The organism is Pseudomonas sp. XS1P51 (assembly GCF_054897845.1).
Window position 1 is genome coordinate 4,959,359 of sequence record NZ_CM142707.1, and the last position, 115,343, is coordinate 5,074,701.

The 115,343-nt window shown below is 58.6% G+C and carries 99 protein-coding genes, 3 tRNA genes, 4 rRNA genes and 1 pseudogene (2 of these 107 running past the window's edge); 47 read left to right on the forward strand and 60 right to left on the reverse strand.

Annotation, left to right across the window (positions count from 1 at the left end; translation table 11 throughout):
• From ACYZUD_RS23010 to dibA, 6 genes are all read right to left on the reverse strand, one after another.
• Positions 1-99, reverse strand: partial view of a sulfate/molybdate ABC transporter ATP-binding protein gene (locus ACYZUD_RS23010; RefSeq protein ID WP_462020289.1) — the start only. Its footprint begins 891 nt before the window's first position; the window shows 99 of its 990 coding nt (coding positions 1-99); the start codon lies at positions 97-99; its stop codon lies beyond the left edge, outside the window.
• A 3-nt stretch (positions 100-102) separates the two neighbouring features.
• Complete coding sequence (gene cysW / locus ACYZUD_RS23015; RefSeq protein WP_462020290.1) at positions 103-972, reverse strand: sulfate ABC transporter permease subunit CysW; 870 nt, start codon at positions 970-972, stop codon at positions 103-105.
• Between the two features lie 12 nt (positions 973-984).
• A complete protein-coding gene (cysT, locus tag ACYZUD_RS23020) occupies positions 985-1,803 on the reverse strand; it encodes a sulfate ABC transporter permease subunit CysT (protein WP_462020291.1) in 819 nt (272 codons plus the stop codon).
• A gap of 70 nt (positions 1,804-1,873) precedes the next feature.
• On the reverse strand, positions 1,874-2,887 hold the full coding sequence (locus ACYZUD_RS23025; RefSeq protein ID WP_462020292.1) for a sulfate ABC transporter substrate-binding protein: 1,014 nt from the start codon (positions 2,885-2,887) through the stop codon (positions 1,874-1,876).
• 139 nt (positions 2,888-3,026) lie between these two features.
• Positions 3,027-3,209, reverse strand: a complete 183-nt coding sequence (gene oscA, locus ACYZUD_RS23030; RefSeq protein WP_007945260.1) for a sulfur starvation response protein OscA — start codon at positions 3,207-3,209, stop codon at positions 3,027-3,029.
• Positions 3,210-3,493: 284 nt separating this feature from the next.
• Complete coding sequence (gene dibA, locus ACYZUD_RS23035) at positions 3,494-5,413, reverse strand: phosphodiesterase DibA (RefSeq protein ID WP_462020293.1); 1,920 nt, start codon at positions 5,411-5,413, stop codon at positions 3,494-3,496.
• Positions 5,414-5,560: 147 nt separating this feature from the next.
• Here dibA and desA point away from each other — a divergent pair, with 147 nt between their 5' ends.
• Together desA and ACYZUD_RS23045 are read left to right on the forward strand one after the other, a co-directional pair.
• Positions 5,561-6,745 (forward strand): delta-9 fatty acid desaturase DesA, encoded by a 1,185-nt coding sequence (desA, locus tag ACYZUD_RS23040; RefSeq protein WP_462020294.1) that lies wholly within the window; start codon positions 5,561-5,563, stop codon positions 6,743-6,745.
• Positions 6,746-6,888: 143 nt separating this feature from the next.
• Positions 6,889-7,878, forward strand: coding sequence for a GGDEF domain-containing protein (locus ACYZUD_RS23045; RefSeq protein WP_462020295.1), 990 nt, complete (start codon positions 6,889-6,891; stop codon positions 7,876-7,878).
• Positions 7,879-8,002: 124 nt separating this feature from the next.
• Here ACYZUD_RS23045 and ACYZUD_RS23050 read toward each other — a convergent pair whose 3' ends face one another.
• The 3 genes from ACYZUD_RS23050 to gabD all read right to left on the reverse strand — a co-directional run bounded on the left by ACYZUD_RS23050 (position 8,003) and on the right by gabD (position 12,273).
• Positions 8,003-9,217 (reverse strand): HDOD domain-containing protein, encoded by a 1,215-nt coding sequence (locus tag ACYZUD_RS23050; protein WP_462020296.1) that lies wholly within the window; start codon positions 9,215-9,217, stop codon positions 8,003-8,005.
• 138 nt (positions 9,218-9,355) lie between these two features.
• The gene (gabT, locus tag ACYZUD_RS23055; protein ID WP_462020297.1) at positions 9,356-10,633 is read right to left on the reverse strand and encodes a 4-aminobutyrate--2-oxoglutarate transaminase; all 1,278 of its coding nucleotides are present in this window, start codon (positions 10,631-10,633) and stop codon (positions 9,356-9,358) included.
• 197 nt (positions 10,634-10,830) lie between these two features.
• Entirely contained in the window at positions 10,831-12,273 is a 1,443-nt protein-coding gene (gene gabD / locus ACYZUD_RS23060; RefSeq protein WP_462020299.1) for an NADP-dependent succinate-semialdehyde dehydrogenase, read from the reverse strand.
• Positions 12,274-12,621: 348 nt separating this feature from the next.
• Here gabD and ACYZUD_RS23065 point away from each other — a divergent pair.
• The 6 genes from ACYZUD_RS23065 (at position 12,622) to ACYZUD_RS23090 (ending at position 18,127) form a co-directional block, all read left to right on the forward strand.
• Positions 12,622-12,698 (forward strand) — tRNA-Arg (locus ACYZUD_RS23065).
• Positions 12,699-12,974: 276 nt separating this feature from the next.
• Positions 12,975-13,880, forward strand: coding sequence for a sce7726 family protein (locus tag ACYZUD_RS23070; RefSeq protein ID WP_462020300.1), 906 nt, complete (start codon positions 12,975-12,977; stop codon positions 13,878-13,880).
• A 1-nt stretch (position 13,881) separates the two neighbouring features.
• Positions 13,882-14,817, forward strand: coding sequence for a sce7725 family protein (locus ACYZUD_RS23075; protein WP_462020301.1), 936 nt, complete (start codon positions 13,882-13,884; stop codon positions 14,815-14,817).
• Positions 14,818-14,928: 111 nt separating this feature from the next.
• Positions 14,929-15,837 (forward strand): RES family NAD+ phosphorylase, encoded by a 909-nt coding sequence (locus ACYZUD_RS23080; protein WP_462020302.1) that lies wholly within the window; start codon positions 14,929-14,931, stop codon positions 15,835-15,837.
• 233 nt (positions 15,838-16,070) lie between these two features.
• Positions 16,071-17,402, forward strand: coding sequence for an IS4 family transposase (locus tag ACYZUD_RS23085; protein WP_462020303.1), 1,332 nt, complete (start codon positions 16,071-16,073; stop codon positions 17,400-17,402).
• Between the two features lie 431 nt (positions 17,403-17,833).
• On the forward strand, positions 17,834-18,127 hold the full coding sequence (locus ACYZUD_RS23090; RefSeq protein WP_462020304.1) for a DUF3077 domain-containing protein: 294 nt from the start codon (positions 17,834-17,836) through the stop codon (positions 18,125-18,127).
• 79 nt (positions 18,128-18,206) lie between these two features.
• Here the strand turns inward: ACYZUD_RS23090 and ACYZUD_RS23095 are convergent, their stop codons facing one another.
• The 5 genes from ACYZUD_RS23095 to ACYZUD_RS23115 form a co-directional block, all read right to left on the reverse strand.
• Positions 18,207-18,473, reverse strand: coding sequence for a hypothetical protein (locus ACYZUD_RS23095; RefSeq protein ID WP_462025099.1), 267 nt, complete (start codon positions 18,471-18,473; stop codon positions 18,207-18,209).
• A gap of 20 nt (positions 18,474-18,493) precedes the next feature.
• Positions 18,494-19,126: a hypothetical protein gene (locus tag ACYZUD_RS23100; protein WP_462020305.1), complete on the reverse strand. Its 633-nt coding sequence runs from the start codon at positions 19,124-19,126 to the stop codon at positions 18,494-18,496.
• On the reverse strand, positions 19,123-19,689 hold the full coding sequence (locus ACYZUD_RS23105; protein ID WP_462025100.1) for an RNA polymerase sigma factor: 567 nt from the start codon (positions 19,687-19,689) through the stop codon (positions 19,123-19,125). Before ACYZUD_RS23105 ends, ACYZUD_RS23100 begins: the two co-directional genes overlap by 4 nt.
• Before the next feature lie 29 nt (positions 19,690-19,718).
• Positions 19,719-21,425, reverse strand: a complete 1,707-nt coding sequence (locus ACYZUD_RS23110; RefSeq protein WP_462020306.1) for a vWA domain-containing protein — start codon at positions 21,423-21,425, stop codon at positions 19,719-19,721.
• Positions 21,426-21,512: 87 nt separating this feature from the next.
• Entirely contained in the window at positions 21,513-22,073 is a 561-nt protein-coding gene (locus tag ACYZUD_RS23115; protein WP_462020307.1) for a YbhB/YbcL family Raf kinase inhibitor-like protein, read from the reverse strand.
• Between the two features lie 139 nt (positions 22,074-22,212).
• Between ACYZUD_RS23115 and ACYZUD_RS23120 the strand changes: the two genes are divergently transcribed.
• The gene (locus ACYZUD_RS23120; RefSeq protein WP_462020308.1) at positions 22,213-23,739 is read left to right on the forward strand and encodes an FAD-dependent oxidoreductase; all 1,527 of its coding nucleotides are present in this window, start codon (positions 22,213-22,215) and stop codon (positions 23,737-23,739) included.
• Between the two features lie 3 nt (positions 23,740-23,742).
• On the opposite strand, the gene ACYZUD_RS23125 is transcribed toward ACYZUD_RS23120, so the two are convergent.
• From ACYZUD_RS23125 to ACYZUD_RS23165, 9 genes are all read right to left on the reverse strand, one after another.
• Positions 23,743-25,248, reverse strand: a complete 1,506-nt coding sequence (locus ACYZUD_RS23125) for a YdgA family protein (protein WP_462020309.1) — start codon at positions 25,246-25,248, stop codon at positions 23,743-23,745.
• A gap of 311 nt (positions 25,249-25,559) precedes the next feature.
• Entirely contained in the window at positions 25,560-26,195 is a 636-nt protein-coding gene (locus ACYZUD_RS23130; protein ID WP_462020310.1) for an NADH:ubiquinone oxidoreductase subunit N, read from the reverse strand.
• An 82-nt stretch (positions 26,196-26,277) separates the two neighbouring features.
• The gene (locus ACYZUD_RS23135; RefSeq protein ID WP_462020311.1) at positions 26,278-27,726 is read right to left on the reverse strand and encodes an efflux transporter outer membrane subunit; all 1,449 of its coding nucleotides are present in this window, start codon (positions 27,724-27,726) and stop codon (positions 26,278-26,280) included.
• Positions 27,723-28,610, reverse strand: coding sequence for an efflux RND transporter periplasmic adaptor subunit (locus ACYZUD_RS23140; protein WP_462020312.1), 888 nt, complete (start codon positions 28,608-28,610; stop codon positions 27,723-27,725). The genes ACYZUD_RS23135 and ACYZUD_RS23140 overlap by 4 nt, the downstream gene beginning before the upstream one ends.
• The gene (locus ACYZUD_RS23145; RefSeq protein WP_462020313.1) at positions 28,607-28,816 is read right to left on the reverse strand and encodes a DUF1656 domain-containing protein; all 210 of its coding nucleotides are present in this window, start codon (positions 28,814-28,816) and stop codon (positions 28,607-28,609) included. The genes ACYZUD_RS23140 and ACYZUD_RS23145 overlap by 4 nt, the downstream gene beginning before the upstream one ends.
• Positions 28,813-30,885 (reverse strand): FUSC family protein, encoded by a 2,073-nt coding sequence (locus tag ACYZUD_RS23150; RefSeq protein ID WP_462020314.1) that lies wholly within the window; start codon positions 30,883-30,885, stop codon positions 28,813-28,815. Before ACYZUD_RS23150 ends, ACYZUD_RS23145 begins: the two co-directional genes overlap by 4 nt.
• Positions 30,882-31,310 carry a MarR family winged helix-turn-helix transcriptional regulator gene (locus tag ACYZUD_RS23155; RefSeq protein WP_462020315.1) on the reverse strand — a complete coding sequence of 143 codons (429 nt, stop codon included), beginning with the start codon at positions 31,308-31,310 and terminating at the stop codon, positions 30,882-30,884. The genes ACYZUD_RS23150 and ACYZUD_RS23155 overlap by 4 nt, the downstream gene beginning before the upstream one ends.
• Positions 31,311-31,437: 127 nt before the next feature.
• On the reverse strand, positions 31,438-31,683 hold the full coding sequence (locus ACYZUD_RS23160; RefSeq protein WP_462020316.1) for a DUF2789 domain-containing protein: 246 nt from the start codon (positions 31,681-31,683) through the stop codon (positions 31,438-31,440).
• 136 nt (positions 31,684-31,819) lie between these two features.
• Positions 31,820-32,281 carry an aminoacyl-tRNA deacylase gene (locus ACYZUD_RS23165; RefSeq protein WP_462020317.1) on the reverse strand — a complete coding sequence of 154 codons (462 nt, stop codon included), beginning with the start codon at positions 32,279-32,281 and terminating at the stop codon, positions 31,820-31,822.
• Positions 32,282-32,477: 196 nt separating this feature from the next.
• Between ACYZUD_RS23165 and ACYZUD_RS23170 the strand changes: the two genes are divergently transcribed.
• The 3 genes from ACYZUD_RS23170 to ACYZUD_RS23180 all read left to right on the forward strand — a co-directional run bounded on the left by ACYZUD_RS23170 (position 32,478) and on the right by ACYZUD_RS23180 (position 34,524).
• Complete coding sequence (locus ACYZUD_RS23170) at positions 32,478-33,011, forward strand: NfeD family protein (protein ID WP_462020318.1); 534 nt, start codon at positions 32,478-32,480, stop codon at positions 33,009-33,011.
• Positions 33,012-33,013: 2 nt separating this feature from the next.
• Positions 33,014-33,772: a slipin family protein gene (locus ACYZUD_RS23175; protein ID WP_462020319.1), complete on the forward strand. Its 759-nt coding sequence runs from the start codon at positions 33,014-33,016 to the stop codon at positions 33,770-33,772.
• A gap of 413 nt (positions 33,773-34,185) precedes the next feature.
• On the forward strand, positions 34,186-34,524 hold the full coding sequence (locus tag ACYZUD_RS23180; protein WP_462025101.1) for a DUF6124 family protein: 339 nt from the start codon (positions 34,186-34,188) through the stop codon (positions 34,522-34,524).
• Positions 34,525-34,552: 28 nt separating this feature from the next.
• Here the strand turns inward: ACYZUD_RS23180 and ACYZUD_RS23185 are convergent.
• The 14 genes and pseudogenes from ACYZUD_RS23185 to bcsQ all read right to left on the reverse strand — a co-directional run bounded on the left by ACYZUD_RS23185 (position 34,553) and on the right by bcsQ (position 54,399).
• Positions 34,553-35,475 (reverse strand): annotated as a pseudogene (locus ACYZUD_RS23185) (LysR family transcriptional regulator).
• Positions 35,476-35,678: 203 nt separating this feature from the next.
• Positions 35,679-36,545, reverse strand: coding sequence for an ABC transporter permease (locus ACYZUD_RS23190; protein ID WP_462020320.1), 867 nt, complete (start codon positions 36,543-36,545; stop codon positions 35,679-35,681).
• 20 nt (positions 36,546-36,565) lie between these two features.
• A complete protein-coding gene (locus tag ACYZUD_RS23195) occupies positions 36,566-37,426 on the reverse strand; it encodes an ABC transporter ATP-binding protein (RefSeq protein WP_462020321.1) in 861 nt (286 codons plus the stop codon).
• A 5-nt stretch (positions 37,427-37,431) separates the two neighbouring features.
• On the reverse strand, positions 37,432-38,457 hold the full coding sequence (locus ACYZUD_RS23200) for an ABC transporter substrate-binding protein (RefSeq protein WP_462020322.1): 1,026 nt from the start codon (positions 38,455-38,457) through the stop codon (positions 37,432-37,434).
• A 17-nt stretch (positions 38,458-38,474) separates the two neighbouring features.
• Entirely contained in the window at positions 38,475-39,371 is an 897-nt protein-coding gene (locus ACYZUD_RS23205; protein WP_462020323.1) for a TauD/TfdA dioxygenase family protein, read from the reverse strand.
• Positions 39,372-39,633: 262 nt separating this feature from the next.
• Positions 39,634-40,776, reverse strand: a complete 1,143-nt coding sequence (locus tag ACYZUD_RS23210; RefSeq protein ID WP_462020324.1) for an alginate O-acetyltransferase AlgX-related protein — start codon at positions 40,774-40,776, stop codon at positions 39,634-39,636.
• Between the two features lie 11 nt (positions 40,777-40,787).
• Positions 40,788-42,185 carry an MBOAT family O-acyltransferase gene (locus ACYZUD_RS23215; RefSeq protein ID WP_462020325.1) on the reverse strand — a complete coding sequence of 466 codons (1,398 nt, stop codon included), beginning with the start codon at positions 42,183-42,185 and terminating at the stop codon, positions 40,788-40,790.
• Between the two features lie 18 nt (positions 42,186-42,203).
• Complete coding sequence (locus tag ACYZUD_RS23220; protein WP_462020326.1) at positions 42,204-42,872, reverse strand: alginate O-acetyltransferase AlgF; 669 nt, start codon at positions 42,870-42,872, stop codon at positions 42,204-42,206.
• Positions 42,869-43,492, reverse strand: a complete 624-nt coding sequence (locus ACYZUD_RS23225) for an SGNH/GDSL hydrolase family protein (RefSeq protein ID WP_462025102.1) — start codon at positions 43,490-43,492, stop codon at positions 42,869-42,871. The genes ACYZUD_RS23220 and ACYZUD_RS23225 overlap by 4 nt, the downstream gene beginning before the upstream one ends.
• A 54-nt stretch (positions 43,493-43,546) precedes the next feature.
• A complete protein-coding gene (locus ACYZUD_RS23230; protein ID WP_462020327.1) occupies positions 43,547-47,551 on the reverse strand; it encodes a cellulose biosynthesis protein BcsC in 4,005 nt (1,334 codons plus the stop codon).
• Positions 47,527-48,762, reverse strand: a complete 1,236-nt coding sequence (gene bcsZ / locus ACYZUD_RS23235) for a cellulose synthase complex periplasmic endoglucanase BcsZ (RefSeq protein WP_462020328.1) — start codon at positions 48,760-48,762, stop codon at positions 47,527-47,529. Before bcsZ ends, ACYZUD_RS23230 begins: the two co-directional genes overlap by 25 nt.
• Entirely contained in the window at positions 48,762-51,035 is a 2,274-nt protein-coding gene (gene bcsB / locus ACYZUD_RS23240; protein ID WP_462020329.1) for a cellulose biosynthesis cyclic di-GMP-binding regulatory protein BcsB, read from the reverse strand. Before bcsB ends, bcsZ begins: the two co-directional genes overlap by 1 nt.
• Positions 51,035-53,257 carry a UDP-forming cellulose synthase catalytic subunit gene (bcsA, locus tag ACYZUD_RS23245; protein WP_462020330.1) on the reverse strand — a complete coding sequence of 741 codons (2,223 nt, stop codon included), beginning with the start codon at positions 53,255-53,257 and terminating at the stop codon, positions 51,035-51,037. The genes bcsB and bcsA overlap by 1 nt, the downstream gene beginning before the upstream one ends.
• Positions 53,254-54,399 carry a cellulose biosynthesis protein BcsQ gene (gene bcsQ, locus ACYZUD_RS23250; protein WP_462020331.1) on the reverse strand — a complete coding sequence of 382 codons (1,146 nt, stop codon included), beginning with the start codon at positions 54,397-54,399 and terminating at the stop codon, positions 53,254-53,256. The genes bcsA and bcsQ overlap by 4 nt, the downstream gene beginning before the upstream one ends.
• 535 nt (positions 54,400-54,934) lie before the next feature.
• Between bcsQ and ACYZUD_RS23255 the strand changes: the two genes are divergently transcribed.
• The gene (locus ACYZUD_RS23255) at positions 54,935-55,300 is read left to right on the forward strand and encodes a tryptophan synthase subunit beta (RefSeq protein WP_462020332.1); all 366 of its coding nucleotides are present in this window, start codon (positions 54,935-54,937) and stop codon (positions 55,298-55,300) included.
• A 144-nt stretch (positions 55,301-55,444) separates the two neighbouring features.
• Here ACYZUD_RS23255 and lapD read toward each other — a convergent pair whose 3' ends face one another.
• On the reverse strand, positions 55,445-57,391 hold the full coding sequence (gene lapD, locus ACYZUD_RS23260) for a cyclic di-GMP receptor LapD (RefSeq protein WP_462020333.1): 1,947 nt from the start codon (positions 57,389-57,391) through the stop codon (positions 55,445-55,447).
• Positions 57,392-57,405: 14 nt separating this feature from the next.
• On the reverse strand, positions 57,406-58,098 hold the full coding sequence (gene lapG / locus ACYZUD_RS23265; RefSeq protein WP_462020334.1) for a cysteine protease LapG: 693 nt from the start codon (positions 58,096-58,098) through the stop codon (positions 57,406-57,408).
• Between the two features lie 193 nt (positions 58,099-58,291).
• Between lapG and ACYZUD_RS23270 the strand changes: the two genes are divergently transcribed.
• The 5 genes from ACYZUD_RS23270 to ACYZUD_RS23290 all read left to right on the forward strand — a co-directional run bounded on the left by ACYZUD_RS23270 (position 58,292) and on the right by ACYZUD_RS23290 (position 65,291).
• Positions 58,292-59,002 (forward strand): GntR family transcriptional regulator, encoded by a 711-nt coding sequence (locus ACYZUD_RS23270; protein ID WP_462020335.1) that lies wholly within the window; start codon positions 58,292-58,294, stop codon positions 59,000-59,002.
• A gap of 661 nt (positions 59,003-59,663) precedes the next feature.
• Positions 59,664-60,440: a DUF3050 domain-containing protein gene (locus tag ACYZUD_RS23275; protein WP_462020336.1), complete on the forward strand. Its 777-nt coding sequence runs from the start codon at positions 59,664-59,666 to the stop codon at positions 60,438-60,440.
• Entirely contained in the window at positions 60,437-61,366 is a 930-nt protein-coding gene (locus ACYZUD_RS23280; protein WP_462020337.1) for a diiron oxygenase, read from the forward strand. The genes ACYZUD_RS23275 and ACYZUD_RS23280 overlap by 4 nt, the downstream gene beginning before the upstream one ends.
• Before the next feature lie 13 nt (positions 61,367-61,379).
• Positions 61,380-64,796, forward strand: coding sequence for an amino acid adenylation domain-containing protein (locus ACYZUD_RS23285; protein WP_462020338.1), 3,417 nt, complete (start codon positions 61,380-61,382; stop codon positions 64,794-64,796).
• Between the two features lie 27 nt (positions 64,797-64,823).
• Positions 64,824-65,291, forward strand: coding sequence for an SRPBCC family protein (locus ACYZUD_RS23290; RefSeq protein ID WP_462020339.1), 468 nt, complete (start codon positions 64,824-64,826; stop codon positions 65,289-65,291).
• A 155-nt stretch (positions 65,292-65,446) separates the two neighbouring features.
• Here ACYZUD_RS23290 and ACYZUD_RS23295 read toward each other — a convergent pair whose 3' ends face one another.
• Positions 65,447-67,327, reverse strand: a complete 1,881-nt coding sequence (locus ACYZUD_RS23295) for a methyl-accepting chemotaxis protein (protein WP_462020340.1) — start codon at positions 67,325-67,327, stop codon at positions 65,447-65,449.
• 303 nt (positions 67,328-67,630) lie between these two features.
• Here ACYZUD_RS23295 and ACYZUD_RS23300 point away from each other — a divergent pair, with 303 nt between their 5' ends.
• The 4 genes from ACYZUD_RS23300 (at position 67,631) to ACYZUD_RS23315 (ending at position 72,982) form a co-directional block, all read left to right on the forward strand.
• Entirely contained in the window at positions 67,631-68,131 is a 501-nt protein-coding gene (locus ACYZUD_RS23300; protein WP_462020341.1) for a sigma-70 family RNA polymerase sigma factor, read from the forward strand.
• Positions 68,131-69,144 carry a FecR domain-containing protein gene (locus tag ACYZUD_RS23305; RefSeq protein WP_462020342.1) on the forward strand — a complete coding sequence of 338 codons (1,014 nt, stop codon included), beginning with the start codon at positions 68,131-68,133 and terminating at the stop codon, positions 69,142-69,144. The genes ACYZUD_RS23300 and ACYZUD_RS23305 overlap by 1 nt, the downstream gene beginning before the upstream one ends.
• An 88-nt stretch (positions 69,145-69,232) precedes the next feature.
• On the forward strand, positions 69,233-71,734 hold the full coding sequence (locus ACYZUD_RS23310; protein ID WP_462020343.1) for a TonB-dependent siderophore receptor: 2,502 nt from the start codon (positions 69,233-69,235) through the stop codon (positions 71,732-71,734).
• 72 nt (positions 71,735-71,806) lie between these two features.
• Positions 71,807-72,982, forward strand: coding sequence for a PepSY-associated TM helix domain-containing protein (locus tag ACYZUD_RS23315; RefSeq protein WP_462020344.1), 1,176 nt, complete (start codon positions 71,807-71,809; stop codon positions 72,980-72,982).
• Positions 72,983-73,071: 89 nt separating this feature from the next.
• On the opposite strand, the gene rrf (ACYZUD_RS23320) is transcribed toward ACYZUD_RS23315, so the two are convergent.
• From rrf (ACYZUD_RS23320) to ACYZUD_RS23355, 8 genes are all read right to left on the reverse strand, one after another.
• A 5S ribosomal RNA gene (gene rrf / locus ACYZUD_RS23320) occupies positions 73,072-73,187 on the reverse strand.
• A gap of 107 nt (positions 73,188-73,294) precedes the next feature.
• Positions 73,295-73,410: ribosomal RNA gene (rrf, locus tag ACYZUD_RS23325) — 5S ribosomal RNA — on the reverse strand.
• A gap of 155 nt (positions 73,411-73,565) precedes the next feature.
• Positions 73,566-76,457: ribosomal RNA gene (locus ACYZUD_RS23330) — 23S ribosomal RNA — on the reverse strand.
• Positions 76,458-76,692: 235 nt separating this feature from the next.
• Positions 76,693-76,768: transfer RNA gene (locus ACYZUD_RS23335), tRNA-Ala, on the reverse strand.
• 28 nt (positions 76,769-76,796) lie between these two features.
• Positions 76,797-76,873 (reverse strand) — tRNA-Ile (locus ACYZUD_RS23340).
• A gap of 82 nt (positions 76,874-76,955) precedes the next feature.
• Positions 76,956-78,494 (reverse strand): 16S ribosomal RNA (locus ACYZUD_RS23345).
• Together the 16S, 23S and 5S rRNA genes with 2 tRNA genes alongside form the textbook arrangement of a ribosomal RNA operon.
• A 641-nt stretch (positions 78,495-79,135) precedes the next feature.
• Positions 79,136-80,356, reverse strand: coding sequence for a CaiB/BaiF CoA transferase family protein (locus ACYZUD_RS23350; protein ID WP_462020345.1), 1,221 nt, complete (start codon positions 80,354-80,356; stop codon positions 79,136-79,138).
• A 13-nt stretch (positions 80,357-80,369) separates the two neighbouring features.
• Complete coding sequence (locus tag ACYZUD_RS23355; RefSeq protein WP_462020346.1) at positions 80,370-81,551, reverse strand: acyl-CoA dehydrogenase; 1,182 nt, start codon at positions 81,549-81,551, stop codon at positions 80,370-80,372.
• A gap of 157 nt (positions 81,552-81,708) precedes the next feature.
• Between ACYZUD_RS23355 and ACYZUD_RS23360 the strand changes: the two genes are divergently transcribed.
• The 11 genes from ACYZUD_RS23360 (at position 81,709) to ACYZUD_RS23410 (ending at position 91,823) form a co-directional block, all read left to right on the forward strand.
• Positions 81,709-82,608: a LysR family transcriptional regulator gene (locus ACYZUD_RS23360; protein WP_462020347.1), complete on the forward strand. Its 900-nt coding sequence runs from the start codon at positions 81,709-81,711 to the stop codon at positions 82,606-82,608.
• A gap of 434 nt (positions 82,609-83,042) precedes the next feature.
• On the forward strand, positions 83,043-84,164 hold the full coding sequence (locus tag ACYZUD_RS23365) for a Re/Si-specific NAD(P)(+) transhydrogenase subunit alpha (RefSeq protein ID WP_462020348.1): 1,122 nt from the start codon (positions 83,043-83,045) through the stop codon (positions 84,162-84,164).
• 15 nt (positions 84,165-84,179) lie between these two features.
• A complete protein-coding gene (locus tag ACYZUD_RS23370; protein ID WP_017335806.1) occupies positions 84,180-84,503 on the forward strand; it encodes an NAD(P) transhydrogenase subunit alpha part 2 in 324 nt (107 codons plus the stop codon).
• Positions 84,503-85,954 (forward strand): NAD(P)(+) transhydrogenase (Re/Si-specific) subunit beta, encoded by a 1,452-nt coding sequence (locus ACYZUD_RS23375; protein WP_462020349.1) that lies wholly within the window; start codon positions 84,503-84,505, stop codon positions 85,952-85,954. Before ACYZUD_RS23370 ends, ACYZUD_RS23375 begins: the two co-directional genes overlap by 1 nt.
• A gap of 180 nt (positions 85,955-86,134) precedes the next feature.
• Positions 86,135-87,628 carry an acetyl-CoA hydrolase/transferase family protein gene (locus tag ACYZUD_RS23380; protein ID WP_462020350.1) on the forward strand — a complete coding sequence of 498 codons (1,494 nt, stop codon included), beginning with the start codon at positions 86,135-86,137 and terminating at the stop codon, positions 87,626-87,628.
• A 382-nt stretch (positions 87,629-88,010) separates the two neighbouring features.
• Positions 88,011-88,163 (forward strand): DUF1127 domain-containing protein, encoded by a 153-nt coding sequence (locus ACYZUD_RS23385; protein ID WP_370694728.1) that lies wholly within the window; start codon positions 88,011-88,013, stop codon positions 88,161-88,163.
• A gap of 257 nt (positions 88,164-88,420) precedes the next feature.
• Positions 88,421-88,639, forward strand: a complete 219-nt coding sequence (locus ACYZUD_RS23390) for a DUF1127 domain-containing protein (RefSeq protein WP_462020351.1) — start codon at positions 88,421-88,423, stop codon at positions 88,637-88,639.
• A gap of 144 nt (positions 88,640-88,783) precedes the next feature.
• Complete coding sequence (locus ACYZUD_RS23395) at positions 88,784-89,101, forward strand: DUF2388 domain-containing protein (protein WP_462020352.1); 318 nt, start codon at positions 88,784-88,786, stop codon at positions 89,099-89,101.
• Between the two features lie 107 nt (positions 89,102-89,208).
• The gene (locus ACYZUD_RS23400; RefSeq protein ID WP_462020353.1) at positions 89,209-89,517 is read left to right on the forward strand and encodes a DUF2388 domain-containing protein; all 309 of its coding nucleotides are present in this window, start codon (positions 89,209-89,211) and stop codon (positions 89,515-89,517) included.
• A gap of 27 nt (positions 89,518-89,544) precedes the next feature.
• Positions 89,545-89,865 carry a DUF2388 domain-containing protein gene (locus ACYZUD_RS23405; RefSeq protein WP_462020354.1) on the forward strand — a complete coding sequence of 107 codons (321 nt, stop codon included), beginning with the start codon at positions 89,545-89,547 and terminating at the stop codon, positions 89,863-89,865.
• Positions 89,862-91,823 (forward strand): DUF7844 domain-containing protein, encoded by a 1,962-nt coding sequence (locus ACYZUD_RS23410; protein WP_462020355.1) that lies wholly within the window; start codon positions 89,862-89,864, stop codon positions 91,821-91,823. The genes ACYZUD_RS23405 and ACYZUD_RS23410 overlap by 4 nt, the downstream gene beginning before the upstream one ends.
• Positions 91,824-91,935: 112 nt before the next feature.
• Here the strand turns inward: ACYZUD_RS23410 and ACYZUD_RS23415 are convergent, their stop codons facing one another.
• The 3 genes from ACYZUD_RS23415 to trpB form a co-directional block, all read right to left on the reverse strand.
• Positions 91,936-92,379 carry an anti-virulence regulator CigR family protein gene (locus ACYZUD_RS23415; protein ID WP_462020356.1) on the reverse strand — a complete coding sequence of 148 codons (444 nt, stop codon included), beginning with the start codon at positions 92,377-92,379 and terminating at the stop codon, positions 91,936-91,938.
• 121 nt (positions 92,380-92,500) lie between these two features.
• Positions 92,501-93,313 (reverse strand): tryptophan synthase subunit alpha, encoded by an 813-nt coding sequence (gene trpA, locus ACYZUD_RS23420; protein WP_462020357.1) that lies wholly within the window; start codon positions 93,311-93,313, stop codon positions 92,501-92,503.
• Entirely contained in the window at positions 93,313-94,533 is a 1,221-nt protein-coding gene (trpB, locus tag ACYZUD_RS23425) for a tryptophan synthase subunit beta (protein WP_462020358.1), read from the reverse strand. The genes trpA and trpB overlap by 1 nt, the downstream gene beginning before the upstream one ends.
• Before the next feature lie 112 nt (positions 94,534-94,645).
• Here trpB and ACYZUD_RS23430 point away from each other — a divergent pair, with 112 nt between their 5' ends.
• Positions 94,646-95,539: a LysR family transcriptional regulator gene (locus ACYZUD_RS23430; RefSeq protein ID WP_462020359.1), complete on the forward strand. Its 894-nt coding sequence runs from the start codon at positions 94,646-94,648 to the stop codon at positions 95,537-95,539.
• Here the strand turns inward: ACYZUD_RS23430 and ACYZUD_RS23435 are convergent.
• Positions 95,536-95,862 carry an ElaB/YgaM/YqjD family protein gene (locus ACYZUD_RS23435; RefSeq protein WP_084317484.1) on the reverse strand — a complete coding sequence of 109 codons (327 nt, stop codon included), beginning with the start codon at positions 95,860-95,862 and terminating at the stop codon, positions 95,536-95,538. The two genes, ACYZUD_RS23430 and ACYZUD_RS23435, sit on opposite strands and share 4 nt — an antisense overlap.
• A gap of 157 nt (positions 95,863-96,019) precedes the next feature.
• Between ACYZUD_RS23435 and ACYZUD_RS23440 the strand changes: the two genes are divergently transcribed.
• Together ACYZUD_RS23440 and ACYZUD_RS23445 are read left to right on the forward strand one after the other, a co-directional pair.
• A complete protein-coding gene (locus tag ACYZUD_RS23440; protein WP_008027736.1) occupies positions 96,020-96,235 on the forward strand; it encodes a dodecin in 216 nt (71 codons plus the stop codon).
• A 122-nt stretch (positions 96,236-96,357) separates the two neighbouring features.
• Positions 96,358-96,579, forward strand: a complete 222-nt coding sequence (locus ACYZUD_RS23445) for a DUF1161 domain-containing protein (RefSeq protein ID WP_462020360.1) — start codon at positions 96,358-96,360, stop codon at positions 96,577-96,579.
• Between the two features lie 68 nt (positions 96,580-96,647).
• Here the strand turns inward: ACYZUD_RS23445 and ACYZUD_RS23450 are convergent, their stop codons facing one another.
• A complete protein-coding gene (locus ACYZUD_RS23450) occupies positions 96,648-97,649 on the reverse strand; it encodes an LLM class flavin-dependent oxidoreductase (protein WP_407009810.1) in 1,002 nt (333 codons plus the stop codon).
• Positions 97,650-97,892: 243 nt separating this feature from the next.
• On the opposite strand from ACYZUD_RS23450, the gene ACYZUD_RS23455 reads away from it, so the two are divergent.
• Positions 97,893-98,324 (forward strand): OsmC family protein, encoded by a 432-nt coding sequence (locus tag ACYZUD_RS23455; protein WP_462020361.1) that lies wholly within the window; start codon positions 97,893-97,895, stop codon positions 98,322-98,324.
• Between the two features lie 190 nt (positions 98,325-98,514).
• Complete coding sequence (locus ACYZUD_RS23460) at positions 98,515-98,748, forward strand: DUF1161 domain-containing protein (protein WP_462020362.1); 234 nt, start codon at positions 98,515-98,517, stop codon at positions 98,746-98,748.
• 6 nt (positions 98,749-98,754) lie between these two features.
• Here ACYZUD_RS23460 and ACYZUD_RS23465 read toward each other — a convergent pair whose 3' ends face one another.
• Both ACYZUD_RS23465 and ACYZUD_RS23470 read right to left on the reverse strand, forming a co-directional pair.
• The gene (locus tag ACYZUD_RS23465) at positions 98,755-99,177 is read right to left on the reverse strand and encodes a PA0061/PA0062 family lipoprotein (RefSeq protein ID WP_462020363.1); all 423 of its coding nucleotides are present in this window, start codon (positions 99,175-99,177) and stop codon (positions 98,755-98,757) included.
• A gap of 41 nt (positions 99,178-99,218) precedes the next feature.
• On the reverse strand, positions 99,219-99,641 hold the full coding sequence (locus tag ACYZUD_RS23470) for a PA0061/PA0062 family lipoprotein (RefSeq protein WP_462020364.1): 423 nt from the start codon (positions 99,639-99,641) through the stop codon (positions 99,219-99,221).
• A gap of 60 nt (positions 99,642-99,701) precedes the next feature.
• On the opposite strand from ACYZUD_RS23470, the gene ACYZUD_RS23475 reads away from it, so the two are divergent.
• Positions 99,702-100,793 (forward strand): aminopeptidase, encoded by a 1,092-nt coding sequence (locus ACYZUD_RS23475; RefSeq protein WP_462020365.1) that lies wholly within the window; start codon positions 99,702-99,704, stop codon positions 100,791-100,793.
• Between the two features lie 91 nt (positions 100,794-100,884).
• Here ACYZUD_RS23475 and ACYZUD_RS23480 read toward each other — a convergent pair whose 3' ends face one another.
• Positions 100,885-101,535 (reverse strand): HAD family hydrolase, encoded by a 651-nt coding sequence (locus ACYZUD_RS23480; RefSeq protein WP_462020366.1) that lies wholly within the window; start codon positions 101,533-101,535, stop codon positions 100,885-100,887.
• Positions 101,536-101,562: 27 nt separating this feature from the next.
• Positions 101,563-102,108, reverse strand: coding sequence for a gamma carbonic anhydrase family protein (locus ACYZUD_RS23485; protein ID WP_462020367.1), 546 nt, complete (start codon positions 102,106-102,108; stop codon positions 101,563-101,565).
• A gap of 61 nt (positions 102,109-102,169) precedes the next feature.
• Between ACYZUD_RS23485 and prlC the strand changes: the two genes are divergently transcribed.
• The 3 genes from prlC (at position 102,170) to ACYZUD_RS23500 (ending at position 106,679) form a co-directional block, all read left to right on the forward strand.
• Positions 102,170-104,248, forward strand: a complete 2,079-nt coding sequence (gene prlC, locus ACYZUD_RS23490) for an oligopeptidase A (protein WP_462020368.1) — start codon at positions 102,170-102,172, stop codon at positions 104,246-104,248.
• Positions 104,245-104,532, forward strand: a complete 288-nt coding sequence (locus ACYZUD_RS23495) for a YheV family putative zinc ribbon protein (protein WP_462020369.1) — start codon at positions 104,245-104,247, stop codon at positions 104,530-104,532. Before prlC ends, ACYZUD_RS23495 begins: the two co-directional genes overlap by 4 nt.
• Positions 104,533-104,645: 113 nt before the next feature.
• A complete protein-coding gene (locus ACYZUD_RS23500; RefSeq protein ID WP_462020370.1) occupies positions 104,646-106,679 on the forward strand; it encodes a M3 family metallopeptidase in 2,034 nt (677 codons plus the stop codon).
• Positions 106,680-106,688: 9 nt separating this feature from the next.
• On the opposite strand, the gene ACYZUD_RS23505 is transcribed toward ACYZUD_RS23500, so the two are convergent.
• A complete protein-coding gene (locus ACYZUD_RS23505; RefSeq protein WP_462020371.1) occupies positions 106,689-107,330 on the reverse strand; it encodes a dual specificity protein phosphatase family protein in 642 nt (213 codons plus the stop codon).
• 217 nt (positions 107,331-107,547) lie between these two features.
• Positions 107,548-107,853: a hypothetical protein gene (locus tag ACYZUD_RS23510; RefSeq protein ID WP_462020372.1), complete on the reverse strand. Its 306-nt coding sequence runs from the start codon at positions 107,851-107,853 to the stop codon at positions 107,548-107,550.
• A gap of 232 nt (positions 107,854-108,085) precedes the next feature.
• Here ACYZUD_RS23510 and ACYZUD_RS23515 point away from each other — a divergent pair, with 232 nt between their 5' ends.
• From ACYZUD_RS23515 to ACYZUD_RS23525, 3 genes are all read left to right on the forward strand, one after another.
• A complete protein-coding gene (locus ACYZUD_RS23515; RefSeq protein ID WP_462020373.1) occupies positions 108,086-109,144 on the forward strand; it encodes a PA0069 family radical SAM protein in 1,059 nt (352 codons plus the stop codon).
• Between the two features lie 243 nt (positions 109,145-109,387).
• The gene (locus ACYZUD_RS23520) at positions 109,388-110,119 is read left to right on the forward strand and encodes a carbonic anhydrase (RefSeq protein ID WP_462020374.1); all 732 of its coding nucleotides are present in this window, start codon (positions 109,388-109,390) and stop codon (positions 110,117-110,119) included.
• Positions 110,120-110,209: 90 nt separating this feature from the next.
• Entirely contained in the window at positions 110,210-111,736 is a 1,527-nt protein-coding gene (locus ACYZUD_RS23525; protein WP_462020375.1) for a SulP family inorganic anion transporter, read from the forward strand.
• Between the two features lie 126 nt (positions 111,737-111,862).
• Here ACYZUD_RS23525 and ACYZUD_RS23530 read toward each other — a convergent pair whose 3' ends face one another.
• Positions 111,863-112,513 (reverse strand): hypothetical protein, encoded by a 651-nt coding sequence (locus ACYZUD_RS23530; protein WP_462020376.1) that lies wholly within the window; start codon positions 112,511-112,513, stop codon positions 111,863-111,865.
• Between the two features lie 371 nt (positions 112,514-112,884).
• On the opposite strand from ACYZUD_RS23530, the gene coxB reads away from it, so the two are divergent.
• On the forward strand, positions 112,885-114,012 hold the full coding sequence (gene coxB / locus ACYZUD_RS23535) for a cytochrome c oxidase subunit II (RefSeq protein WP_462020377.1): 1,128 nt from the start codon (positions 112,885-112,887) through the stop codon (positions 114,010-114,012).
• 82 nt (positions 114,013-114,094) lie between these two features.
• A protein-coding gene (gene ctaD, locus ACYZUD_RS23540) for a cytochrome c oxidase subunit I (RefSeq protein ID WP_462020378.1) crosses the window boundary here: on the forward strand, positions 114,095-115,343 show its 5' portion. Its footprint extends 338 nt past the window's final position; the window shows 1,249 of its 1,587 coding nt (coding positions 1-1,249); the start codon lies at positions 114,095-114,097; its stop codon lies off the right edge, out of view.

The window sequence follows — 115,343 nt, forward strand, 5'->3', positions numbered from 1 at the left end:
CAACGCGACGAGCTCGCCGCTTTGAATGTCCAGGCTGATGTTGTCCAGCGCCTTGAACGCATTGAAGTTCTTGCTGACGTTACGCACTTCGATCGACATGAATTATTCCTCCGCGGCGCTGGCGCGCAGGCGGTTAATACGGTTTTCGCTCCACTGCTTGAGCAGCAGGATGAAGAGCGCCATGATCAGCAACAGGCTCGCTACCGCGAACGCGGCCACGTGGTTGTATTCGTTGTAGAGGATCTCGACGTGCAGCGGCAGGGTGTTGGTCACCCCGCGAATGTGCCCGGAAACCACCGACACCGCACCGAATTCACCCATCGCACGCGCCGTACACAGCACCACGCCGTAGATCAGGCCCCATTTGATGTTGGGAACGGTGACGTGCCAGAACATCTGCCAGCCATTGGCCCCGAGCAGGCGCGCGGCCTCCTCTTCCTGAGTGCCCTGCTCCTGCATCAGCGGGATCAACTCACGCGCCACGAACGGCACGGTGACGAAAATCGTCGCCAGCACGATGCCTGGCAAGGCGAAGACGATCTGGATGTCGTGGTCCTGCAACCACGGCCCGAACAGGCCCTGGGCACCGAACATCAGCACGTAGACCAGACCGGCGATCACCGGCGACACCGAGAACGGCAGGTCGATCAGGGTCACGAGGATACTTTTGCCGCGGAACGAATACTTGCTCACGCACCACGCCGCGCTGACACCGAACACCAGGTTCAGCGGCACCGAAATCAGCACGGCGATCACCGTGAGTTTCAGGGCCGACAAGGCATCCGGTTCAAAAATCGCGGTGAAGAACGCACCGATCCCGAGCTTCAGGCCCTGGGACACCACGATCACCAGCGGCAATAACAGGAACAGGGCAAAAATCAGCCAGCCAAGGCCGATCAGCAGTCGCCGCGATGAGGCGCTGCCACGGCGGGAAGCGTTCGAGGAAGCAGCAGCAATAGACGATTGGGACATTTGTGCGCCTCCTTATGGGGTTTCGATGCGCCGCTGCAGCAAGTTGATCAGCAGCAACAGGATGAAGGAAACCACCAGCATCAGAACACCAATGGAGGTAGCGCCGGTGTAGTCGTACTGGTCGAGCTTGACCATGATCAGCAGCGGCAGGATTTCGGTTTTCATCGGCATGTTGCCGGCGATGAAAATCACCGAACCGTACTCACCGACGCCACGGGCAAACGCCAGCGCAAAACCAGTCAGCCAGGCCGGCAACAGCGCCGGTACCAGAATGTGCCGGAAAACCTGCAAGGGTTTGGCCCCCAGGCAAGCAGCCGCTTCTTCGACTTCACGGGGAATATCGGCCAATACTGGCTGTACGGTACGTACTACGAATGGAAGGGTCACAAACGTCAGGGCAAGCGTGATGCCCAGGGGGGTATACGCAATCTTGAAGCCGAGGTCCGCGGCGAACTGACCCACCCAACCATTCGGTGCGTACAGCGCAGTCAGCGCGATACCGGCCACCGCCGTAGGGAGTGCGAACGGCAGGTCGATCATCGCATCGATGATTTTGCGTCCCGGGAAGGTGTAGCGCACCAGCACCCAGGCCAGCAGCGTGCCGATGATGCCGTTGATGATCGCGGCGTACAGCGCGGTGCCGAAGCTCAGCTTCAACGCCGCCAGCACCCGTGGCGCCGAAATAATCGCCCAGAACTGATCCCAGGTGAGTTGGGCGGCATGCACGAACATCGCCGCCAGTGGAATGAGCACAATCAGGCTGAGGTACACCAAGGTGTAGCCCAGCGTCAGCCCGAAGCCGGGTATGACGGGGGAGATACGACGCGACATAAAAGTCCTTGGTTGAGAACGCGCAAAGCCCCGAACGTGAATCCGGGGCTCGTTTATGGCTTATTTCAGGTTACTGCGCCTGGTAAATCTGGTCGAACACGCCACCGTCATTGAAAAATTTCGGTTGGGCAGTTTTCCAGCCGCCGAAGTCCTTGTCGATAGTCACCAGGTCCAGTTTCGGGAACTGCTGGGCGTATTTGGCGGCGACGTCCTTGTCACGTGGACGATAGAAGTTCTTCGCCGCAATTTCCTGACCGGCCGGGCTGTACAGGTGCTTGAGGTACGCCTCGGCGATCTCGGTGTTGCCCTTTTTCTCGGCGTTCTTGTCGACCACGGCTACCGGAGGTTCGGCAAGGATCGACAGCGAAGGCACGACGATCTCGAACTTGTCGGCGCCACCGTCTTCTTTCAGCGCCAGGAAGGCTTCGTTTTCCCAGGCCAGCAACACGTCGCCCTGACCGTTGTTGACGAAGGTGATGGTCGAACCGCGAGCACCGGTGTCCAGCACTGGCACGTGCTTGAACAGGGTCTGCACGTATTCTTTGGCCTTGGCCTCATTGCCGCCGTTGGCTTTCAGGCCATAGGCCCAGGCCGCAAGGAAGTTCCAGCGCGCACCTCCGGAGGTTTTCGGGTTCGGGGTGATGACCGATACATCGTTCTTGACCAGGTCGCCCCAGTCCTTGATGCCTTTAGGGTTGCCTTTGCGTACCAGGAACACGATGGTCGAGGTGTAAGGCGTGCTCGCTTCCGGCAAACGCTTCTGCCAATCGGCGGGCAGGGTCTTGCCCAGTTTGGCGATTTCATCGATGTCACCGGCCAGGGCCAGGGTCACCACGTCGGCCCGCAGACCGTCGATCACTGCACGGCCTTGCTTGCCCGAACCACCGTGGGACTGTTGAATTTTCACGCTGTCGTCTGGATGTGCTTTCTTCCAGAAACTGGTGAATTCGGCGTTGTAGTCCTGGTACAGCTCACGGGTCGGGTCGTACGACACGTTGAGCAACTCGTAATCCTTGGCAACCGCGGAACCAGCAAAAAGGGCGCTGGCCAGGGCGGCCAAAGCGAAATGACGAATCGACGACATGGTGAAAGCTCCTGGAATTCTGTTTTGTGTTGGCTTTTTTATGGTCTGGAATCGGGGTTGCCTGTCAAAGATCGCAGCCTTCGGCAGCGCCTACACCAATCCCCCGTAGAAGCTGCCGCAGGCTGCGATCTTTTTGATTTCAGCTCGGTTTGTTGCTCGGGTTCTGCAAGCGGAATTTTTCTTTGCGTTCGATCTGGACCACCTGGGCGTTGTGCACGGTGATTTCCACTGCGCCGAACCGCAGATCGCGCAATGCGCTCTGGATCTCACGCAAGATGGTGGCTTCGTCTTGACCGTCAACGCTACGTAGGGATGCGCTCATGGTGCTGCTCCTTCGACTGAGAGGTTGCCTGGCAGTGGCGGCACTGCTTGCGGCGTGAGAGCAATAGTAGATAAGCGCAGATATTCTTAAAAAGACTATTTAAGAATGTTTATATAACCAAATAAAATTGTGTGGCGAGGTGAAGAGGTTGCGTAGCGCTTGGCCACGCACAGATCAAAAGATCGCAGCCTTCGGCAGCTCCTACCGGGCGGATGTACGTGCGCATATGGAGGATTGCACACCGCTCCTTGTAGGAGCTGCCGTAGGCTGCGATCTTTTCGGTTTTAGCGAATCACTGGCACCCGATCCCAATCCAACTGCTCAGCCGACACCGGCCGCCCAAACCAGTAGCCCTGCCCGAGATCGCAGCCATGCTCGAGCAGGAAACCCGCCTGCTCAACCTGCTCGATCCCCTCGGCATGCACTTGCATCCCCATGCTTTGCGCCAGGGCGATGATCACCCGCACGATCGCCGCGTCATCCTCATCCCACGGCAAACCGGCCACAAAGCCCTGATCGATCTTGAGCTTCTGCACCGGCAACCGCTTGAGTCGCAGCAACGACGAATACCCGGTGCCGAAGTCATCAATGGCCAGCCGCACACCCAGCTCGCGCATTCGATGCATTTGTTCCAGCGCCACTTCCGGGTCCTCCATCACCGCGCTCTCGGTGACTTCCAGCTCCAGATAGGCCGGGTCCAGCCCGGTTTCGTGCAGCACCTTCGCCACCTGCTGAAACAGCTCACGGCGAGCGAACAATCGAGACGAAACATTCACCGCGACAAACGACAACACCACTCCCGCCTGCTGCCACTGGCACATTTGCTGACAAGCCTGCTGCATGACCCAGGCATCGATCTCGGCGATCAATCCGGTGCGTTCGGCGATGGGGATGAATTCTGCCGGAGACACCAGCCCGCGCTGCGGATGCTCCCAGCGCACCAGCGCCTCGACACCGATCAGGCGACTGGTCTTGAGGTCGTGAACCGGCTGGTAATGCACCCGCAATTCGTGCTGCTCCAGCGCGCGGCGCAGCTCGAATGCAGTCTCGACCCGCAACTGGGCATGGGCGGTCAGTTCTTCGGTGTACAGGGCGTAGCCGTCGCGACCAGCGCTTTTGGCCTTGAACAGGGCCGAGTCGGCATTGCGCAGCAGCTGCTCGGCACTCAAGGCATCGCCGGGGAACAGGCTGATACCGACGCTAGCGTTGATGAACAGCTGATGCCCATCGATCTGGAAAGGCTCTTTGAGGCCGTCGATGATCCGCTGAGCCAGCGCCGCGGCATGCACCAGTTGCGGACAGCTTTCCGCCAGCACGGCAAACTCATCGCCGCCCAGCCGCGCCAGGGTAATCCCCGGGCCGGACATGGCCTTCAAGCGCTCGGCCACAGCCTTGAGTAACTGGTCACCGATCGTGTGCCCGAGGCTGTCGTTGATCATTTTGAAGTGATCCAGATCGATCATCAGCAATGCACAGCCGCGCTTGTGAATCTGCGCCGAGGCCAGAGCCTGTTCGGCGCGATCAGTAAACAGCAGACGGTTGGGCAGATCGGTCAAGGGATCGTGGTGAGCCAGGTGCTTGAGTTCATGCTCGGAATTCTTGATCGCGCTGAGGTCGGAAAACACCGCCACGTAATGACTGGGCAGGCCTTGGTCGTCGTGAACGATGCGGATGGTTTGCCATTGCGGATAGATCTCGCCGCTTTTGCGGCGATTCCAGATTTCCCCGCTCCACTCGCCGACGCTGTTGAGTGCAGCGAACATCGCCTGATAGAAGCTCGCCGGGTGACGACCGGACTTGAACAGGCTGGGCGGCTGACCCAGCACTTCGTCACTCTGGTAACCGGTGATTTCCATGAAGGCCCGGTTCACATGGACAATCAAGCCTTTGCTATCGGTGACCAGCACGCCTTCGCGGGTGCAATCGAAGACCGCGGCTGCCTGACGCAAACGCTCCTGGTCCTCACCGCGCTCACGCAACTTGGTGCCGATCCCCAGGCAGCGGAACAATCGCGCCCGGGCGATGAAGATCAACCCGGCACTGAATATTACCCACGCGTAACCGTTGATCAGTTGCCACCGCAGTAGCTCATTGGAGCTATCGAAGAAACTGTTCAATAAATGACCACTGAACTGCAACCAACCGACGGAAACCAGAAGGTAAAGCAGTGCGGCACGCAAGGCATCGCGATAGGTGGCAGACATTCGGCGGTCCATGTCCCTTCAAAAAGGATGGAATTATAGGTTAAAGAAACATCCAGCCACTCTTATCTGAAAGGGTGACTGGTTTTATCTGTGAGCTAAGTGATAATGCAACGGCTGTTTATTTCTTTATCGAGGGCCCTATAGCCTATGTGGTACGAAGGTTTTCTCGGCTTGTCGCCCTGGTCACTGGTGGCAGTCACCCTGCTGATGACCCACGTGACGATCGTCGGCGTCACGGTCTATCTGCACCGTTATTCAGCCCATCGCTCGCTTGAGCTCAATGCTGGCCTGAAACATTTCTTCCGCTTCTGGCTGTGGCTGACCACGGCGCAGAACACCCGCGAGTGGACCGCCATCCACCGCAAGCATCACGCCAAATGCGAAACCGTCGATGACCCGCACAGCCCGGTCATCAAGGGGTTGTCCACCGTTCTGCGCAAAGGCGCCGAGCTGTACCGCGCCGAAGCGGAAAACCCCGAAACCCTGCGCATCTACGGCAAGAACTGCCCCGAAGACTGGATCGAACGCAACCTCTACAGCCGCTTCCCGCTGCTGGGCGTCGCGATCATGGGCGTCATCGACCTGCTGCTGTTCGGCACCATCGGCATCACCATCTGGGCCATCCAGATGATGTGGATCCCGGTCTGGGCCGCCGGTGTGGTCAATGGCCTGGGCCATGCCGTCGGCTACCGCAACTTCGAATGCCGCGATGCGGCGACCAATCTGGTGCCCTGGGGCATCCTGATCGGCGGCGAAGAATTGCATAACAACCATCACACCTACCCTAATTCGGCAAAATTGTCGGTGAAAAAGTGGGAATTCGATCTCGGCTGGGCCTGGATCCAGGTCTTCAGTTTCTTCCGTTTGGCCAAGGTCCAGCGGGTTGCACCGATTGCCCACCGGGTCGAAGGTAAAGGCAATCTGGACATGGACACCGCCATGGCCATCCTTAACAACCGCTTCCAGATCATGGCCCAGTACCGCAAGCTGGTGATCGCGCCACTGGTCAAACAAGAACTGGAGAAGGTCGATCACTCGGTCCGTCACCAGTTCCACCGGGCCAAACGCCTGCTTTCGCGGGAAACCAGCCTGCTGGATGAAAAACACCACGTTCGCATCCAGACCATGCTCGAGCACAGTCAGGCCCTGAAGGTAATTTACGAGAAACGCCTGGCCTTGCAGCAGATCTGGGTCAAGACCAGCTCAAATGGTCACGATATGCTGGCCGCCATCAAGGATTGGGTTCACGAAGCCGAAGCCAGCGGGATTCAATCCCTGCGCGACTTCGCCGATCAGTTGAAGACCTACTCCCTACGCCCTGCTGCTGTCTGACGCCGTTGATCGGTGCGCCCCGTTCGCGGGCGCACCCTTCGGAACTTCGCTCAAAATCCCCTATCTCAAAGACACTTCGCCACTACGGCGGGCTTTGTTGTGGCCGCTGTCGAAACGCGGCACGCCCTTTGAGATCTGTGTCGATGGTCAATAAGAACCTGCAAGACTCATCCTTACCCCAGTGGCCCGAGGCCGCGCAAACCTTGATGGCGCTGATGCATGCCCAAGGCGAAGTGGCGCGCCTGAGCGAACGCGAACAGCTGTTCAGCTCCCTGTTGGTGAGCGTCAACGCAGTGCTTTGGGCCTTTAACTGGGAAACCCGCCAGGTGGTCTACGTCAGCCCGGCCTATGAACGGATTTTCGGCCGCTCCGCAGGTCTGTTGCTGTCCGACTACAACCAGTGGCGCGACAGCATCTACCCCGACGATCTGGACTACGCCGAGCGCAGCCTGGCCGAAGTGCTGGTCAAAGGCGCCGTTGAAGACCGTGAGTACCGAATCATCAACGCCGACGGCGAGGTACGCTGGCTCAGCGACAAGTGCTTCATCAACCGTCAGGCCGAGCCGGGGCAACCGGTGATCATCGTCGGCATTGCCGAAGACATCACCGACAAAAAGCAGATGGAAACCGAACTGCACCGCCTGGCCACCACCGACGTGCTGACCCAAAGTAGCAATCGCCGACACTTCTTCGAATGCGCGCACCATGAGTTCGAACAGGCTCGGCAGCAAGGTACGCCACTGGCGTTCCTGCTGCTGGACATCGATGACTTCAAAGTAATCAACGACACCTACGGCCATCAGGAGGGCGACAACGTGCTGCAGCGGCTCGCCGAGAGCGGTCGCGGCGCCTTGCGTCGCGGTGATGTCTTCGGTCGCATCGGCGGAGAGGAGTTCGCCGCGGTATTCCCCGGTTGTGCACCGGACATGGCCATGCAAGTGGCCGAGCGCTTGCAGCGGGAGATTCAGCGATTGAGCTTCAGTCATGACGACCAGACGTTCGGCATCACCGTCAGCCAGGGCCTGACCAGCCTCACTCCCGAGGACGAAAGCCTCGACAGCCTTTTTGCCCGGGCGGATGCGGCCATGTATGAAGCCAAGCATCAGGGCAAGAACCGCATCATCTCCGGCTAATGGGCCCGACACAAAACCAATGTGTGCGAGCCTGCTCGCGATAGCGGGGCATCAGTCGATATCGACTTTGACTGTCACACCACTATCGCGAGCAGGCTCGCACCCACAAGGTATGGCGCCAGGCTTACTTCTTGCGCAAGCGCATCAACTCGGGCAACCCGATTTTGAGCAACCGCGCCGTCCGGCTCTTGGCCAGTTCCTCAATGCCCTCATGCTCTGTCAGGCGCGCCATCTGCGCGGCCATGTTCATCACCAGCGCTTCCCGGGAGTAAACGCCGCCACCGAGCTGATAGACCGCCGCAATCAGCTGACGCAACTCCAGCGGCAGACGCCAGCGGGTACGCAATGCCGAACCATAGGCCGCGCCAAATTCGGCCAGCGCATCGCCAACCTCCTCCCACTCATCCAGTTCACCGCCCGCTTGCTTCCATTCCTGCAAACACCGCAACAACGCCAGGTCACCGAGGCGATGCAGCATGCCGGCGCAATAGCAGCGCTCCTGATCCAGATCCAGCAAGCGCGCCAGTGTCCGCGCGTATTCGGCCGTGTGCAGCGACAGATTCCAATAACGTTCGGCATAGTCCGCCAGGCATGGATCGCTGAGCCGGGCACTGCGCTTGAGCGCCAGCCCCAGGATCAGGTTCATGCTTTGCCCGGTGCCGAGGCGGTGCAGCGCCTGGGACAGGGTCTGTACCGTGGCACCAAGGTGATGGGCGGCGCTGTTGGCGGCAGCGATCAGCACGGCGGTGATCTGCGGATCGGTCTTGATTTCGTCTTCCAGCAACGTCAGATCGAGGCCATCGGGATTGAGGCTGCGTTTGACTGCCACCTGTACGTCAGTCATCAGTGGCGCACCGTCCGCGAACTCACGACGACGCTCCAGGTAAACCGATAAAGTCATGCCCGGCGCCAGTGAAGGCATCTCGCAAGACACCTCTTCACCGGCGTTCAGCAGCAACTCCTGCAGGCGGTGGGTCAGGCTTTCCATGTTCAGGGGTTTGGTCAGGTACGCCGAAGGCGCCAGGGGCAAGACTTCGCGCACGCTGGCGCTGTCATTGCGACTGCTCATCAGAATGAAAGGCAACGGCGGGTTGCGTTTGCGCTGGCGAACATTGCGCAAGACATTCAAACCATCGACGCCGGGCAACTCCCAGTCGACGATCACCAGGTCATAAGGGTTTTCCGCCAACAGGTGCAGCGCTTCCTGACCGTCAGCACACAGGTCCAGCCGTGCGTCACAGCGCACACTCAACAACACCTGCTTGAGCAGGTCGCGAGACCAGGGGTCGGCCTCGGCAATCAACACACGCGGTACAGCAGGTAAAACCACAGCGGTCATCTGCACACTCCATTGGCACTGCTTGTACCTTAGTCAATGCTGGCGATTCGAAACAGCTATGTGTTCCGGGGACACGAAAAAACCCGCCGAGGCGGGTTTTTTTGTCGATCAGCTCACAAATCGATCAGAGCTTGGAGATTACAGCTCCGAGAAGCACTCTTCGATGATCGCCAGACCTTTGTCCAGTTGCTCGTCCGGCGACGTCAGCGGTACCAGGACGCGCAGAACGTTGCCGTAAGTGCCGCAGGACAGCAGGATCAAGCCCTTGTCGCGAGCCTTGGCCACAACGGACGCTACAGCAGCAGCGTTTGGCTTGTGGCTGTCGCCGTCAACGAACAGCTCGACCGCGATCATCGCACCCAGGGCACGAACTTCGCCGATCACGGGGTACTTGGCCTGGATGGCTTTGAGACCGGTGACCAGACGCTCGCCGACAGCCTTGCAGCGGTCCAGCAGGTGTTCTTCTTCAAACACTTCCATCACGGCCAGGGCCGCAGCACAAGCGATCGGGCTACCGGCATAAGTGCCGCCCAGGCCGCCTGGAGCAATGGCGTCCATGTATTCAGCCTTGCCGCACACACCGGCCAACGGGAAACCGCCAGCGATGGATTTGGCGAAGGTCGTCAGGTCGGCGGAAACGCCCATCTGTTCCATGGCGAAGAAGGTGCCGGTACGGCCAGCGCCAGTCTGCACTTCGTCAGCGATCAGCAGGATGCCGTGCTGGTCGCACAGTGCACGCAGACGCTTCATGAATTCTTTAGGCGCAACGTAGAAACCACCTTCGCCCTGAACCGGCTCGATGATGATTGCAGCGATGTCACGCGGCTCGGCGTCGTTCTTGAAGATGCGTTCGATGCTGGCGATCGAATCGTCGATGCTCACACCATGCAGTTCGTTCGGGTACAGCGCGCGGAAAATGCCGCCTGGCATCAGGCCCATGCCCGCCGAGTAAGGCACGACTTTACCGGTCAGCCCCAGGGTCATCATGGTGCGACCGTGGTAAGCGCCGGTGAAGGCGATCACGCCGGCACGGCCAGTGGCGGCACGGGCGATTTTCACGGCGTTTTCTACGGCTTCGGAACCGGTGGTGACCAGCAGGGTTTTCTTGGCGAAATCACCTGGCACCTTGGCGTTGATTTTTTCGCACAGTTCCACGTACGGCTCGTAGGCCAGCACCTGGAAGCAAGTGTGGGTCAGCTTGTTCAACTGCGCGGTCACTGCGGCGATGATTTTCGGGTGCACGTGACCGGTGTTCAGCACGGCGATGCCGCCGGCGAAGTCGATGAACTCGCGACCTTCAACGTCGGTCACGGTGGCGTTCTTCGCGGACTCGGCGAAGATCGGGTGAATCTGGCCAACACCGCGTGGTACAGCGGCTTCGCGGCGTTTCATCAGGGATGCGTTAGTCTTGCTCATAAAGTCCTCATTCACCGCTCATCGGGCGGCGTGGTTCAAGGAAAATGCGGCGGGGAGGCAACTACGGCAGCATGCGATGATCGACTGCCACAGCTTTCCCGACCGCAGAGAAAATTCCATTTGAAGCGCACAAAGGGACAGCGCTCTCGTGCCCTTTGTGCTTGAAGCAATGCCTTGCCGGGCTTACACCTTCGAGCTTAGATGCCCAGGCAGAGGTATTTGATTTCGAGGTAATCTTCGATGCCGTACTTGGAGCCTTCACGACCCAGGCCCGACGCCTTGATGCCGCCGAACGGCGCGACTTCGTTGGAGATCAACCCGGTGTTGACGCCGACCATGCCGTATTCCAGGGCTTCAGCCACACGGAACACACGGCCCAGGTCACGAGCGTAGAAGTACGAAGCCAGACCGAACTCGGTGTCGTTGGACATCGCGATCACTTCGGCTTCATCTTTGAAGCGGAACAGCGGCGCCAATGGACCGAAGGTTTCTTCCTTGGCCACGGCAGCGTTCTTCGGCACGTTGGTCAGGATGGTCGGCTCGAAGAAGTTGCCTTCCATAACCTTGCCACCCGCCAGAACGGTTGCGCCTTTACTGACGGCGTCAGCGATGTGCTCTTGAACCTTGGCCACGGCTTTTTCATCGATCAGCGGGCCCGTGGTGGTGCCTTCTTCCAGACCGTTGCCGATCTTGAGCTTGGCCACGGCCACTTTCAGCTTCTCGGCGAACGCGTCGTAGACCGAATCCTGAATGTACAGACGGTTGGCGCAGACGCAGGTCTGGCCGTTGTTGCGGTACTTGGAAATGATCGCGCCTTCGACGGCCTTATCCAGGTCCGCGTCGTCGAACACGATGAACGGTGCGTTACCGCCCAGTTCCAGGGACACTTTCTTGATGTCCTTGGCGCATTCGGCCATCAGCTGACGACCGATTTCGGTCGAGCCAGTGAAGGACAGTTTGCGCACGATCGGGTTGCTGGTCAGCTCGCTGCCGATGTCGCCGGCGCTGCCGGACACAACGCTGAACACACCAGCAGGAATGCCGGCGCGCTGGGCCAGTTCAGCCAACGCGAAGGCGGAGAACGGGGTTTGCGAAGCAGGCTTGAGCACCATGGTGCAACCGGCGGCCAGGGCAGGGCCGGCTTTACGGGTGATCATGGCGGCCGGGAAGTTCCACGGGGTGATCGCAGCGGTCACGCCGATGGGCTGCTTGATCACGATCAGGCGCTTGTCTGGCTGGTGGCCCGGAATCACGTCACCGTAGATGCGCTTGGCTTCTTCGGCGAACCACTCGATAAAGGAAGCGGCGTAAACGATTTCGCCCTTGGCTTCGGCCAATGGCTTGCCTTGTTCCAGGGTCATCAGGCGAGCCAGGTCGTCCTGGTTCTCGATGATCAGTTCGAACCAGCGACGCAGCTTGTTCGCGCGGTCCTTGGCGGTCAGTGCACGCCAGGCCGGCAGCGCTTTGTCAGCGGCTTCGATTGCACGGCGGGTTTCGGCAGCGCCCATTTTCGGCACGGTGCCCAGAATTTCGCCCGTTGCCGGGTTGTTGACCTTGATCGTCTGACCATTGTCCGCATCGACCCAAGCGCCATCGATAAAGGCTTGCTGGCGGAACAACTGGGTGTCTTTAAGCTGCATGTCGGCTTTCCTTAACAGCACCGCGGCAGGCGCGGAGCAAATTATGATTGTAGAAAGGCGCCTTATAGGCTGCCGTCAGGGAAATCATTCACCGGGCTGAAGCACATAAATAGCGCACGGAATGAACTCGTGCGGTTCAGCACCCAGACAAGAGCGTTTGAAATCTCAAACGAATCCTAGGATCAAAGGGGGTAAAGGACAATAGCCTGTTCGAAAAAAAGAACGAAAACGCCGCATTTGCCTCATTTTTCTGATCAACGTAGCGAACGGCTATTGCGGTCGCGAAAAACGCAGGCGATTCAGCAGCATGGACGCCCGCAGTGCATATGAGTATCATGGCGCCCGCTTGCACCAGTAGCTCAGCTGGATAGAGTACTGCCCTCCGAAGGCAGGGGTCGTGGGTTCGAATCCCGCCTGGTGCACCAAATTTATGTTTCAAACCGCGTCAGCAACAATTCAGAAGCCCGCCTTGTGCGGGCTTTTTGTTTTCCCCAGCTCACCCTTCCTACAAGGGACCAAGCGTAATTCTTCAATTATTTACAGCGTCAGCTATGCCTATATATAGAAAGCTTGCATACGCTAAGCTCGTACAATAAATCTTGCGACTGGGCATGGGCGATCTGGCAGAATCAGGCGCTTGCTGGTAGACCTAAACTCCCAGAACGGACATCGATTCCCGGAGCGGACAGAGATTCATTGAAATGGCCTTGTTAACCAAAATTCTTGATGGCAATCAGCAGTCTGCTGTCGCTAAGCTTTTCTCCCCGGCGGTGGTGAGAGAGCTAGCCCAAAAAGGAAGGTCACCTCTATTTGCTCGACTAATAAATGAGCACCTAGAAGTCAAAAATTCAAGCCTCACCCTACCGATCAGTGCGATATTCGAAAGTGCATTCACACTCTTAACGAAAAGAGACTACCGGCACGAGTACGCTTACAAATCAGCGATAACAAGAAAGCTATTATTAGGTCGGCACTCACTGAATACCGCGTCTATGGTGACAGAGTTCCGTGTTGGAAACTCTAAGGCGGACGCCGCGATTTTCAATGGAACATCTACAGCATATGAAATAAAATCGGAGCGGGATAATTTAGGGCGGTTAAGTGCTCAACTAGAATCTTACAAACAATTTTTTTCAAAAATTTATGTCCTTACGGGCGAAAACCATCTTAGTGAAGTTATCGATACAACCCCGCTAGATATAGGCGTACTCGTTCTTAACAAACGATTCGGCATAACGACGATTCGGGAAATTGCAGATGATCCTAGCAGAGTATCAACAGAAGCAATATTCGACTCAATTCAGCTTCAAGAGTCCCTAGAAATCCTTAAATACTTCGATATTACTCCGCCAAAACTTCCCAATACAGAAATACGCTCGGCAATACTGGAAATATTTAAAACATTAGATCCCGTTACAACCCATCACCACATGGTAAAAACACTTCGAAGAACGCGAAGCTCGCTACACCTTACAAACTTGCTATCACATACCCCAAAGTCTCTACAAGCTGTACTTTTGTCTACACCGCTAAAAACCAAAGAGCAAAGAACACTGCTGGATGCAATAAACACAAACACAATGGAGGCCCTGAATTGGGCAAAATAATATGTATCATCCTTATTTTCGCGGCAAACAGTTCGACTTACTAACAATAAAAGAATCTGCGGAGATACTCGCTCAGAACGGATTTATATCCATCATTGAGCCAGTTCGCGAATCTCTAAGCGGACTAAAAAGATCTATTGAAGCGCTATCCAACTCAGGAGCAGTCGCCGTATTGATCGTCAACCCAAATTACGGCGACCATACTGAAAGTTCCGACGCGATAAAAAAATTTGTTCATGAAGAGTTAAACACTCATACAAATATATCTGTAGGCATATTGCTCACCAGCACAATCAATACAGCCGAAGCAATTGCTATTAGCGCTGAATTCCCCAACAGACCACTTTACTTTATACACTCCGGCTTTTCCGAACCAAAGGCATTAGCCGAAGCAACGCCTGATTTAAATCGAGACATCAAACACATATTCTTTGAAAGCCATTGCGGCAAGCTATATCAAAAGCACTTTACGGAATACCAACGAATTCTTTTACGAGACGGCTTTAAGCGCCAGGCTAATCGTAAATATCCAGATGTTGAACCGTTTTCTGACTTACATGCAACATTTACTGACGAAGGAATGGACGGTTTTGGCGATTTCTTAATCGTAGGGGACGAGTATTCAGAATCCGGTGGGCCTGCGTACGCGGTAGCAATTCATTTGACATTTATTGATCCAGATATGGATGACGCGATGTACACCTACCACTTCAAGTCTGACCGACAGGATACTCCAACTGACCCTGCCGGAAAATTTTATGAAGCGCTGGTCAAGCTGGTAACGGCCGTAACAGAACCAAACTCTAAGATACTCAAAACATCTGCTGTAGAAGAGTTCTTAGGTCTTTACGATAGAAAACACTTTCCTGGCCTAGGGTACATTAAAAAACTCTCAATGAAACATCACATTGAAGTTCTTGCCAATTATCTCGGGTAACTAATCATGAGAAAATGCTGCCCGAACTGCTTTTGCGACACTCACCTAGAAGCTGTAATCTCTGAAATATCCAACTCAACCGACCAATGCTCATTCTGCAAAATGCACAGCATGCCATTAGTGAGCCCGATCCAGCTAAGAGAATACTTCGAACTACTTTCTGGCATCTATACTCAATCAGCAGAAGGAAAGACCCTCGGAGAGTGGTTTAAAGCGGACTGGAATCTATTTGAGACTTTGGATCTAGCGAACACCAAAGATTTACTTGCTGATATTTTTGAAGATGGGAATTTACCTAGGGTTCTATTTTCGCCATCAAGTAGATGCGAGTCGGACAACTTAAACAAATGGGAGTTTTTGCGAAAAGAACTCATGGAGGAAAATAGATTTTTCCCCAAAGGAGCTATAGATTCAGAAAGGATCACATACCTGCTTTCGCAATTAATATATAAAGAAAATCTTCCTGAAAAATGGTATCGCGCAAGAATCCAAGAGACTGACGAAGCGTTTCCACTTGATAAAATGGGACCACCGCCAAAAGACAAAGCAACTCATGGGCGAGCAAATCCAGTAGGGATACCATATCTATATATGGCATCGAACGTCGAAACTGCTATAACTGAAATCCGACCACACACCGGAGAGTATGTAACTGTAGCAGAGTTCGAGATTATAGAAGATCTAAAACTTGCAGATCTCAGAAACCCGAGAAGGTCAGTCACACCATTCCCCTGCACCGACGACATTGAAATTGCTTCACTGAGAGGGGACATTGACTTCTTAGCAAAATTAGGTGAAGAGCTAACTCGGCCAGTTTTACCAAGGTCTGCCGCAGTAGATTATGTCCCAAGCCAATATCTTTGTGAGCTTATCAAAAACAACGGATACGATGGCGTTATTTATAAAAGCTCAGTAGGCACCGAAATCAATATTGCGTTGTTTTATCCGGCTAAAGCAAGAGGAATTCGGACCATCCCTCACAGGGTTCTACAGGTCTCTGTGAACGCGCAGCCTTACTAAGTATTGCAATGAAATGTAGAAATTAACGATTAGCCCTTCAATTCTGCAGCCTCAGCCCTCTGGGACGAATGGTAGGAGACTTCCTATCGTTCGGCTTATTCGAATAGCCATAACTATAAAGTCGAGGTAAAAAAAGCGCCACAGCGCTTAATGCCGATCAGTTAAGCCCTCCCGCTTGACCTTTGGCCGCAAGAAATCAAAATCCGATGCCTGTACTGGCATCGGATTTTTTTATGCGTCTCGCTCGGGCACTGGAACTGACCCACAACATCGCGTCCACCCCCAACTCCATTGAGGGATTGGATTCCTTACTCGACCCTTCTTTGGTTGAGCAAGCCCTTGAACAGGCAGGCGTCGCGACCCTGCGCAAGCGGCGCCTGCCGTTGGAAATGATGCTCTGGTGCGTGATTTCCATGGCGTTTTTTCGGCGCATGTCAGCCTGGGATGTGGTCAGCCGCATGAACATCATGCTGCCGGGCCAACGTCCGTTGGTGGCACCCAGCGCCGTAGTCCAAGCCCGTCAGCGATTGGGCAGCGAAGCTGTACGACAGGTCTTCGATCTGACTCAGAAAAGTTGGCATGAGGCGGCCGGTCATCCGACTTGGGCCGGTTTGCGCTTGCTGGGCGTCGACGGCGTCGTCTGGCGAACGCCCGATACACCGGAAAACCGGGCGCGCTACGACTCCGCCAGCAACCAGCATGGCGACACTGGTTTTCCTCAGGTGCGCATGGTCTGCCAAATGGAGTTGACCAGCCATTTGCTGATCGGCTGTGCGTTTGACGGCTATCGCAGCAACGAAATGAAACTGGCGGAACAACTGATCGAAACCACGCCCGATCACTCGTTGACGCTGTTCGACCGCGGCTTTTATTCCCTGGGTTTGCTGCACCAGTGGCAGCAAGCAGGCACCGAGCGCCATTGGCTGATGCCACTGCGTAAAGGTGCGCAGTACGAAGTTATTCAGCGTTTGGGGCGTCAGGATGCGGTGGTCTCGTTAAGCACTTCGCCGCAGGCCCGCAAGCAATGGCCGGGGCTACCGGAGCGCCTGAGCGCGCGACTGCTGAGTAAAACCGTCAAGGGCAAGGTGTGTCAGATCCTGACGTCGATGGCCGACCCGCTGCGCTTCCCGTCCGACGAAATCGTCGATCTGTACAGCCAGCGCTGGGAGATCGAATTAGGGTTTCGAGAGATGAAGCAGACGCTGCTCAACAGCAGTTATACGCTGCGCAGCAAAACGCCCGAGATGATCGAACAAGAGTTGTGGGGCGTGTTGTTGGGCTACAACTTGTTGCGCTATCAGATGGTGGAAATGAGCCGCCATTGTCCCGGTATTTACCCATGCGAAATGAGCTTTACCGCGTGCACCTGGGCGATCCTCGGTTTTATCAACAGCGTCTCGGCTGATCGCTCCGGGAACATCCCCAAATACCTGGCCGAGCTGCATGCTTCAGCCACGCATTACGTCCTGCCTCATCGACGGGAGGAGCGCGTTTACCCCCGGGCCATCAGGCTTAAATCCCCGAAGTATCCGATCAAAAATAAAAATGCCAGTCAGCTTAACTGACTGGCATTAGCCACAGCGCTCTCTCATTTTTTCGTTCAGTACAGATCGTCTGCAGACAAGGAGGTTGCAGGAGATCCGCCTGCACGATACCCTTCCGCCGTCGCTGCCAATTCAGCGACCGGGCTTGGTAACCCGATGGAATAAAGGCGCTACAGCGCCCCCAACACGATTGCAGGCGCTTTTTTTTTCGCCTGTGATCTTGTGTTATGGCGGCTGTGCGTGGGACGTCTTCGGACGTGCCGGTTTCCTTGATTCCCCGGTTTACCAACCTGCGCACAGTTGCCACCCATTCGCTTGGTATCGAATGCGCGGCAACTTCTTAAATCAAGGAAGTGAAAAATGCGCAGCATCAATCCGTACGAAAATCGGTTTATTCCTCAGTGCGATCTCGAATCGCAATCCCACCGCACCTCCATCAATGGAGGTGGCAAATGATCGATCCATCAGAGCTGAAAACCATCGGCTTAACGCCCGCCATCTACTGCTTGGATCAGGCAGTGTTCCACGTCACTCGCGGTGTGCCTCTCGGCGATGCGCTAGGCATGGCTTCCGATTTTCTGTTCCTCGCCAAAGCACTGTCCAAAGACGCTGCCTACGACAGGGAAAGCGATCGTCACGCCTGGGCTGCGCATTATTTGACGGCGCTGAGTAAGGCGTTGGTAGATGATGCGGTGAAAGTGCTGACGCGAGACCAACCTTCGCGGAAGGACAAAACCAAAGAATAGCGGCAACGCACCCTTCAAATTGCAGGTCCTGATTTGTCGGGGTCTGCAATTTGAAAGAGTAGTGCTTTAAGCGCCGCTTTCACTCGGTCGTCCAGTCGAACTCGTCGTATTCATCACCATCTTCGTCCTCGATCAACTCATCATCAAGGACGTCCTCCTCAAGCGCTTCTTCTGCCTGCTTCGCCAGCAGAAACTCCTTACGACTCTCAGTCACTGCTCGCCGCAGTTCCTCGCCCTTTTCCGGGCAGTTGAGCATTTGGGCGATGCGATCGATTTTTTTCGCCACGGCTTCCTCCAACGCATCGGCTATAGACCGATAGTGCGCGCTTTCGGGTGTCGATGCCAAATTGGCGACCACGGCGTACCTCAGTTTTTCTGCAATTCCTTGAGTCGGTCTGCGAGATTTTCCTTGGGAAAGCGTTTGTGCAAAGTCGCCATCAGGTCGTCGGCCGCTTTAGTTTGACCGGCATTTTTCAGGCGAATCACTTCACGTAATTGGTCGTCGATAAACTTCGCCGGAGCCGCCGCCGGGCGTTTGCTCACCTTTGCTTCTTCCGCCATTTCAGCGCTGATCGATTCGCTCTGCGCGGGCGCGGCAAAATCGGCCATTGGCGCTGCAGGCGCTGGTGCGGATATCGCACCGGCCGGGGCAGCCATTGAGCGGGCAACCGATGCAGGCGCGTCTGCGGCTTCTTTCTTGGCCGCAAAAGATGAGGTTTTGGGCGCCGGGGTGGAATCGTAGGTTGGCACTTGCTCGGGCGAACGTTGTACCAGCGCCAACATCAGTGCCACACCAACGAGGCTGGCAAACGCGACCTGCCAACGGGGTTTCTGGCAGGCCTGAACCCAGCGTTGCCACAGGTTTGGTTTCGGCGCGGGCGCTTCACGGTGTGCGGTGGCCAGAATGAATGCATCAAGATGCGCCGGCGGTTCGCCAGTCGCGTGTTCACGAAAGTGCTTCACCACTTCGTCTTCCGGTGTTTTTCGGGCGTCAGTCATGTCAGTACCTCCTCGGCCAGCAGCCGACGCAGTTTTTGCTGGGCGTAGCGCAAACGGCTTTTGACGGTCTCCAGCGGTGTTTCGGTGAGGGTCGCGATCTGTGGCAGGTCGAGATCGCCGTAGGCACGCAGCAGGAATACTTCGCGCTGGTCGGTGGGCAAGGTTTGCAGGGCGGCCTCAAGGCGCTGGTTATCGCGGCTCAGGCGCAGCAGTTGTTCGGGATCGGCGGCGTCATCGGCCAGGGCATGGGTCTGTTCGTCATAGCTGTCGTGCAAGGGGTTGTGGATTCCGTGTTTGCGCCAGTGATCGATTAACCGATTGCGGGCGATCTGATAAAGCCAGGTACGAAAATTCGCCCGCCCTTGTGGCTGAGTGGTGCTGCGGATCAGGCTCAGCCATGTTTCCTGGTAAACCTCTTCGGCCAGCTCGGATTTGCCGCTGAGGCCGAGCAGAAACCGGTAAAGTCCTTGTCGGTGACGAGCGTACAGAATCTCGAACGCTGGTCCGTCGCCTAAGCGATAGCGGGCCAGCAACGATTCGTCGCTCAATTCAGGCGCAGCCATGTCGGTGTTGGCCTCCTTTAAGCGGCTCACTATTCGATCCGGTTGTCATGGGGCGGTTGATTCGATGCAGTCGAGGTTCGAAGGCTCCGCGCCAACTCCACCAGTTGCACGAACTCTGCACGCAGACCGAATCGATCATCGCCCCGGGCGCCACGAGCCAAGGCCTCAGTGTCCTTCAGGCTGAAATCACCGGTGTAGCGCCCATCCTTGAGCTGCTGGGAAAACGCCGCAACGGCAGCCGCGAATCGCAGGTCATCACTGGCTTTGCCGGCCTCACTGCTGACGATCGGCCGCTCGATCAACCGACTTTTCCCACCCTCAGGCAGCTGATAACGCACACGCAGCATCGCCAGTTCCCCAACCTTTCCGGAAACAACGGTGCCTGAGTTGCCATACCGCAATGGCTCCAACCAACCCTTCTCACCCTTGGGCACAATTTCATACAACGCCGTGACCGTATGCCCTGCGCCGATTTCGCCAGCATCGACCTTGTCGTTGCTGAAGTCTTCACGCTTCAACGCCCGATTCTCATACCCCAGCAACCGATACTCACTGACCTGCGCCGGGTTGAACTCCACTTGCAGCTTCACATTCTTCGCCATCACCGCGAGGGTCGAACCGAGTTGATCCACCAGCACCTTGCGCGCCTCGCGCAGGTTATCGATGTAGGCGTAGTTGCCATCGCCGGCGTCGGCCAGTTGCTCCATCAGGTGTTCATTGTAGTTATCCACACCAAAACCCAGGGTGGTCAGGGAAACGCCGGTCTTGCGTTTATCCACAGCCATTTGCTTGAGGCTGTCGAAGTCGCTGATGCCGACATTGAAGTCACCGTCGGTGGCCAGCAGGATGCGGTTGATGCCTTTGGGGATAAACGCCTGTTGAGCCATTTGATAGGCCCGTTCGATACCCGACGCCCCGGCGGTGGAACCGCCTGCGGTCAATTGATCGATGGCTGTACGAATCTTCGCTTTTTCCCGTCCGAAAGTCGGCTCCAGCACCACACGCGAATCGCCAGCGTAGACCACCAACGACACCCGATCCTGTTCGCGCAATTGATCGACCAGCAGTTTCAGGGTGCTTTTGACCAGCGGCAAACCCTCGCGACGGTCCATCGAACCGGACACGTCCACCAGAAACACCAGGTTTGCCGGGGCCAGTTCCGCCACGGCGCGGTCCGACGCCTTGATGCCGATCCGCAGCAAACGGGTATGCGGGTTCCACGGTGACGGCGCCAGTTCAGTGGTCACGCCAAAGGGTGAGCCATCGGTGGGCAACGCGTAATCGTAGGGGAAGTAATTGACCATCTCCTCCAGCCGCACCGCACCGTCGGGCGGCAAACGCCCTTGATTGAGCAAACGGCGAACGTTGGCGTATGCGCCGGTATCGACATCGGCGCTGAAGGTCGAGACGGGCGCCTCGGTCACACTATGGATCGGGTTATCCGCCAGTGCTTGATACTGCTCGCGCGGCTCATCCCGATAACCAGGCGGGGCAGACTCAGTCATCGGCGCGTACATCGCCGCAGGTGCAGGACGAACACTGCGTTTGGCCATCGAGGCGTCCGCCGTGACCGCTTCGTTACGCACCAATGCCTCGGTCTTCAGCGCACCTTGAGCCGGTGGCGAAACCGTAGCGGAATCTGGCTTGGACGACACGCCGAAACCGGCAACGGCCAGCAGCAACCCGGCGGCGAAACCCTGGACGGCCGGGCGGAGGACATGCAGAGGGAGGGACATGGGGGCTGACCTCAGGAGGAAATTGATCCATTCATCCTCTGAGACGGGCAGCCCAACCGGTTCGGGTTAAACCGAAGTGAAAAAACTTCAGCGATGATAACGCCGCACCACGCTGCTGTTTCTCAGCACGTGGCCTTTGATCTTTTCCATCAGCTCGGCGCGGGTCAGGCCGGCGGGCAACGCGTCCGGGACCAGGTCCAGGGCGTAGAGCTGGATGATGTAGTGGTGGGAGCTGTCGCCAACGGGCGGGCAAGGGCCGATATAGCCGATGGTGCCTTTGCTGTTGCTGCCGCCCACGCCTTCAAGGGCGGATTTGGCGCCGACGCCGGCCGGAATCTGGCGGGTCGTGGCCTTGATGCCGTAGTGAATCCAGTGGTCGACGCCCAGGCCTTTCTGGCCATCCGGGTCGTGCATGACGATGGCGTAGCTCAAGGTGCCGGGGGGGCCGGCGTTCCAGCTCAGGGCCGGGGACTGGTTCTTGCCGCCGCAGCCGCTGGCATCGCTGGCCGCCGCCGAGGTGAACAGGCGGTTGTCCGACACACCGGGAATGCTGACGGTGAAGCGTTCCTGGGCCTGCGCCGGAAACTGCACGCAAAGGGCGACTGCAACGGCCGCCAGCCAAGGGTTCAGAGAGGTCAATCGGGTCATACCGGAGCACCTTGTGCGGGTGGGGCCGTGGTCGGCGTGCAAACTATAGCCGGACCGTTCGTGCGGTGGCAGTAGGAATTGGCTGAACCTCGGGATTAGCGCCAAACTCTTAAGTGAAACGCCTGCCTGGAGAGCGATCATGGCACTGCACCGCGTCGCCCGTTTCGCCGATGTGCCCGAGAACCGAGGCCTGGAAGTCCGGATCGCGGACACCAAAATCCTTTTGCTGCGGGTCGGCGATCAATTACGCGCCTACCAGGGTGAATGCCCCCACGCCGGGGCGCCGCTGGCCGAGGGCGCGCTGTGTCATGGGCGCCTGATCTGCCCGTGGCACAAGGCAGCGTATCGAATCGAGGACGGCGGGCTGTGTGACCCGCCCTCCCTCGACAGCCTCAAGCGCTACCCCTTGGAAGTACGCGATGACGAGGTCTGGGTCGACGATCAGCCGTTCTCGGATCCCCACACCCCGCCAGCCGACGATGACCGCACGTTTGTCATCATCGGGGCCGGGGCAGCCGGCACGGCAGCTGCGGCGGCGCTGCGCGAAAAAGGCTTCGGCGGCCGCGTGCTGCTGATCGACCGCGAGCCGGACGCCGGTTACGACCGCACGGTATTGAGCAAATTCGTGATCGCCGGCGAGATGCCGCCGGAAGAAGTCCCGCCGCTGCGTGATGACAGCTTTTATAAAGAACAGCGCATTGAGCGGATAAACGCTGAAGTCGCGAGCCTGGATGCAGCGGGTAAGACGCTGCGACTCAATGATGGTCAATCGCTGACGTATGACGCCGCCCTGCTCGCTACCGGCGGTACACCCAACCTGCTCACGCTGCCCGGCGCCGGGTTGCCGCAAGTGTTCGTGCTGCGCTCGAAAGATCAGGCGCAACGGATTCTGGCCGCGGCAAAACCAGGCCAACGGGCGGTGATCATCGGCGACAGTTTTATTGCCCTGGAGTCTGCTTCGTCCCTGCGCGGATACGGTCTGCACGTCACCGTTCTGGCCCGCCACGAAATACCCTTCGCCAAACAGTTCGGCGACACCGTCGGCAAGGCGATTCGCGCCCTGCATGAGGCCAACGGCGTGGTGTTTCATACCGAGAGCGAAGCTGCGCAGATTGAAGGCACGGACAAGGTCGAAGCGGTGAAACTGGAAAACGGTCAACGTTTGCCAGCAGACCTTGTGCTGGTGGGCATTGGCGTCAGCCCGGCAACCGGCCCGTTTACCGATTTGCCCCTGGAAAAAGATCATTCGCTGAAGGTCGACGGCGGCATGCGCGTGACCGACGGGCTCTGGGCGGCCGGTGACATCGCAACCTTCCCGCTCAACGGCCAGCCCCACCGGATCGAACATTGGCGCCTGGCACAGCAACAGGCGCGGATCGCCGCTGCGAACATGCTTGGCGGCGACGAGCATTACCTCGACGTCCCCTATTTCTGGACCTGGCACTTCGGCAAAAACTACGACTACCTTGGCCATGCCGAAGCCTGGGATGAAGTCGAGTTCAAGGGCGATCCCGATCACCCGCCCTTTATCGGCCTGTTCGGCAAGCACGGCGTGGTGGTAGCCGCCGTTGCCTGCGATGAAGAGCGGGCGATGGCGATGCTCGCGGAACGGATGAAACAGCCGCTGCCGGTGGATGAGGCGTGGCGGCTGATTCGGGACGTCTAGGCGTTACTGAACCTCGCCAGCCCCACCGAGTTTGCTCATCACGAAACCGACAAACTCTTCGACGGTCATTTTCTGGCCGTTGAATTCCACCTGATTGTTGGCGTAGTGCAGTTTGGTGACGATGTCGTTGCCGTCCAGTTTGGCGAACTGCGTACCGACCGCCATGCCACCGAACATGTCAGCGGTGGCCGTTGCTTGATCGGCGATGAGCTTGGCGTCGGTCTGACCGTCGATTTGCCCCTGCACGGTGAGCAGGTCAACGAGCATGGGTTTGGATACTTTCAGGTTGAAGTCGAGCAAGGCGATCAGTTGCTTGATCAACTGGTCGGGTGGCACGTCCATGGACTGCGGCTTGGTCAGGTCGAGCACCAGATTGGCGCGGCTTTCGCCGTTGGTGGTGGTGAACGACAAGTTCTCCAGGGCAATCTGCGGGCCGGCGGCCAGCAGTTTCTCCAGACCGGTTTTGACCTGTGCTTCTTCGGCGGGGGTCAGGTATAGCGCTGGGGCCGGCAGGCCGGCAGCAGCGGCTTCGGCGGCGGCCTTCTCGTACGGCTGCAGTTTGGTCTGATAAATCTGCATCAACGACATTGACGCCGGGATGTCGAGGTTCTTCAGGCTCATGGCCATCTGCGCAGAGCCGACTGTCTTGCCATTCAACGACACTTCGCCAATCTTGTAATCGCCACGCCCCGAAGCGTTGGTGCCCGATTCCTCGGTCTGGTTCTTCATTTCAAATTTCTTGAAACCCAGTACCGACTGCTGGGCGCCGAAGGTGGTTTTGCTGTCGGTCAGCTCAAGGGTGTTCTCGCCGGTGTAGAAGCCGTAGGTGCTTTTTGTCAGGTTGCTGGCCAGGGTCAGCCCGCTCAACTCGACCTTAACCGGCGTCTGGTCTTCAGTCACGGTAGTCAGCGTCAGATTATCCATGTAGCCGTTGGCCTTGACCTTCTGCGCTTGAGCGTTGGCAGCGACATCGAGGTTCAGGCCGGAAAATTTCAGGTTGGATTTGTCGTCGAGCGCCACATCCAGCGGCAGCAATTGCAGGGTGCCGTTGGTGGAGTTGTCGTAGCCGATGTTGACCACGCCCGTGAGCGGCGATTTGTCCTTGGCGGCAGCGAACCACTTCTCGGTGAGCGGGGTCTTTTCCAGCTCGTAGTGACTGGTGGCCAAGACCGGCAGCCATTTCAGCGACACCAGACGCGAGAACGGCAGCGGACCGTGTTCGATGCGGTCGACAAACAGCAGCTCGACCGGCGCCTCGCCAAACATCTCGCCATCGCCCTTGAGGCGGTAGTGCGCGACGCTGCTGAACACATGGCGCTCAAGCGACACCAGCTCCAGCGACGCCGTGCCGTTGGAACCGACCAGCGCGGCTTGCAGTTCTTTGTTGGCGTCAGCGATCGAGGTGTTCAGCACCCCTTCGAGCCTGGTGCCGGTGTACCAGGCACCGCCGGCGCTGATTGCACCGATGGCGACAACAATTCCAAGGAGCACGCCTGCTGATTTATTCATGAATGACCCGATCAATGTCCGTTGTTTGGAGGTGTGGTCGTCTTCCCTGAACCCATGGCGGGCTGCGGTCACGACTGCGCTAAAAGTGGGATGCAGATTAGCATCAGGCGCACCGGGCGACCCAATGATTAAAGGTGAAAGAGTGTCCAGGGGACGCAGTGGCTTGTGGACAACTGGCAGGGGGCGAGAGTTTCAGCGGTCACAAGATTGCCATCGCGAGCAGGCTCGCTCCCACAGGGGTTTTGTGATCGACACATCACTCATGTGGGAGCGAGCCTGCTCGCGATGGCGTCGGTCCTGCCAACACAGGATCAGGAATACTGCATTTCAATCTCATCAAGCTGATGATCAAAGCTTTTCAGCCGTGCCGTCCACGTATACACCAGCACCTCGAAATCCCGGTTGATCACCGCCCCGCCCGTTACCTCTGCGCGCGGATCGCAGAAGTCCAGCTGATAGCGTTCACGGGCCATGGCGGTGGCGACATCGGAAAGCTCGCGGGCGTTGTTGAGCCAGTGCCGGCCGTCTTCGGCGATTTGCTTGTCCAGCTCCAGGCATTGCTTCTTGAGCGTTTCGAGGCTTTTTTCCAGCGGCGTGCCGGTGAGTTCGCCCATGACTTCCTGGAACGTGCGCCCCGGTTGCCAGTAGCTGCCCCAGAAATACCGGTCAAACACCGTTTCGACGCGACGCAAAGCCACCTTGGTGTCCCAGATCAGCACCAGGGTCTTGCCTCGTTCGCACTGTCTTTTCTTGACGCGCTGGCCCTGGACGGAAGCCCAGGCCACCACCACGATAGCCATCACGGCAATCAGCGCGGCGGCGCTGTCGAGGAACACCAGCGCCTTGTCGATCTGGTGGGCCAGCATGATGCCGTAGAAATAGGTGGCCGACAGCAAGACCAATGCCGCAATAGCGCACCAGAAGCCGGGAGCATAAGGGTTTTTCATTATTAGAGTCCCCATGACCAACGCGAGCCTTGATTGATGAGCCCGACGTGCGACCTCATCAAGTCAAAGCATAGCAACGGCCTCAGGGTTTGCCGGAGTTCGTGGCTTGCGTTCGTCCGCTTTCCCAACCGCCGCCCAACCCGAGGAACAAATCGATCTGGCTCATGGCAGCTTGCGTGTTGGCGGAGGCCAGTTGCGCCCGCACATCGGTGTAGGTGCGGGTCGCTTGCAGGTCCGCCAGGAACGATGCGCGGCCGGCCTGGAAGAAGCGGTGGGTCTGGTCGGCCGCCAGTTGCGCCGATTGCTCGGCGTCCGCCAGCGCATCGCGGCGTTGCAACAATGCGGAGTACTGGGCCAGACCGGTCTGGGTTTCGCGAATGGCGTTGAGCACCACGCCATCGAAATGCGCCAGCGCACCTTGGGTCGTGGCCTCGGCCTCGCGGATTCGCGCCCGGGAGCCGTTGGACGGCACGGTCCAGCTCAGCAACGGGCCGAAGCCCCAGCGATTGGTCGCCGGTTTGCCGAGGTTCTCCAGAATGCCGACGGTACCGACAGTCGCGCCGATGCTGATGTCCGGGTACAACTCACCGGTGGCGATGCCAATGCCGGCGGTCGCTGCAGCCAATCGACGCTCGGCCTGACGCACATCGGGGCGGCGCTTGAGCAAGGTGGCGCCGTCACCGACCGGCAACAATTGAGTGATTTTCGGCAGCTCGGCGCAAGTGGCGGTGCCGGCCGGAAGTTGATCCACCGGTTTGGCCAGCAGCATCGACAAGCGGAACAGCCCGGCCTGACGCGCCGCCTCATAACGGGGCATGTCGGCACGCAAGGATTTGAATTGGGTTTGCGAACGGGTGACCTGGGTTTCATCACCACGTCCGGCGTCACGCAAGCGCTGGATCAGCCTGGTGCTCTGGGCTTGCAGATCGAGGGAATGCTGAGCAATTTCCCGTTCTTCATTGGCCGCACAGACCTGGGTGTAGGCTCGAACAACGTCCGCCACCAACGTGATCCGCGCCGTATCGGCGGCGGCCTGAGTCGCATCGGCATTGGCTTTGGCCGCTTCGATGCCGCGCTGCAACGTGCCGAACAGGTCGAACTGATACGAGGTGGTGATGCCGATGTCGCCAACGTTGGCCACGGGCACTTTATCCGCCAGCAGGAAGGCTTCGCCGGACTCCTGCAAACGCTGGGCGCCCATCTTCACGCCGCCGCTCCAGCCGCCCGCCGCCTGGGCTTCGTCGACCTGAGCGCGGGCCCGGGAAAGGTTCGCCGCCGCCACGCGCAAATCCGTGTTGGAGGCCATGGCTTGCTGCACCAGTTGATCGAGGCGCGGGTCCTGATACAAGCGCCACCAATCGCCGGGCATCGGTGCGGAGACGACATTTTTGCCGTCCACCGACAAATTGCCCTGCAAGTCTTCACGGTGTACGGCGGCCTCTTGCGGCACGTGATAATCCGGCCCGACCACCTGACAGGCCGACAGCAGCAAGCCTAATCCGGCAACAGCCAAACCCGAGGCCCTGCTCATTTCGCGGGCTCCCGGTTTTGATCATCCATGATCGACACGGTGGCGGTGCGCCCGGCAATCATGCGGAAATCCGCCGGCACGTCATCAAAAGCGATCCGCACCGGAATCCGCTGGGCCAGCCGCACCCAACTGAACGCCGGGTTGACGTTGGGCAGCAGGTTGCTGCCACTGCTGCGGTCGCGGTCTTCGATACCGGCGACGATGCTTTCCACATGCCCGCGCAAGCGAGCGCGGTCACCGATCACGCGAATGTCGACGCTCTGGCCGACATGAATGCCGTCCAGCTTGGTTTCTTCGAAATAGCCGTCGATGTGGAACGAGTTGCTGTCCACCACTGACAACACGGGGCGCCCGGCGGTGACGAATTCCTGGGTGCGCGGCGCACGGTCGTTGACGTAGCCGTCCACCGGGCTACGGATGGTCGAGCGGTCAAGGTTGAGCTGGGCGCTGTCCACCGCCACCTGGGCTTCCATCAGCGCCACCTCGGCGCGAGCGACCCGGGACTGGCTTTCTTCCAGTTGCTCGCCCGGCACCAGATTGCCGAGGCCACGATTACGCTTGGCTTCCCGTTGCGCCTGCGCCAGGGTTTCCTGACGGTCGGCCACGGCCGCCCTGGCTTGGCGCAGGGCCAGTTTGAAACGGTCCTGATCGATGCTGAACAACACCTGGCCGCGTTTCACCAGTTGGTTGTCGCGCACCTCCACCTGCTGGATCAGCCCGGACACGTCCGGGGCGATCTGCACGATATCGGCACGGATGTGCCCGTCCCGGGTCCATGGGGCGAACATGTAATACATCACCATGCGCCAGACCACGACGACAGCGAAGGTCACGATCAGCAGGGTCAGGACCACACGGCCGATGGTCAAAAAAGGTTTTTTCATGTCATCAGGTATCGACTGAGTGAGTCCACGGCGCCGAGCAGCAAGGCGTAGAGAGCCACGTTGAACAATGCCCGGTGCCAGACCAGACGGTAAAAGTGCAGGCGCGTCAGCAATCCGTGCACCAGCAGGTAAAACACGTACGTAATGCCCATCAGCACCAGCAGCGTGGGCAGGAACACCCCGCTGACATCCAGGTCACCGATCATAAAGGCGCTCCATCGATGCCATGGGGAAGCGGTTCTTCGAGCTCGCCGGTGCCGACGAATTCCACTCCCGGCAGCAACGAAAGGCGCAGGCCACTCAAGGCGTGCAGCAGATGCAGGCGGGCGCCGTCATCGCACTCGGTGGTGAGGGCGCGACGGGTGCGATCGAGGGTCATCAGCAACGGGCTCGGCGCCGGCAAACGCTCGCCAGCCTTGAGACAGGCTTTGAAATACTCGCCGACTTCGGCCACCACCTGATGCAGCAGCACTTGCGGCACACCCTGTACTCGCGGTGTGTAGGCGAGCAGGTCCAGCAGGTTCAGCGCCACGCGCACTTCGCGCAGTGCGATGCCGGTGTCCTGACCGGTCATGGCCAGGCGCGGCAAGTGTTGCATCAAGCGATCGAGTATCTGCACACCCAGGTGCCGGTGCTCGGCCAGCGTGGCCGGTTCGGTGAGGCTGACAATGTCGCGCCAGCTGAAGCGGGTCAGACGCTTGGCCGCCAGCTCCGCACCGAACGGCCGGGCGATCAGGGTCCAGACAAAGGCAAACAGCAACCCGACAGGGCCGGCCAGGTTGGAGTTGGCAAAGCTCAGGAAGTCCGCATCATAGGCGCCTTGGATACTGATGAAGGACGAGGTGTTGACGAGGGTCAGCAGCATGCCCAGATAAAACTGCGGCTTGACCGTCAGGGTGCCAATGCAAATGAACGGCACGGCAAACGCCAGCACCAGCATCGGGAAGTCATGCAGGTTGGGCAGGACCAGGAACAGATACAGACTGGCAAACAGCACCGACATCGCCGTCCAGAAAAAGAACCGATAAATCTGCGGCGCCGGGTCGTCCATCGAGGCGAAGAAACTGCATGCCACCGCAGCGAGAATCACTGCGGCGCCGCCGTCGGTCCAGCCGAGCAGAATCCACAGCACCGACGCAACGATGATCGCGGTCACCGTGGACGCCGCCGAATACAGCATCAACCCATGGTCGAGAAACGGCGACAGTCGACCGAGGCGCCAGTGCCGATACACCGCACGCCAGCTGTCCTGACTTTCGCACTGGATGGCGTATTGCAGGCTGCGGCAGTCCTGCCACAAATCGATCCACTCACCGAGGCGATACAGCGCGTTGGAAAACAGCAGCTGCTTACGATCATTCAGCGCTTCGGCATTGGGTTGCAGCGCATCGAGTTGATCTTTCAGCGACTGCCAGCGACCGGGATCGGCGTCTTTATGGGCGAGCCATTCGCTGGTCGCGGCCAGCAAAGGGGCGAACTTATCCACAAGCTCGGGCGTGCGTCGCTCAAGGGCATAGAGCGCATCGTCGAGGGCGTCGATCACCGGCAGCAGGTGAATCATGCGGCCGCGCAGTTCCTTGGTGTTGCGCACCGTTTGCGGCCGCGCGCCTTCGTGAGGCAACTGGCCGATCATCAATTCCAGCGAGTTGAAGGTCGCGACCATCGACGAACGCAACGCACTGACTTCGTCGGGCTGCACGTTGCGGCGGAGAAAACGCAGGCTGTAGGTCGAGGCATCGGCAAACCATTTGTTCACCGAGTCGTTGAACACCGGCGCCAGCCGCCGGGGCCAGAACATGGCGCCAACCACTGCCGCGACGGCAATGCCGAGAAAGATTTCCTCAGTCCGCGCTTCAGCCACGTCCCACACCGCCAACGGGTTATCCACCACCGGCAGGGCAATCAGCGGCAAGGTGTAACCGGCGAGCATCAGGGCGTAACTGTTGGCGGTGCGCAGGTGCAGGGACAGGAACAGCAAAATCCCGGTCCACAGCGCGATGACCACCACCAGCACATAAGGGCTCTGGACAAACATCGGCACGAAAAAAACCGCGGCCGCCGCGCCGAGAAGGGTGCCAACCGCGCGGTACAGTGCCTTGGAACTGGTCGGCCCGACAAAGGGACTGGAAACGATGTACACCGTGGCCATCGCCCAGTAAGGACGGGGCATCTGCATGAGCATGGCGATGTACAGCGCGATCATCGATGCCGCGAACGTCCGCACACCGTAGAACCAGTCCCGCGCCGGGGGCATGCCGGTGAAAAAGCCGTTCAAGGATTGTTCACCGGCAGGTGATTGGCCGACTCAAAAGCCCTCAGTACCCGCAGCGCCGCTTCCAGATCACTCTGGTCGATGCCGTCCAGCACCTCGTGACGCAAGCGCACCAATTCGACTTCGACGGCTTGCACCAATTCGCGACCGGTCTCGGTCAGGCTCAGGCATTTGGCGCGCCGATCATGGGTGTCTTCCGTGCGGCAGACGTAGCCGGCATGGCACAGCTGATCGAGCAGCCGCACCAGAGACGGACTCTCCATCCCCGCCGCCTGCGCCACCGTCACCTGCCGCACACCCTCGCCCAAACGACCGATCATCAACAACGGGACGGCGCAGGCTTCGGAGATTCCATAGTTGACCAGCGTGGTCTGGCAGATTTTGCGCCAATGCCTGGCGGCCACCACCATGGAACTGCTGATGTTCATCTGGAGAGCGTCGAGGTTGTTCGGCACGTGGGGAAAGACACACTGTTAGTTTGCTAACTATCAATATGGCATTGGCAGGGAAAGTTGGTCAAGTTTTGAAACAATTCTTACGCGTAAGGTCAGGTTTTTATCCTCCTCGTCCCTTCCTCAGCAACACATCCAACTGATCCACCACCTCCGCCCAATCGGCGTCATCCAGAATCTCGTCGCGCAAAAATGCCGCCTGGCTCTTGGTCCAGAAAAATGCGTCTGCCAGATGCAATTCGGGTTTGAGCGGTGAGTGGGTGGCGATGAATTTGTCGATGCTGACCGGGTCGTTGTCCAGGCCGAGTTGTTTGAACAGGGATGGCAGGCTGTGGGTTGGGGATTCCATGTTTGGCTCCTTGGCAATGGCTGAATTGGAGTGACCGCTTCGCGGTCAATCGCGAGCAGGCTCGCTCCCACAAGGTATTCGCAATTTCTGTGGGAGCGAGCCTGCTCGCGAAGGCGGTATAGCTGACGCCGCTAACTCAATGACTCAACTCGCACACCTCCGCATGCGGCACCATTTTCAGAAATTCCGGCACGCTCATGTGTACCAGGCTGTTGTGGTTGCCGGATTCAAGGTAGATGTCTTTCTGCCGGGTCAGCAGGGGGTCGATGAGCATGTCCAGTCCATAGGATTCACCCAAGGCTGGCACGGCGCCGCGTTCGCAATCGTCGAACAGGTGCGGCAGGGTGCTTTCCCGTGTGATCTGCCATTCGTTGCCGCCACGGACTTTGCTCAGGTCCAGGTGACGACTCGCCGGCAGCACAGCCATCAGGAAATGCCCGTGTTGATCGTCGAGGATCACCGACTTGGCCACCCGTTCGGCAGGAATGCCCGCGAGCCGCGCCGTTTCCAGGCTGCTGGCCGAGTGAGGATGGGAAACGATGTCATATTCGCAGTGTGCCTTTTCCAGGCTGCTCTGCACGGTTCTTGCCATACGCATGATGCACCTCGGTGTCCGCAACAACGTTTGGCGGACGATGGTTAAGCTTTCTCACCTTTAAAAGTCTAGGCCCGTCAGGGGAATCCGGTGGGAAATCTGCCCGTCGGACGAGGTCGACAGCTGAGCAAAATTCATACAACCAAAGGCTCAACTAGACTGTATGACAGAACCCCCAATGACTCTCCCGGAGGGTCACGTGAACACTCGTTGTTGTGCAGTTGCGTTGCTGTTGGCCTTGAGCGGATCGGTTTTCGCAGCGGACACCGTCGTTCTGCTGGCGCCCAACCCCATCGGGATCTGGCTGATCACGTTCGGCATTGCCTTTTTGATTGCGGAAGCGGCCCTGCCCAATTACGGCGTGGTCGGTCTGGGCGGCATTGTGATGTTCGTGATCGGCGCAGTGATTCTGACCAACACCGAGGTGCCTGTTCCGTTGATGATCGGCCTGGGCCTGATCAGTGCGCTGCTGCTGATTTTCCTGTTGATCCACGCCCTGAAAACCCGACCGCGCCACACCGTCAGTGGCGATGCCGGACTCGTTGGCAGCGTGACCCCGGTAATGTCGCTGCAGGCCGGCAATGCCTACAACGGCTGGGTTCACCTGCAAGGAGAACAGTGGCAAGTACTCAGTGCCACGCCGCTGCAACCCGGGCAACGGGTCCGGGTCGTAGCACGCAAGGGATTACTGCTGGAAGTGGCCGCGGCTGATGCGGCGTCGGGTGGAGAATAGACATGGGCTTGCAACTGGGTTTTGCCGCGCTGCTGTTACTGTTGATTGCATTGGCGGGGTCGACCTTCCGCATCCTGCGCGAATACGAACGCGGGGTGGTGTTCCAGCTCGGCCGTTTCTGGCAAGTCAAAGGCCCCGGCTTGATCCTGCTGATTCCGGTGGTCCAGCAAATGGTTCGCGTCGACTTGCGTACCGTGGTCCTCGACGTGCCGCCGCAAGACGTGATCACCCGCGACAACGTCTCGGTCAAGGTCAACGCGGTGCTGTACTTCCGTGTGCTCGACCCGCAGAAAGCGATCATCCAGGTTGAAGACTTTCTCATGGCCACCAGCCAACTGGCCCAGACCACGTTGCGGGCGGTGCTCGGTAAACATGAACTCGATGAACTGCTGGCCGAGCGCGAGCGACTCAACATCGACATCCAGCAAGTACTCGACGCCCAGACCGACGCCTGGGGCATCAAGGTTGCCAACGTCGAGATCAAGCACGTGGACCTCAACGAATCGATGGTCCGCGCCATCGCCAAACAGGCCGAAGCCGAACGGGAACGCCGGGCCAAGGTGATCCACGCCGAAGGCGAATTGCAGGCCTCGGAAAAACTCATGCAGGCTGCCGAAATGCTCGGTCGCCAGCCTGGGGCCATGCAGCTGCGTTACATGCAGACGCTCAGCGCAATTGCCGGTGACAAAACCTCGACGATTGTCTTCCCGTTGCCGATCGAGCTGCTCAAGGGGATGGCGGATTTGTCGTCCAAACCTTGATGGCCCCAAAAAGATCGCAGCCTTCGGCAGCTCCTACGGTTGAAACGCGATCCCCTGTAGGAGCTGCCGAAGGCTGCGATCTTTTGATCTTCCCCACAGACACCAACGTCCGGTAATCCCATCGGAGATTTCCTTCAAGTTGTAGCGGTGTTGGTGAACTTGTTCCGGCTAAAGCCCAAGTCTAGTCTGGCTTTGTCACTGAAAAAAACGGTGACACGGACGTGCAAGTCCGACGAAACTGTTTAGGGCGCAATTGCCATGGCTCATTGCTTTATGGCGGCTGCGCGCAGGAGATCTTCGGATCTGCTGGGTGTCCTAAACAGTCCCGGTCTTGCACACCTGCGCACGGCCGCCACCCAATTCGCGTGCAAACGAACGGTGACGGTTCCAACTTACTGTTTAGGAATTTTTATATATTCAAGGTTACGCCTAATCCGCCAGAAAACTCTGGCACCCCACCCGAAGAATCCCTCGAAGCCGAAAAACTCAAAGAAGCCGCCGACCGCGCCTTCGCCCACTACTTCCCCCCGACCACCGAAAAACCGGCCAAACGCCGCAAAGGCCATCTCTTCACCGTCTCCCCCGACATCGACACTGAAGCCCTCCTGGCCAATGCCTCCGAAGACCTGCTGTCCATCAGCGCCATCGCTGCCGACCTGGCGGACGATGTGGAAGGGACGCGACGCTCGGTAGCCCTGGCGCTCAGCCGCATGGCCGATGGCGTGCAGTTGCAGGGTTGCCCTACAACATAGAATCTCCCACAGGGGTTGGATGTGAATTTCAGGATGGTTGTGCGGCCAGCCACGTTTCGTCGCAGCAGGTCTTCAGGGTTTCACGCATCCAGCGGTGCGCCGGATCCTTGTCGAAACGCGGGTGCCAGGCCTGAGTCAGCATGATGGTCGGCAGCGGAATCGGCAGGGTGAACGAGCGCAGCTTCAACCCCAGGCGCCGTACGCTCAGCAGCGCTTCCTTGGGCACCGGCAGGATCAGATCGGAATCCGGCAACGCAAACATCGCCGCATGGAAACTCGGCGCGATCACCACTACCCGCCGCTCCAGCCCCAAGGCGTTGAGCGCCGTGTCTATCGGCCCACGGGCAATGCCGCGGCGGGACATGCGGATATAAGAAAACCCGGCGTAGCGCTCAGCCGTGATCTCTTCATCGAACAGCGGGTGGTCCTCGCGCACCAGGCCGACAAAGTGCGTGGAAAACAGGTTCTGTACCTTCACCTCCGGCATGCGCGGTCGATTGTTGCTGACGCTCAAATCGATGCGTCCCTCGCGCAAGGCTTCGTCATCCCCGTCGCCCTCCGGGACAAAGCGCAATTCGCAGTGCGGGGCCTGACGTTCCATCGTGTCGAACAACTTGCTGCCGTAGACGCCAACAAAGAAATCGTTGGCACGGATACTGAACCGCCGCCGCAAACTCCCCAGTTCCACGTCGTCAGCGGAGCGGAACAGCAAAGCGGCCTGCTCAACCAGATCCCGCACCTGCTCGCGCAACGCCAGTGCCTTGGGCGTCGGCACCAGACCACGACCGGCGCGCACCAGGATCGGATCGCCGATGGCCTCGCGAATACGCGTCAGTGTCTCCGGCTCATGGCCGCCGGGCTGAGGTTCATCCGTCGCGCGGCGCCCACCACACTGCCCTCGTCGAGCAGAGCGTCGAGGGCGACCAGAAGATTCATGTCCGGGAGCTGCATACTGAGCACTCGTGCCTGATCAGGATTGATTCAGACGCAATGCTAGCAAACATCCTCCAAGTGATGTGTTGGCAGTCCCGGCCCCATCGCGAGCAGGCTCGCTCCCACATGAGTTCCTGGCTGTACATAAAATCTGCAACCACCGTAGATCCCTTGTGGGAGCGAGCCTGCTCGCGAAGGCACCAGACCAGCCACCACAGAACTCAGCGCTGCATGCCCCACCGCTTGACCGTCACCCGCTCCAGCGTGTCGAACACCAGGTTCTCCACCAGCAAGCCAATCAGGATCACCACCGCCAACCCGGCAAACACCTTGTCGGTGTACAGCTCATTGCGATTCTGAAAAATGTACCAACCCAAACCGCCCTTGCCGCTGGTAGCCCCAAACACCAACTCAGCCGCGATCAGCGTGCGCCAAGCGAACGCCCAGCCGATTTTCAGCCCGGCGAGAATCGACGGCAGCGCCGCCGGAATCAGGATGAACAGCACAAAACGCATGCCTTTGAGACCGTAATTGCGCCCGGCCATGCGCAGGGTTTCCGAGACGCCGAGAAACCCGGCATAGGTATTCAACGCCAAGGCCCAGAGCACCGAATGCACCAACACGAAAATCAGGCTGTTCTGCCCCAGACCAAACCACAGCAGCGCCAACGGCAACAGCGCAATCGCCGGCAGCGGGTTGAACATCGAAGTCAGCGTACTCAACAGATCCCGACCGAACTGCGTCGACACCGCCAACGTTGTCAGGGCAAACGCCAGCACGATGCCGATCAGGTACCCCTTGAGCAACACCACCAGCGAAATCCACACTTTGCCCAACAACTCGCCGCTGAGCAGGCCGCCATACAGGGCGTGACCGGTTTGCAAAAAACTCGGCAGCAACAGGTCGTTGTTCTGAATGCGGGCAACCACTTCCCAGAGCACCGCCAGCAAAACCAGAATCAGGCTTTTACGAATCCAGCCCTGTTGCCACAGGCGTTGGCCGAGGGGTAATTCTCGCTCCAGCGGCACGCTCGTCAGCGGCTGCAAAACGGTTTCAAACTCTTTACGCGCAGATGATAACTGGCTCATCGGGCAATCCTCTCAATGGCTCAATAAGCGATGCGAATGTCGGAAAAATCCAGCTCGCGCTCGGTTTCCGGCGACTGGCCTTCATCGAACAGCAACCGATGAATCCGCCGCGCCGACGCCTGAAACGCCACACCGCCAAGGCTGTGCAAATCGTATTGATGGCTGTGGACTTCCGCTCGCACCCGGCCGGGATGCGGCGACAACAGCAAAATCCGATTGCCCACCACCAGCGCCTCTTCGATGGAGTGAGTGACGAACAGCAGCGTGAAACGCACCTCCTCCCAGAGCAGCAACAATTCTTCCTGCATCTTGCGGCGCGTCAGCGCATCGAGGGCGGCGAAGGGTTCGTCCATCAAGAGGATTTTCGGTTGCATCGCCAAGGCGCGAGCGATGGCTACCCGCGCTTTCATGCCGCCGGACAACGTGTGCGGATAAGCATCGGCAAACGCCGACAGACCGACCTTGTCCAGATAGTGCAGCGCCCGTTCTTCGGCCTCTTTACGCTTGAGCGTCTTGGACGCCAACAGCGGAAACATCACGTTCTGTTTGACGGTCTTCCACGGCGGCAGTTGATCGAACTCCTGGAACACCACGATCCGGTCCGGGCCCGGCGTGTTGACCGTTTGCCCCTGAAGACGAATCTCGCCCTCGCAAGGCTGGATGAACCCGGCAACCGCTTTGAGCAATGTCGATTTACCACAACCGGACGGACCGAGCAGCACGAAGCGGTCCGCCGGATCAATCTCGAAACTGACCTGATGAGTCGCCCGAACCACGCGCTGTGGCGTGCGGTATTCGAGGCTGACGTTGTCGACCGACAACAGCGCCTGGGCTGTTGCGGACGGTTTGCTGACCGTGTGGCCTTGCAAAGGGGCGTTCATGTCGGTCAGCTCCCTTGCAGCGGCTTGGTGTCCTGGAAGAAGTAATCCTTCCACGAATCCGGTTTGTTTTTGATCGCGCCGACGCGGTACAGGAACTCGGCCAACGGGTAGGTATTTTTCGGTGTGATGCTGAATTCGAACTGCGGGTTATCAATGATTTTCAGCAGGGCGGCGCGGTCGATTTTTGCCTTGGTGACGCGGATGTACGTATCGGCTGCAGCGCCTTTGTCATTTTGGGCAAATTGCGCCGCTTCGGTCAGGGCCTCGATGAACGCCTTGTAGGTTTTCGGATTCTCGCTGCGGAATTTCTCGGTGGCGAACAGCACCGTCGGCGAGTTCGGGCCGAGCAGGTCATAGGTGTTCAGCACCACATGCACGTTGGGATTGGCCAGCGCCTGATCCTGGAACGGCGGGTTGGAGAAGTGCCCGGTCAACTCGGTGCCGCCGGCAATCAGCGCCGCCGTGGCGTCCGGGTGTGGAACGGCGATGGTGTACTTGTCGAGGCGATTGAATTCCTTGTCGCCCCACTGCTTGGCGGCCGCGTATTGCAGGAAGCGCGACTGCACCGACACGCCAACCGCCGGCACCGCGATGCGGTCCTTCTCGGTGAAGTCGGCGATGGTTTTGACCTTGGGGTTGTTGCTCACCAGGTAATACGGGAAGTTACCGAGGGAAGCCACGGCCTTGACGTTCTGCTTGCCGTGGGTGCGGTCCCAGATGGTCAACAGCGGACCGACGCCAGCGCCGGCAATGTCGATGGAACCGGAGAGCAACGCATCGTTGACCGCCGCGCCACCGGAAAGCTGAGTCCAGTCGACCTTGATGTCGATGCCTTCCTGCTTGCCGTATTTCTCGATCAGGTTCTGATCGCGCACCACGTTGAGCAGCAGGTAAACGATGCCGAACTGTTCGGCGATGCGGATTTCACCTTCGGCATGGGCCACGGTCGGCGCCACCAGGCTGCCGGCGATCAGGCTGAAACCCAGGCCGATGGCCGCGGCCAACGGTGCAAATGGAAGACGTTTGGACATGATCAATCTCCGACAAATCAGAAAGGCGCGTCGCCCTGGATGGTGGTGCGATACAGCTTGCGGCGCAGATAGCTCGGGCATCCGGCGGCGAGGTGGATCAGCGAACGGTTGTCCCAGAACACCAGGTCGTGGGGCTGCCATTGATGGCGGTAGATGTTTTGCGGCAGCACGCTGTGGGCGTAGAGCTCGTCGAGCAATTGCTTGCTCTCATCTTCCGGCAAACCGACGATGCGGGTGGTGAAGCCCTCACTCACGAACAACGCCTTGCGGCCGTTTTCCGGGTGAGTACGGACGATCGGGTGGACGACTTCGGCGACCTGAGCGAGTTGCTCCGGCGTCAGGGTCGGGCGCCAGTTGCCTTCGAACTTGGTCTCGCTGTAGCGCGCCGTGTAGGAGTGCGCGGCCGAGCGGCCTTCGACGGCTTTGCGCAGGGCCTCGGGCAGGTTGTCCCAGGCTTTGTGCATATCGGCGAACAGGGTGTCGCCGCCTTCGGAGGGCAGTTCCTGGGCGTGCAGCATCGAGCCCAGGCTCGGCAGTTCTTTATAGGAAAGATCGGAGTGCCAGAACTTGCCGGCGTCACCGAGGCCGATGGATTGGCCGTTCTCGATGATGTTGGAAACGATGAGAATTTCCGGGTGCCCGGCCAGCAGAAACTGCTTGAGCACGTGGATCTGCAACACGCCGAAACGGCGGCTGAAGGCGATTTGCTGCTCGGGGGTAATGCGTTGGTCGCGAAATACCACGACGTGATGATCCAGGTGCGCGCGATGGATGCGGGCGAAGTCCTGGTCATTGATCGGGCGGGACAAGTCGAGGCCGATGATTTCGGCACCGACGGCGCCGCTGAACGGGCGGATTTCAAAGGTTTGCGGCGCGATATTCGCGGCGCTCGAAGACGCAGAGACGGCTGACATAACAATCACTCCCACGCACGGCACGCTCAAGGGCGCGCGCGTCGATCAGAAACTCACGGAGGTCCCGTGTTCGTTCGTTTCGTGCGGCGCGCCGATTGGTCGGCAGGTACGCAGGAGATTGACTTTATAGGTATAAAAAAAGAAATTTAAATACCGTTAACGAATAACCATATGGCTTTTGCTTTTGAATGCGATGGCCTGGAGGCTGCCATCGCGGGCAAGCTCGCGATGAGGCCATTAGCCACACAACAACTTTCGGACGCTACTTACCCCAGTCAATGACTTCGCTGTAAGGCGTCTGCAAGTCCCGCTCCGGGATTTCCCAGATGATCAGCTTGGGTGGTGTCTGCTTGAAGGCCGGGTTGTTGAAGTAGCCATTGGCGCCGCCCGAGAACTCGCCACCGTCCTTGGCGAAGTTACCAATCGGCGCGCCCAGAGCCTGTTGAAGGAAACCGGCAAAGTTGGAATTGCGCGAGAACGAAGTACCTATCAGCGCCACGTTCGGCAAGTTGTCATCGCCGAACAGGTCGTCGAGGTTATCGCCGCCGCTTTGTGCCTCGACAGCCTTCTCGCTGATCTGGGTGGCGGCGACGGTTTCCGGCGCCGGTTGCCAGGTCACCGGCAACCATTCAAGCCCTGCCAGTCGCACCAGGTCGCCAGGGCGGCGTGCCGGATCTTGCACCTTCGCCTCGAACTCTTTGTGCGGCGTGGCGCTGATGCCGATGTGCTGCACCGCAGTGGCCACGGTTTTGGCGGCGGCGGCCGCGCCGGTTTCGCTCCAGTGGGTGTCGGTGCGCAGGTACGCGTCGGCGCCCAACGGTTGCAGGCTCGGCGCCAGGTCCACGGCCGCGACGCCGGCCTTGTTCAGCCCCTCGACCCACGCCACGGCGCGGTCCTGCAACTGCGCCGGGCGACGCAGGTCGCAGAGTTGCGCCTGAGCGATGCGGCTTTTGTCCGGCACCACGGCCACCAGCAACTTGATGCCACGCTTGGCCAGGCGTTGCTGCAAATCGCGCACGACGCCAGCCTTGGTGTCCGCGTTGGCCTGAGCGTGGCGATTGATGCGCAGCTCATCGGTCAGGAACAGCCAGCCCGGGCAGCCGGAGCGCACCCGCGGCCCGGTATCGTGCAGCAACCACCAACTTGCGCCACGTTCCAGGTTCGCGGCCTGTTCCGGCAACGCGGCCTTCGACAGTTGCTTGGCGATTTTGTGGGTTACGTCGCCGTGCAGCACGTCGTCAATGGTCAACTTGGGCGGCAGCATCTCGACCTTGCCGCTCAATAGCAGCCAGACGCAGGATGCGAAACCAATCACCAAAAAAGCCACGAACACAACGCCCGATACTTTGCTGATAGGGGCAGTCAGTTCGCTGGATTGAGCCGGTACGTGGGACAAGGAAGTCATGGGCGCGGTCATCAGAACTGGAAGTACAGGAAGGGTACCGACTCACGGCTCGCGACCAACGCGAACGCAAGCAGGAAACCCACCATCGGTGCAAACAACGCATGGCCGACAAGCCGCTGCTCATAGCGGTTGTGCAGCAACGGCGCAAGGATGTACAGCACACCGAGCAGCGCCGCGATGCCGTGGGCCGGACGCAGCGTCACCGCCAGTGCATCACCCAATGCAAACCCATGCAGACCGAACTGTCCGGCATACATCGTCATTGCAGAATGGAAATCCGGAGCGCGGAACAGGGTCCACGCCAGGAACACAAACAGCAGCGTCAATGTGTGCGACAACAGTGGCGGAATCCTGGGTAAGTTCGAGCGCGACCACAAACGATCGACGCACAGGGCGATACCGTGAGCCGAACCCCACAACAGGTAGTTCCAGCTGTCACCGCCATGCCACAGACCGGCGATGGCCATGGTCAGGAACAGGTTACGGTAAGTCTTCCACGTACCTTTGCGGTTACCGCCAAGAGCGATATACAGGTAATCGCGCAACCAACTCGACAGCGACAAATGCCAGCGTCGCCAGAAGTCTTGAATGCTGCTGGCCAGGTACGGTCGATTGAAGTTTTCCGGGAAGTGGAAACCCAGCATCAGGCCCAGGCCGATGGCCATGGCGCTGTAGCCGGCGAAGTCGAAAAACAGTTGCAGCGAGTAGGCCAGGCAGCCAATCCAGGCGTCGACAAAGGAAGGGTTTTCCAGGTGGAACGCAACGTCCACCAGCGGCGACAGCGTATCGGCCACCAGCACTTTCATGCACATGCCGATCATGAACCGGCGCGCACCCAGGGAAAAATTCTGCCAGTTGAAATACCGCTGCGTCAGCTCCCGGCGTACCCAGTCATAACGAATGATCGGGCCGGCAATGGAGTGGCCGAACATCGAAATGTACGTGGCGTAATTGATGAAGCTACGCTCCACCGGCACCGTATGCCGATGCACATCCACCAGGTAGGAAATCGCCTGCAACACGATGAACGACAGGCCCGCCGGCAGCGCCACCCGTTGCCACTCCAGCGGCATCGCGCCGTAGTAGGTGATCAGCTCACTCCAGGTTCCGGCCAGGATGTTGGCGTATTTGTACCAGCACAGCACCGCCGTGTTGAACACGATCAACGCGATCAACAGCCGCACTCGCCCCTTCGAATCCTCGCGGGAACGGTCCACCAGCAACCCCCCGACCCAGGCGACGATGGTCAATACCACGTGCAGGGTCAGGAACAGCGGGCTCAGCCAGCCATAGAACAACCAACTGCCGATCAGCAGGATGACGTTGCGCCACGCCGGTTTGCCCAGCGCATAGATCAGCAAAAACCCAGGCAGGAATAGCGTCAGGAACTCAAGTGAGGCGAAGACCATGGCGGCGGCAGAATCCAATCAGTGGGACAGAGTGTCCGTGGCGTTCAAAAGACGCGGCCCGGTTGCCGAGGGCACCAGCAGTACGCTGTAACGCTCACCCGCCTTGAGTTCACCCAGATCCAGTGGCGCGCCGACGTTAACGTTGGCGCACACCAGTTGCACCGACAGGCTCACCGGGTTGATCGACCGGCGTTGCAAGCTGTCGACCGGCACGCCCTTGAACAGATCGGCAGTGCGCCCCGCAGGCCGCAGGCTCGCGTCGGCGCAAGAATCGTCGACGTTGAAGAACGCCAGCGAGGCTTTCAGACCGTTGAAGTCGTCCGGCTGCTCGCGCACAGCGACGTGCTTGATGCCCGTGCCGTCCGGCAACGCGAACACGGTCGCGAACTCACCGGGCTCGACTTTCAGGTCCATGGCCAGTTTTTGCGCGCCGCTGACAAGACTGCCCTTGATTGGACTGCTGGCCTGCACCGGGAAGAACAGCGACACCGGTGCTGACACGTCAAGACGCAGCGGCGGTTGACCGGCCTGAGCGATCACGTCCAAGGGCGCGGTGCCGGCGTTGACGAAGCGGATGAACGCCGAGTCTTCGGCAGGGCCGGTGGGGTACAACGCCACTTCGGCGCTGGCCAGCGTAGTGATCGACAACACCGGGAGGGCCGCGAGCGTCGCGAACAGCTTGATCATTTCTTGGCTTCCTTGACGGCCGGGGTTTCCAGCAGAACCTTGCTGATCTCTGCGCTCCAAGTCTTGTAGCCCGTCGCGGTCAAATGCTGACCATCAACCGTGGCCCATTGACCTGGCTTGGAGAACTGCAACGAGTCGATGTAGCTGCACGGCGCCACGTTGGCGGCGAGGAACTTGGAGGTCATCTCGACCCGGGCAAAGGTCTTGCCGTACTTGCCGCCTTCGGTGCCCCAGTTCGGGCCAACCCACGCGCAACGGGTACCGTTGGCCGCAATCTCCTTGGTCAGCGCGGTAGTCTGCTGCCATAGCCAGGCTTTCGGGAACGCCGGTTTGGTGTAGCTGGCCATGGTGTCACCCATGACAATCAGCACCAGGTCCGGTTTGTCGGTGGCCAGCAACTGACTGATCGGCAATGTCGCGGCTTTACCGCCCAGCACCACGGTTTTTTCCGTACCACGGCGCTCGGCGCCACCGCAGGTGCCCGGCGTGGCTTTGAGCCAATCACCGGCATTGGCGCCGCAAATACCCAAGGTATGCACAGTCGCGCCTTGGGCGACCAGGCTGTCGTGCAGGGTGGAAATCAGGTAGTCAGGCGTCGCCAGGTGGCTGTCGCCAATCATCAAAATGGTCATGCCTGCCAGAATCGATACTGCCACGGTGCAAACTCCTGCTGCTTAATTCGAATAAGGGGAACGGTAAGGGCTGACCGGCATCGCCATGCGACCGGTGAAGTCTTCAAACATGTACCGCAGGTACAAACCGCCGGTGAATTGCTTGTAGTCCTGGGCGTTGTCCAGGCCGAAGCTGCCGCCCAGAAAGACGTTGTCGCCAAAACGGTACTCGGCGGCCGCGTTCAGGTTGTAGCCGATGCCGGTCTTGTTCTGCCCCGCGTACTGGGTCGGCACGATGATGCCGGCCGTGGCGTACTGCTGCGAAACCTGACTCAACACGCTTTGCATGTCGTTGTCATTGGGGAAGTACGGCGTCGCGTCCTGCTCGATGTGCTGCACGCCGACCGAGCCCTTGACCGAGTAACTCAAGCGATCAGTGCGTTGCGACCAGCCGATCGGCACGCCGATGGAAAAGAAGTTCTGCGGGCTGAAGTAGCCGCCATTGCCATAGGTGAAGTTGCCCTGGTTCTTGTCGTAGCTGATGCCGGTGAGGCTCAGGCCGGCGGTCAACTGACGAGTGTCGTCATTGAGCAAATACCAGTAGACCCCGGTGCCGGCCTCGGCACGGCTGTTGGATTCAACATGGTTGCCCACCAGTTTGTGCAGGCCGCCGTAGCCATAGACACCGTAATCGCCGTTGTCATAACTCAGCTGCAAGCGCCCGCCGTTGGCGGTGACGCCGCCCCATTCCAGGCCGCTGCGGGCATCACGCGCACCGGCGAAAGACACCAAGCTGTCAGTCACCGGACGCCGTGACAGGCTCAGGCCGTAGCGGAAATCGCTGCCCTCGGTGAATGAGCGATCAATGCTGATGCCGCCAACCACGGTGCTGTAAAGGAAGCCCATCGGGCTCGCGCCCACATCGGTTTTCAGCCCCAGCGACGGGTTCTCGTAAGCCACGGCGAGGCCGACACCGGTGTCCTTTTGGCGCCCGACCGGGCCGCTGATCTGGTTTCGCAGAAAATCGGTTTGAGCCGGGTCCGTGTTGTTCGCCAATTGAGTCTGCAACGCAGCCATCTGCTGCTCACTGAAACCACCGAAGCGAGACTTGGCGGCATCACTGATGCCACCGGCATTCAGCGACACCGGAGTCACTCGCAGCGCCAGGCGGTCATCACCCAACGGCACACTGATTTCCAGCGGCGTTTCGACGTCGGTGATTTTGCTCAGGCCGGACTCACTGTCATTGCTGCGGATGGTCACGCCTTGGGTAACACGCGGGCTGCGTTCCTGATCAATCTGGTCCAGCGCACTTTGCATCGCCTGACGGGCTTCGGCCTGCGGGTCGGTCGGTTTGGCCGGGGCCGAACGGCGCGGATCATCGAAGCCCGCCCGCGAAGGTTGCGCCGCGTAAGCGCCGGCGCTGCCATTCATCGCCAGGGTGTTCGACGTGGCGGGCTCGGCGTCATCGGCAGCTTCTGCGACCTGCACTTGCGCTGGCGCCGGAATTTGCGACAGCGTGGCCTCGGCCAGCCGCGACTGACCGCGCTGGCCGCCCTTGCCCACGAACGGGTTGGCCGCCACGGTCCCGGCAAACGGATTGGTTTCTTCCTTGCTCGGCGCTTGCAGTGCCAGAGCGCGGGCATACAGTTGCGCGGCCTTGGCGTTCTTGCCCTGGGCGCGATACAGACTGGCGGCCGTGGCGAGAATCGGCGCATCGTTCGGCGCCAGTTCCAGCGCCTTGTCCATGGCTTTCTCGGCGCCGCGGTAATCACCGGACTGATTCAAGGCCTGGGCCATGCCGATCTGCAACTGCGGATCGTTCGGCGCCTGATCGAGCAGCGGTTGGTACAGCTCGATGGCTTTCTTGGCGTTGTTGTTCGCCAGGTACATGCGCGCCAGTGCGCCCACCGCCAATGGGTCATTCGGACGCTGGGCCAGGGCGGGGGCGAGCGTGTCGTAGGCGGCTACCAGGTCGCCCTTCTCCCGCAACAGGTCGGCCTGACGCACGGTGTAGAGGTACAACAGTTGGTCATAGCTGCGCTGATCCGCCGCTGACAATGGCTGACTCTGCAACTCGTGCAGGAGCTGATTGACCTGCACGTCGTCGCCGGTCTTCAGCAGCACGCCAGCATACGCCAGGCGCAGAGACGCCGACGGTGTACTGCTTTGTGCGATAGCGTTGCGCAGCATCGACAAAGCGTGCTCGGTGTCGCCGGCATCGACGTAAGCCGAGGCGAGCATGCCCAGCGATTCAGGTTTGCCGTTGGCCGCCAGTTCGGCGCGACGCAGCAGGGTAATGGCTTGGGTACGATCACCCTGTTTGGCCAGGGTTGAGGCCTGGCTGGTCAGGGATTGCACCTGAACGTCGCTGGCCAGTTGTTGCATCGCCGTGGTGCGCTGGCTCACCGGGATACGCTCCAGTGTGCTTTGCGCCGTCGACCATTCGCCCAACTGGCTCGACATCAACGCGCTGACGTACAGCGCATCGACGCGTTGCGGATCGGCTTTAAGCAGCTCCGCCATGGTCTGCCGGGCTTTGTCCGGTGCCTTCGCTTGCAGGTACAGGCGCGCCAGGTCGTAGCGTGTCCAGACATTCTGCGGGTCGTTGCGCACCGCCTCCTGTTGCGCGGCAATCGCGCCATTCAGGTCGCCGCTGCGCTCGGCATTTTTCGCCTGGCCCACCGCGACGGCAGCCCGCAATGGGCGCAAATCGCCGAGGCGCTGTTGCTGGGCCGGGTTCAGCCCCTCGACCATCCGCGAAGCCTGGCTGGCCTGACCGTTTTGCGCGAGCACGGTGATCAACCCGAGCAGCGCAGCAGGGTTGTCATTGTCGAGGGTCAGCGCCTGGCGATAGCTCGCCTCGGCATTGTCCAACTGGTTCTGCTCGGCCTGCACGCTGCCCAGGGCAACATAGCCTTCAACTTGTCGCGGTTTGCTGGCGATGGCTTGCTGCAACAGGCTGCGCGCCCGTGCCAGGTCATGATCGGTTTTGGCCTTATCGGCCTGGCTCAAGAGATCCCAGTAGCGATTGCTCTCCAGCACAGCTTGCCAGCGCGGATTGCCACCACGGCCTGCTGCACGCTTGAGTAATTCATTGGCGTCGCTCAGTCGGCCTTGACGCTGACGAACGATCCCCAGGCCACCCAACGCGTCGGCATCCTGGGCTTGCTCTTTGAGTCGGGCCAGAAAAGCCTGCTCGGCGACATTCAGCTGGTTGTCTTGCAGCGCCTTGAAGCCACGGGCCAGGTTCGGATTCTGCTGAGCGGCCACGGCAGTCGTGCCACGGCTGTTCATTTGCGTGCGAATCTCGGCGTCATCCGGATTGGCCTTGAGGTACTCCTCGAACAGCGGGACCTCCGCCGGACGTGGCGAACCCAGCCACACCAGACCCTCGCGCCAACTTTCGGTAGCCTCACCGCCCAGCTCGGGCAGGGTCGAGAGCTGACCCAGCCGACGAATACCGTCGGTCCGGGTAGCCTCATTGCGCAGCAGCAGTTTGGCCAACCCCAGTTTGACCTTGGCGTTGCCCGGCTCCTGTTGCAGCAAACGCTCCAGGCCCTGGCGCGACTCGTTCCAGCCGTCGGCTGTGTAGCCCAAGTAGTTGTAGAACTCCAGGCCAAGCTCCCCTTGAGGTGCCTTGCCGGCGAAGATCTGCCGATAAATCGGCATGGCCTTGTCCAGCTCACCCGCCGTTGCCAGCAAGCGCGCCTGCTCCAACTGATCGAGGTTGCTGCCGCTCTGCAAGGCGATGGCTTGTTCCAGCAACAACGTTTGCGGCTCGCCAGGATGGAACTGCTTGAGCTGGTCCAGATAGCGATTGGCGCCAGCAAAACGCTTCGCCTTGAGTTCCAGCAAGCCCAGGCCGTAAAACGCATCGGCTTGCTGCGGATCAATCAGCAGGAGTTTTTTCCAGACTTCGGTGGCCCGGGCCTGGTCACCTTGTGCCTGCCAGTATTGCCCCTGTTGCAGCAACGCCTTGCCGGCGTCATTGAGCGCGGCAAAGCTGCTGCTGTGGATCAGGGCGGCAAGCACCCCGAAGGCTATGGCGTGACGGCGCGCTGGCATTTCTTCTCCCACATCGGTTGCAACTTCCCGTGATCGAGGAAGTGGTAGCGGTTGTCCATGTAGCCCAGCGAAAACAGGCTCAGTACAAAAAAGTAATAGGGTGGCTGCTTCGCCTCGACCGCTTCCGGGGTCAGCGTTTGGGCCATCAGCTGTTGCACGCGCAAGGCTTGCTGCTGTTGCAGCGAGTCATTGCCCAGCGCCTTGACATACGGCAGTAGCGCCGCGGAAAAACCGAAAGGACCGTCGCCACTGCGCTGTCCGCTGACCACCTGGACTTTCTCCGGCGGCACACCGTCGGCGAGCGTGGCGGCGAGCATGCCGCCAAGGCTGTCGAGTAACGGCTTGCGCAGCGAATCCTGCGCGGGCATCACGCCTGCCCACAGGTAAGTGCGGATCGCATCGTAGCTGCCCAACTCACCCTTGACCGGGTCGACGATGAACTCGCCCTCGCCCGGTCCGGTACGGCGATAGCTGACCCAGTCAGCAACGAAACCTTTGTAGCTGACGGCCTTGATCAGGGTCGCGGTGTTCGTGGCGATTTCCGCCCACGGTCCGTTGCGATCAAGGTCGGCGAAACGGCGCAGTACCGGGATCGGCAAGTAACTGGGGTTGAGCTGCCACAGCTCGGGCTTGTTGAGGTCAGGCTTGATAAAACCGACCTTGCCCGGCATCAGCATCTTGCCCAGCCCCGGCAGGTCCTCGACCTCCTGGGTGGCGACGTTGTGCAGGATCTGGCGCGCAGCCTCGGTGTAAGCGTCGCTCTGCCAAAGTCTCCCGGCTTCGAGCAGCGCGTAGGCAAACCAGAGATCGGCGTCGGACGCCGAATTGCTGTCCAGCAGGCGCCAGTTGCCCTGCTCGTCCAGCCCCCAGAACCAACCCGGCAGATTGTTCTTGATATCGCCCTGGGCGAGGTTGTCCTGACTCCAGCGCCACAGTTTGTCGAAGGTGCTGCGGTCATTGGCGACCAGCGCGAAAAACATGGCGTACGACTGGCCTTCAGACGAGCTGTGACGTTGCGGCGTGCTGGCGTCCAGCACGCGTCCATCGGGTTGCACGAAGTGCTCGACGAACGTCTGCCACAGCGGCCAGGTCGATGCCTCGCATCGTTGCGCCTGGGCGGTGCCGGGCAGCAGCCAGGCGAGCAGCAGCGCCGACAGCGCGATCATGGACGCGCGCCGCGGGCGTTTATGGGTAAAGGCCGGTACGCGCATCACACGTCAAGACGTCGTTTGGCGCGGGCACGCAACGACACGTACGCCAGACTGCTGAGCAACACGATGGCCAGGCCGGTTAGCGCAAACATCCAGCCCACATGCCGCGACAACATCCATTGCACGTACCTGAACGGTCCGAGTTCGCCGACGTAGTACTGTTCGTCCGCCACCAGCGCTTCGATGGATTTGCCGCGAACCACCGCCAGGCTGCCCTGGATCGACTGGGTGTACTCCTCGCCGCCGATCAAGGCTTTGGTCGCCTCGGTGAGACCTTCCGGCCGATCACTGGCAATCACCACGACGCTGCGACCGCTCTTCAGCGGCGACTCGAAACCGGTCAGGTACGTGCTGCGCTGCCCGCCGGAAAATGCCATGGCCAGGCGCGCCTTGCGCTGGTTGGCATCCGGGTCGGGGCTGAACCAGTCCCGTACGCGCATGGGTAAGTCGGACAGTTCGAAACGCTGCTGACCGTCGCTCTGGGCCGCCGGCAGGCGATCGGCCCACTGGGTCAGCAGCGGCTGGTTGGCGCCGGACGCGAGGACCAGCAAATCCTTGTCGGCTGCCACCGCGACCTGTGCCGCTTGCGTCACCAGCACGCCGGTGGCCGGGTAACCGGTGGACTGGCCAAAGCGCCCGAGCACCGTGAGATAGGCATCGAGGTCGGCGGCGCCGGCGTTGTCCGGCAGTACCACGGCGGTTTGCGACAGGTCGGCGAGGCGGGTGAACGGGAAGCCCGCATCCTTGAACACACCGAGGTTCGGCATGGCCATGAAGTGGTCGTAGCCGCGCAGGTCCAGGGTCGATTCCGGGTCAACGCTGCCGCGCATGTTGTCGATGATGATGTCGCCACATTCGCCTTGCTTGATGTAATCGAACATGTAGCGCAATTGCAGACGCGATTGCAGCGCTACCGAGTTCAACGGCAGGCGCACGCGGACCTCGCGGGCCAGGCTGTCATTGGTTTTCAGGGCACTGAGCACACCGCTGTCCAGTTTGTCCTGGGACGGCAGGTTGCGGGACTGAATCAGCCCGTCGTTGAAGCTGACAATGAACGATGAGTTGGAGGACTTTTCCTGTGGGGTGTAGCGGTATTTGAGGTCCAGCGGCGCCCCTTCGTCGCGCCAGGTGAACAGGTCCGGCGGGAAATTCAGCGGCACGGTGATCTCGCCCGGGTTGTAGCCGGCGACATTCAGTTGCTTGGCCGGGATCAATTCACCCAGCTTGACGGGACGATCGGTGGGCAACCAATTCGGTGCGTCGTATGGCTTGCGCGCCTGAACGTTATCGATGCGGTCGATCACCACACGACTACCCGACAAGGCCTGGCTGCCCAGCACCAGCGCGGTAGCGGCACGCTTGAGCTCGGCTCCGTCGCGACCCGTGATGACCAGCAATTTGCCGTTCGCATCGTTGGGGTTGCTCATCAGCGTCAGGGTCGGCCCTGTTGCTGCCGGCAGCGTCAATCCACCCAATTGCAGCGCGTCAGGACCGCTGAGCAGCACCACGGCATTGCCGCTGGCCGGCAACTGGTTGAAGCGCGAGGAGAACACCGCGCCGCGATAGCTGGCCTGTGCGCCAAACCAGGACGACAACGCCCCGGCGGCTTCCAGGGTGCTGTTGTCGGGCGTAGCGGCAAACACGAACGGCAGGCTCAGCTGACGCGCATCACGACGGTCAAAAAACGGCAGTGGCAGGATCGACAGATCATCCGGCAGCGTCAGTGGCGACACTTGTATGTCGAGCTGACTGCTGTTGCTGATCCTGGCCCAGAGGCTGGAGTGCTGCGGGTCTTCGCAACTCATCGAATAGTGGCCGACGAACTGCAGGCTCAAACGGTTGAACTCGGTGATCAGGTGAGGCGGAATCTCCACCACCTGTTTTTGCATAACTCCGGCGTTTTCCTTGGGCAACGGCAGGCTGGCAGCCACCTCATCGTTGACCATGACGTTGATCTGCGAAAGGTCGGCCAACAGCGCAGGGGAATAGGTGTACTGCAACGTCAGGTGCGCGCCGGTCACGATCGCATCGGCCCGCACGTCGAAGTTGACACTGTCGCTGGACTCTACGCCGCGCAGGGTGATCGGGTAGTTCCGGCCCAGTTGCTTGAGGGTCAGGCTGTAATTGTTGGTACCCGCCGGCGCACTGGTCGCCGGTGCGGTTTCGGCAAACGCCGCGGCACCACTCCCCAACGCCAGCAAGGTGCAGGTCGCACGAGCCAGAACACGGCGAGCGCCGCGCAGGTTACCGAAAGCGAAAGACTTCGAGTTCATCACTTGTCCAGAACGTTTTCTAAGAGGGGTGGGGGTGAGCGACGGTTGCGCAACCAGGCCTGAATTTCCAGGACCGTGGCCTTGAAGAGTTCGTAGATGCCGCGCAAGCCAATGGCACTGACGTCGCGCAATGCCACCAGCGGTGTATCGACCTGACCACTGCCCCAGGTCGACGCCCAGGTGTCCGCGCGCGAGAAGGTCAAACGCACCAGTTCGCTTTGTTGACGCAGCGTCAATTGATCGAATTGCGCCCCCAGCACAGCACCGCGACTGAACACGATGACGGCCGGGAACACACTCAGGTGTTGGTTGCGAAACAGCGAGATCTGCACACGTTCTCCCTGGGGAATGACCACCCCTTCGGGCAAACGGAAGCCCAGGCCTTTTTGCGAGAAGTCCAGGGTCACGCCTTCAACGTCGCTGCCATCGGCGCGAGTCAGGCGCATCGGCAACGCTGCCGCGACCCGTGGTTCGGACCGCATCTGCCGGGTTTCACTGGCCACCGCCACCGAGGCGCTGGTGATGATGATGTTGTATATCGTCCACGCCAGGTTGATCAGGATCGTGGTCGCCGCACCTTCGGCGCCCTCGATCAGCTTCACCACACCGAAGATCAGGCCCGCGACGTTCAACGTCAGCAGGATGATGTAGGGACGCGCGAGCTTCCATTCGAAGTACTTCTTGTCGATGATCCCGCCCTTGTCGGTGACGTTGAACCCGCCGAACTTGGGATTGACCAGCGCCATCAGCACCGGGCCCATGATGTACCAGGCCAGCACCGTCTCGTAGACCTCGTTCCAGAACGAGTGACGGAACCGCCCCTGAATGCTGGAGTTGGTCAGACTGGCGTGAAGGATGTGCGGCAGCACGTAGGCGGTAATCATCAACGCCGAGGCGTGGTAGATCCGCGCGTCGAAAAACAGAAAGGCCAGCGGCGCGGTCAGGAACGCCAGACGCGGCAAGCCGTAAAAAAAGTGCAGCATCGCGTTCACGTAACACAGGCGCTGGCCGAGACTGAGGCCTTTGCCGAATAGTGGGTTATCGGTGCGAAAAATCTGCGCCATGCCCCGAGCCCAGCGAATGCGCTGGCTGATGTGGCGTGACAGGCTTTCAGTGGCCAGCCCCGCCGCCTGAGGAATGGCCAGGTACGCGGTGTTGTAGCCGGCACGGTTGAGTTTGAGCGCGGTGTGGGCGTCTTCGGTCACGGTCTCGATGGCCACGCCGCCGACTTCCAGCAACGGTTCACGGCGGATGACCGCACAGGAGCCACAGAAGAACGTCGCGTTCCACAAGTCATTGCCGTCTTGCACAAGACCATAGAACAGCTCGCCTTCGTTCGGCACGGAACGGAAGGTGTCGAGGTTTTTTTCGAACGGGTCAGGCGAGAAAAAGAAGTGCGGCGTTTGCAGCATCGCCAACTTCGGGTCCTTGATGAACCAGCCGATACTCACCTGCAGGAAAGAGCGCGTCGGCACGTGGTCGGCGTCAAAAATCGCCACGAACTCGCCACTGGTGACCTTCAGCGCTTCATTGAGGTTGCCTGCCTTGGCGTGGCGGTTGTTGTCACGAACGATGTAGTTCACGCCGATCTGCTCGCAGAACTCGCGGAAGTCTTCACGGCGGCCGTCATCCAGCACATGGACGCGCAGTTTATCGCGAGGCCAGTCGATGGCCTGGGCGGCGAAGATCGTGACCTTCACGATATCCAGCGTTTCGTTGTACGACGGGATGAACACATCGACCGTCGGCCATTCACTGGGCGGGCCGCTCATCAAAATGGGTTTGCGGCGTAGCGGCCAGGCGGTTTGTATATAACCGAACACCAGCACGATCATCGCGTACAACTCGGCCATGACCAGGCCGTAGCCGAACAGCATGTCCAGCCAGCCTTCGAAACCGAGGGTGGAGGTCAGTCGCCAGTACAGGTATCGCAGGGACGCCGTCAGCGACAACCCGATCAGCAACATCACCGTCAGGCGCCCCGGTATCTTGCGCAGTACCAGCGCCGTGATGAAGCAGCCCGACGCAAAGATGCACTGCGAGTACAGATCGAACGGCACCGTGATGATGAAAGCAGCCAGCAGGCCACACATCAACGTAACGCCGAGGATCAAGACACGACGCAATGCCTTGGGCAGGCTGTCCAGGCGATCGGACAACGCTTGCGCCCAGCGCTGTGAGCGGGTCAGGACTTCGGTATCGGGAGCGGAGGCGGTAATCACAAGGCGTACGACTCGGCTATATCCATTGATTTCAATTGAGCCTTGAGCGCGTCACTCAATACCCGCATGTCTGTGCAAGCCTGGGACGAACCCGGCTCCAGCAACGGGTTTCGACCGTACGCCAACGCCTCGCCGACCGTGTGGTCCCGCGCCACGACCCCCAACAGATCGTTACCGAGGCGGCGCTTGTACACCTCGTGCATATCCCGGCAAAACGCACGGGAAGCATCGAACTGATTGATCACGTAATTACACAGCGGCGCTTGTCCCTGGGCCTTGCGTTCGCCCAGCAAGCGTCCCATCTGGTCCAGCGTCAGGAAACACGCCGCGTCTGCGGTCACCACCACCAACACTTGATCAGCCACCATCAAAGCCTGTTCGAGATAAACCGTGCGACCGGGCGGCGTGTCGAGAATCACCACATCGTTGGCGCCGAGGTCCATGCTCGCCAGTTGTCGGGCCAGCCAGTAACGATCATGTTCCAGATAGCGCTCCAGCGTCCGGCGCTCGTCTTCAGTGACGGCGCCATAAGGCAGCAGCGACGAGCCCGCCGGCCCGGCCAACAACAGTGAATTCCAGTTTTCACCCTGAAGGCTGGCGTTGCCCATGCCTGCCACATCCGGCTCGGCGCCCAAGTGATGCTGCAAAGCATTTTGCGGATCGAGGTCGATGGCCAGCGTCTGACCTTGCTCAACCCGCAACACCGTGGCCAGGGCCGAAGCCAGGGTGCTTTTGCCGACGCCGCCCTTGGCCGATACCAATGCGATGACATGCGCTTTGGTTTTGACCGGTCGACCATTGGGCAGCACCTGGCGCAGCGCCTCTTCGTTGCGCGCCTGCGCTTCGGACTGACGCGCGAGTGCGACTTCGGCCAGTAAATGACGAAGCGTTGCGGAAACTTGCGGGGAGTTGACGGCCGACGGTTCTGCCGCGCCATTGATCGTGCGTTCGACGAAGGCGGTTTCAGGCACCGGAATAACGGCCTCAGGGGCGTCAATTACGACAGGCGCAGACGCAGCCGTAGTCGGCACCAGCGCCAACGGCTTTTCTTTGTAGTCAAAATGGCTATCAAACTCGAGATAACTGTCCGCACTTGCCCCGAACCTGTTGAACAGGTTCGATATATCGTCTGTACGATTCATAAGACTGCCCGAGGCGCTGGAATAAGAAACACGAAGCTCGGAACGATCCGTCGATCTGAGCCAGCAAAATGATATCGTCAAAATTTTGAATTACACAAGCGTAATACTTCATTGCGATCAGAATTATTTTTTTATCGCCATTTTTTTGACTTAAAGCTGTTTTTTTGGCTGCCAATCTATGCTTGCTCCGGGTCTTACCCGACGGCGCGCGATTATCTATGCAAGCCTTAACGGCTACACATTTTTTCGCCGAATGGCAGGCTCATTTAGTTGGCGACAGTGTCACGCCAACGGCAAAGGACAGAGCAATAAGCGGACCATCTGAACAGACAATCGATACACGCTCGTCGGAATTAACTTATATATCTTTTAAATCAATAAGTTAGTTGCTACATAAACATGTATTGCGACGATTGAATAACCGGTGATCAAGTCCCCTGCAAACTTTGTATGAAAAACAGACAACACCTCCATGGAACGCTCCATTGGCTATGCTGCTGACAGACCGATGCAGGTCATTCATGAGGGATGTTCAATGTTCTACGTGCAACGCAATGCAGACGGCGACCTGATGCGCGTGGAAGCCGAGGCCTATGCCGAGGCCACGGAAATGCTGCCGGCCGACCACCCCGATCTGCAGAACTGGTTCGCCAGCGAAGTCATGGCCACCAGCCACAAACAACTGCAGCAAATCAAACAACTCAAGCAGTTGAAGCAGAGCGACCTGGACATGATCCGGGTACTCGACGACCTGATCCAGGTGCTGACCGACAAAGGCGTGATCCGCGTCACCGACCTGCCGGCCGCCGCACAAGCCAAACTCATGGACCGGACCCAGGCCCGAGAGGCGTTGGGTGGGTTGAGTCATCTGGTTGATGATGATGACGATGGGTTGATCTAGCCCTCATTTTGTTCGTTGTCTGTCCTGACGCTTTCGCGAGCAGGCTCGCTCCCACAATTGATCGGGGTGATCACGGGATCCGGGTACGGCACCAATCCACTGTGGGAGCCTGCTCGCGAAAGCGCCAGTAGAGCCTACTCAACCCTATCCCCAAGGCTTGGGTTCGCCAAACAATTGCCCTTGCACACCGTAGACCCCCATCTCGCGAATCACCGACAACTCCCCTTCGGTCTCGACCCGCTCGGCAATCAACGGCAGATCAATGCTGTGGGCCGCCCGCTGAATTGCTTCGATGAACAGACGCTTGTCGCTCTCCTGGTCAATCGCGCGAATGTAACTGCCGTCGATCTTCAAATACGCCAGCCCAAGCCGCGACAGGTTGCCGATCATGCTGAAGCGTCCGCCAAAGTGTTGCAGGCTCAACGAGAACCCGAGTTCACGCAGTCGTCGCGTCAACTCTTCCAGCACAGCCTGCTCCGGCAATTGCTCCTCGCCGATTTCCAGAGTCAGCCGCGGCCCCAGATTGGAATGTGCACGCAACATCTCAAACACTGTATTCAGTGCCTGCGGGTCTGCCAGCGTTGCGCAAGACAGATTCAGCGCCAGCGACTCTTCGTGATCGGCCATTTGCTCCAGCACCGTCTCCAGCATCAGACGGTCCAACCGCGCGGTCCAGCCAAAACGCTCAAGCCACGGCAGGAAACGCCCCGCGGGAATGGTCTGGCCCTCGTCGTCGATCAAGCGCGACAGCACTTTGTAATGCAGCACCAACTGCGGGTCCTGACTGGCCAAGACCGGCTGGAAATACAACTTGAAACGCTGCTGATTCAGCGCCTGATCGAGCAAGTCGTGCCAGGCATGATGGTCGTCGCCAACATTCGCCGATGCCGTGTGATCCAGGCAGACCCAGTTCGAATCGCCCTGGCCTTCAGCTTGAGCCAATGCCTGATCCGCCAACCCGAGCACCGCTTGCGGTGAGTCACCATGAACAAACGGCGCCAGCCCGATCGAGGCCACCGAAACCACGTCGGTGGCACCGGTCGCGTGCAGGCTGGCCAAGGCCGTGTCGAGATTTTGCGCCAGGTGCAGCGCTTCTTCGCGCACCAGCCCTGGCGCCAGCACGGCAAATTCCCCACCGCGAATCCGTGTGACGAGGTTCAGTGTTTCCGGGTACTTGGCGCACTCCCGGGACAGCTGTTCGCCAACCGCCTTGAGTAATTCATCCGTGTGTTGACCGCCCAAACGCTGGTTCTGCCCGGCCAGGTCCTTGACCCGTAACAGCAGCAGGTACCCCGAGCTGGCCTGCTCCGGGTTACTCACCCGGGCGTTCAATTGCATCTCGAAATAGCGCCGGTTGGCCAACCCGGTCAAGGTGTCCTGATAGGACTCGGCCCTCAGCTTTTCACTGCGCTCGGCCTGCTCCTGAAACAGCGCCTTGAGCTTCTCGACCATCTGGTTCATCGCCTGCACCACGCGGCGCAACTCAGGCGTGCGCGGCAGGTCTGGCAAACTGAGAAATTCCCGGCGGGCGATGGCGTGGGACTGCTGGACCATGTAGTCCAGCGGCTTCAATTGCCGACGCAACAGCAACGCGCCTAGCGCAGCGCTCACCGCGCCGCAGAGCAACAACCAACCCAGGCTGCCCAACGCACTCTGCCAAAGCTTGGCCAGCGCGAACATCGGATGGCTGACCACCTCGACCCGTGCGGCCTGCTCCCAGCCACGGCTGACGATCGCATCGCCGCCAGCGGGTTCGAGGCCGATCAGTTTGACGAACCAGTCCGGCACGTTGCTCACCGCCGGAATGCCACTGCGCTCGACAATCGTCTTGTCGTTAGCCAGATCGACCACCCGGATGCTTGCGTAATAACCGCTGTCGAAGATCGAACTGACCAGCAGCTCGACCATCGCGGGGTCGTCGATATTCGGCGTCACGGACAGCGCCAGCGCCGTCGCGGCATCCTGGGCATGGGAGCGCAACTGGTTGACGTACTGGGTGCGCGAGCTCTCCAGGCTGACCATGAAGCTGCCGGTGAAGGCGATCACCAGGAACAGACAAATAGCGATCAACAGCTGTTTGAACAAAGACATCTGGGCGCTTGCTCCTAGTTAGTCGTCTCGACCGGGAAACCTTCTGCCTGCATTTTTTTCAACACATCCTGCCAACGGGACAGACGCTTGGTGTCACCCACCTTCTGGTTGCCCTTGGCGCCCGGTAACCACAGACCTTCGGCATTGAAAGCGTAGACCGGCAGCAGATCGGTTCGTTGGCTGGCAGGCTTGATCGTATCGATCAGGCTGTCGAGCACCAGAGGCATGGCCTCGGCGCTTGAGTAGTAGGTCAGCACCATGTGCGCGCGGTTCAGGCTCACGGCCTTGACGTAGGTGATGCGCAGCTTGTCACTGGACACACCGAGATGGCGCAGGCTGAAATATTTGGCGATAGCGAAGTCTTCGCAATCACCGGCGCCTTTCCACAAGGCTTCGATCGGGGTTTCCCAGTAATCGACCTGGTGCCACAGGTCCAAGTCTTCTTCGTAGCGCACCTGCTGGTTGAAGAACTGGTTGACCACATTGAGCTGTTCCAGCTCGCTGACCTGCTTTTGCGTGGCCAGTAAATGCTGCCAGGCATCAATGCGCTGCTGCCCTGCGCCCAATGGCCCGTACAATGCCTGCGCCCGGCGGCTGATCAGGGAGAAATCCCAATCGGCCTGCAACCCGCCCGCCGTGACGCCGGCCAGCAGCAACACGCAGCACAGCCAGCGCAAGGTCCGAGGGAACGCGAAACGTACCGCCAATGCGAGGCTTCCAGGGTGGGCAAGTGGAGTCGATTGATGGTGAAGGTTAGCCCGGTAAAAGACAATGGCACGCTGAGATCACGGGCGACGCGCTAAACTTAACCTGGTCTTCTACATGGTTTGACAACCTGTACAACAATAACTAGTGTCCTTTGGATCCAATATTCATCACAGTCAATCAGGGTGCGTTGTAGTGACACAGAAGCCCAACCCTCTCAGCAGTATCAAGGTCAACGGGCCGATTCCCGCTCATCTGGCACGCTCAGTGATCGAAGAGACCCTGCGTGCAGCCATTCTCGACGGACGTATCCCCTGCGGCACCGCGCTTCGTCAGCAAGACCTGGCCGACCTGTTCGGGGTCAGCCGCATGCCGGTTCGCGAAGCCTTGCGCCAGCTCGAAGCGCAATCGCTGCTCAACGTGGTGGCTCACAAAGGTGCGGTCGTCGCACCGTTGGTTCAGGGCGATGCCGTCGAAACCTACGCGCTGCGGATCCTGTTGGAGTCCGAAGCCCTGCGCTTGTCGATCCCGTTGCTCACCCTCGAGGATTTTGAACAGGCTGCCCGCTACATCGACGAACTGGAAACCGAACTCGACTACACCGAGATCGGCCGGCTCAATCGCCTGTTTCACATGTCGCTGTACAGCAAGGCACCGAACCGGCGGCTGTTGAGGCTGGTGGAAGATGGCCTGAACGAAGAGGAACGCTTCCTGCGTTTCAACCTGGAAGCCATGGGCCTGGGCAAACTGTCCCAGGAAGATCACCGGGCGCTGTTGCGGGCCGTGGAAGATCGCGACATCGAACGTTCGGTGCAGATGCTTGAACATCACCTCAATCGGGGCGTTGAAGTCATCACGCGCTACCTCGACAGCCCTGAAGCACAAAGTAACAAAACCTCGAAATAGACCGCTGCGGCAAGCCTGACGAGCAGATCGACCTGCTTTTCTTCGCTTGCCGCGCCCGCGCGCCCTCTCCAAAGCCCTGCTTTGCTCGCCCCCAAACTCGAAAATGGCACCGACCCCATGATGCGTCGGAGATAGCGGCTGCCTTGAATTACGCTCACTCTTGGGTTGCCAACGAATAATGAACGGGCGACACGCCGCACGAGCGGTGCAGTCGCCCGCACCAAGAACCTACGGAAGGAGTCTTGCCACGGGAAAGGAAGCATCGGCGTCCCGGCCAACTTCCACCCCTCAGACCACATTAACGATCACCCTTAGAAAGTTGCTTCGAGTGAGGCATTCACTCTTTATTTCGATTTCGACTTATATAAGCCGGAAGGAGCAACTACGCCCAAATAAAACTTTACCAGAAAGTCTTATTGGAACTTGTCGCACCCAATAAAGTTAAACTTTAAAATAGTATAAAAATAACTTGCCCAGAACTTTATTCGTGTATTAGCTTTTCTCCGCCGCCAATAGACATTGGCCGCAAGGTCATAACCAAACGACTTACATGCAACTAACTTCGATCAATTCGGTTGAGGCTCCCGTTCATCATTAGAAAACTTTCAGCCTCCACTGCTTATTGATCACACGTCATTTCTGATCACTTATAGGTTCGCCCATGAAATCGAGCAAAGACCGTCTTAATCAGAAGAAAGCAGAACTTAGTGCGCACCCGATCTTTTCTGAAATACATTCGCTTTCGGTACTTCAACGGTTCATGGAGTCCCATGTATTTGCGGTGTGGGACTTCATGTCGCTGACCAAGCGCCTGCAACAGGAGCTGACCTGCGTTCAGTTGCCCTGGCTGCCGCCGCGAGATCCGCAGGCTGCGCGGTTGATCAACGAGATTGTGCTGGGTGAAGAGTCCGATGACCGTCCGTCCCAGGGTCATTACAGCCATTTCGAGTTGTACCTGGATGCGATGCGCGAAGTCGGTGCGAGCACCGTTGCCGTTGAGCGCTTCGTGGCGCTGCAAAAAGAAGGCGTGAGCTATGACGTGGCGTTGCAAAGCGTCGATGTCGATCCGGCAGCCGCGCAGTTCGTGCGCCACACCTTGCATACCGCGCTGCATGCGCCAGGGCACAGCGTGGCGGCGGCGTTTCTGCACGGTCGCGAGAGCGTCATCCCGCAGATGTTCCAGCGGATTCTCGACGATTGGGGTATCGGCATCGAACAGGCGCCGACCTTCCGTTACTACCTGGAACGGCATATCGAAGTCGATTCCGAAGACCACGGCCCGGCGGCGGAAAAACTCCTCGCACGGCTGGTCGATGGCGATCCGCAGCGCGAAGCGGACGTCTACGCCAGCGCCATCGCCGCCGTGGAAAGCCGCATCGCCCTGTGGGACGGCCTGCGTCTGAGCATGAGCGAGCCGATTGCGGAGGTGAACGCATGAACGCCGCCGACTACCAATCCTTCGCCGACGCCTGGGAGAGCCGCGCGACCATCCGCACCCGCCCGCGCCGGGTGCTGGAGAACGACGACAAGCTGATCTATCCCTTGAGCCGCCAGCCGCTGGTGCTGAGCGAAACCTTCCTGCGCGAATGCCCGGAGCAGCGCGACTTCGCGCTGGTGCAGACGCTCTACAAGTTCATCAACGACGTGGTGATTTTCGAAACCGAGATCGTCGACAAAACCGCGCGCAGCATCGCCAAGAATCGCTTCGCCGTGGCGTTCCCGTTCGCCTGCCGCTACGACGCCATGACCGTGGTGGTCGATGAGGATTACCACGCGCTGGTGGCCATGGATTTCATGCAACAGACCGTCGCCATGACGGGCATCACGCCCATCGACCTGCCGGATGAAATCGAACTGAGCCGAGCAATTCCGGCGGCCGTGGCGCTGGCACCGGAACACTTGCGCAGCGCCGTGGAATTGATTTGCGTGGCCATCGCCGAGAACACCGTGACCGGTGATGTGGCGGCGTTCGCCAAGGACGACACGGTCAAGCAGTCGATCAAGGGCCTGATGGCCGACCACTTGCTCGACGAAGGTCGCCACTCCGGGTTCTGGTCCCGACTGGTGCGCATCTACTGGCACACCGCGAGCGAAGACGACCGCCAGTGCGTCGCGCAGATCCTGCCGGTGTTCATCGGCCATTACCTGACCAACGACATCCAGAAATCGTTCGACTTCCGGCTGATCGAGTCCTTGCAGATCAGCGATGCCGCGCGCCGCGCACTCAAGAGCGAAGTCTCGGGGCTGGCGTTCCCGATCAACCGCCATCACCCGCTGGTCGCCAACATCGTGCGGTTTTTCCGCAGCAGCTCGCTGCTCGATTCGCCGTGCGTGCAAGAAGCCCTGAGCGACTACCTGGTTTAACGAGGAGCACATCATGAGACGTCTCGACATTCTGCTCATTGGGCAGAGCCAGGCCTTGACCGACCTGGCGCTGGAACTCGAACAACACGGTCATTCGCTAGTACGGATGACGGCCCTCGACGAGCAGCCATTGGGCAACGCTGATTTGCTGATCGACGACGGCAGCCTGCCGTTTCAGCCGTCGGGCGATGCACCGCGACTGACGCTGCAGCTCGGTGTCGGCGTGCCGCAAGCGCCTGGTTTGCCGCCGCTGGACCTGCTGTGCCGGTACGGTACGGCGTTGCACACTCGCGTGCCAATTGCCGACGAACCTTCGGGCAACGGCCAGGCGCTGCGACTGCGAGCGGTGACGGAACTGGTGGACCACGTGGCGCTGCTGGTCAGTCGCTTTTCCCGGGACGCCGAGTATTTTCTGCTCGCCACGCCTGCGACTGCCGTTCACTTCGAGCAGGTGGAAAGTCTGCTGTTTCTTGAACGCCAGGCCTTCGTCCATCAACTCAATGCGACCGCTGAGCCCCGGCTGCTGAAACTCGGTCAGGTTCCGATGATCGAGCGCCTTGAGCAGCGCTTCATCCAGTCTGCCAAGCGACCGGCGCTGAACGTTGCCGGCACGTCCCTTAGCTATCGCGAACTGCATGCCCTGAGCCGCGCCGTTCAGCAGCGTTTGCAGCCCTTGCTCGATCAGCATGAAGGACGATTGGTGGTCGGAATCTGCCTGCCGAAATGCAGCGCACTGTATGCGGGAATCCTGGCCATCCTCGGCAGCGGCGCGGTGTACCTGCCGTTGGAGCCAAGCCATCCGCTGCAACGTCAGCAGTACATTTTGTCCAATGCCGGCGCGGTGTTGCTGCTGCATGACGGGCAGCATCCGCTGGCCGCCGAGATGCCGAGCCTGGACATCAGTTGCATCGACATCGATGACGTCGATCTCGGTCAGCCCTTGATACGCCAACGTCCCGATCTCGACGCGCCGTGCATGGCGCTCTACACCTCGGGCACCACCGGCCATCCCAAAGGCGTGTTGCTTAGTCAGGCCAATCTCGCCCACTTCACTGCGTGGTACGCCGACTATGTACAGCTGACCGAACAGAGTCGGGTGTTGCAGTTTTCGTCGTTGAGTTTCGACTCGTCGCTGATCGATATTTTCCCGACCCTGCTTCAAGGCGCCGAGCTGATCGTACCCAGTGACGATCAGCGTCGCGACCCGTTGCAACTGGTCGAACTGATCCGCCACCAGCAACTGAGCCATGCCTTTTTGCCGCCAGCATTGCTGAGCATTCTGCCGCTGGATCAATTGCAGTGCCTGGATCACGTGATGACCGGCGGCGATGTCTGCGAGCCCTATGTCATCCAGCAACTGACCCGCCAGGGCAAGCTCTACAACCTCTATGGCCCCACCGAAGCCACCGTGCTGATCACTGCGCGACGTCTTCAGGCCGGTGACAATAATCGGACCCTCGGCGCACCGATTGCCAACAGTCAGGTGCTGATTCTCGATGAGGATTTTCAACCGGTGGCCGAACAGTCTGTCGGCGAGTTGTACATCGTCGGGCCGGGCGTGTGCCTGGGTTACCTGAACAACCCGCAGCAGACCGCCGAACGTTATCTGAACCTGAGCCTGCCGAATGGCCAGAGCCTGCGCGCCTACCGCACCGGCGACATGGCGAAGTGGACCATGGACGGCATCGAGCTGTGCGGGCGGCGAGACAACCAGGTGAAAATTCGCGGCTTTCGGGTCGAACCGGAAGAGATCGAACGCTGCCTGCGCGACAGTCAGTTGTACCGCCAGGTTGCGGTCGTCATCGACAGCCAACGGCGGATTCTGGCGTTCCTCGCCCAGCCCCAGGAGGATCAACCCGGCACCGCTCGCGAAGCGCTGAAAGCGCACGCCGTTCAGTTTCTGCCGGATTACATGCAACCCATTGCATGGACCGAATTGACGAACATGCCGTTCGCCAGCAACGGCAAAGTCGATCGCAAGGCGCTGCTGGAATTGCCCGTCAGCGTTACCGAAAACACCTCGCGACGCTTGCCCGCCAGTGCCGATGAAGCGCTGCTGCTGGAGATCTGGGCCGAGCTGCTGGAGCTGCCGGCCAGTGACATTTCCACCGACGAAAGTTTCTTCAATCTGGGCGGCCACTCGATCCTGCTGTCGCGCATGCTCCTGCGCTTGCGTGAGGAATTCGGCCGCAGCATCTCGATCAATCGCTTCATCGAACTGCCGACCATCGCGAAACTGGCGACGCTGGTGCGTGGCTCCGGCACCGAAGAAGTGCTGAGCGAGCAGGCCATGGCGGATGCCTTCCGCGAACTGGAGGTGCAGCCGCTGCCGGTCAGCCGCATGGGCGATGTACACAAGGTGATCGTCACCGGCGCCAACAGTTTTGTTGGCGTGCACATCGTCGAGGCGCTGTTGGCCTGGGGCGCCAGCGAAGTCGCCTGCCTGGTGCGCGACGGCGGTGGGCAATCGGCGGCCGAACGCTTCGCTCACGCGCTGCGGGAGAACCGTCTGGAACATCTGGACCTGAGCCGGGTGCAGGTTTACGCGGCGGATATCACACGCCCGTCGCTGGGGCTCGAAATGGATGTTTACGAGCGCCTGGATCGCGAGTTCGGCGCGCTGGTGCACAACGCTGCCAACGTCAATCACGTCCTCGATTACGAGTCGCTGGCGCGGGACAACGTCGAGCCGATCTTCGAGTGCCTGCGATTGTGCGAAGGGCGCAGCAAAAAGATCTTCAACTTCGTCTCGACGCTTTCGGCTTCCAGCACGATTTCCGCCGATGGCCGAGTGCTTGAGTTGCCTGCCGCACAGACCCCGCCGATCTACATCAAGAACGGCTACAACCTGTCCAAGTGGGTGGGCGAACGCATCCTCGAACGGGCTCGTGAACGTGGGGTTCGGGTCAATCTGTATCGCCCCGGCAACATCAGTTTCAACAGCCTCACCGGCGTCTGCCAACCCCACAAGAATCGTTTGATGCTGATGCTCAAGGGCTCGATCCAGCTCGGTCAGGTACCGGAATTCGCGCTGAATTTCGACCTGATGCCGGTGGATTTTCTGGCCCGTTTCATTGCCTTCCACGCCAGCCGTTATCAACCCGAAAAAGCCGTGTTCAACCTGCACAACCCCGAGCCCTTGAGCTGGGACGCCTACGTGGGGTCATTTCGCGAAGCCGGCCGGGAATTTTCCATGGTCAGCGTCGCTGACTGGCAGCAGCAACTGGGCCGGGTCGACAGCGACAACGCGTTGTTCGGCGTACTCGGTTTCTACCTCAACGGCTTCGAGGAAGACATCGGCGACATCTCGATGATCGGCCACGACAACGCCCAGGCCGGCGTGCGCCAGATGGGCGCGCACTACCCGAAAAAATCCCCGGCACTGCTGCGTCGCGGTTGCGACTACCTCAAAGAAATCAATTTCATCTGATTCACTCAAACCCAATGGAGCAAGACCATGAGCACTCTGCAACCCGATACCCTGATCAAAAACCCTCAAGGCTGCCACGTCGTGTCTTCGGTGGATGTACCGGCAGAAGCCGCGAAAGTCTGGGCCGTGGTCGGCAACTTTGCTGGCTTCGACCAATTCATTCCGGCGCTGTCGCATATCGAGATGACGGGGGAGGGCGTTTCGTCCCTGCGCAAGAAGTTCTTCAAGGACGGCAACCTGGTCGTCGAGCAGCTGAACTCGCGGGATGACCAGGCGTTGAACATGACATGGACCACAATCTTCAACACGCTGGGCGTGGCCAATTTGTGGGCGGCGATGAGTGTTGAACCGCTGGGAGCGGACACGTCCCGTGCGACCTGGACCATCATTGCCGAACCGGCTCAGGGGGGTGCCGAAGCATTGCCGGGCTTCAAGGATTTCGTGCAGGGGTTTGCCGATGATGCGATGAACAATGTACTGAAGCTGTTTGTGTAAGGCGTTAGTTCAACGGCGACTGATCCACCGCATTCGCGAGCAGGCTCGCTCCCACAAGGGTTTGCAGTCGTTCACACATATTGTGATCACGCAAAATCAATTGTGGGAGCGAGCCTGCTCGCGATTGAACGATAACGCGGTCCAGCTGACTTCAATCAGATCTTGAAGCTATCAACCAACTGCTTCAACCGATTAGCCTGCAACGACAACGCATCGCAATCCTTCAACGTTTCATTGAGGTTCGCCACGCTCTGCTGGTTCAGCAGATTGATCTGATTGACGTCCACATTCAGGGTTTCCACCACCGCAGTCTGCTCTTCGGTGGCCGCCGCCACCGACTGGTTCATGCCATCGATTTCGCCAATGCGCTGGGTCACGCTGACCAACCGCAGGCCAGCCTGGTTCGCCACTTCAACGGTCTCTTCGCTGGAAACCTGACTGGCATTCATCGTCGTCACCGCTTCGCGAGAACCGACCTGCAGCGAGGTGATCATCTTATGGATCTCCTCGGCCGATTCCTGCGTGCGATGGGCCAGGTTACGCACCTCATCCGCTACCACCGCAAAACCACGACCGGCTTCACCGGCACGGGCCGCTTCGATGGCCGCGTTGAGTGCCAGCAAATTGGTCTGCTGAGAGATGCCCTTGATCACATCCAGAATGTGCCCGATGTTGTCGGTGCTGGCGTTCAGGGTTTCGATCTGTGTGCACGACAGGCTGATTTTCTGCGACAGCTCGGTCATGGCCAGAATGGTTTTTTCCACCACCTGACGACCGTCGTCCGCCTGCTCACTCGCGCCACTGGCGTGCTGCGAAGCATCGGCGGCATTGCGGGCGATTTCCTGGGTGGCGGCGCCCAATTGGTTGATCGCCGCAGCCACGCTGTTGGTGCGCGCACTTTGCTCGTCGGAGCCGATGATCGAGGCGTTGGACGATGCCATCACCCGTTGCGACAGGTCATGGACCTGACGGGTCGCCGACGACACTTCGGAAATCGACGCGTGTATCCGCTCCACAAACTGGTTGAACGAACCGCCCAGCTCACCGAATTCATCTTTGCTTTCCACGGCCAGACGATGGGTCAGGTCGCCTTCACCTTGGGCGATGTCCTGCATCGCTCGGCCCATGGTGGTCAGCGGACGCATCAGCACGTTGATCAACAGGCTCAGCAGCACGGCAATGGCGGCCACGGCGATGAACATCGCGATCAGCGCCGAAGTGCGGAACTGGCTCAGTGGCGCGTAGGCCTTGTCCTTGTCGATCGACAGACCGATGAACCACGCGGCATTCGGCAAACCGCTCACCGGGGTGAACGAGAGGATGCGGTCCTGATTGTTCAGGGTGACTTCCCGGTTACCCTTCTCGATGCGTACACCGGCGTTGGGGTAGATGTCCTTCAGGTTTTTCATCACCTGGTCTTTGTCCGGGCTGACGATTACCTGGCCGTCGGCGCTGACCAGAAACGCATGACCGATGCCGCCGAAGTCCACCGAGTTGATGATCTTCACCAGGGTTTCCAGGCTCAGGTCACCGCCCACCACGCCGAGCAACTCGCCGTACTTTTTCACCGGCATGGCAATGGTCACCACCAGGCCACCGACGGCGGCCTGGTACGGCGGGGTCAGCATGGTTTTGTCGGCGGCAACGGCTTGCTTGTACCAGGGACGCTGACGCGGATCGTAGCCGTCCGGCATCTTCGCATCAGGGCGCTGAGTGAATACGCCATTGACCTGGCCGACGTAGGTGAACTGGAAGTTCGAGGTGAGAGCCGGTTGATCGACGAGCCCGGCAAGGTCTGCATTGGCGCCTTGATGGGCGACGTTTTGCGCGAGGTTTTCCAGCACCAGCACGCGGCCGCTCATCCAGTTCTGCACGCTGCTGGCGGTCAGGTCACCGGCCTGCTGGACGGAGGACTCCAGGTTTTGCCGGATGGTATTTCGCTGCAGATAGTCGTTGTACAACGTGAACAATGCAAAAGCCACCACCACGACGCCGGAGGCGGCCAACAGGATTTTATGGCTGAACTTGAGATTCATTTCATGGGACTTCTTATGCAGAAAGTGGGGATGCGTTCCGGGTTGCAACATTCCATGTACAGCTCAAGCGGCTCCCAGTGGTCGCTCTACTTTGGTGCACGCATGTCTCGTCAGGCTGTCGGCACAGAAGGAATAAATCTTAGGGAATGCCCGGCATTCCCCTCAAATACCCGCCGAACGTCGTGCTAGAGCATCTGAGTAGCATTTTTGTGATGACGGTTGTTCGAACGGCAGTTGCAAATTCGCCACCCCTTGATGACAATGCGACTAATTATCATTTGTGACGTCCAGGCTGTTACGTTCATGTCCTCACCTGAGTTTGCAGTACAGGCGCTTTACAGTAGCCATCACGGTTGGCTCAACACATGGCTGCGCGCGCGACTGGGCAATGCCGCCGATGCGGCGGACCTGGCTCAGGACACCTTCGTCCGTTTGCTGCAACGAACCGAACGCCTGGAACTCAAGGCTCCCCGCGCGTTTTTGCGGACCATCGCCCGTGGACTGGTCATCGACCATTGGCGCCGTGAAGAAATCGAGCGCGCCTACCTGGAAACCATCGCCCATTTGCCCGAGGCCGAAACACCGAGCGCCGAGGCCCGGGCGCTGGTGCTTGAATTGCTGGAAAGCATCGCCCGCATGCTCGAAGGATTGAAGCCGAAAGTGCGTCAGGCCTTTCTGCTCGCCCAGTGCGAAGGACTCACCCACAAACAGATCGCCGAGCAGATGGGGTTGTCCCTGCGTTCGGTGGAGCGCTATGTCGCAGAAGCGCTCTATCACTGCTATGTCTTGCGGTATGAAGCGTGATGCCTGTGGATAACGTGTCACTGAACCGACGCGCAGAACCTCATCAGCAGGTGGTCAAACAGGCCATCCATTGGCTGCTGCGGTTACGTAACAACTCGACCAATCCGAGGCTGCGTCAGCAATGCGAGGTCTGGCGGGCGGAGCACCATGAACACGAGTTGGCCTGGCAACGGGTGCAGTCACTGCAAGCCGAGTTGAGCAGCAATTTGCGGGGGGTGCCCGGCGCTCAGGTCGCTTTCAACACGCTGGAAAATAGCGCTCAGGGCCTGGGACGGCGCCAAGCCCTGAAGTTGCTGTCGGGCGCGTTGCTGATGGGTTCGGCGGCCTGGCTAGGCAAGGATGTAGTGGGTTGGCAACAGTGGACCGCCGACTTCGCCACCGCCACGGGCGAGCGCCGTGGGTTCCAGTTACCGGATGGCACGCGCCTGGAATTGAACACCGCCAGTGCGGTGGACCTGGATTACACCGCGCAGCAGCGACTGATCAAACTGACCCGCGGCGAAATCATCGTGACGTGCGGCGGGATCGACGAAGGATCTTCGTTTGATCGACCGTTACGCGTGCAAAGTCGCCACGGTGTGTATGAGGGCGTGGCCGCACGCTTTATCCTCCGTCAGGAAGCCGACTGCACACGGCTCAGCGTTACCAGCGGCATGGTGACGATCCATTCACCGCTTCCTGCCGATGGCGTGCCGACTCAAGTTAAGGCCGGGCAGAGCTATTTGATCGATCATCGCCAGGCGAGGTTGGCACCGCCGCCGGACATGGATGCCGGTGCCTGGGTCGACGGCCTGATCGTTACCCGCAACATGCGCCTGGGGGATTTCCTCAATGAAGTCGCACGCTACCGGCACGGTTATCTGACGTGCTCAGCGGACATTGCCGACTTACGACTGTCCGGTGTTTTCCGCCTCGAAAACACCGACAAGCTGCTGGCCATCCTCCCGCAAACCCTGCCGGTGCAACTGCGCTATCGCACCCGCTGGTGGGTGACGCTGGAGCGGCAGGTCTGAATTATTTTTGGCGGGTTTTCCGAGCAAGACCGGCTTAGTCAGTAAGCACTTCAACTCTGACTTCAGCGACTTCCTACGGAAACCTACAATGATTGTGCGCGCCACGAGTAAGAACCCTCCTATTTTCACTGCAGATTTGGGCATTTTGCGCCACGCTGTTCGGGCTGCGATGTTCTCAACCGCTCTGAGTGTCGGCTTGTTGCCGACACTTGGTCTGGCAGCGCAAAGCAGCGAAGTCAGCAGCCACCGCTACAACATCAGCGCCGGGCCATTGAGCGATGTACTCAACCGGTTTGCGCGCGAGGCAGGCATCACGCTGTCGACGACGCCTTCGCAAACCGGTGGTCTTCAGTCACCCGGCGTGCAGGGTGATTACTCGGTGGATCAGGCATTGAGCCATTTACTCAGCGGCTCTGGCCTGGAGGCAGTGAGCCAGGACGGCGGGAGTTATGTGCTGCGACCTGTCGCCGAAACCGAAGCGCTGGCACTGCCCACCACTGACATCAAAGGCTTTGCCCTCGGTAACGCGCTGGGCAGCATGGACGGTTACAACGCGACTCACAGCCAGATCGCCACCAAAACGAGTACCGCTCTGCTGGAAACGTCGCAAAGCGTGTCGGTGGTCACCCGTGAGCAAATGGACGATCAGGGTTCACAAACCGTGTCCCAGGCGATGCGCTACACCCCCGGCGTGCTGACCAACCCTTACGGCGCAACCCACCGCTATGACTACGTGGCCATGCGCGGTTTCAACGACGGCTCGGTGGATAACATCTACCTCGATGGCCTCAAATCCATGGGTGACAGCGGTACCTACAGCACCATGCAGGTGGACCCGTATTTCCTCGAGCGCGTGGATATTCTCAAAGGGCCATCATCCGTGCTCTACGGTCGCAGCTCACCCGGTGGCCTGGTGGCGTTGACCAGCAAGAAGCCGCTCTACGAGGCCTATCATCAGGTCCAAGCGACGGTGGGGACCCAAGGCCAACGCGGCATGGGTTTCGACTTCAGCGGCCCGTTGGATGATGACAAACGCATTGCCTATCGCCTGACTGGCTTGGCGGATCAGTCCGACACACAGTTCGACCACAACAAGGAAAAGCGCTTCGCTCTCGCGCCGACTGTGAGCATCGACTTCACCGAAGACACCTCGCTGACCCTGCAAGCCTATTTGCAACACGATCCCGACGGCGGCTATCACGGCGGCGTGCCGGCTGACGGCACCCTCCATCAGCGCAATGGCAATCGGATCTCTCCACACTTCTTCGAGGGCGAACCGGACGTTGACGGCTTTCAGCGTGATCAGCAGTCCTTCGGTTATCAGTTCGAGCATCGTTTCAACGACGTCTTCACCGCGCGACAGAACTTTCGTTATCTCGACTCCAAGGTGAAGATCGATCAGGTTTACGCCTATGGCTGGACCACACCCACCAGTAACGAGTTGAATCGCTATTACACCGGTGGCGACGAAAAGCTCCATGCCTTTATCGTCGATAACATGCTGCAAGCCGAGTTCTTCACCGGCGCGACCAAGCACACCGTGCTGATGGGCGCGGACTACCAGCGACGCAAAACGGTGGTCGACTGGACCAGCGGCGGTCTTGCGCCGATCGACGCGTTCAATCCGGTGTATGGCAATTCGGCCATCGACTTCTACAGCCCGACCAGCTATCTGCGTCGTCTGGAACAGACCGGCGTCTACCTGCAAGACCTCATCGAGATGGATAAATGGCGCTTCTCTCTGGGTATGCGCCAGGACTGGGTCGAAACCTCCGATGAAAATCGGCTGGCTGAAGCTGGACGCCCCGAAGGCACGGAAATCAGTGACAAACGTACCAAGCTGACAGGGCGAGCGGGGGCGTTGTACCTGTTCGATAACGGCATCGCGCCGTACATCAGCTACTCCGAGTCGTTCAACCCGAACTCCTACGCAGACAGCGCCGGCAATCCCTTGGCTCCGACCGATGGCACCCAGTGGGAAGTGGGCCTGAAGTACCAGCCGCCGGGCACCGACAACTTGTTCACGGCGTCGCTGTTCCGCATCGATCAGGAAAACCTGGCGACCAAACTGCCGCAGGAAAACTTCTATCGCGCCGTAGGCGCTGTCCGCTCTCAAGGTCTGGAACTGGAAGCGCACATGCAGCTGACGGATAACCTGAAAGTGCTCGGCAGCTACACCTTCACCGACATCGAATACTCGAAGTCGATGATCAGCACCTTGAGCACGGCTACCGACGTAATCGAAAACAAGGGCAACTCGCCGACCCAGGCACCGCGGCACATAGCTTCGGTGTGGGCTGACTACAAGTTCGACAGCGCGGCACTCGATGGTCTGCGACTGGGCGGTGGTGTGCGTTATGTCGGCTATAGCTGGGCCGATGCGGAAAACACTATAAAGGTGCCGTCCTACACGTTGTTTGACGCGTCTGTCGGCTATGACCTGGGCAAAGTTGGCTTGAAGGGCGTTGACGTACGCCTGAATGCGAACAACCTGACTAACGAGTCCTACGTGGCCTCCTGTGCCAGCCTGAACTTCTGCTACCTGGGCGAAGAGCGCAACGTCGCCGCTACGGTGAGCTACCAGTTCTAATTATTCGCCATACACAAAAAAGCCAGCACCTGATTTCAGGGGCTGGCTTTGTCGTCTCTGCGGGAAAATTCCATGCGTGCACTTCTGGTTTTACTTCACCGATACATTGGTTTGGCTACCGCTCTTTTCCTGCTGATGGCGGGCATTACCGGGAGCATTCTGGCGTTTAATCATGAGCTGGATGAGTGGCTCAATCCGGGGTTCTATTCAGCGTCTTCCGAAGGTCAGCGTTTGCCCCCTGGCGCCTTGGTCGACGCGCTGCAAACTGAGCACCCGAGGCTGCAAGTCTGGTACATGGAGTACCCGGAAAAGGTTGGACATACGGCGTTGCTGGCGGCGGTGCCGCGCAACGATCCCTCCACCGGACAACCTTTTGCCGAACCTAATCAGGTGTTCTATCTGGATCCGGCGAGTGGTGAGCAAAAGGGGCAACGTTATTGGGGCGCCTGCTGTTTTCAGCATGAGAACTTCATCCCCTTCATTCTTGAGTTCCACTACAACCTGGTACTGCCGGGGAACTGGGGATTGTGGTTGATGGGGCTGGTGGCAATAGCCTGGGTCGTCGATTGTTTCATCGCGCTATGGCTGACCTTTCCACGGGGAAAACCGTTCTGGCAGAAGTGGTCGACGGCCTGGAATATCAAGGGCGGGCATGCCTATCGACTGAACTTCGATCTGCACCGTGCGGGTGGTTTGTGGCTTTGGCTGTTGTTGCTGCCGGTTGCTGTCAGCAGCGTCGCCATGAACCTTCCGAGCCAGGTGTTCAAACCTGCGGTCTCGCTGTTTTCGCCGATTGAACCAAGCGTCTATGAGGCCCGCGGGCGCTTACCTGTCGAGGAATTGGGCGTTACGCGACTGAGTTATCAACAGGCTTATGAACGTGCGCTGCAGGAAGGTCAACGATTAGGGCTGACTACCGCGATAGGGGAATTGTACTACAGCTTTGAGTACAACTTTTATGGAGCGGGTTTTGGGCAACATGATACCGAGGCGCATGGTAAATCCTGGTTGTTCTTCCATGGCTCAGACGGTCGTTTACTGGGGCAAGAGATCGCGGGGCAGGGCACTCTCGGGGAGCGTTTTTATCGACTGCAATTACCGATACATGGTGGACGGATCATTGGTTTCACGGGACAAGTCATGATCGCGGTGTTGGGCATATTGATTGCGGTGTTGTCGGTGACGGGTATCTATATTTGGTGGCGCAAGTTGCTTGCTCGCAGAAGCAGCAAGGCACGCAAAGGATAGCTCACACCTGCTTTCAGATTGAGGTTTTTACAATCCCCCAAAAGACAAAACCCCTGTCTGCGTTAGCAGACAGGGGCTCTGGAATTCAATCTTGACGATGACCTACTCTCACATAGGGAAACCCCACACTACCATCGGCGATGCATCGTTTCACTGCTGAGTTCGGGATGGGATCAGGTGGTTCCAATGCTCTATGGTCGTCAAGAAATTCTGTGACCAGCCCGTTACGTCGGTAACGTGCCAGTAAAATTGGTGACTTCTACTAAAACAAAACCCCTACCTGCATACGCAGATAGGGGTTTCGGAATTTAATCTTGACGATGACCTACTCTCACATGGGGAAACCCCACACTACCATCGGCGATGCATCGTTTCACTGCTGAGTTCGGGATGGGATCAGGTGGTTCCAATGCTCTATGGTCGTCAAGAAATTCGGTAGCCAGTTCGTGTTCTCTTGTGAGATCACGCGCCAGCGAATGGGTATGCGATAGATTTGTGTGTTTGTACTCGAACTTTCGGTTCGTTTCGTCTTCACACACCGCAATCTGGCCTCTTTCGAGTTCACAAATTGCTTGGGTGTTATATGGTCAAGCCTCACGGGCAATTAGTATTGGTTAGCTCAACGCCTCACAGCGCTTACACACCCAACCTATCAACGTCGTAGTCTTCGACGGCCCTTCAGGGGACTCAAGGTCCCAGTGAGATCTCATCTTGAGGCTAGTTTCCCGCTTAGATGCTTTCAGCGGTTATCTATTCCGAACATAGCTACCCGGCAATGCCACTGGCGTGACAACCGGAACACCAGAGGTTCGTCCACTCCGGTCCTCTCGTACTAGGAGCAGCCCCTCTCAAATCTCAAACGTCCACGGCAGATAGGGACCGAACTGTCTCACGACGTTCTAAACCCAGCTCGCGTACCACTTTAAATGGCGAACAGCCATACCCTTGGGACCGGCTTCAGCCCCAGGATGTGATGAGCCGACATCGAGGTGCCAAACACCGCCGTCGATATGAACTCTTGGGCGGTATCAGCCTGTTATCCCCGGAGTACCTTTTATCCGTTGAGCGATGGCCCTTCCATACAGAACCACCGGATCACTAAGACCTACTTTCGTACCTGCTCGACGTGTCTGTCTCGCAGTCAAGCGCGCTTTTGCCTTTATACTCTACGACCGATTTCCGACCGGTCTGAGCGCACCTTCGTACTCCTCCGTTACTCTTTAGGAGGAGACCGCCCCAGTCAAACTACCCACCATACACTGTCCTCGATCCGGATAACGGACCTGAGTTAGAACCTCAAAGTTGCCAGGGTGGTATTTCAAGGTTGGCTCCACGCGAACTGGCGTCCACGCTTCAAAGCCTCCCACCTATCCTACACAAGCAAATTCAAAGTCCAGTGCAAAGCTATAGTAAAGGTTCACGGGGTCTTTCCGTCTAGCCGCGGATACACTGCATCTTCACAGCGATTTCAATTTCACTGAGTCTCGGGTGGAGACAGCGCCGCCATCGTTACGCCATTCGTGCAGGTCGGAACTTACCCGACAAGGAATTTCGCTACCTTAGGACCGTTATAGTTACGGCCGCCGTTTACCGGGGCTTCGATCAAGAGCTTCGCGTTAGCTAACCCCATCAATTAACCTTCCGGCACCGGGCAGGCGTCACACCCTATACGTCCACTTTCGTGTTTGCAGAGTGCTGTGTTTTTAATAAACAGTCGCAGCGGCCTGGTATCTTCGACCGGCATGGGCTTACGCAGTAAATGCTTCACCCTCACCGGCGCACCTTCTCCCGAAGTTACGGTGCCATTTTGCCTAGTTCCTTCACCCGAGTTCTCTCAAGCGCCTTGGTATTCTCTACCCAACCACCTGTGTCGGTTTGGGGTACGGTTCCTGGTTACCTGAAGCTTAGAAGCTTTTCTTGGAAGCATGGCATCAACCACTTCGTGTTCTAAAAGAACACTCGTCATCAGCTCTCGGCCTTAGAATCCCGGATTTACCTAAGATTCCAGCCTACCACCTTAAACTTGGACAACCAACGCCAAGCTGGCCTAGCCTTCTCCGTCCCTCCATCGCAATAACCAGAAGTACAGGAATATTAACCTGTTTTCCATCGACTACGCTTTTCAGCCTCGCCTTAGGGACCGACTAACCCTGCGTCGATTAACGTTGCGCAGGAAACCTTGGTCTTTCGGCGTGGGTGTTTTTCACACCCATTGTCGTTACTCATGTCAGCATTCGCACTTCTGATACCTCCAGCAAGCTTCTCAACTCACCTTCACAGGCTTACAGAACGCTCCTCTACCGCATCACCTAAGTGATACCCGTAGCTTCGGTGTATGGTTTGAGCCCCGTTACATCTTCCGCGCAGGCCGACTCGACTAGTGAGCTATTACGCTTTCTTTAAAGGGTGGCTGCTTCTAAGCCAACCTCCTAGCTGTCTAAGCCTTCCCACATCGTTTCCCACTTAACCATAACTTTGGGACCTTAGCTGACGGTCTGGGTTGTTTCCCTTTTCACGACGGACGTTAGCACCCGCCGTGTGTCTCCCATGCTCGGCACTTGTAGGTATTCGGAGTTTGCATCGGTTTGGTAAGTCGGGATGACCCCCTAGCCGAAACAGTGCTCTACCCCCTACAGTGATACATGAGGCGCTACCTAAATAGCTTTCGAGGAGAACCAGCTATCTCCGAGCTTGATTAGCCTTTCACTCCGATCCACAGGTCATCCGCTAACTTTTCAACGGTAGTCGGTTCGGTCCTCCAGTTAGTGTTACCCAACCTTCAACCTGCCCATGGATAGATCGCCCGGTTTCGGGTCTATTCCCAGCGACTAGACGCCCTATTAAGACTCGCTTTCGCTACGCCTCCCCTATTCGGTTAAGCTCGCCACTGAAAATAAGTCGCTGACCCATTATACAAAAGGTACGCAGTCACCCAACAAAGTGGGCTCCCACTGCTTGTACGCATACGGTTTCAGGATCTATTTCACTCCCCTCTCCGGGGTTCTTTTCGCCTTTCCCTCACGGTACTAGTTCACTATCGGTCAGTCAGTAGTATTTAGCCTTGGAGGATGGTCCCCCCATATTCAGACAAAGTTTCTCGTGCTCCGTCCTACTCGATTTCATGACCAAGAGATTTTCGCGTACAGGGCTATCACCCACTATGGCCGCACTTTCCAGAGCGTTCCGCTAATCTCAAAGCCACTTAAGGGCTAGTCCCCGTTCGCTCGCCACTACTAAGGGAATCTCGGTTGATTTCTTTTCCTCAGGGTACTTAGATGTTTCAGTTCCCCTGGTTCGCTTCTTAAGCCTATGTATTCAGCTTAAGATACCTAACTTATGTTAGGTGGGTTCCCCCATTCAGACATCTCCGGATCAAAGTCTGTTTGCCGACTCCCCGAAGCTTTTCGCAGGCTACCACGTCTTTCATCGCCTCTGACTGCCAAGGCATCCACCGTATGCGCTTCTTCACTTGACCATATAACCCCAAGCAATCTGGTTATACTGTGAAGACGACATTCGCCGAAAATTCGCGATTAAACTCACAAATTTTACCTTAGCCTGAGCCGTTACCAGTGAAAGTAACGTTCAGTCTATCTTTCTATCACATACCCAAATTTTTAAAGAACGATCTAGCCAAAGACTAGAAATCAACATTCACCATCTCGCGATGGAATGCTCATTTCTAAGCTTTACACAATCAGAAGCAGTAGTGGTGGAGCCAAACGGGATCGAACCGTTGACCTCCTGCGTGCAAGGCAGGCGCTCTCCCAGCTGAGCTATGGCCCCGTATTGCTACAGGATCCCACACAAAAATTGGTGGGTCTGGGCAGATTCGAACTGCCGACCTCACCCTTATCAGGGGTGCGCTCTAACCAACTGAGCTACAGACCCAATTTCGGGCTGCTTCTTATCGTCTTCTTCAATGAATCAAGCAATTCGTGTGGGAACTTATGGAGCAGCTGATGTCGTCGATTAAGGAGGTGATCCAGCCGCAGGTTCCCCTACGGCTACCTTGTTACGACTTCACCCCAGTCATGAATCACACCGTGGTAACCGTCCTCCCGAAGGTTAGACTAGCTACTTCTGGTGCAACCCACTCCCATGGTGTGACGGGCGGTGTGTACAAGGCCCGGGAACGTATTCACCGCGACATTCTGATTCGCGATTACTAGCGATTCCGACTTCACGCAGTCGAGTTGCAGACTGCGATCCGGACTACGATCGGTTTTGTGGGATTAGCTCCACCTCGCGGTTTGGCAACCCTCTGTACCGACCATTGTAGCACGTGTGTAGCCCAGGCCGTAAGGGCCATGATGACTTGACGTCATCCCCACCTTCCTCCGGTTTGTCACCGGCAGTCTCCTTAGAGTGCCCACCATTACGTGCTGGTAACTAAGGACAAGGGTTGCGCTCGTTACGGGACTTAACCCAACATCTCACGACACGAGCTGACGACAGCCATGCAGCACCTGTCTCAATGTTCCCGAAGGCACCAATCCATCTCTGGAAAGTTCATTGGATGTCAAGGCCTGGTAAGGTTCTTCGCGTTGCTTCGAATTAAACCACATGCTCCACCGCTTGTGCGGGCCCCCGTCAATTCATTTGAGTTTTAACCTTGCGGCCGTACTCCCCAGGCGGTCAACTTAATGCGTTAGCTGCGCCACTAAGAGCTCAAGGCTCCCAACGGCTAGTTGACATCGTTTACGGCGTGGACTACCAGGGTATCTAATCCTGTTTGCTCCCCACGCTTTCGCACCTCAGTGTCAGTATCAGTCCAGGTGGTCGCCTTCGCCACTGGTGTTCCTTCCTATATCTACGCATTTCACCGCTACACAGGAAATTCCACCACCCTCTACCATACTCTAGCTCGACAGTTTTGAATGCAGTTCCCAGGTTGAGCCCGGGGATTTCACATCCAACTTAACGAACCACCTACGCGCGCTTTACGCCCAGTAATTCCGATTAACGCTTGCACCCTCTGTATTACCGCGGCTGCTGGCACAGAGTTAGCCGGTGCTTATTCTGTCGGTAACGTCAAAACAATTACGTATTAGGTAACTGCCCTTCCTCCCAACTTAAAGTGCTTTACAATCCGAAGACCTTCTTCACACACGCGGCATGGCTGGATCAGGCTTTCGCCCATTGTCCAATATTCCCCACTGCTGCCTCCCGTAGGAGTCTGGACCGTGTCTCAGTTCCAGTGTGACTGATCATCCTCTCAGACCAGTTACGGATCGTCGCCTTGGTGAGCCATTACCTCACCAACTAGCTAATCCGACCTAGGCTCATCTGATAGCGCAAGGCCCGAAGGTCCCCTGCTTTCTCCCGTAGGACGTATGCGGTATTAGCGTCCGTTTCCGAGCGTTATCCCCCACTACCAGGCAGATTCCTAGGAATTACTCACCCGTCCGCCGCTCGCCACCAGGTACAAGTACCCGTGCTGCCGCTCGACTTGCATGTGTTAGGCCTGCCGCCAGCGTTCAATCTGAGCCATGATCAAACTCTTCAGTTCAAACATCTTTGGGTTTTTAAGAAACCCTAAACTTGGCTCAGCAATCGTTGGTTACATCTTTGATTTCTCGCGGAGTAACTTGTGATGCTGATAATCTTGTTGACTATCAGTCTGACTCCACAAGCACCCACACGAATTGCTTGATTCAGTTGTTAAAGAGCGGGTGGTTAAGATCTTTCGTCTCAACCGAGGCGCGCATTCTACAGCGTCCTCTGTATCTGTCAAGCGGTTATTTTCAGAAGTTTTCAAAGTTTCCTCTGCAACTTCAACCACTTGCGCTTCCGATCTCTCGTTAGCGGGAGGCGAATTCTACAGCGTTACTCGCTGCTGTCAACACCTCTTTTTCACCGCTTTCGACCGAGAAGATCGAATCGTCAATAAGGCGAAAACACACGGCCTTACCAACTCCTTCCAGGCTTCGATGAACTGAAGCAAGCCACTGTCGAAAACTGCGTAACTCTTTGTTTACCAAGGAGTTTTCCGTTTAGACTGCGCCGGAAGTGGGGCGAATTATAGACTTCCAGAATCTGCCGTCAACCCTTAATTACGCCTTTCTATCAATAACTTGCAGAAAGACGAAAAACAGCCCGCTCCCCTCTATATAGGAGAGCAAAACCACGCCTTCTATATAGAAGAGATCCTCAGAGCACCCCAGCCTCTTTGAAAGCAGCCACTGCGCAAGCATCCAGGCCCAACACCCGCTGCAACACCTCCAGCGTATGCTCGCCCAATAAAGGAGGCGCACTGCGGTACTCCACGGGGGTCTCGGACAGACGAATCGGGCTCGCCACCTGCGGCACCATCCCGGCCAACGCATGGGGCAGCTCGATTGCCAACCCACGCGACCTGACCTGAGGATCGGCAAACACCTGAGCCAGATCGTTGATCGGCCCACACGGCACACCAGCCTGCTCCAATTGCACGACCCACTCAGCAGTGGTCTTGAACACTGTCGCCTGACGGATCAGCGGAATCAGCACTGCCCGGTTCGCCACCCGCAGCTTATTGGTAGCGAAGCGTGGATCATCTGCCCACTGAGGCTGCCCAGCCACCTCTGCGAATTTGCGGAACTGCCCATCGTTACCGACAGTGAGGATGAAGTCGCCATCCGCCGTAGGAAAGTCCTGATAGGGCACGATGTTCGGATGAGCATTACCCAGACGCTTGGGCGCGTTGCCCGTCGTCAGATAGTTCATCGCCTGATTAGCCAGACAAGCCACCTGGACATCCAGCAACGCCATGTCGATATGCTGACCACCACCGTCATGATCCCGATGCGCAAGCGCTGCAAGGATCGCGACAGTCGAATAGAGCCCGGTCAGAATATCCGTCAGCGCCACGCCGACTTTCACCGGTCCAGCACCTTCGTCGCCTTCAGGTCGACCCGTCAGGCTCATCAGACCGCCCAATCCCTGGATCATGAAGTCATAACCCGCGCGCTTGGCATAAGGACCGGTCTGACCAAACCCGGTGATCGAGCAATAAATCAGATCCGGATTGGCCGCTTTCAGCGTGTCATAGTCCAACCCATAAGCCGCCAGACCACCGACCTTGAAGTTCTCGATCAGGATGTCCGACTTGGCCGCCAATTCGCGCACCAGCTTTTGCCCTTCCGGGCGCGTGAAATCGATGGTCACCGATTGCTTGTTGCGATTGGCCGACAAGTAATAGGCAGCCTCGCTGGTGTTCTCGCCATTGGCGTCTTTCAGAAAGGGAGGCCCCCAGGCGCGCGTGTCATCGCCATTGCCCGGACGCTCAACCTTGATTACTTCGGCGCCAAGGTCGGCAAGGATCTGCCCAGCCCAAGGCCCGGCCAGCACCCGCGATAAATCCAGTACCCGTAGATGCGAAAGCGCGCCCATGGCTGTTCCCCTATTAATAGAACGCCTGGAGGCCGGTTTGCGCGCGACCAAGGATCAGCGCGTGGACGTCATGCGTACCTTCATAGGTATTTACCACTTCCAGATTGACCAGGTGACGGGCAACGCCGAACTCATCGGAGATACCGTTACCGCCCAACATGTCACGCGCCATGCGAGCGATGTCCAGAGACTTGCCGCAGGAGTTGCGCTTCATCATCGAAGTGATCTCGACCGCAGCCGTGCCTTCATCTTTCATACGACCCAGACGCAGGCAACCTTGCAGCGCCAGGGTGATTTCAGTCTGCATGTCCGCCAGTTTCTTCTGGATCAGTTGAGTGGCGGCCAACGGGCGCCCGAACTGCTTACGATCCAGGGTGTATTGGCGAGCGGTGTGCCAGCAGAACTCGGCAGCGCCCAGCGCCCCCCAGGAAATGCCATAACGCGCCGAGTTCAAGCAGGTAAAAGGGCCTTTCAAACCACGGACATCAGGGAAGATGTTCTCTTCAGGGACAAACACATTGTCCATGACGATCTCACCGGTGATCGACGCACGCAGGCCGACCTTGCCGTGAATCGCCGGAGCGCTCAGGCCTTTCCAGCCCTTCTCCAGTACGAAGCCCCGGATGTCGCCCGCATCGTCCTTGCCCCAGACCACGAACACATCAGCGATCGGGCTGTTGGTGATCCACATCTTGCTGCCCGTCAGGCTGTAGCCGCCTTCCACTTTGCGTGCACGAGTAATCATCGCGCCCGGGTCGGAACCGTGGTCAGGCTCGGTCAGACCGAAACATCCAATCCATTCGCCTGTGGCCAATTTCGGCAAATACTTTTGCTTCTGGGCTTCGGTACCGAATTCATTGATCGGCACCATCACCAGCGAGGACTGCACACTCATCATCGAACGATAGCCCGAGTCGACGCGCTCTACTTCACGGGCGATCAAGCCATAGCTGACGTAGTTCAGGCCGCTGCCACCGTACTGCTCAGGGATGGTCGCCCCCAACAGGCCGACTTCACCCATTTCACGGAAGATCGCCGGGTCAGTCTTTTCATGACGGAAAGCTTCAAGCACACGCGGCGCGAGCTTCTGCTGAGCGAATTGCTCGGCGGTGTCACGGATCATGCGCTCCTCTTCGGTGAGCTGTTGATCCAGCAGCAGTGGATCGATCCAGTTGAAGCTAGCTTTACCGCCCATGAGTGTGTCCTCTCGAATCGGGTCAAATAACGTGGACTGATCCTAGGCCGGGTTCGGCGTCACCGCAAACGAGGATTTTGCATACTGTTGTGCTAATTTCTCACTCCGAAACGTCGCACAACAGCTTTTATGCGATGTATTAGTGAGGTTGACGTACATGCGCAGGAAAATACCCAGCACCACCGCCCTGATCAGCTTTGAAGCGGCCGCACGCCATGAGAGCTTTACCAAGGCAGCCCAAGAGCTTTCGCTGACCCAAGGGGCGATTTGTCGACAGATCGCCAGCCTTGAGGAGTTCCTCAGCGTCGAACTCTTCCGACGCTCGCGACGCGGCGTGAAGCTGACGGAAGCCGGACTTTCCTACAGCCGTCGGGTTGCCACTCAACTCGACGCGGTTGAACGGGACACCTTGTCAGTGATGGGCCAGCAGGGCGCCAACGTCATCGAACTGGCGGTGGTTCCGACGTTCGGCACTCAATGGCTGTTGCCGCGACTGAAGGACTTCCAGCAAAAACACCCGGAGGTGACGGTTAACCTCACCAACCGGACACGCCCCTTCCTGTTTGCCGACACCGACTTCGATGCTGCCATCTACTTTGGCGACGCCGACTGGTCGGGTACCGAATCCCACAGGCTGATGGGTGAACATCCCATGCCGGTGTGCGGCCCCAACCTACTGGGTAAAAAGACAACCCTGACGCCGGGTGAAATCGCCGAATTGCCCCTCCTGCAGCAAACCACTCGCCCTTACGCCTGGCGCCAGTGGTTCAACTCCCAGAACCTTAATATCCCGCGAGACATGACAGGACCGCGCTACGAGCTATTCTCCATGCTTGCCCAGGCGGCCATGCACGATATGGGAATCGCACTGATTCCGCCGTTTCTGATTCAGCGCGAACTGGCGGAGAAACGCTTGGTGATTGCCAATCCCCAGGCACTGCCCAGCATCAAGGCGTATTACCTGATGATTCCTGAGCGAAAGGTTGAATCGGCTTCTTTGAGGGCATTTCGCGATTGGCTGGTTAATCAGGCGCAAAGCTACAGCCTAGAAGGATAAAGGCTTACGAGCATTAGCTGACCCCGTAGTCAATAAAATAAAAGCCCTACAGATATAAGTATTTGTCGCATATCCGCAGACTGTACCGGGAAACTGCACAAACGTCCCACAAGTGCCTGAAATCGTGGCCTTGAGCCTCTATTTGGCAGCAATGACACCTCATTCACCGTACCAATGTGTAAATTCTTGAATTTCGGCCAAAATCCTTACAAGGCACGGCCTGCAAGGGATTGAACAAGACAGTGCGACATTCGGTCACGGGGTGACTTGTAGTTAATTTTCCGTCACCCGTCATAATCCCTTGAAGGGCACAAAGTTCGCCTGCAAAATGCCGCGCCCCGCCCTGATTCGGCGGGATCGTGCTGATCGGCCGCCCCAGCCGCACCATCCGAAGTGCCTGGGTTTACTCAATAAGATCACGCAGGAGATTTGACGTGCACATTGGTGTTCCTCTCGAAACCCAGACGGGTGAAACACGGGTTGCTGCAACCCCGGAAACCATCAAGAAGCTGATCGGCCAGGGTCATAAGGTCACTGTGCAAAGCGGCGCCGGCATTAACGCCAGCGTTGTCGACAGTGCTTATGAAGCGGCAGGCGCAACCATTGGCAGTGCCAACGAAGCGTTTGGTGCCGAGCTGATTCTCAAGGTGGTCGCCCCCAGCGACAGCGAACTGACGCTGATAAAGAGCGGTACCGTCGTGGTGGGCATGCTCAACCCGTTCAGCAATGAAACCATTGCCAAGCTGGCTGAGTGCGGTATTACCGCGTTCGCACTGGAAGCCGCGCCGCGCACCTCCCGCGCCCAGAGCCTGGATGTGCTGTCCTCCCAAGCCAACATCGCTGGCTATAAAGCCGTGTTGCTGGCCGCTCACCACTACCCGCGCTTCATGCCGATGCTGATGACCGCTGCGGGAACCGTGAAAGCGGCACGCGTGCTGATTCTCGGCGCTGGCGTAGCCGGTTTGCAGGCGATCGCGACAGCGAAACGTCTAGGTGCCGTGATCGAAGCGTCTGACGTGCGTCCTGCGGTAAAAGAGCAGATCGAATCCCTCGGCGCCAAATTCGTCGACGTGCCTTACGAGACCGATGAAGAGCGCGAATGCGCCGTCGGTGTCGGTGGTTACGCGCGGCCAATGCCCGCCAGTTGGATGCAACGTCAGGCCCTGGCCGTGCACGAACGCGCCAAGCAGGCCGACATCGTCATCACCACTGCACTGATCCCAGGCCGCAAGGCACCGACGCTGTTGAGCGCGGAAACCGTGGCGCAGATGAAGCCGGGCTCGGTGGTCATCGACCTCGCCGCAGCGCAGGGCGGTAACTGCCCGCTGACCGTGGCCGATCAAGTGGTCGTCGAAAATGGCGTGACCATTTGCGGCCCGACCAATCTGGCCGGCGCGGTCGCGGCAGACGCTTCGGCCCTGTACGCGCGCAACCTGCTGGACTTCCTGAAGCTGGTCTTCAACAAAGAAGGCCAGTTCGAAGTAAACCTAGAAGACGACATCGTCGCCGCGTGCCTGATGTGCCGCGACGGCCAAGTCATCCGCAAAAACGCCTAAGCAGGGATTCAGACGATGGAAGAGCTTATCTCCCCCGGTATCTACAACCTGATCATCTTCGTGCTGGCGATTTATGTCGGTTATCACGTGGTCTGGAACGTTACACCTGCACTGCACACGCCCTTGATGGCGGTGACCAACGCGATCTCGGCGATCGTGATCGTCGGCGCCATGCTGGCAGCGGCGTTGACTGTCACGCCATTGGGTAAAACCATGGGCACCCTCGCAGTCGCCCTGGCGGCCGTGAACGTGTTCGGTGGCTTCCTGGTGACTCGCAGGATGCTTGAGATGTTCAAGAAAAAAGCCCCGAAAGCAGTAAAAGAAGAGGCGTCCAAGTAATGAGCATGAATCTCGTCACGACGCTCTACTTGATCGCGTCGATCTGCTTCATCCAGGCCCTCAAAGGCCTGTCGCACCCGACCACCTCGCGGCGCGGCAATGTGTACGGCATGCTGGGCATGGCGCTGGCGATCATCACCACCGTGGGCCTCATCTATAAGCTGGGCGCGCTCTCTTTTGGGGAAGGCGGGGCCACCGCTGGCATCGGCTACGTCATCGTCGGCCTCTTGGTCGGCGGCACTGCTGGCTCGATCATGGCCAAGCGCGTTGAAATGACCAAGATGCCGGAACTGGTCGCTTTCATGCACAGCATGATCGGTATGGCCGCAGTGTTCATCGCCATTGCTGCGGTCGTTGAGCCGCAATCGCTGGGCATCGTCAAGCAACTGGGTGATGCGATTCCTGCCGGCAACCGTCTGGAACTGTTCCTCGGTGCGGCCATCGGTGCCATCACCTTCTCCGGCTCGGTGATCGCGTTCGGCAAGCTCTCGGGCAAGTACAAGTTCCGCCTGTTCCAGGGCGCACCGGTACAGTTCAGCGGTCAGCACAAACTGAACCTGCTGCTGGGCCTGGCCACACTGGCGCTGGGCGTGACCTTCATGCTGACCGGCAACCTCAGCGCCTTCGCGCTGATGCTGGCCCTGGCCTTCGTGCTGGGTGTGCTGATCATCATCCCGATCGGCGGCGCGGACATGCCGGTCGTGGTGTCGATGCTCAACAGCTACTCCGGCTGGGCAGCGGCGGGTATCGGCTTCTCGCTGAACAACTCGATGCTGATCATTGCCGGCTCCCTGGTAGGTTCGTCCGGTGCGATCCTCTCGTACATCATGTGCAAGGCGATGAACCGCTCGTTCTTCAACGTACTGCTCGGCGGGTTCGGCAACACCGCGGACGCGGCTGGCCCGGCGGGTTCGAAAGAAGCCCGCCCGGTGAAATCCGGTTCGGCTGACGACGCCACCTTCCTGCTGACCAACGCCGATACCGTGATCATCGTTCCGGGCTACGGCCTGGCGGTAGCACGGGCGCAGCACGCGCTGAAAGAGCTGACCGAGAAGCTGACCCACCGTGGCGTGACCGTGAAGTACGCGATCCACCCGGTTGCCGGTCGTATGCCTGGCCACATGAACGTATTGCTGGCCGAGGCCGAAGTACCTTACGACCAGGTGTTCGAGATGGAAGACATCAACTCCGAGTTCGGCCAGGCCGACGTGGTGCTGGTGCTCGGGGCCAACGACGTGGTCAACCCCGCCGCAAAGAACGATCCGAAATCGCCGATCGCCGGCATGCCGATTCTCGAGGCGTTCAAGGCCAAGACCATCATCGTCAACAAGCGTTCGATGGCCAGCGGCTATGCCGGTCTGGATAACGAACTGTTTTACCTGGACAAAACCATGATGGTCTTCGGCGACGCCAAGAAAGTCATCGAAGACATGGTCAAGGCCGTCGAGTAAAACCTGCTCCAGCGCAATACCCAAAACCTCAGCCTTTAGTAGGCTGGGGTTTTTTATTGCCCGCCAAAACCCGACAAAAGGCTCTAAATCAGGGGTCTGCATTCGACCATGGTAGCGGGAGGAATTTTTTTGAAATCACTAGACTGCACACCTTGCTTCCGTTGCCCGAGATAACAATCCATGTACCGTGATCGTATTCGCTTGCCTTCGTTGTTCGATAAGGTGATGAGCGCCGCTGACGCTGCTGCTCTGATTGAGGACGGCATGACCGTCGGCATGAGTGGTTTCACTCGCGCCGGCGAAGCCAAAGCCGTGCCTCACGCATTGGCCGAACGCGCCAAAATCACCCCGCTGAAAATCACCCTGATGACTGGCGCCAGCCTGGGCAACGACCTCGATAAACAGCTCACCGAAGCCGGCGTATTGTCACGACGCATGCCGTTCCAGGTGGACAGCACCTTGCGCAAGGCCATCAATGCCGGCGAAGTGATGTTCATCGATCAGCACCTTTCGGAAACCGTGGAGCTCCTGCGCAACCAACAGCTCAAACTGCCGGACATCGCAGTGATTGAAGCCGTGGCGATCACCGAGCAAGGCCACATCGTGCCGACGACATCGGTTGGCAACTCGGCCAGCTTCGCGATTTTCGCAAAACAGGTGATCGTCGAGATCAACCTGGCGCACAACCCGAATCTCGAAGGCTTGCACGACATCTATATCCCGACTTATCGCCCGACCCGCACGCCAATTCCGCTGGTGAAAGTCGATGATCGTATTGGCAGCACTGCCATCCCGATTCCGCCGGAAAAGATCGTCGCCATCGTGATCACCAATCAGTCCGACTCGCCGTCCACGGTGTTGCCGCCGGACGTTGACACCCAGGCCATCGCCGACCACTTGATCGACTTCTTCAAGCAGGAAGTGGCTGCCGGACGCATGACCAACAAACTCGGTCCATTGCAGGCCGGTATCGGCACCATCGCCAACTCCGTGATGTGCGGCCTGATCGACTCGCCGTTCGAAGACCTGACGATGTACTCCGAAGTGCTTCAGGACTCGACCTTCGACCTGATCGACGCCGGCAAGCTGAGCTTTGCGTCGGGCAGTTCGATCACCTTGTCGAGCCGTCGCAACGCCGACGTTTTCGGCAACCTGGAGCGTTACAAGGACAAATTGGTCCTGCGCCCGCAGGAAATTTCCAATCACCCGGAAGTGGTGCGCCGGCTCGGCATCATTGGCATCAACACCGCGCTGGAGTTCGACCTGTACGGCAACGTCAACTCCACCCACGTCTGCGGCACGCGGATGATGAACGGCATTGGCGGGTCGGGCGACTTCGCGCGCAATGCGCACTTGGCGATTTTCGTCACCAAGTCGATCGCCAAGGGCGGCGCGATCTCCAGCGTTGTTCCGATGGTTAGCCACGTTGACCACACCGAACATGACGTCGACATTCTGGTGACCGAGATTGGCTTGGCCGATCTGCGTGGCCTGGCGCCGCGGGAGCGGGCTCGCGTCATCATCGACAACTGCGTGCACCCGGACTATCGCCAGGCCCTGGATGACTACTTCACAGCCGCTTGCGCAATCGGCGGACACACGCCGCATATCCTGCGTGATGCACTGAGCTGGCACATCAACCTGGAAGAAACCGGGCGAATGCTGGCGGTGTAATTGGTACAGATAGCAGCTGACGCATACACAGTTTCGTCAGCTTGCTGTTGCCAAGTAGAAATGCGTTTAAAACTGTACTGCTGTACTGGTCTTTTCCTACCGTAACTCCCTACGCCTTCCAGTCAAATCACTAAAAATGCATCTTATTGGTGCAGATAGGTACAGTTGCCTCAATTTCGACCAGTACACTGCCTATTAACAGTTAACTGGCCCCTCACAATACAGGTGAACTGTATCTACAGAGACTAGCCAAACGAGAGGATCATTGGCATCAGTTAAACCACTACCTAATCCCGCCACAAGCGGAAGGATGTCAACCATGGAACGTACACTCAGTTCCGAACTGTTCTTCGAAGACACTGCTGCAAAAACCCAGGCTTCCATGCCTCTGCGCGTTATCGCCAACCTGATGTTGTGGCAGCGCCGCATCTCCAGCCGCCATCAACTGGCTCGCCTGGATTCGCGTCTGCTGGCTGACGCCGGGATTAGCGAAGCACAACGCTACGAAGAGCTGAGCAAGCCGTTCTGGCGCTAAGTTAGCGTCGCTGGCTCTGACCTGTAGGGTCCACCGCCAGCACTCCAAATTGAAAAAACAAAGCCCGTCGTGGGAAACCACGACGGGCTTTGTCGTTTTGGACAATCGATACCGGGCATACAGTACGGCTACTGGCGAACAGGTACAGTTTTGTTTAATTATAAACTGAACCAGTACAATATCGACCCAGCGTGTCTGTTACGGAAGGCAGGACGGGATCACCATGAGATCCAACCCGCCAGCAAAAGGACCGCGCCATGAATCGCTTACTGGATGTTTCCGTTTCCACGCCTCAATCGAAACCCTGTTTGCGCTGTTTGCGCTGGTTTCGCGGATTGCCGAGGGCACTCGCCAATGGCCTGGAAAGGGCTAGAACACGGCGTTTACTGGGCCAACTCGATGACCGGCAGCTCTCAGACCTGGGCATCAGACGCGCGGATCGCCTCAGTGAATTGGATAAACCGTTCTGGCGCTAATGACCTGCGCGAACAGACGAGACTGTGCGAATCGATGCGCGCAGGCCTAATATCAAGGCAGAAGGTGGCGAACGCTGCGCGACAGGCGTCTGATCCAACAGATACCGCGTCACCTCTCAATCGGTTTTCCAAAGGAGTTACACCATGTCCCGTCTTCGTCTGCTCAGCGCTGCAGCCCTGCTTGCCGTGGCTGCCAATTCCCACGCCACCAGCTTTATCGTGACCACCGATGCTGTCGTGGGTGCACTCAAGGCCACGTCCGATGCGACCTCCGACGTCACGTCTTCCTTTCGCGATGACAAGATCGTGCGCGCCGCCCGTGACGACGCTGCCAGCTTCGTCGCCAGCGAAGGCGCCATTCGTGGCGTAAAACTGGAAAGCGCACTCGACCACATTCGCCACCAGGCGCCCCAACTGACGGCAACGGATGCGCAGCTGGCCCAGGCCATCCTGACTATTTAAGCAACCTCTCTGACGTGGGACACGCCCGCCGTGTCCCAATGTTTCAACGCTGGCTCTAGACCGGGCGTTGCGCTAGCCTTGGGGCTCGCCTTCAGCTATCGAGTCCCATGCGTTTTCTTTCACATCTGTTGACCATTCCGGTTTTCGTGGCGGCCTTTTGGATGGGCTCGACCCATGCCTTTGACCTGTCTACTCAAGGCGTTGTCGCCACCGGCTACGCCACAAGCATGGTGACCTCCGCCCCCTTCGACCGTAAGCTGCTACTCGCGGCACACGATGACGCTGCTGCGTTCATCGCCAGTGACGGTCAACTGCGAGGAGCGCAATTGGAGTCTGCCCTGGTCTATCTGCGTCGGACCCAGCCAAAACTTCATGCCAGCGACCTTGAACTGGCGCAGGCAATTCTCGTCCAATAGTTATCCTTGTTCTTGCGGAGTCGTTCCATGCGTAGCCCTCTGATTGCTGCTGCCCTTAGCCTGCTGTTATTGACCGGTGTGGCCCAGGCGCACACCCTGGTCGCCACCAGTAACATCATTATCAATGCCACCCAACGCACGCTTGATTTCACGTCCGATACCACGACGTCCATCCGTGACTCGAAGATCGTCCGTGAAGCCCACGACGATGCGGCCAGTTTCGTTGCCAGTGATGGCGAAATTCGTGGCGCGCACCTGGAAGCCGCTTTCGACACATTGCGCACCCGCGTGCCGGAAGCGCGCGACGCCAGTGATCAGGTACTCGCTGAAGCCATCCTCGCACTGTGAGGCCACTCAGCGCCTGGCTGCTGGCCGGGGTCGTATTGCTGCTCGGCAATACGGCTCAGGCCGGCCTGCAATTCAAGCTCAAGACCGAGGGGCTGAGCCCCGCGCAACAGCAGGCCAGCCAGGCATTGCTTGATGAAGCCATGCAGGCATTGCCGCCGCGGTTCGTCGAGCAACTCGACCGGCGCATCGACGTTGGCTGGACCGATGACATGCCGAGCAATGCCTATGGCCAGGCGTCGCTGGTGTCCGAGCTCGACCTGAACCGCAACCTGCTTGCCAGCCTCACCGATGGCAGTGCCGCTACCAAAAAGACTTATCGCCCCCATGGCACCGTGCGCCGCGAAATGCTTGCCACGGTGCTGCACGAAATCACCCACATCTATGACCGCTCGCGCCTATGGCCAGACGCGGAGCGCACGCTGATCCAGCGCTGCACCCGGCGCAACAACAGCTCCGGCCTGATCGGCATTCCAGATGAATGCCGCGGCCAGGCCGACCGACGCTTTACCCTCAGTGATGATCCGCGTCTGCTCGACCTTGCTGGCTGGCCGCAGTACGTTGGCCGCCGTGGCGAACGCGAACAGCACAACCGGCAGATCGCCCGCAGCCCGGACATCTACGAGACGAGCAGTCCCAAGGAATTCGTCGCGGTCAACATGGAGTATTTCCTCCTCGACCCGAGCTACGCCTGCCGTCGTCCCGCGCTGTACCGCTACTACAAAGAACATTTCGGCTGGGCACCTGCCGCCAAAGACACCTGCGGCAAAACCTTCTCCTTCCTCAATGCCGGTAATGACTTCGCTAAACAACCGCTGGGCCAAGTCGATCCGGAACGCGTCTATGCCGTCGACTATCTGTTGGCTGAAGCCAACCAGAACTGGGTCAGCCGCTGGGGCCACAGCATGTTGCGGCTGGTGATTTGTGCACCCGGCCGACCTCGCGGACCAGATTGTCGGCTGGATCTGGATCAGCATCTGGTGTTGTCCTACCGCGCTTTCGTCGGTGATGTGCAGCTGTCGAGCTGGGACGGGTTGGTGGGTAAGTACCCCTCACGCCTGTTCGTCCTGCCGCTGGCCCAGGTCATCGACGAATACACCAAGACCGAACTGCGCAGCCTGTCCTCCGTGCCGCTGAACCTGTCGCGCAGCGAAATCGAAGACGTGGTCGAACACGCCGCCGAGATGCACTGGAGTTACGACGGCAACTACTTTTTCCTCTCGAACAACTGCGCGGTAGAAGGCCTGAAGTTACTGCGCAGCGGCACCAACAATGCAAAATTGGTCGGGCTCGACAGCATCATGCCCAACGGCTTGCTGGAAGTGCTCAAGGGCCGCGGGCTGGCGGAGACCAGCGTGCTGGACGATCCCCGAGAAGCGTTGCGCCTGGGCTATCGTTTCGACTCCTTCCGCGATCGCTATCAAGCGATGTTCGAAGTGCTGAAGAAACACTTGCCGATCAAACAGGAAAAGGTCGAGGACTGGCTGGCATTGAAGGCTGAAGAGCGCCGCACATGGATTGACCGGGCTGACTTGCGGACCAGCGCGGCATTGCTGCTGCTGGAGCAAGCGGCCTTCCGCCAACAATTGGTGTTGGCCCAGGACGAAGTGAAACAGCGCTACCTGGGCGCTCGGGAATTGAAGAACGGTGGCATGGACAAGGCCAACGCGACGTTGCAGCAGATTCTCGCCAACAGCGGCTTTCTCAGCCGTCCGGCCGAGCTGCTCGGCACCGGCGGATATGGGTTGCCGCAACCCAATGAATGGCAGCGCCTGGAATCGGAAAGCAGCCTGCGACAGAAGCAGCTTCAGGCACTGACCGGCGATCTAGACAAGGAAGTGAGAGCCCTGCTCGAGCCAAGCCGTGCGGCCGAGATGGCCGCCAACGAGGCCAACCTGAAGCAGGTTGGCGAGCATTTGAGAAAATTACATAAAGCATCGGGCGGGCTGGAATTGCCTTAATGCCATAAAATCAAAAGATCGCAGCCTTCGGCAGCGCCTACATAGAATCGCAATCTTATGTAGGCGCTGCCGAAGGCTGCGATCTTTTTTCGGCATTACGCCGAAGCCATCCTTACAAAACACCCTCCAGAATTTCATAAACGATCCCGGTGCCTACGGCGATCAGCACAATGTCGCCGCCCGCACGGCGCCATTCGTAACCCGGGTAATACGGCAGCCGCCCCAAGGCACGATTGTCCAGACGCTCGCCGTAATAGCCATGAGGCAACGGCCGGCCACGTTCCAGATGAATGCCTGGCGGTGGCGGCGCACCGCGTACGAAATAGCCATGGTTATCGCGGATCGTCTGGCGCACCGGGCCGAAGTCCCGTGGCGGCGGGCCGCCGCGATGATTGTCCTGCGGACCACGGCGGTCGTCGCCATGGTTATCGTAATGGCCCTGCTGCGGGCCGCCGCGGTCGTGATCGTCGCGCTGATCGGCGCTGGCGTGCAGCAACGGGGTCGCGCTGAGCATCAGCACACCCAGGCTGGCAATCAGACGTTTCGGCATTTTCATCAGGTCATTCCTCACTGCACATACAGCAAAAAGGGCTTCAGAACGTAGTCCTGAAGCCCTCGGTCTTGCTGTTTAGTCTATGTCGCGAGGCTCTAATTCCTCTGTATCAGGAACTTTACCTTCAGCTGACGCGGGCCTTACGCACGCCGTCGGCCAGGGCAGCGCAAAGACTCAATACGCCATCGACGGCCTGATCCGGCGTCGAGGCATTGGCAATGTGATCGATCAACGCCGAACCCACCACGACACCATCGGCCAGGCGCGCAATGGACGCGGCTTGTTCCGGTGTACGAATACCAAAACCGATGCTGATCGGCAGGTCGGTATGGCGACGCAGCCGGGCAACCGCTTCTTCAACGTGTTCCAGCGTTGCCGCGCCCGCACCGGTCACACCGGCAACAGACACGTAGTAGACGAAACCGGAGCTGCCATTCAGAACGGTCGGCAGGCGCACATCGTCGGTCGTCGGCGTGGTCAGACGGATGAAGTCCAGGCCCGCTGCCTGCGCCGGATCGCACAGTTCACCGTTATGCTCGGGCGGCAGATCGACCACGATCAGGCCATCCACGCCGGCTTCTTTCGCATCAGCGATGAAGCGCGGCACGCCGTACCTGTGAATCGGGTTGAAGTAACCCATCAGCACCAGCGGCGTCTCGGTGTTGCCTTCACGGAACTCGCGAACCATTTGCAGGGTTTTCGCCAGGTTCTGCTTGGCACCCAGGGCGCGGATATTGGCCAGCTGGATCGCCGGGCCGTCGGCCATTGGATCGGTGAAGGGCATGCCCAACTCGATCACGTCGGCGCCAGCACCGGGCAAGCCTTTGAGGATCGCCAGGGAAGTGTCGTAGCTCGGGTCGCCGGCGGTCACAAAGGTCACCAGGGCAGCACGGTTCTGTTCCTTGAGTTCGGCAAAACGCGTTTGCAGGCGGCTCATCAGTGTTTCTCCTGCTTGGATTGTTCCATATGGTGCATCACGGTTTGCATGTCTTTGTCGCCACGACCGGACAGGTTGACCACCATCAGGTGCTCTTTCGGCAGGGTCGGTGCGCGTTTGAACACTTCGGCCAGGGCATGGGCGCTTTCCAGTGCAGGAATAATCCCTTCCAGGCGGCAGCATTTGTGGAACGCGTCGAGGGCTTCGTCGTCGGTCACCGAGGTGTACTGAACGCGACCGATGTCATGCAACCAGGCGTGTTCCGGGCCAATGCCCGGATAGTCGAGGCCGGCGGAGATCGAGTGCGCGTCGATGATCTGGCCATCGTCGTCTTGCAGCAGGAAAGTGCGGTTGCCGTGCAGTACACCTGGAACGCCACCGTTCAGGCTGGCCGCGTGCTTGCCGGTTTCGATGCCGTAGCCGGCCGCTTCAACGCCAATGATCTCGACGCTTTTGTCGTCCAGGAACGGGTGGAACAGGCCCATGGCGTTGGAGCCGCCGCCGATGCACGCCACCAGGCTGTCCGGCAGACGACCTTCCTGGGCTTGCAGCTGGGTACGGGTTTCCTTGCCGATAACGGACTGGAAGTCGCGAACCATGGCGGGATAAGGGTGCGGACCGGCCACGGTGCCGATCAGGTAGAAGGTGCTATCGACGTTGGTCACCCAGTCACGCAGGGCTTCGTTCATCGCGTCTTTCAGGGTGCCGGTGCCGGCTACTACCGGGATCACTTCGGCGCCCAGCAGTTTCATGCGGAACACGTTGGCTTGCTGACGTTCGATGTCAGTGGTGCCCATGTAGATCACGCAATCGAGCCCGAAACGTGCAGCCACGGTAGCGGTCGCCACGCCGTGCATGCCAGCGCCAGTCTCGGCGATGATGCGTTTCTTGCCCATGCGCCGCGCCAGCAGAATCTGGCCGATGCAGTTGTTGATCTTGTGCGCGCCGGTGTGGTTCAGCTCTTCGCGCTTGAGGTAAATCTTCGCGCCGCCGCAGAACTCTGTCAGACGTTCAGCAAAGTAGAGTGGGCTTGGACGACCGACATAGTCGCGCTGAAAGTAGGCCAATTCTTCCTTGAATGCCGGATCTTCCTTGGCCGCTTCGTATTCGCGGGCCAGGTCGAGGATCAACGGCATCAGGGTTTCGGCGACGTAGCGGCCACCGAACGCGCCAAACAGGCCGTTGGCGTCGGGGCCGTTGCGCAGATTAGTCTGGGTCATGGGTCGCTCCAGTTGAATGCGTAGGATGACAATGGGGTTCACTCTACCCCTGACGCCTTAAGCTGAAAACCGATAAGATCGCCGCAACCTGTCAGGAAAACTCACATATCACATGAGCCATGACCTCCCACCGCTGAATGCCCTTCGCGCCTTTGAAGCCACTGCCCGCCTGAACAGCGTCAGTCAGGCTGCCGAACAGCTGCACGTCACCCACGGTGCGGTGAGCCGGCAACTGAAGGTCCTCGAAGAACACCTTGGCGTCAGCTTGTTCATCAAGGATGGACGCGGCCTTAAACTCACAGATGCCGGTATGCGTTTACGCGATGCCAGCAGTGAAGCCTTCGAGCGTTTGCGCACGGTCTGCGCCGAACTGACCCAAAGCACCGCCGATGCGCCGTTCGTGCTCGGTTGCTCGGGGAGTCTGCTGGCGCGCTGGTTTATTCCGCGCCTGGGGCGGTTGAATGCTGACTTGCCGGACCTGCGCCTGCATCTGTCGGCCGGGGAAGGCGACCTTGATCCGCGTCGACCGGGGCTGGACGCTTTGCTGGTGTTTGCCGAGCCACCGTGGCCAGCGGATATGCAGGTCTACGAATTGGCCAGCGAGCGCATCGGCCCGGTCATGAGCCCACGCTTCGCCGGTTACGAAAGGCTGCTGGATGCGCCGGCAGGTGCACTGTTGGGTGAGCCATTGCTGCACACCACATCGCGCCCGCAGGCCTGGCCGAGTTGGGCGCAGCAAAGCGGCCTCGACGCCAAAGCGTTGAAGTACGGACAGGGTTTCGAGCATTTGTATTATTTGCTGGAAGCGGCAGTGGCAGGCCTGGGTGTGGCGATTGCGCCGGAGCCGCTAGTGGCCGAGGACTTGAAGGCCGGTCGCCTGGTTGCACCATGGGGTTTCAGCGAAACCCCGGCGCAACTGGCGTTGTGGCTACCCAAACGCGCCGCGGACGGGCGCGCTCGGCAACTGGCGCAGTGGCTCAAGAACGAACTGCGCCAAACAGATTAGTCGCCGCGTTTGAACAGCAGATAAGCCGCGAGCAGCCCCAGCGCACCGACCGCGACACCCGCTGTAGTCCAAGGGTGCTCCTGGGCGTAGTCCCGAGTGGCGATCCCGGTTTCACGGGTTTTGACTTTGACTTCTTCGTACGCGTCGCTGAGCAAGTGACGCGAATGTTTCAGGGCACTCTCAGCGTTGGCTTTCAAGGCCTTGAGGGTTTTACGCGACTCGTCCGAGGCGTCGTCCTTCAGGTTTTCCAACGATTTCAACAGACTCTCGATCTCGGCTTCCATGCTTTGCAATGAGGCTTTACGTAAAGAGGTGTTAGCCATGGTGGCTCTCCTGCATTGTTGATGAGTGGCGTGTGTTGGTTGGGACTTCAGGGGGGCGAGAAAGTGCAGTAAATCTGAACTTCAGGGTTGAATTGGCCGACAGAAGTAATACGAAAAATCACTGCTAGGCTGTATTTCACACCCTGAGGAGAACGCCATGACTGACCATCACACCTACAAAAAAGTCGAGCTGGTCGGCTCGTCTACCAGCAGCATTGAAGACGCCATCAACAACGCGCTGGCCGAAGCCAGCAAAAGCCTCAAGTACATGGAATGGTTCGAAGTGACCGAAACCCGCGGGCACATCAAGGACGGCAAGGCCGCTCACTTCCAGGTGACGCTCAAAGTCGGGTTCCGGATTGCCAGCAGCTGAGTTTGAGCTAGTCTTCTGAACTTGCGCGCTGGCCGAGTGCCATAGGGAATGGCAAAGCGCTACATGAGTGCATCTGGTTGAACGCTGGATGCCCCTATTGATCCGACCAGGGAATGCGACCGATGAAGAAGTTTATTTTGGCGGTAGGTTTGTTGAGCCTTGCGGGAACAGCCTTTGCTGACGGTAAGCCGTGCGAAGAGCTCAAAGCCGAAATCGCCGCGAAACTTGATGCCAAGGGCATTGCTGGTTATTCACTGGAAATCGTTGATAAAGGCACTGCTGCTGACGGAAAAGTCGTCGGCACCTGTGAGAAAGGCTCCAAGGAAATCGTCTACAAACGGTAGGCTGATTCCATCGTTAATGAAAAAGCCGACGCGATGGCGTCGGCTTTTTTGTGTGCGCCATTTGAGCGTCAGCCCTTCATGACCTGCGCCAGCAGTTCATAGGAGTGCACGCGATCGGCATGTTCGTACAGGTCGCACGTGAAAATCAGCTCATCTGCCTGGGTCTGCTCAATCAGCACTTCCAGCTTCGCGCGGATTTTCTGCGGGCTGCCGACCATAGCCAGGCCGAGGAAATCGCCGACTGCTTCTTTCTCATGCGGCAACCACAGGCCGTCCATGGTTTTCACCGGCGGACGTTGCACCAGGCTCTGGCCACGCATCAGGGCAAGAATCCGTTGGTAGACCGAAGTCGCCAGGTATTCGGCCTGTTCATCGGTGTCGGCGGCTACCAGCGGCACGCCAAGCATCACGTAGGGCTTATCCAATACCGCTGAAGGCTTGAAGTGGTTGCGGTAGACACGAATGGCCTCATGCATGAAGCGCGGTGCGAAATGGGAAGCGAAGGCGTAGGGCAAACCGCGCTCGCCGGCCAGCTGTGCGCTGAACAGGCTCGAACCCAGCAACCAGACCGGGACATTGGTGCCGGTGCCCGGCATGGCGATGATCCGCTGGTCCGGGGTACGTGGCCCGAGGTAGCGCACCAGCTCCGCCACATCTTCAGGGAAATCGTCCGCGCTGCCGGAGCGCTCACGGCGCAAGGCCCGTGCGGTCATCTGATCGGAGCCGGGTGCGCGGCCGAGGCCCAGGTCGATCCGGCCTGGATAAAGGCTTTCAAGGGTGCCGAACTGCTCGGCAATCACCAGTGGCGCGTGGTTGGGCAGCATCACGCCACCCGAACCGACACGAATGGTCGAGGTGCCGCCGGCCAGGTAGCCCAACAGTACCGAGGTCGCCGAACTGGCGATCCCGTCCATGTTGTGGTGCTCGGCGACCCAGAACCGGTTGTAACCGAATTTCTCGACGTGCTGCGCCAGGTCCAGAGAATTGCGCAGCGACTGGGCCGCGCTGCCGTTTTCGCGCACGGGCACCAGATCGAGGGTCGAGAACTTGATATCGGACAGTCGTTTCATAAACCTGCTTCTCCAATTGAGGTCGCAGGTTTTTTTCTTACAAACGAAAACCTGCCGAACCCATAAGCGTGTTTCATGCAATGAGGGCATATACCCGAGTTTCAATAGCCAAGACAAAAATTCCTACGAAAACGGTAGGACCATCAGATCAGGTGAACTTTGCACCACCGTCTATCCTCAGAACCCTAGCAACCGAAAACCACGAAGGCGCGACGCTTCGCGCCGGATCTTGAGGAGGCAGACATGGCTATCACGAAGAAAGCATCGGCTCACTGGGAAGGTGATCTGAAAACCGGCATCGGCTCGATTTCCACGGAAACCGGTGTACTCAGAGAAGCGCCCTACGGCTTCAAGGCGCGTTTCGAAGGCGGCAAGGGCACCAATCCGGAAGAGCTGATCGGCGCGGCCCACGCGGGCTGTTTCTCCATGGCGTTTTCGATGATTCTCGGCGATGCCGATCTCAAGGCTGACAGCATTGATACCAATGCCGAAGTCACCCTGGACCAAGTGGACGGCGGTTTTGCAATCACAGCGGTGAAATTGATCCTCAAGGCGAAAATCCCCGGGGCGACCCAGGCGCAGTTCGAGGAACTGAGCAACAAGGCCAAAGAAGGCTGCCCGGTGTCCAAAGTGTTGAATGCGAAGATCAGCCTGGATGCGACGCTGGTCAGCTGAATTTGTGTTGATACGAAAAGATCGCAGCCTTCGGCAGCTCCTACAGGTGTATTGCAATCCCATGTAGGAGCTGCCGAAGGCTGCGATCTTTTTTGTAGGGAAACAAAACCCGGCTGGCGTAACGGTGGTCGAATAAATGACAGCAGCAAAAACGCATCTACGTGCGCGCTGCCTCAAGGGAGCTTCAACCATGAAACGTTTTGCCTTGGTGGTTATCTGTTGCGCGCTGGCCACATCCGCCCTCGCCGCACCGAAATCCTGTGAAGAACTCAAGGCCGAGATCGAAGCCAAGATCCAGGCCAATAACGTCTCGTCCTACACACTGGAAATCGTCACCAACGAAGAAGTGCACGATCAGAACATGGTCGTTGGCTCGTGCGAATACGGTACCAAAAAGATCATCTACCAGAAGAACGACCGCTGATTTGCCTCATATCAGGCAATAGGACTCCCGATCTTCAGCGACAATTTCACGCTTGGCGTTGTACAGGCGGGCGCCGGGAGTGAAGGCGATCGAGCGGCCTTCCAGCACATAACGCTGGCCGGCTTCGAAATGATCGTAGTGGATGGTCAGGTAGCACAACCGCTCCGTGGGAGCGCTCATCATGCCCATGCCTCCACCGCCGGGTACTTCAAAATCGAATCTGACAACCAGCTCATGGCTGCCGGGCGTGACCTGGAAAAAACGCCCGTCGCGCAATCGCTGTTTATCCAGGCGCTCCGCCATCAGCAACTTATCGTTGGGGAATGGCGTAGAGAACTCGACCCAGGCCATCTGCGGATTGACGGGCGGTAACGGGCTCTGGCAACCAGCAACAACACTTGCGGCGAGCAACAGCATCAACCTGCGCATGGTGAATGTCCCACGGGATTGGACATTCAGCATAACGCCGATCAGGTGCGTTGGCAGCCTGCCGGCATGCCTTGGCCAATGACTTTTCGCTGCTGATCATAGAGCTTGGCCCACGGCCGAAAGCCTATATTCCCCGCTTGGAGTTGGTACCGCTCACCGGCGTTGAAGCCGTTGAATTTCACATTCAACTGGCAGTCACGCCATAACGGCTCGGCGTCGGGGCCGATGTTGGTTGGCTGGACCGGGAACTGGTAACGAACCGTCAGCTCATGGCTACCCGGATGTACCTCGAAATAGCGCTTGTCGGCGGAGGCTTTGTCATCGACTTCCAACGCTTGCAGCGCGGCGTCTTCTTGCTGTGAATCCAGGTCGATCCACGCTTGAGCAGGATCAGGGTTGGGTAATCCGAATCCAGCACAGCCGGTCAGCATCAACAGGCCTCCCGTCAGCATCAACGTGCGCATAGCGGAGCTCCAGTCAGGCGGGATAGTCTTGCGAGCAGACTCTCCAGGGATGATTTTATTTTGATCAGGCCGCTTCGAAGCCTTGGGTTACTTGATCGCGTTTTGCGCGTTTTGTTTCCGGGTGTGTTGTTTTTATTGCTCAACGGCTGCGCCAGCGTCAGCTACTACAGCCAATTGGCCAGTGGTCAGCTGCAATTGCTGCGGGCACGGGAGCCAGTTTCCAGCGTGATTGCCGATCCCGGCCGCGATCCTCTATTGCGGGCGCACCTGACTCAATCTCAAAAAGCCCGGGCATTCGCCAGCCAACAACTGCATCTGCCGGATAATCAGAGCTACCGTCTGTACGCCGATATTGGCCGGCCGTTTGTAGTCTGGAACGTGTTCGCCACGCCGGAATTTTCCCTGACGCCGAAAAACCACTGCTTTCCTGTCGCCGGTTGCGTGGCCTACCGCGGTTACTACAGCCAGAGCGCTGCCCGTGGAGAGGCAGCGTTGCAGCACCTGCAAGGTATGGACGTGTCGATCGGCGGCGTCGAGGCCTATTCGACGCTCGGCTGGTTCAACGATCCGATCATCAGCTCGATGATGGGTTGGGGCGACGAACGGCTGGCGACATTGATCTTCCATGAACTGGCGCACCAGCGCTTTTATGTGAAGGACGACACTGAGTTCAACGAGTCTTTCGCCACCTTCGTCGAACAGGAAGGCACTCGGCAGTGGCGTGCGCATCGTGGGTTGGCCCCGGACACCGGCGCCCAATCGCAACGACGGGATCAATTCATTCAGCTGGTTCTGGATACCCGCACGCGACTTGAACAGCTGTATGCCCTGCCGCTGCCAGCCGAGCAGATGCGTCAACGCAAAGCGGCTGAGTTCGAACGGCTGCGAGATGCATACCAGCAGTTGCGCGACAGCCAATGGGCTGGGGATAAACGCTATGACGCCTGGATCAATGCGCCGCTGAACAACGCCCGGTTATTACCGTTTGGTTTGTATGACCAATGGGTGCCGGCGTTTGCCGCGTTGTTCAGGCAGGTGGGTGGGGATTGGGTGAAGTTTTATGCGGTAGTGGAAAAACTGGGTGCGTTGCCCGTTGGAGAGCGCAAGGCGGCGCTGAAAAGGTTGGCAGAATTAAAAAGTGCCGGTGGCTGAACGACCCTCATCGCCAGCAGGCTCGCTCCCACAATGGACCTGTGTTCACCAATCTAATGCGGGAGCGAGCCTGCTCGCGAAGGCGATTCAACTAGCGCTGCAGAAACGCCTGATGCAACTCATCCAGCGTTTCAAAGTGATAAGCCGGCGCCTCCGCAGTCAACTCTTCCCGACTGCCAAAACCATAACCGACAGCCGCCGCATCCAGCCCGTTACTGCGCGCGCCGATCAGATCGTGTTTACGGTCGCCGATCATCAGGGTATTGGCCGGGTCCAGGCCTTCTTCAGTCATCAGGTGGGCGATCAACTCGACTTTATTGGTACGGGTGCCATCCAGTTCGCTGCCGTAAATCACTTTGAAGTGTTTGGCAAAGTCGAAGTGCCGGGCGATTTCCCGGGCGAAGATCCACGGTTTGGAGGTTGCGATGTACAGCTGTCGCCCCTGCCCGCCGAGGGTTTCCAGCAGCGGCGTAACCCCGTCGAACACACGGTTTTCATACAGGCCGGTAACCTTGAAGCGTTCGCGATAGAAATTCACCGCTTCCCAGGCCTTGGGCTCGTCGAAATCGTAGAACTGCATGAACGCCTGCAACAACGGGGGACCAATGAAGTGCTCGAGTTTGGTCAGGTCAGGCTCGTCGATGCCCAGTTTGCTCAGGGCGAACTGGATCGAACGGGTAATGCCCTCGCGCGGATCGGTCAGGGTGCCATCGAGGTCGAACAAAACAGTTTGGTAATGCATGTTGAATCCTGAATAAAAGGTGCAGGGTCAAAGCTGGTCGTAGCCTTCGGCCAGATGCAAATTCTTGAGCTTCACGTAATTCGCCGCGCTGTAGGTGAAAAAGGCGTTTTCCTTGTCAGTCAGCGCGCGGATCTGTTTCACCGGACTGCCCACATAAAGGAAACCGCTTTCCAGGCGCTTGCCCGGCGGCACCAGGCTGCCGGCGCCGATGATCACGTCGTCCTCGACCACGGCACCGTCCATGACGATGCTGCCCATGCCGATCAGAACCCGGCTGCCCACGCTGCACCCGTGAAGCATGACTTTATGCGCGATGGTCACGTCATCGCCGATCAGCAACGGAAAGCCATCGGGGTTGAACGGGCCGGCATGGGTGATGTGCAACACACAACCGTCCTGAACACTGGTGCGCGCGCCGACCCGGATGCGGTGCATATCGCCACGGATCACCGTCAGCGGCCAGACAGAGCTGTCTTCGCCGATTTCGACATCACCGATCACCACCGCCGAACGGTCGACAAAAGCGCCTTTGCCAAGCAGCGGCGTATGGTTCTGATACTTGCGAAGGGACACGATAGGTTCTCTCTCTGTCGCTGATAGCTGCGGTGAGTGTCGATTGTAATTAAGATGGCTCATGTTTCTTCCAGCCAAGGTGCCAACCGTGAGCGTGAACAACCCTCTTCTGCAGTCCTACGACCTGCCGCCGTTCTCGGCGATCCGTGCCGAACACGTGCAGCCGGCCATTGAACAGATTCTGGCTGACAACCGCGCCGCCATTATCGAGATCCTCAAAACCCAGGGCAAACAACCGACCTGGGCCGGCCTGGTGCTGGCCATGGACGAACTCAACGATCGTCTGGGCGCGGCCTGGAGCCCGGTCAGCCACCTGAATGCCGTGTGCAACAGCCCCGAATTGCGCGAAGCCTACGAATCCTGCCTGCCAGCCCTGAGCGCCTACTCCACCGAGCTGGGCCAGAACCGTGAGCTGTTCCAGGCCTTCGAAGCCCTGGCCAACAGCCCTGAAGCCGCTGGTTTTGACGTGGCGCAGAAAACTATCCTGGAACACTCCCTGCGTGACTTCCGCCTGTCGGGTATCGACCTGCCGGAAGCAGAGCAAAAGCGTTACGCCGAAGTGCAGAGCAAATTGTCGGAGCTGGGCAGCCGCTTCTCCAACCAGTTGCTCGACGCGACTCAAGCCTGGACCAAGCACATCACCGATGAAGCCGCCCTCGCCGGCCTGACCGATTCGGCCAAGGCGCAAATGGCCGCCGCTGCACAGGCCAAAGAGCTGGATGGCTGGCTGATCACCCTGGAATTCCCGAGCTACTACGCGGTGATGACCTACGCCCAGGACCGCGCCCTGCGCGAAGAAGTCTACGCCGCCTACTGCACCCGTGCGTCGGACCAAGGCCCTAACGCTGGAAAGAACGATAACGGTCCGGTAATGGAAGAAATCCTCGACCTGCGTCAGGAACTGGCAAAACTCCTGGGTTTCGCCAGCTTCTCGGAGCTGAGCCTGGCCACCAAAATGGCCGAGTCCAGCGATCAGGTGCTGAGTTTCCTGCGCGATCTGGCCAAGCGCAGCAAGCCGTTCGCCGCACAGGACCTGGAACAGCTCAAGGCCTACGCCGCCGAACAAGGCTGCCCGGACCTGCAAAGCTGGGACAGCGGTTTCTACGGTGAAAAACTCCGCGAGCAGCGCTACAGCGTCGCCCAGGAAACCCTTCGCGCGTACTTCCCGATCGACAAGGTGCTGGGCGGCCTGTTCGCTATCGTTCAGCGTCTTTACGGCATCGAGATCGCCGAACAAAAAGGCTTCGACACTTGGCACCCGGATGTTCGCCTGTTCGAAATCAAGGAAAACGGCCAGCACGTCGGGCGCTTCTTCTTCGACCTTTATGCCCGCGCCAACAAGCGCGGCGGTGCGTGGATGGACGGCGCCCGCGACCGTCGCCGCACGGCGCAAGACGTCTTGCAAAACCCGGTGGCCAATCTGGTGTGCAACTTCACCCCGGCCGACAGCGGCAAACCAGCGCTGCTGACCCACGATGAAGTGACCACCCTGTTCCACGAGTTCGGTCACGGCCTGCATCACCTGCTGACCCGCGTCGAACACGCCGGTGTCTCCGGCATCAACGGCGTGGCCTGGGATGCGGTCGAGCTGCCAAGCCAGTTCATGGAAAACTGGTGCTGGGAGCCGGAAGGTCTGGCGCTGATTTCCGGTCATTACGAAACCGGTGAGCCGCTGCCCCAGGATCTGCTGGAAAAAATGCTCGCGGCGAAGAACTTCCAGTCCGGCCTGATGATGGTTCGTCAGCTGGAACTCTCGCTATTCGACTTCGAACTGCATGCCACCCACGGCGACGGTCGCAGCGTGCTGCAAGTGCTCGAAGGCGTGCGCGACGAGGTCTCGGTCATGCGTCCGCCGGCCTACAACCGTTTCCCGAACAGCTTCGCCCACATCTTCGCTGGCGGTTATGCGGCGGGTTACTACAGCTACAAGTGGGCTGAAGTGCTGTCGGCCGATGCGTTCTCGAAATTCGAAGAAGACGGCGTGCTCAACGCCGACACCGGTCGTGCGTTCCGCGAAGCGATCCTGGCGCGCGGTGGTTCCCAGGAGCCGATGGTGCTGTTCGTCGACTTCCGCGGACGGCCACCGTCGATTGACGCACTCTTGCGTCACAGCGGCCTGACCGAGGTCGCGGCAGCATGAGTGAGGGTCCTGTGATTACGAAAAAACGCTTTATCGCCGGGGCAGTCTGCCCGGCGTGCAGCGAGCCGGACAGGTTGATGATGTGGAACGAAGACGAAGTCCCGCATCGCGAGTGCGTGGCCTGCGGTTATTCCGACACGTTGAATGAACAAGGTCTGTCAGTCCCCAAGGAATTGGGCACACGGGTCAACACCTCGGCGCTGAAGGTGCCGGATGCCAAGGTTCAGGCCGTGCAGTTTTTCCCGAACCCGAAGCTGAAGAAAAAGCCTGACGAGCAGCACTGAGTCAAAACCACCTTCCACTCCTGAACGAGTGGAAGGTGGTATCTATCTACCACCGTTCCCCCGCGCTTCCTTTTTAGGCTGACCGAAATCAGCCGTTATTCAAGGAAGCCGCCATGCCCGACACCAATCCGCTTTTACAGGTCTGGGACCTGCCGCCCTGGTCGGCGGTCCGCGCCGAGCACCTTGTGCCAGCCATCGAAACAATCATTGCTGACAATCGTCAGGCCCTGACCGAAATCATTGCTTCCCAACCCACCTGGGATGACCTGGTACTGGCCGTCGATGAAACCGATGCACGTCTGGATGAAGCCGTGGGGATCATCGAAACCCTTGACATGGTGAAACACGACGGCAACGCCTGGGACCAGGCAAGTGCCCGATGCAGTGACGCCGTGGCGCGGTACAAGTCCGAAAAGATGAGCAGTCAGACACTGTTCCAGGCTTACCGACAACTGTCGCAAAGCCCGACCGCGATGAACTTCGATGAGTCTCGCAAGACGGTTCTGAACAAGATTTTGCGCCGGTTTCGCTTATCGGGAATCAACTTGCCGGCCGAGCAACAGCCGCAACTCGCTCGCATCAATCTCGATATCAACATGCTCAAAAGCCTGTTTATGACTCAACTGGAGAGCGCCTCCGCGGCCTGGACCAAGCGCATCGACGACATTGCACAACTCAACGGCTTATCCCCGGCGACAAAGGATCGTCTGGCGCTCAACGCGCAACAGGCAGCCCATGAAGGCTGGCTGATGCGCCTGGACCAGGACACCTACAATCAGGTCATGACGTATGCCGAAGATCGGGCCCTGCGCGAAGAATACTTCGTTGCCTACGCCACACGGGCTTCCGATCAAGGTCCTCACGCCGGACAATTCGATAATGGTCCGGTACTGGAGTTGCTGTTGTCCCTGCGTCACCGGAAAGCCCGATTGCTCGGGTATGAGAATTTCGCGCAACTCAGCCTGGCAACGGAAATGGCGGAATCAACCGCACACGTCAGCGGGTTCCTGCGGCGGCAAGTGATGCTGGCCACGCCGGGTTTCGACAAGGACGCCGAGGTGCTCAAGGCTTTTGCGCTCGAACGGGGCATTGCGCAGGTACAACCCTGGGATCGCGAGTTTTTCGCTGAACAATTACGCCAGCACCGATTCGGTGGTGCCCTGAAAAACCTGCGGGCGTATTTTCCATTGGATGGAACGTTGCACCGACTCTGCCTGTTCAGTGAACGCATGTTCGGGATCCGGATTGTCGAGCAGAAAGACTTCAGTCGCTGGCATGACAGCGTGCGCCTGTTTGAACTCAGCGAGCATGGGCAAGCGATCGGGCATCTCTACCTTGATCCTTACCATCGGGAAGAAGCGCCGGACTATGCCTGGACCGCCACGCGTCGCAACCGGCGGATAAACGCTGAAGGTCGGTTGACGCTGCCGATTGCCGTTCTGTACGGCAATTTCACACCAGGCGTCGCAGATCAGCCTTGTCTTCTCGCCCATCTGGACCTGCGGGTTCTGTTCCATGAATTTGGTCATTGTTTGCAGCATATTCTGACGCGTTCCCCTCACTACACGCTCTCCGGCATTTCCCAACTGGGACGCGATTCAGGAGAGTTTGCGGGCCAGTTGTTCGAGCTGTGGTGCCTGTCACGGGAGTTTTTGCTGTGGCTCGCCGCTCACTATCAGACCGGTGAGCGCTTGACCGAGGAACGAGTCGATGCAGCGCTGACAGCCATTCAAACCCAAAGCAGCTGGCAAACGGCGCAACTGCTGATGGGTGCCGTATTCGACTTCGAATTGCACTGTACACATGGCGATGGGCGCAGTGTTCAGGACGTCTTCGAGCATGCATGCCGCCAGTTTCCGCACATGAATCTGCCCGCCTATACCCGGTTTGCGAACAGTTTCGACTACATGGTGACCGGGTACGGAGCCTCGGTTTACGCCTACAAGTGGTCGGGTGTACTGGCGACCGAAGCCTTCAAGCGGTTTCAGCAGGAATGGGTCTTCAATGCGCAAACAGGCAGAGCCCTTCGCGAGACATGTTTTGCGCCGGGAGATTCGCGCTCGTTACGAGTCTCTCTCGAAGCGTTCCTGGGCAGGCCGATTACCGACGACTTGTTCAAGGTATCGTCAGAGGCTGTTGCCATCTGAGGTAACGACTTACTCGATGTGGGCCGATTTGAACCAGCTTTTCATCGAGCAGGCGGCAAACGGGCTCGTACTGCAGTCTCCGTTGACCAGCGCAACGCGCAGTTTGTCGGCATCGGCCTGCATCAAGTAACGAACACCGTCCTTGAAGTGGGTGCTGTCGCCAAAGCCACCTTGGGTCATCTCGTTCAGGGCGTCTTCCTTGCTCCAGCCCTGCACGACCACCCGGTACATGGCCGCCATCAAGCCGGTTCTGTCCGAACCATGCTTGCAATGCATCAGCACCGGGCCTTTGGCTTCGGCAGCCTGAATGACACGAAGGGCCTTGAGTACATCCGCATCATCCACGTGGTTGGTGCGATACGGCAGCTGAATCTGTTCGATACCAGGCGCGGCCAACCAGCTTGAATCCGACTCGGGCAGAAAGTTGATAACCGTTGCGACCTTGAGTTTTTCCAGCAACGGCACGGCTCCGCTGTCGGGCAATGCGCTGCGATAGAGGGTTGGCGACATCTGAAAGAGGTTGTATTGCACCTCGACCGGTTGAGCCCACTCCGCAGGACGGGGTAACGCAGCCTCGTCAGCGTGGGTGAGTGTCGGGTTGAACAATGCGGCCAGCGACAGGTATATCGCAGGGATAAGGCGTAGGGACATACTCGGGCGACCGTGATGAAAGAGGCGGGAAGATGACGTCAGATTGAGCCCGGAACGGTCAAAAGCACGTGAGCCGCCTGTCAAAGAATCGTGAATCAGCCGATTTAAATCATTTCTCTCCCGACCCGGTTTAGTTCCACCAGATCGATTACTGGCACTTCACTCAACATAACTAAACCTGCATGAGTCTTCACACAGGTTTAGCAAGCAAACAAAGTTAAGGATTAACGATACTGGAATAAGCTTTTGCCAACGCCAACAGTTTGGCCTTGTCATCGCCGTCGATATCGCCGTCGCCGTCCACATCGCTGCTGACCGCCTTGATGCTGAAGGACCTGCCGCCATCACCGGAGACCGCCGTTACGTACACGGAATCCACCAGAGCCTCGGTCGGCACTTCATTTACGGGATCCCAGCCTGACTCTTTGCGAGCAAGTTGCATCGATACTTGTGCCTCCCGTGGCTGGGTGATACTCGGGGCCAATAATTGCAAAAAGATACCGCGCTGATTAAAGAACGACATTGTTTAATTCCATTTAATAAGTAATTCACGAAGACTTCGTGTGCAACGGATAGTACTGAGAAACTTCGCCTTCAAGCTATTCGTTATATGTTTCCCATAATTGCCACAAGTTGCACTTCTCAATTAATCGATTCCTCAAGAAGGTATTCCGTCATTGCAGGGCGCCGAACGGCACTGGCCCCTTCGCCAAACCTCGGATACTGTATGTACATACAGCAAAGAGTATTGATCGATGAGCACTCCCTTGCCACCCCGCGGCCGCGGTACCGCCACCAACCCGCACAACCGCTTCGCGCCACACCGTTCAGTGGCCGAGGACGACGGCTGGTATCAGGAAGCGCCGATCACCCAAGGCACCGAGGTGCGCATCGAGATGGCGAAAACCATCATCACCCGCAACAACTCGCCGGATCTGCCCTTCGATCGCTCGATCAATCCCTATCGCGGCTGCGAGCACGGCTGCATCTATTGTTATGCACGCCCCAGCCATGCCTATTGGGACATGTCGCCGGGGCTGGATTTCGAAACCAAACTGATCGCCAAGACCAACGCCGCCGATGTGCTGGAAGAGCAGCTATCCAAACGCGGCTATCAATGTGCGCCGATCAACCTTGGCTCCAACACCGATCCTTATCAACCGATCGAACGCGAACACAAAATCACCCGCAAAACCCTCGAAGTGCTGCTGCGTTACCGTCACCCGGTGACCATCATCACCAAAGGCTCGCTGATTCTTCGCGACCTGGACCTGCTGGCAGAGCTCGCTGGGCAAAGGCTGGTGGCGGTGATGATCAGCCTGACCACCCTGGACGACGAGCTCAAACGCATCCTTGAACCCCGCGCTGCTGCGCCCAAAGCCCGGCTGCGGGCGATCCGGGTCATGCGGGAAGCGGGAATCCCGGTGGGCGTGCTGTGTTCACCGATGATTCCGATGATCAACGACAGCGAACTCGAAAGCTTGCTTGCCGAGGCCCATGCGGCCGGCGCACAGAGTGCCGCCTACATGATGTTGCGCCTGCCCCTGGAAGTGGCGCCACTGTTCGAGGAATGGCTGGCCGCCCACTATCCTCAACGCGCGGCTCATGTGCTGAGCCTGATCCGGCAAAGCCGTGGCGGCGAGCTCTACGACAGTCGATTTGGCGCGCGGATGCGTGGTGAAGGGCCCTTTGCCGACCTCCTGGCGCAACGCTTTGCCAAAACCATCAAACGCCTGGGGCTCAATCGTCGGGAAGGTTTCAATCTGGACTACGATGCCTTCTGTCCGCCGGGTCGCCAGATGTCGTTGATTTGAGGACAATTGGCCTATGGTGGAGTAGTGGGAAACGCGTGCCTGACTTAGGCTGGTCACGTTTTTTGTGACTTGGAACACACGTGCTAGAGCGTTTGATTCAGTTTGAGTTAAGTTTCGACGGCTACCTTGTTCATCGAGTGACTGACGGGTCGAGATTTTCGACTTGGATGTTTTTTAAACAGCCACTGGCTTCACATCGGACAAAACGGGAAAATTCCCTGACTCCGTCAAAGAGGATGAATCATGAGTGACAAGGATAAACAGCCGTTGGCTGCGTCGGCTTCAGCCCAACCCGAGGCGGAAACCGCCGATGCAGCACTGCGTCATATCGTTGACGGCTTTTTGCATTTTCATCATGAGATCTTTCCCCAGCAGGAAGAGCTCTTCAAAAAACTCGCCACGGCCCAACGGCCGCGAGCGATGTTCATCGCGTGCGCCGATTCGCGCATCGTTCCTGAATTAATTACTCAAAGTGCCCCCGGCGACCTGTTCGTGACCCGCAACGTCGGCAATGTAGTGCCGCCTTACGGGCAAATGAACGGTGGTGTTTCCACGGCCATCGAGTACGCAGTGCTGGCCCTTGGCGTGCATCACATCATCATCTGCGGGCACTCCGACTGTGGCGCGATGCGCGCGGTACTCAACCCGCAGAGCCTGGAAAAAATGCCGACGGTCAAAGCCTGGCTGCGGCATGCCGAAGTGGCGAAGACCATGGTCCAGGACAACTGCAACTGCGCTGACGAAAACGAAAGCATGCACGTCCTCACCGAAGAGAACGTGATCGCCCAGTTGCAGCATTTGCGCACGCATCCGTCGGTGGCCTCGCGCATGGCCAATGGTCAGCTGTTTATCCACGGTTGGGTTTACAACATCGAAACCAGCGAAATCAAAGCTTACGACGCCGATCAGGGTTGTTTCCTGCCGCTCAATGGCAGCCTTCCGATTCCGGTGGCGACGCCCAAAGCGCGCTTCTAAATCCTCCTAAATCCCAGTGTGGTTTAGCCGAGGCTGCTGATCAGGCAGCCTGGCTTTGCCACGCCTGAAGAAAACTTCGGGAGAATCACCATGCGTGCAGCGCAACTCAAAGCTGTTTTGCCACGGGAGCTTTTGGCTTCGGTGGTTGTGTTTCTGGTCGCCCTGCCCTTGTGCATGGGCATTGCCATCGCCTCGGGACTGCCACCCGCCAAGGGTTTGATCACCGGGATCATCGGTGGCCTGGTGGTGGGCTGGATTGCCGGCTCGCCACTGCAAGTCAGCGGTCCGGCGGCGGGGCTGGCCGTTCTGGTATTCGAACTGGTGCGCCAGCACGGCATCGCCATGCTCGGTCCGATCCTGCTGCTGGCCGGATTTCTGCAACTGGTGGCCGGGCGCCTGAAGCTGGGCTGCTGGTTTCGCGTCACGGCGCCGGCGGTGGTCTACGGCATGCTCGCCGGGATTGGCGTGCTGATCGTACTGTCCCAAGTGCATGTGATGCTCGACGCAGTGCCCAGACCGTCGGGGCTGGATAACCTGGCAGCCTTCCCGGCCGCCGTGGGTCAGGCCTTGTCATCCCTGGGCTGGCAGGCAGGTTTGCTCGGGCTATCGACCATTGCCGTGATGTGGCTGTGGGAAAAATTCCGTCCGCATTCCCTGCGCTTCGTTCCGGGAGCATTACTCGGTGTGGGTCTTACCACTGTCGCCAGCCTTGCTCTGGCGTTACAGGTCAAACGGGTAGAAGTACCCGCCAATCTGGCAGAAGCCATCGATTGGCTGAAACCCGCAGACTTGCTCAACCTGGCAGACCCCACGCTGCTGATCGCCGCATTTGCCGTAGCCTTCATCGCCAGCGCCGAAACCCTGCTCTCGGCCGCTGCGGTGGATCGCATGCACAGCGGTCAGCGTTCGGACTTTGACCGGGAATTAACGGCTCAAGGTGTCGGCAACATGCTTTGCGGCCTGCTCGGCGCACTGCCCATGACCGGCGTGATCGTGCGCAGTTCGGCCAACGTCCAGGCCGGCGCCACCACGCGACTGTCGGCGGTGTTTCATGGCCTGTGGCTGCTGGCTTTCGTGCTGCTGCTGTCCAGTGTGCTGCAAAGCATTCCGGTCGCCAGCCTGGCAGGGGTTCTGGTTTACACCGGCTTCAAACTGGTCGATCTGAAAGCCTTCCGCGGTCTGGGCCGTTATGGCCGGATGCCGATGTTCACTTACGCGACAACAGCGCTGGCAATCATCTTCACCGATTTGCTGACCGGCGTGCTGATCGGCTTCGGGCTGACCCTGGCCAAGCTCGCCTGGAAAGCGTCGCGGCTGAAGATCAGCCTGATCGATCTGCCCAAGGACGGTGAAATGGAATTGCGACTGATTGGCGCGGCCACCTTTCTCAAGGTGCCAGCGCTGACCCAGGTCCTGGGCACCATTCCCCCAGGCGCGACAGTGCACGTACCGCTCAATAACCTGAGCTACATCGATCACTCGTGTCTGGAGTTACTTGAGGAATGGGGGCGGGCCAATGCGGCCAAGGGTTCGACGCTGTTGATTGAAGCGCGAGGGTTGAAGCGCAGGCTGGAAGGGAGACTGCGAACCACCACCGGAGTCGGTTCGGCTGCGTAGAAAACAGTGTGGGAGCGAGACCGGCTTGCCGGCGATGGCAATTGGTCATTCAACATTGATGTCGACTGATACAACGCTATCGCGAGCAGGCTCGCTCCCACAGGGGATGGGTTTGATGCTAATGGATCAAGCCGCCGGCGGATCCAGCTCCAGCCCTACGCCCAACTGGCGTGACAGGCACGGCCAGCGTTTCCACGCGGCGCCGGTGTCCGGGCTATTGAGTTTCTCGCGGTAGGCTTCCACCGATTCCAGCGCAAAACTGTCTTCGTTCAGCATTTCGTCGACGGCATGATGCACCGCCTCATCCAGTTGGTTGGCGAACTCCTCACCGATCAGCTGGTGAGCAATCAGGTTGGCAACAGTCATGTCCAGTGGGATCAGCGGCTGGCCAAAATGCTTGATGTACAGGTCATTGACCTCTTCGACCAGGCGGTGCGCCAGATAGGCTTCATCCAGCAGGCTGTCCAGCCCGACGTGACCGGTCATGATCGCTGGCGGCTGGAGGAAGAACTGCTCGGCGATTTTCAGCACCGGTTTGATCTGTGATTCGATGCCCGCTTCCCTGGCGACTTCATTGGCTGCATCCAGCAGGTCCGGCACTTGCTCTATATACGCGGCCACAAAACGCGTCATCACGCCGTTAGCGTCGACATCCGGCAATTGGATGGCGGAGTGAAGGTGTGGCAGTTGGGTTTCCAGCTGACGAACCAGCAGGCCGGTCTCGGCCTCGTGTTGTTGGGCTTTTTGGATCTGCTCGCGCAATGCGGCGGTGTTCATGAAAACTCCAGGAAACAAAGGCAATGAAATAGGGAAGACATAACTTAGCTGGCTTATGAAAAATGCTAAGACGCATTTGTCATAATTGTTTCATCCTTGAGACGCCTCCGTTATATCGGTTTGCCACCACTCGTCTGCATCCTTCTCCATTCGTGCCCTGGAACGCAAGTCCCAGCTGTTTCAGATGATTTACGCCATCACGTTGCGAGGTGGCAGTCGCTGTCTATACTCGGGTGGGAATGGAGTTAGCTGATGACACCCGACTGCACACGCAGCAAGGCTAGGCGATTCAAGTTCGTAGTCTGAAAAAGCCGCTCCCTTGCCGCAGGTGAAAGCCGGCGGGATAACAAGAACGATAAGGGGAACCCGCAATGATGCGACATCCACACGTCTGGATGGGCCTCCTGTTGTGGTCGATTTTCAGTCCGGCACACGCTGCCTGGACTGTAAATATGGCGCCTGGAGCGACTGAAATCAGTCACGCAGTATTTGACCTGCACATGACCATTTTCTGGATCTGTGTAGTGATCGGCATCATCGTCTTCGGCGCCATGTTCTGGTCGATGATCCTCCACCGCCGCTCGACCGGGCAGGTGGCCGCGAAATTTCATGAAAGCACTACCGTTGAAATCCTCTGGACCATCGTGCCCTTCCTGATCCTGGTGGCCATGGCGGTTCCAGCCACTGCAACCCTGATCAAGATGTACGACGCCAGTGAGCCGGATATCGATATCCAGGTCACGGGCTATCAGTGGAAGTGGCACTACAAATACCTGGGCCAGGACGTTGAGTTCTTCAGCAACATGGCCACCCCCGCCGATCAGATCCACAACAAGGAAACCAAGGGCGAGCACTACTTGCTTGAGGTCGACAAGCCTCTGGTGCTGCCGATCGGTGCCAAGGTGCGCTTCCTGGTGACCTCCGCCGACGTCATCCACTCCTGGTGGGTGCCGGCCTTCGCGGTCAAGCGCGATGCGATCCCGGGGTTCGTCAATGAAGCCTGGACCCGCATCGACAAGCCCGGCATCTACCGCGGCCAATGCGCCGAGTTGTGCGGCAAGGACCACGGGTTCATGCCGATCGTGGTCGAGGTCAAGGAAAAGGCCGACTACGAAAAATGGCTCGGCGAGCGCAAGGCTGAAGCCCTGCAACTCAAGGAGCTGACCAGCAAGGAATGGACCCTCGACGAGCTCAAGGAGCGCGGCGACAAGATCTATCACACCACTTGCGTGGCCTGTCACCAGGCCGAAGGCCAGGGCCTGCCGCCGATGTTCCCGGCACTCAAGGGCTCGAAAATCGCCACCGGACCGAAAGAAGGTCACCTGAGCATTGTCTTCCACGGCAAGCCCGGCACCTCGATGGCGGCGTTCGGCAAGCAGCTTTCGGAAGTCGATATCGCGGCGGTCGTGACCTACGAACGTAACGCCTGGGGCAACAACAAAGGCGACATGGTCACTCCAAAAGAAGTGTTGGAGCTGAAACAGGCGGAAAGCAAATGACCCGGTCTATTGCGTACTCAAGGAATCGGTCGGGGCATGACGCTCTGTTCCGCACAGTCCAACCGTTTGCAGGAGACAGGACATGACTGCTGTCGTCGATGACCATGTTCATACCGGCACCGCCCACGGCCCCGCCAAAGGCCTGATGCGCTGGGTGCTGACCACTAACCACAAGGATATCGGCACGTTGTACCTGTGGTTCGCGTTCTCCATGTTCTTGCTGGGCGGTTCGTTTGCGATGGTAATTCGCGCCGAACTGTTCCAGCCGGGGCTGCAGATCGTCCAGCCGGAATTCTTCAACCAGATGACCACCATGCACGGCCTGGTGATGGTGTTCGGTGCGGTGATGCCGGCGTTCGTCGGCCTCGCCAACTGGATGATCCCGCTGATGATCGGCGCGCCGGACATGGCCCTGCCACGGATGAACAACTTCAGCTTCTGGCTGTTGCCGGCGGCATTCATCCTGCTGGTGTCGACCCTGTTCACCCCCGGTGGCGGACCGAACTTCGGCTGGACGTTCTACGCCCCGCTGTCCACGACCTACGCTCCGGAAAGCGTGACCTTCTTCATTTTCGCCATCCACTTGATGGGGATCAGTTCGATCATGGGCGCGATCAACGTGATCGCCACCATCCTCAACCTGCGCGCCCCCGGCATGACGTTGATGAAAATGCCGCTGTTCGTCTGGACCTGGCTGATCACCGCGTTCCTGTTGATCGCGGTGATGCCGGTGCTGGCCGGGTGCGTGACGATGATGCTGATGGACATCCACTTCGGCACCAGCTTCTTCAGTGCCGCCGGTGGCGGTGACCCGGTGCTGTTCCAGCACGTGTTCTGGTTCTTCGGTCACCCCGAGGTGTACATCATGATCCTGCCGGCCTTCGGTGCCGTCAGCTCGATCATCCCGGCCTTTTCGCGCAAGCCGCTGTTTGGCTACACCTCGATGGTCTATGCCACGGCCAGTATTGCCTTCCTGTCATTCATCGTCTGGGCGCACCACATGTTCGTGGTCGGCATTCCGCTGGTGGGCGAGTTGTTCTTCATGTACGCCACGCTGCTGATCGCGGTGCCGACCGGCGTGAAGGTGTTCAACTGGGCCAGCACCATGTGGCAAGGCTCGCTGACCTTCGAGACACCGATGCTGTTTGCCGTGGCGTTCGTCATCCTGTTCTCCATTGGCGGATTCTCCGGGTTGATGCTGGCCATCGCCCCGGCGGACTTCCAGTACCAGGACACCTACTTCGTGGTCGCACACTTCCACTACGTGCTGGTGCCGGGGGCGATCTTCGGGATCTTCGCCTCGGCCTACTACTGGCTGCCGAAATGGACCG

What these genes read in the sequence shown, in the direction of transcription:
- ACYZUD_RS23460 (WP_462020362.1), top strand. Translation starts at nt 98,515, where the DNA reads ATGAAACGTTTTGCCTTGGTGGTTATCTGTTGCGCGCTGGCCACATCC.
- ACYZUD_RS23360 (WP_462020347.1), top strand. Translation starts at nt 81,709, where the DNA reads ATGCGCAGGAAAATACCCAGCACCACCGCCCTGATCAGCTTTGAAGCG.
- ACYZUD_RS23200 (WP_462020322.1), bottom strand. Translation starts at nt 38,457, where the DNA reads ATGTCCAAACGTCTTCCATTTGCACCGTTGGCCGCGGCCATCGGCCTG.
- ACYZUD_RS23255 (WP_462020332.1), top strand. Translation starts at nt 54,935, where the DNA reads ATGTTCTACGTGCAACGCAATGCAGACGGCGACCTGATGCGCGTGGAA.
- cysW (WP_462020290.1), bottom strand. Translation starts at nt 972, where the DNA reads ATGTCCCAATCGTCTATTGCTGCTGCTTCCTCGAACGCTTCCCGCCGT.
- ACYZUD_RS23145 (WP_462020313.1), bottom strand. Translation starts at nt 28,816, where the DNA reads ATGATCGGTGACCTGGATGTCAGCGGGGTGTTCCTGCCCACGCTGCTG.
- ACYZUD_RS23355 (WP_462020346.1), bottom strand. Translation starts at nt 81,551, where the DNA reads ATGGGCGGTAAAGCTAGCTTCAACTGGATCGATCCACTGCTGCTGGAT.
- ACYZUD_RS23350 (WP_462020345.1), bottom strand. Translation starts at nt 80,356, where the DNA reads ATGGGCGCGCTTTCGCATCTACGGGTACTGGATTTATCGCGGGTGCTG.
- ACYZUD_RS23225 (WP_462025102.1), bottom strand. Translation starts at nt 43,492, where the DNA reads ATGATTGGCGACAGCCACCTGGCGACGCCTGACTACCTGATTTCCACC.
- ACYZUD_RS23190 (WP_462020320.1), bottom strand. Translation starts at nt 36,545, where the DNA reads ATGAGCCAGTTATCATCTGCGCGTAAAGAGTTTGAAACCGTTTTGCAG.
- ACYZUD_RS23210 (WP_462020324.1), bottom strand. Translation starts at nt 40,776, where the DNA reads ATGACTTCCTTGTCCCACGTACCGGCTCAATCCAGCGAACTGACTGCC.
- desA (WP_462020294.1), top strand. Translation starts at nt 5,561, where the DNA reads ATGTGGTACGAAGGTTTTCTCGGCTTGTCGCCCTGGTCACTGGTGGCA.
- bcsB (WP_462020329.1), bottom strand. Translation starts at nt 51,035, where the DNA reads ATGAACTCGAAGTCTTTCGCTTTCGGTAACCTGCGCGGCGCTCGCCGT.
- ACYZUD_RS23315 (WP_462020344.1), top strand. Translation starts at nt 71,807, where the DNA reads ATGCGTGCACTTCTGGTTTTACTTCACCGATACATTGGTTTGGCTACC.
- ACYZUD_RS23480 (WP_462020366.1), bottom strand. Translation starts at nt 101,535, where the DNA reads ATGCATTACCAAACTGTTTTGTTCGACCTCGATGGCACCCTGACCGAT.
- ACYZUD_RS23455 (WP_462020361.1), top strand. Translation starts at nt 97,893, where the DNA reads ATGGCTATCACGAAGAAAGCATCGGCTCACTGGGAAGGTGATCTGAAA.
- ACYZUD_RS23115 (WP_462020307.1), bottom strand. Translation starts at nt 22,073, where the DNA reads ATGACCCGATTGACCTCTCTGAACCCTTGGCTGGCGGCCGTTGCAGTC.
- ACYZUD_RS23495 (WP_462020369.1), top strand. Translation starts at nt 104,245, where the DNA reads ATGAGTGAGGGTCCTGTGATTACGAAAAAACGCTTTATCGCCGGGGCA.
- ACYZUD_RS23175 (WP_462020319.1), top strand. Translation starts at nt 33,014, where the DNA reads ATGGGCTTGCAACTGGGTTTTGCCGCGCTGCTGTTACTGTTGATTGCA.
- ACYZUD_RS23530 (WP_462020376.1), bottom strand. Translation starts at nt 112,513, where the DNA reads ATGAACACCGCCGCATTGCGCGAGCAGATCCAAAAAGCCCAACAACAC.
- ACYZUD_RS23075 (WP_462020301.1), top strand. Translation starts at nt 13,882, where the DNA reads ATGTATCATCCTTATTTTCGCGGCAAACAGTTCGACTTACTAACAATA.
- lapD (WP_462020333.1), bottom strand. Translation starts at nt 57,391, where the DNA reads ATGTCTTTGTTCAAACAGCTGTTGATCGCTATTTGTCTGTTCCTGGTG.
- ACYZUD_RS23025 (WP_462020292.1), bottom strand. Translation starts at nt 2,887, where the DNA reads ATGTCGTCGATTCGTCATTTCGCTTTGGCCGCCCTGGCCAGCGCCCTT.
- gabD (WP_462020299.1), bottom strand. Translation starts at nt 12,273, where the DNA reads ATGCAGCTTAAAGACACCCAGTTGTTCCGCCAGCAAGCCTTTATCGAT.
- oscA (WP_007945260.1), bottom strand. Translation starts at nt 3,209, where the DNA reads ATGAGCGCATCCCTACGTAGCGTTGACGGTCAAGACGAAGCCACCATC.
- ACYZUD_RS23080 (WP_462020302.1), top strand. Translation starts at nt 14,929, where the DNA reads ATGCCATTAGTGAGCCCGATCCAGCTAAGAGAATACTTCGAACTACTT.
- ACYZUD_RS23205 (WP_462020323.1), bottom strand. Translation starts at nt 39,371, where the DNA reads ATGTCAGCCGTCTCTGCGTCTTCGAGCGCCGCGAATATCGCGCCGCAA.
- ACYZUD_RS23395 (WP_462020352.1), top strand. Translation starts at nt 88,784, where the DNA reads ATGTCCCGTCTTCGTCTGCTCAGCGCTGCAGCCCTGCTTGCCGTGGCT.
- ACYZUD_RS23510 (WP_462020372.1), bottom strand. Translation starts at nt 107,853, where the DNA reads ATGTCGTTCTTTAATCAGCGCGGTATCTTTTTGCAATTATTGGCCCCG.
- ACYZUD_RS23130 (WP_462020310.1), bottom strand. Translation starts at nt 26,195, where the DNA reads ATGAAAAACCCTTATGCTCCCGGCTTCTGGTGCGCTATTGCGGCATTG.
- dibA (WP_462020293.1), bottom strand. Translation starts at nt 5,413, where the DNA reads ATGTCTGCCACCTATCGCGATGCCTTGCGTGCCGCACTGCTTTACCTT.
- ACYZUD_RS23135 (WP_462020311.1), bottom strand. Translation starts at nt 27,726, where the DNA reads ATGAGCAGGGCCTCGGGTTTGGCTGTTGCCGGATTAGGCTTGCTGCTG.
- ACYZUD_RS23120 (WP_462020308.1), top strand. Translation starts at nt 22,213, where the DNA reads ATGGCACTGCACCGCGTCGCCCGTTTCGCCGATGTGCCCGAGAACCGA.
- ACYZUD_RS23445 (WP_462020360.1), top strand. Translation starts at nt 96,358, where the DNA reads ATGAAGAAGTTTATTTTGGCGGTAGGTTTGTTGAGCCTTGCGGGAACA.
- cysT (WP_462020291.1), bottom strand. Translation starts at nt 1,803, where the DNA reads ATGTCGCGTCGTATCTCCCCCGTCATACCCGGCTTCGGGCTGACGCTG.
- bcsQ (WP_462020331.1), bottom strand. Translation starts at nt 54,399, where the DNA reads ATGAATCGTACAGACGATATATCGAACCTGTTCAACAGGTTCGGGGCA.
- trpB (WP_462020358.1), bottom strand. Translation starts at nt 94,533, where the DNA reads ATGACCCAGACTAATCTGCGCAACGGCCCCGACGCCAACGGCCTGTTT.
- ACYZUD_RS23505 (WP_462020371.1), bottom strand. Translation starts at nt 107,330, where the DNA reads ATGTCCCTACGCCTTATCCCTGCGATATACCTGTCGCTGGCCGCATTG.
- ACYZUD_RS23230 (WP_462020327.1), bottom strand. Translation starts at nt 47,551, where the DNA reads ATGCCAGCGCGCCGTCACGCCATAGCCTTCGGGGTGCTTGCCGCCCTG.
- ACYZUD_RS23215 (WP_462020325.1), bottom strand. Translation starts at nt 42,185, where the DNA reads ATGGTCTTCGCCTCACTTGAGTTCCTGACGCTATTCCTGCCTGGGTTT.
- ACYZUD_RS23525 (WP_462020375.1), top strand. Translation starts at nt 110,210, where the DNA reads ATGCGTGCAGCGCAACTCAAAGCTGTTTTGCCACGGGAGCTTTTGGCT.
- ACYZUD_RS23465 (WP_462020363.1), bottom strand. Translation starts at nt 99,177, where the DNA reads ATGCGCAGGTTGATGCTGTTGCTCGCCGCAAGTGTTGTTGCTGGTTGC.
- trpA (WP_462020357.1), bottom strand. Translation starts at nt 93,313, where the DNA reads ATGAGCCGCCTGCAAACGCGTTTTGCCGAACTCAAGGAACAGAACCGT.
- coxB (WP_462020377.1), top strand. Translation starts at nt 112,885, where the DNA reads ATGATGCGACATCCACACGTCTGGATGGGCCTCCTGTTGTGGTCGATT.
- ACYZUD_RS23045 (WP_462020295.1), top strand. Translation starts at nt 6,889, where the DNA reads ATGGTCAATAAGAACCTGCAAGACTCATCCTTACCCCAGTGGCCCGAG.
- ACYZUD_RS23195 (WP_462020321.1), bottom strand. Translation starts at nt 37,426, where the DNA reads ATGAACGCCCCTTTGCAAGGCCACACGGTCAGCAAACCGTCCGCAACA.
- ACYZUD_RS23385 (WP_370694728.1), top strand. Translation starts at nt 88,011, where the DNA reads ATGCCTCTGCGCGTTATCGCCAACCTGATGTTGTGGCAGCGCCGCATC.
- ACYZUD_RS23295 (WP_462020340.1), bottom strand. Translation starts at nt 67,327, where the DNA reads ATGAATCTCAAGTTCAGCCATAAAATCCTGTTGGCCGCCTCCGGCGTC.
- ACYZUD_RS23050 (WP_462020296.1), bottom strand. Translation starts at nt 9,217, where the DNA reads ATGACCGCTGTGGTTTTACCTGCTGTACCGCGTGTGTTGATTGCCGAG.
- ACYZUD_RS23160 (WP_462020316.1), bottom strand. Translation starts at nt 31,683, where the DNA reads ATGGAATCCCCAACCCACAGCCTGCCATCCCTGTTCAAACAACTCGGC.
- ACYZUD_RS23165 (WP_462020317.1), bottom strand. Translation starts at nt 32,281, where the DNA reads ATGCGTATGGCAAGAACCGTGCAGAGCAGCCTGGAAAAGGCACACTGC.
- ACYZUD_RS23305 (WP_462020342.1), top strand. Translation starts at nt 68,131, where the DNA reads ATGCCTGTGGATAACGTGTCACTGAACCGACGCGCAGAACCTCATCAG.
- bcsZ (WP_462020328.1), bottom strand. Translation starts at nt 48,762, where the DNA reads ATGCGCGTACCGGCCTTTACCCATAAACGCCCGCGGCGCGCGTCCATG.
- ACYZUD_RS23450 (WP_407009810.1), bottom strand. Translation starts at nt 97,649, where the DNA reads ATGAAACGACTGTCCGATATCAAGTTCTCGACCCTCGATCTGGTGCCC.
- ACYZUD_RS23520 (WP_462020374.1), top strand. Translation starts at nt 109,388, where the DNA reads ATGAGTGACAAGGATAAACAGCCGTTGGCTGCGTCGGCTTCAGCCCAA.
- ACYZUD_RS23285 (WP_462020338.1), top strand. Translation starts at nt 61,380, where the DNA reads ATGAGACGTCTCGACATTCTGCTCATTGGGCAGAGCCAGGCCTTGACC.
- ACYZUD_RS23140 (WP_462020312.1), bottom strand. Translation starts at nt 28,610, where the DNA reads ATGAAAAAACCTTTTTTGACCATCGGCCGTGTGGTCCTGACCCTGCTG.
- ACYZUD_RS23155 (WP_462020315.1), bottom strand. Translation starts at nt 31,310, where the DNA reads ATGAACATCAGCAGTTCCATGGTGGTGGCCGCCAGGCATTGGCGCAAA.
- ACYZUD_RS23380 (WP_462020350.1), top strand. Translation starts at nt 86,135, where the DNA reads ATGTACCGTGATCGTATTCGCTTGCCTTCGTTGTTCGATAAGGTGATG.
- ACYZUD_RS23110 (WP_462020306.1), bottom strand. Translation starts at nt 21,425, where the DNA reads ATGTCCCTCCCTCTGCATGTCCTCCGCCCGGCCGTCCAGGGTTTCGCC.
- ACYZUD_RS23430 (WP_462020359.1), top strand. Translation starts at nt 94,646, where the DNA reads ATGAGCCATGACCTCCCACCGCTGAATGCCCTTCGCGCCTTTGAAGCC.
- ACYZUD_RS23085 (WP_462020303.1), top strand. Translation starts at nt 16,071, where the DNA reads ATGCGTCTCGCTCGGGCACTGGAACTGACCCACAACATCGCGTCCACC.
- ACYZUD_RS23310 (WP_462020343.1), top strand. Translation starts at nt 69,233, where the DNA reads ATGATTGTGCGCGCCACGAGTAAGAACCCTCCTATTTTCACTGCAGAT.
- ACYZUD_RS23290 (WP_462020339.1), top strand. Translation starts at nt 64,824, where the DNA reads ATGAGCACTCTGCAACCCGATACCCTGATCAAAAACCCTCAAGGCTGC.
- gabT (WP_462020297.1), bottom strand. Translation starts at nt 10,633, where the DNA reads ATGAGCAAGACTAACGCATCCCTGATGAAACGCCGCGAAGCCGCTGTA.
- ACYZUD_RS23105 (WP_462025100.1), bottom strand. Translation starts at nt 19,689, where the DNA reads ATGGCTGCGCCTGAATTGAGCGACGAATCGTTGCTGGCCCGCTATCGC.
- ACYZUD_RS23435 (WP_084317484.1), bottom strand. Translation starts at nt 95,862, where the DNA reads ATGGCTAACACCTCTTTACGTAAAGCCTCATTGCAAAGCATGGAAGCC.
- ACYZUD_RS23220 (WP_462020326.1), bottom strand. Translation starts at nt 42,872, where the DNA reads ATGATCAAGCTGTTCGCGACGCTCGCGGCCCTCCCGGTGTTGTCGATC.
- ACYZUD_RS23070 (WP_462020300.1), top strand. Translation starts at nt 12,975, where the DNA reads ATGGCCTTGTTAACCAAAATTCTTGATGGCAATCAGCAGTCTGCTGTC.
- ACYZUD_RS23125 (WP_462020309.1), bottom strand. Translation starts at nt 25,248, where the DNA reads ATGAATAAATCAGCAGGCGTGCTCCTTGGAATTGTTGTCGCCATCGGT.
- ACYZUD_RS23470 (WP_462020364.1), bottom strand. Translation starts at nt 99,641, where the DNA reads ATGCGCACGTTGATGCTGACGGGAGGCCTGTTGATGCTGACCGGCTGT.
- ACYZUD_RS23440 (WP_008027736.1), top strand. Translation starts at nt 96,020, where the DNA reads ATGACTGACCATCACACCTACAAAAAAGTCGAGCTGGTCGGCTCGTCT.
- ACYZUD_RS23515 (WP_462020373.1), top strand. Translation starts at nt 108,086, where the DNA reads ATGAGCACTCCCTTGCCACCCCGCGGCCGCGGTACCGCCACCAACCCG.
- ACYZUD_RS23100 (WP_462020305.1), bottom strand. Translation starts at nt 19,126, where the DNA reads ATGACTGACGCCCGAAAAACACCGGAAGACGAAGTGGTGAAGCACTTT.
- ACYZUD_RS23400 (WP_462020353.1), top strand. Translation starts at nt 89,209, where the DNA reads ATGCGTTTTCTTTCACATCTGTTGACCATTCCGGTTTTCGTGGCGGCC.
- ACYZUD_RS23300 (WP_462020341.1), top strand. Translation starts at nt 67,631, where the DNA reads ATGTCCTCACCTGAGTTTGCAGTACAGGCGCTTTACAGTAGCCATCAC.
- ACYZUD_RS23375 (WP_462020349.1), top strand. Translation starts at nt 84,503, where the DNA reads ATGAGCATGAATCTCGTCACGACGCTCTACTTGATCGCGTCGATCTGC.
- ACYZUD_RS23500 (WP_462020370.1), top strand. Translation starts at nt 104,646, where the DNA reads ATGCCCGACACCAATCCGCTTTTACAGGTCTGGGACCTGCCGCCCTGG.
- ACYZUD_RS23275 (WP_462020336.1), top strand. Translation starts at nt 59,664, where the DNA reads ATGAAATCGAGCAAAGACCGTCTTAATCAGAAGAAAGCAGAACTTAGT.
- ACYZUD_RS23280 (WP_462020337.1), top strand. Translation starts at nt 60,437, where the DNA reads ATGAACGCCGCCGACTACCAATCCTTCGCCGACGCCTGGGAGAGCCGC.
- ACYZUD_RS23090 (WP_462020304.1), top strand. Translation starts at nt 17,834, where the DNA reads ATGATCGATCCATCAGAGCTGAAAACCATCGGCTTAACGCCCGCCATC.
- ACYZUD_RS23405 (WP_462020354.1), top strand. Translation starts at nt 89,545, where the DNA reads ATGCGTAGCCCTCTGATTGCTGCTGCCCTTAGCCTGCTGTTATTGACC.
- prlC (WP_462020368.1), top strand. Translation starts at nt 102,170, where the DNA reads ATGTTTCTTCCAGCCAAGGTGCCAACCGTGAGCGTGAACAACCCTCTT.
- ACYZUD_RS23370 (WP_017335806.1), top strand. Translation starts at nt 84,180, where the DNA reads ATGGAAGAGCTTATCTCCCCCGGTATCTACAACCTGATCATCTTCGTG.
- ACYZUD_RS23415 (WP_462020356.1), bottom strand. Translation starts at nt 92,379, where the DNA reads ATGAAAATGCCGAAACGTCTGATTGCCAGCCTGGGTGTGCTGATGCTC.
- ACYZUD_RS23390 (WP_462020351.1), top strand. Translation starts at nt 88,421, where the DNA reads ATGAATCGCTTACTGGATGTTTCCGTTTCCACGCCTCAATCGAAACCC.